The 114,228-nt window shown below is 44.0% G+C and carries 128 protein-coding genes, 4 tRNA genes, 1 other RNA gene and 14 pseudogenes (1 of these 147 only partly in view); 89 read left to right on the top strand and 58 right to left on the bottom strand.

Annotation, left to right across the window (positions count from 1 at the left end; translation table 11 throughout):
- A protein-coding gene (locus C9889_RS07620) for a methylamine methyltransferase corrinoid protein reductive activase (RefSeq protein ID WP_129598420.1) crosses the window boundary here: on the bottom strand, positions 1-304 show its start. The gene continues 1,322 nt to the left of window position 1, outside the view; only the first 304 of its 1,626 coding nucleotides appear in the window; it begins with the start codon at positions 302-304; its stop codon lies beyond the left edge, outside the window.
- A gap of 127 nt (positions 305-431) precedes the next feature.
- Positions 432-1,016 carry a hypothetical protein gene (locus C9889_RS07615; protein ID WP_129598418.1) on the bottom strand — a complete coding sequence of 195 codons (585 nt, stop codon included), beginning with the start codon at positions 1,014-1,016 and terminating at the stop codon, positions 432-434.
- 214 nt (positions 1,017-1,230) lie between these two features.
- Here C9889_RS07615 and C9889_RS07610 point away from each other — a divergent pair, with 214 nt between their 5' ends.
- Together C9889_RS07610 and C9889_RS07605 are read left to right on the top strand one after the other, a co-directional pair.
- A complete protein-coding gene (locus C9889_RS07610; protein WP_129598416.1) occupies positions 1,231-1,560 on the top strand; it encodes a DUF6951 family protein in 330 nt (109 codons plus the stop codon).
- Positions 1,561-1,606: 46 nt separating this feature from the next.
- Positions 1,607-1,828, top strand: coding sequence for a histone family protein (locus C9889_RS07605; RefSeq protein WP_129598414.1), 222 nt, complete (start codon positions 1,607-1,609; stop codon positions 1,826-1,828).
- A 2-nt stretch (positions 1,829-1,830) separates the two neighbouring features.
- Here the strand turns inward: C9889_RS07605 and C9889_RS07600 are convergent, their stop codons facing one another.
- The 10 genes from C9889_RS07600 to mmcA all read right to left on the bottom strand — a co-directional run bounded on the left by C9889_RS07600 (position 1,831) and on the right by mmcA (position 10,202).
- Positions 1,831-2,337 (bottom strand): COG2426 family protein, encoded by a 507-nt coding sequence (locus C9889_RS07600; protein WP_129598412.1) that lies wholly within the window; start codon positions 2,335-2,337, stop codon positions 1,831-1,833.
- Positions 2,338-2,346: 9 nt separating this feature from the next.
- Entirely contained in the window at positions 2,347-3,303 is a 957-nt protein-coding gene (locus C9889_RS07595; RefSeq protein WP_129598410.1) for a replication factor C small subunit, read from the bottom strand.
- A 99-nt stretch (positions 3,304-3,402) separates the two neighbouring features.
- On the bottom strand, positions 3,403-3,744 hold the full coding sequence (locus C9889_RS07590) for a DUF4870 domain-containing protein (protein WP_129598408.1): 342 nt from the start codon (positions 3,742-3,744) through the stop codon (positions 3,403-3,405).
- Between the two features lie 4 nt (positions 3,745-3,748).
- A complete protein-coding gene (locus C9889_RS07585; RefSeq protein WP_129598406.1) occupies positions 3,749-4,546 on the bottom strand; it encodes a Fe-S cluster domain-containing protein in 798 nt (265 codons plus the stop codon).
- Between the two features lie 76 nt (positions 4,547-4,622).
- Positions 4,623-5,129 carry an electron transport complex protein RnfA gene (locus C9889_RS07580; protein ID WP_318531561.1) on the bottom strand — a complete coding sequence of 169 codons (507 nt, stop codon included), beginning with the start codon at positions 5,127-5,129 and terminating at the stop codon, positions 4,623-4,625.
- 1 nt (position 5,130) lies between these two features.
- Positions 5,131-5,748: an Rnf electron transport complex subunit RnfE gene (gene rnfE, locus C9889_RS07575; protein WP_129598404.1), complete on the bottom strand. Its 618-nt coding sequence runs from the start codon at positions 5,746-5,748 to the stop codon at positions 5,131-5,133.
- A 13-nt stretch (positions 5,749-5,761) separates the two neighbouring features.
- On the bottom strand, positions 5,762-6,331 hold the full coding sequence (gene rnfG, locus C9889_RS07570; protein ID WP_129598402.1) for an Rnf electron transport complex subunit RnfG: 570 nt from the start codon (positions 6,329-6,331) through the stop codon (positions 5,762-5,764).
- The gene (gene rnfD, locus C9889_RS07565; RefSeq protein ID WP_129598401.1) at positions 6,324-7,247 is read right to left on the bottom strand and encodes an Rnf electron transport complex subunit RnfD; all 924 of its coding nucleotides are present in this window, start codon (positions 7,245-7,247) and stop codon (positions 6,324-6,326) included. The genes rnfG and rnfD overlap by 8 nt, the downstream gene beginning before the upstream one ends.
- 1 nt (position 7,248) lies before the next feature.
- Complete coding sequence (rnfC, locus tag C9889_RS07560) at positions 7,249-8,604, bottom strand: Rnf electron transport complex subunit RnfC (RefSeq protein WP_129598399.1); 1,356 nt, start codon at positions 8,602-8,604, stop codon at positions 7,249-7,251.
- Positions 8,605-8,618: 14 nt separating this feature from the next.
- Positions 8,619-10,202 (bottom strand): methanogenesis multiheme c-type cytochrome, encoded by a 1,584-nt coding sequence (gene mmcA, locus C9889_RS07555; protein WP_129598397.1) that lies wholly within the window; start codon positions 10,200-10,202, stop codon positions 8,619-8,621.
- A 254-nt stretch (positions 10,203-10,456) separates the two neighbouring features.
- On the opposite strand from mmcA, the gene C9889_RS07550 reads away from it, so the two are divergent.
- The gene (locus C9889_RS07550) at positions 10,457-11,467 is read left to right on the top strand and encodes an FAD:protein FMN transferase (RefSeq protein WP_129598395.1); all 1,011 of its coding nucleotides are present in this window, start codon (positions 10,457-10,459) and stop codon (positions 11,465-11,467) included.
- 1 nt (position 11,468) lies between these two features.
- On the opposite strand, the gene thpR is transcribed toward C9889_RS07550, so the two are convergent.
- Positions 11,469-12,014: an RNA 2',3'-cyclic phosphodiesterase gene (gene thpR, locus C9889_RS07545; RefSeq protein WP_129598393.1), complete on the bottom strand. Its 546-nt coding sequence runs from the start codon at positions 12,012-12,014 to the stop codon at positions 11,469-11,471.
- 134 nt (positions 12,015-12,148) lie between these two features.
- Between thpR and C9889_RS07540 the strand changes: the two genes are divergently transcribed.
- Positions 12,149-13,018, top strand: coding sequence for a DNA integrity scanning protein DisA nucleotide-binding domain protein (locus C9889_RS07540; protein WP_129598391.1), 870 nt, complete (start codon positions 12,149-12,151; stop codon positions 13,016-13,018).
- Here C9889_RS07540 and C9889_RS07535 read toward each other — a convergent pair.
- Positions 13,019-14,067: pseudogene (locus tag C9889_RS07535) on the bottom strand (mRNA surveillance protein pelota).
- An 11-nt stretch (positions 14,068-14,078) separates the two neighbouring features.
- Positions 14,079-16,067 (bottom strand): ribosome rescue protein RqcH, encoded by a 1,989-nt coding sequence (rqcH, locus tag C9889_RS07530; protein WP_129598387.1) that lies wholly within the window; start codon positions 16,065-16,067, stop codon positions 14,079-14,081.
- 89 nt (positions 16,068-16,156) lie between these two features.
- On the opposite strand from rqcH, the pseudogene priS reads away from it, so the two are divergent.
- The 9 genes and pseudogenes from priS (at position 16,157) to C9889_RS10120 (ending at position 21,706) form a co-directional block, all read left to right on the top strand.
- Positions 16,157-17,382 (top strand): annotated as a pseudogene (gene priS / locus C9889_RS07525) (DNA primase catalytic subunit PriS).
- Positions 17,369-18,028 carry a hypothetical protein gene (locus C9889_RS07520; RefSeq protein WP_129598385.1) on the top strand — a complete coding sequence of 220 codons (660 nt, stop codon included), beginning with the start codon at positions 17,369-17,371 and terminating at the stop codon, positions 18,026-18,028. The pseudogene priS and the gene C9889_RS07520 overlap by 14 nt, the downstream one beginning before the upstream one ends.
- 26 nt (positions 18,029-18,054) lie before the next feature.
- On the top strand, positions 18,055-18,333 hold the full coding sequence (locus tag C9889_RS07515) for a 50S ribosomal protein L44e (RefSeq protein WP_013038141.1): 279 nt from the start codon (positions 18,055-18,057) through the stop codon (positions 18,331-18,333).
- A 7-nt stretch (positions 18,334-18,340) separates the two neighbouring features.
- Positions 18,341-18,517, top strand: coding sequence for a 30S ribosomal protein S27e (locus tag C9889_RS07510; RefSeq protein WP_129598383.1), 177 nt, complete (start codon positions 18,341-18,343; stop codon positions 18,515-18,517).
- 10 nt (positions 18,518-18,527) lie between these two features.
- Positions 18,528-19,325 (top strand): translation initiation factor IF-2 subunit alpha, encoded by a 798-nt coding sequence (locus C9889_RS07505; protein WP_129598381.1) that lies wholly within the window; start codon positions 18,528-18,530, stop codon positions 19,323-19,325.
- 6 nt (positions 19,326-19,331) lie between these two features.
- Entirely contained in the window at positions 19,332-19,487 is a 156-nt protein-coding gene (locus C9889_RS07500; protein WP_013038144.1) for an RNA-protein complex protein Nop10, read from the top strand.
- A 5-nt stretch (positions 19,488-19,492) separates the two neighbouring features.
- Positions 19,493-20,272: a proteasome assembly chaperone family protein gene (locus C9889_RS07495; protein ID WP_129598379.1), complete on the top strand. Its 780-nt coding sequence runs from the start codon at positions 19,493-19,495 to the stop codon at positions 20,270-20,272.
- 2 nt (positions 20,273-20,274) lie between these two features.
- Positions 20,275-21,528 (top strand): TIGR00375 family protein, encoded by a 1,254-nt coding sequence (locus tag C9889_RS07490; protein WP_129598377.1) that lies wholly within the window; start codon positions 20,275-20,277, stop codon positions 21,526-21,528.
- A 58-nt stretch (positions 21,529-21,586) separates the two neighbouring features.
- Positions 21,587-21,706: transfer RNA gene (locus tag C9889_RS10120), tRNA-Ser, on the top strand.
- A gap of 89 nt (positions 21,707-21,795) precedes the next feature.
- Here the strand turns inward: C9889_RS10120 and C9889_RS07485 are convergent.
- The 5 genes from C9889_RS07485 to C9889_RS07465 form a co-directional block, all read right to left on the bottom strand.
- On the bottom strand, positions 21,796-22,620 hold the full coding sequence (locus tag C9889_RS07485) for a protease inhibitor I42 family protein (protein ID WP_129598375.1): 825 nt from the start codon (positions 22,618-22,620) through the stop codon (positions 21,796-21,798).
- 77 nt (positions 22,621-22,697) lie between these two features.
- On the bottom strand, positions 22,698-23,912 hold the full coding sequence (locus C9889_RS07480; protein WP_129598373.1) for an ABC transporter permease: 1,215 nt from the start codon (positions 23,910-23,912) through the stop codon (positions 22,698-22,700).
- A 12-nt stretch (positions 23,913-23,924) separates the two neighbouring features.
- Positions 23,925-25,139, bottom strand: coding sequence for an ABC transporter permease (locus C9889_RS07475; protein WP_129598371.1), 1,215 nt, complete (start codon positions 25,137-25,139; stop codon positions 23,925-23,927).
- A 14-nt stretch (positions 25,140-25,153) separates the two neighbouring features.
- Positions 25,154-26,350 carry a COG1361 S-layer family protein gene (locus C9889_RS07470; RefSeq protein WP_129598369.1) on the bottom strand — a complete coding sequence of 399 codons (1,197 nt, stop codon included), beginning with the start codon at positions 26,348-26,350 and terminating at the stop codon, positions 25,154-25,156.
- Between the two features lie 59 nt (positions 26,351-26,409).
- A complete protein-coding gene (locus tag C9889_RS07465; protein WP_164999348.1) occupies positions 26,410-27,138 on the bottom strand; it encodes an ABC transporter ATP-binding protein in 729 nt (242 codons plus the stop codon).
- 280 nt (positions 27,139-27,418) lie between these two features.
- Between C9889_RS07465 and C9889_RS07460 the strand changes: the two genes are divergently transcribed.
- The 3 genes from C9889_RS07460 to C9889_RS07450 all read left to right on the top strand — a co-directional run bounded on the left by C9889_RS07460 (position 27,419) and on the right by C9889_RS07450 (position 29,677).
- The gene (locus tag C9889_RS07460) at positions 27,419-27,808 is read left to right on the top strand and encodes a hypothetical protein (protein WP_129598367.1); all 390 of its coding nucleotides are present in this window, start codon (positions 27,419-27,421) and stop codon (positions 27,806-27,808) included.
- Between the two features lie 83 nt (positions 27,809-27,891).
- On the top strand, positions 27,892-28,506 hold the full coding sequence (locus tag C9889_RS07455; RefSeq protein WP_129598365.1) for a hypothetical protein: 615 nt from the start codon (positions 27,892-27,894) through the stop codon (positions 28,504-28,506).
- Positions 28,507-28,513: 7 nt separating this feature from the next.
- Positions 28,514-29,677, top strand: a complete 1,164-nt coding sequence (locus tag C9889_RS07450) for an ABC transporter permease (RefSeq protein WP_129598363.1) — start codon at positions 28,514-28,516, stop codon at positions 29,675-29,677.
- A 217-nt stretch (positions 29,678-29,894) separates the two neighbouring features.
- Here C9889_RS07450 and cofD read toward each other — a convergent pair.
- Positions 29,895-30,817: pseudogene (cofD, locus tag C9889_RS07445) on the bottom strand (2-phospho-L-lactate transferase).
- A 67-nt stretch (positions 30,818-30,884) separates the two neighbouring features.
- On the opposite strand from cofD, the gene C9889_RS07440 reads away from it, so the two are divergent.
- The 8 genes from C9889_RS07440 to C9889_RS07405 all read left to right on the top strand — a co-directional run bounded on the left by C9889_RS07440 (position 30,885) and on the right by C9889_RS07405 (position 34,608).
- Complete coding sequence (locus C9889_RS07440; protein ID WP_129598361.1) at positions 30,885-32,081, top strand: HD domain-containing protein; 1,197 nt, start codon at positions 30,885-30,887, stop codon at positions 32,079-32,081.
- Between the two features lie 10 nt (positions 32,082-32,091).
- Entirely contained in the window at positions 32,092-32,427 is a 336-nt protein-coding gene (lpdD, locus tag C9889_RS07435; RefSeq protein ID WP_129598360.1) for a prenylated flavin chaperone LpdD, read from the top strand.
- Position 32,428: 1 nt separating this feature from the next.
- Positions 32,429-32,992, top strand: coding sequence for a UbiX family flavin prenyltransferase (locus tag C9889_RS07430; protein ID WP_129598358.1), 564 nt, complete (start codon positions 32,429-32,431; stop codon positions 32,990-32,992).
- Positions 32,993-33,077: 85 nt separating this feature from the next.
- Positions 33,078-33,155 (top strand) — tRNA-Pro (locus C9889_RS07425).
- 65 nt (positions 33,156-33,220) lie between these two features.
- A complete protein-coding gene (locus tag C9889_RS07420) occupies positions 33,221-33,496 on the top strand; it encodes a ubiquitin-like small modifier protein 1 (protein WP_129598356.1) in 276 nt (91 codons plus the stop codon).
- Between the two features lie 22 nt (positions 33,497-33,518).
- Complete coding sequence (crcB, locus tag C9889_RS07415) at positions 33,519-33,887, top strand: fluoride efflux transporter CrcB (RefSeq protein ID WP_129598354.1); 369 nt, start codon at positions 33,519-33,521, stop codon at positions 33,885-33,887.
- A gap of 1 nt (position 33,888) precedes the next feature.
- Entirely contained in the window at positions 33,889-34,245 is a 357-nt protein-coding gene (locus tag C9889_RS07410; RefSeq protein WP_129598353.1) for a CrcB family protein, read from the top strand.
- Between the two features lie 30 nt (positions 34,246-34,275).
- Entirely contained in the window at positions 34,276-34,608 is a 333-nt protein-coding gene (locus C9889_RS07405; RefSeq protein ID WP_129598351.1) for a DUF190 domain-containing protein, read from the top strand.
- Here C9889_RS07405 and C9889_RS07400 read toward each other — a convergent pair.
- The 3 genes from C9889_RS07400 to C9889_RS07390 all read right to left on the bottom strand — a co-directional run bounded on the left by C9889_RS07400 (position 34,599) and on the right by C9889_RS07390 (position 36,245).
- Positions 34,599-34,856, bottom strand: a complete 258-nt coding sequence (locus C9889_RS07400) for a YhbY family RNA-binding protein (RefSeq protein WP_013038166.1) — start codon at positions 34,854-34,856, stop codon at positions 34,599-34,601. The two genes, C9889_RS07405 and C9889_RS07400, sit on opposite strands and share 10 nt — an antisense overlap.
- A gap of 62 nt (positions 34,857-34,918) precedes the next feature.
- On the bottom strand, positions 34,919-35,626 hold the full coding sequence (locus tag C9889_RS07395; protein ID WP_129598349.1) for an RAD55 family ATPase: 708 nt from the start codon (positions 35,624-35,626) through the stop codon (positions 34,919-34,921).
- Between the two features lie 82 nt (positions 35,627-35,708).
- Positions 35,709-36,245 (bottom strand): MogA/MoaB family molybdenum cofactor biosynthesis protein, encoded by a 537-nt coding sequence (locus C9889_RS07390; RefSeq protein WP_129598347.1) that lies wholly within the window; start codon positions 36,243-36,245, stop codon positions 35,709-35,711.
- A 224-nt stretch (positions 36,246-36,469) separates the two neighbouring features.
- Between C9889_RS07390 and C9889_RS07385 the strand changes: the two genes are divergently transcribed.
- The 5 genes and pseudogenes from C9889_RS07385 (at position 36,470) to pheS (ending at position 41,668) form a co-directional block, all read left to right on the top strand.
- Positions 36,470-36,988 carry a 50S ribosomal protein L16 gene (locus tag C9889_RS07385; protein ID WP_072360624.1) on the top strand — a complete coding sequence of 173 codons (519 nt, stop codon included), beginning with the start codon at positions 36,470-36,472 and terminating at the stop codon, positions 36,986-36,988.
- A gap of 26 nt (positions 36,989-37,014) precedes the next feature.
- A complete protein-coding gene (locus C9889_RS07380; RefSeq protein WP_129598344.1) occupies positions 37,015-37,623 on the top strand; it encodes a translation initiation factor IF-2 subunit beta in 609 nt (202 codons plus the stop codon).
- Positions 37,624-37,640: 17 nt separating this feature from the next.
- Positions 37,641-38,831, top strand: a complete 1,191-nt coding sequence (locus tag C9889_RS07375; protein WP_129598342.1) for a radical SAM/SPASM domain-containing protein — start codon at positions 37,641-37,643, stop codon at positions 38,829-38,831.
- Positions 38,832-38,876: 45 nt separating this feature from the next.
- Positions 38,877-40,174, top strand: a pseudogene (locus tag C9889_RS07370) (tryptophan--tRNA ligase).
- 18 nt (positions 40,175-40,192) lie between these two features.
- Positions 40,193-41,668 (top strand): annotated as a pseudogene (gene pheS, locus C9889_RS07365) (phenylalanine--tRNA ligase subunit alpha).
- On the opposite strand, the gene C9889_RS11490 reads toward pheS, so the two are convergent.
- The 4 genes and pseudogenes from C9889_RS11490 to C9889_RS07350 form a co-directional block, all read right to left on the bottom strand.
- A complete protein-coding gene (locus tag C9889_RS11490) occupies positions 41,665-41,916 on the bottom strand; it encodes an indolepyruvate ferredoxin oxidoreductase subunit alpha (RefSeq protein WP_225420114.1) in 252 nt (83 codons plus the stop codon). The pseudogene pheS and the gene C9889_RS11490 overlap by 4 nt on opposite strands.
- Positions 41,917-42,120: 204 nt before the next feature.
- Positions 42,121-42,671 (bottom strand): annotated as a pseudogene (locus tag C9889_RS10480) (DUF362 domain-containing protein); the annotation flags it as partial.
- Positions 42,672-42,793: 122 nt separating this feature from the next.
- Positions 42,794-43,362: pseudogene (locus C9889_RS07355) on the bottom strand (DUF531 family protein).
- A 1-nt stretch (position 43,363) separates the two neighbouring features.
- The gene (locus C9889_RS07350; RefSeq protein WP_129598340.1) at positions 43,364-43,792 is read right to left on the bottom strand and encodes a GNAT family N-acetyltransferase; all 429 of its coding nucleotides are present in this window, start codon (positions 43,790-43,792) and stop codon (positions 43,364-43,366) included.
- Positions 43,793-43,942: 150 nt separating this feature from the next.
- Between C9889_RS07350 and hpt the strand changes: the two genes are divergently transcribed.
- The 14 genes and pseudogenes from hpt to comE all read left to right on the top strand — a co-directional run bounded on the left by hpt (position 43,943) and on the right by comE (position 52,021).
- On the top strand, positions 43,943-44,515 hold the full coding sequence (hpt, locus tag C9889_RS07345; protein WP_129598339.1) for a hypoxanthine/guanine phosphoribosyltransferase: 573 nt from the start codon (positions 43,943-43,945) through the stop codon (positions 44,513-44,515).
- Positions 44,502-45,485, top strand: coding sequence for a diphthamide biosynthesis enzyme Dph2 (dph2, locus tag C9889_RS07340; RefSeq protein ID WP_129598337.1), 984 nt, complete (start codon positions 44,502-44,504; stop codon positions 45,483-45,485). Before hpt ends, dph2 begins: the two co-directional genes overlap by 14 nt.
- 3 nt (positions 45,486-45,488) lie before the next feature.
- Positions 45,489-46,094 (top strand): METTL5 family protein, encoded by a 606-nt coding sequence (locus tag C9889_RS07335; RefSeq protein ID WP_129598335.1) that lies wholly within the window; start codon positions 45,489-45,491, stop codon positions 46,092-46,094.
- The gene (locus C9889_RS07330; protein WP_129598333.1) at positions 46,091-46,867 is read left to right on the top strand and encodes an exosome complex RNA-binding protein Csl4; all 777 of its coding nucleotides are present in this window, start codon (positions 46,091-46,093) and stop codon (positions 46,865-46,867) included. Before C9889_RS07335 ends, C9889_RS07330 begins: the two co-directional genes overlap by 4 nt.
- A gap of 24 nt (positions 46,868-46,891) precedes the next feature.
- Positions 46,892-47,167, top strand: coding sequence for a DNA-directed RNA polymerase subunit L (locus C9889_RS07325; protein WP_129598330.1), 276 nt, complete (start codon positions 46,892-46,894; stop codon positions 47,165-47,167).
- A 23-nt stretch (positions 47,168-47,190) separates the two neighbouring features.
- A pseudogene (gene pscS, locus C9889_RS07320) lies at positions 47,191-48,350 on the top strand (O-phospho-L-seryl-tRNA:Cys-tRNA synthase).
- Positions 48,351-48,418: 68 nt separating this feature from the next.
- A tRNA-Gly gene (locus C9889_RS07315) sits at positions 48,419-48,490 on the top strand.
- A gap of 222 nt (positions 48,491-48,712) precedes the next feature.
- Positions 48,713-49,039, top strand: coding sequence for a winged helix-turn-helix domain-containing protein (locus C9889_RS07310; protein ID WP_129598328.1), 327 nt, complete (start codon positions 48,713-48,715; stop codon positions 49,037-49,039).
- A gap of 81 nt (positions 49,040-49,120) precedes the next feature.
- Positions 49,121-49,327: a hypothetical protein gene (locus C9889_RS07305; protein ID WP_129598326.1), complete on the top strand. Its 207-nt coding sequence runs from the start codon at positions 49,121-49,123 to the stop codon at positions 49,325-49,327.
- Positions 49,328-49,462: 135 nt separating this feature from the next.
- Positions 49,463-49,591 carry a hypothetical protein gene (locus C9889_RS11305; protein ID WP_318531560.1) on the top strand — a complete coding sequence of 43 codons (129 nt, stop codon included), beginning with the start codon at positions 49,463-49,465 and terminating at the stop codon, positions 49,589-49,591.
- 109 nt (positions 49,592-49,700) lie between these two features.
- A complete protein-coding gene (locus tag C9889_RS11300) occupies positions 49,701-49,916 on the top strand; it encodes a hypothetical protein (protein WP_318531559.1) in 216 nt (71 codons plus the stop codon).
- 31 nt (positions 49,917-49,947) lie between these two features.
- Positions 49,948-50,943, top strand: a pseudogene (locus tag C9889_RS07295) (cysteate synthase); the annotation flags it as partial.
- 14 nt (positions 50,944-50,957) lie between these two features.
- The gene (gene comD, locus C9889_RS07290) at positions 50,958-51,455 is read left to right on the top strand and encodes a sulfopyruvate decarboxylase subunit alpha (RefSeq protein ID WP_129598324.1); all 498 of its coding nucleotides are present in this window, start codon (positions 50,958-50,960) and stop codon (positions 51,453-51,455) included.
- Positions 51,452-52,021, top strand: coding sequence for a sulfopyruvate decarboxylase subunit beta (comE, locus tag C9889_RS07285; RefSeq protein WP_129598322.1), 570 nt, complete (start codon positions 51,452-51,454; stop codon positions 52,019-52,021). Before comD ends, comE begins: the two co-directional genes overlap by 4 nt.
- Here the strand turns inward: comE and C9889_RS07280 are convergent.
- The 6 genes from C9889_RS07280 to C9889_RS07255 all read right to left on the bottom strand — a co-directional run bounded on the left by C9889_RS07280 (position 51,984) and on the right by C9889_RS07255 (position 58,886).
- Positions 51,984-53,264, bottom strand: coding sequence for a methanogenesis marker 16 metalloprotein (locus C9889_RS07280; protein WP_129598320.1), 1,281 nt, complete (start codon positions 53,262-53,264; stop codon positions 51,984-51,986). The genes comE and C9889_RS07280 overlap by 38 nt on opposite strands.
- A gap of 1 nt (position 53,265) precedes the next feature.
- Positions 53,266-55,290 (bottom strand): cation:proton antiporter domain-containing protein, encoded by a 2,025-nt coding sequence (locus C9889_RS07275; protein WP_129598318.1) that lies wholly within the window; start codon positions 55,288-55,290, stop codon positions 53,266-53,268.
- Between the two features lie 363 nt (positions 55,291-55,653).
- On the bottom strand, positions 55,654-56,808 hold the full coding sequence (locus C9889_RS07270; RefSeq protein WP_129598316.1) for a hypothetical protein: 1,155 nt from the start codon (positions 56,806-56,808) through the stop codon (positions 55,654-55,656).
- 61 nt (positions 56,809-56,869) lie between these two features.
- On the bottom strand, positions 56,870-57,823 hold the full coding sequence (locus C9889_RS07265) for a tyrosine--tRNA ligase (RefSeq protein ID WP_129598314.1): 954 nt from the start codon (positions 57,821-57,823) through the stop codon (positions 56,870-56,872).
- A 60-nt stretch (positions 57,824-57,883) separates the two neighbouring features.
- On the bottom strand, positions 57,884-58,615 hold the full coding sequence (locus tag C9889_RS07260; RefSeq protein ID WP_129598313.1) for a tRNA(His) guanylyltransferase Thg1 family protein: 732 nt from the start codon (positions 58,613-58,615) through the stop codon (positions 57,884-57,886).
- 7 nt (positions 58,616-58,622) lie between these two features.
- Positions 58,623-58,886, bottom strand: coding sequence for a PRC-barrel domain-containing protein (locus C9889_RS07255; RefSeq protein ID WP_129598310.1), 264 nt, complete (start codon positions 58,884-58,886; stop codon positions 58,623-58,625).
- A gap of 138 nt (positions 58,887-59,024) precedes the next feature.
- Between C9889_RS07255 and C9889_RS07250 the strand changes: the two genes are divergently transcribed.
- From C9889_RS07250 to C9889_RS07235, 4 genes are all read left to right on the top strand, one after another.
- A complete protein-coding gene (locus C9889_RS07250) occupies positions 59,025-59,789 on the top strand; it encodes a ribonuclease H-like domain-containing protein (protein ID WP_129598307.1) in 765 nt (254 codons plus the stop codon).
- Entirely contained in the window at positions 59,786-61,600 is a 1,815-nt protein-coding gene (gene uvrC, locus C9889_RS07245) for an excinuclease ABC subunit UvrC (RefSeq protein ID WP_129598306.1), read from the top strand. Before C9889_RS07250 ends, uvrC begins: the two co-directional genes overlap by 4 nt.
- A gap of 55 nt (positions 61,601-61,655) precedes the next feature.
- On the top strand, positions 61,656-62,081 hold the full coding sequence (locus C9889_RS07240; protein ID WP_129598304.1) for a universal stress protein: 426 nt from the start codon (positions 61,656-61,658) through the stop codon (positions 62,079-62,081).
- Positions 62,082-62,225: 144 nt separating this feature from the next.
- Positions 62,226-62,828 (top strand): YkgJ family cysteine cluster protein, encoded by a 603-nt coding sequence (locus C9889_RS07235; RefSeq protein WP_225420031.1) that lies wholly within the window; start codon positions 62,226-62,228, stop codon positions 62,826-62,828.
- Here the strand turns inward: C9889_RS07235 and C9889_RS07230 are convergent.
- The 7 genes from C9889_RS07230 to C9889_RS07200 all read right to left on the bottom strand — a co-directional run bounded on the left by C9889_RS07230 (position 62,825) and on the right by C9889_RS07200 (position 69,577).
- Positions 62,825-63,928, bottom strand: a complete 1,104-nt coding sequence (locus C9889_RS07230) for a TIGR04013 family B12-binding domain/radical SAM domain-containing protein (protein WP_129598302.1) — start codon at positions 63,926-63,928, stop codon at positions 62,825-62,827. The genes C9889_RS07235 and C9889_RS07230 overlap by 4 nt on opposite strands.
- Positions 63,929-63,941: 13 nt before the next feature.
- Complete coding sequence (locus tag C9889_RS07225) at positions 63,942-65,087, bottom strand: site-2 protease family protein (protein ID WP_225420030.1); 1,146 nt, start codon at positions 65,085-65,087, stop codon at positions 63,942-63,944.
- Positions 65,053-65,463 carry a DUF126 domain-containing protein gene (locus C9889_RS07220; RefSeq protein ID WP_129599492.1) on the bottom strand — a complete coding sequence of 137 codons (411 nt, stop codon included), beginning with the start codon at positions 65,461-65,463 and terminating at the stop codon, positions 65,053-65,055. Before C9889_RS07220 ends, C9889_RS07225 begins: the two co-directional genes overlap by 35 nt.
- Positions 65,444-66,634 (bottom strand): aconitase X, encoded by a 1,191-nt coding sequence (locus C9889_RS07215; protein WP_129598300.1) that lies wholly within the window; start codon positions 66,632-66,634, stop codon positions 65,444-65,446. The genes C9889_RS07220 and C9889_RS07215 overlap by 20 nt, the downstream gene beginning before the upstream one ends.
- A 21-nt stretch (positions 66,635-66,655) precedes the next feature.
- Positions 66,656-67,930 (bottom strand): UbiD family decarboxylase, encoded by a 1,275-nt coding sequence (locus C9889_RS07210; RefSeq protein ID WP_129598298.1) that lies wholly within the window; start codon positions 67,928-67,930, stop codon positions 66,656-66,658.
- A 199-nt stretch (positions 67,931-68,129) separates the two neighbouring features.
- Entirely contained in the window at positions 68,130-68,597 is a 468-nt protein-coding gene (locus C9889_RS07205) for a DUF5806 family protein (RefSeq protein WP_129598296.1), read from the bottom strand.
- Between the two features lie 176 nt (positions 68,598-68,773).
- On the bottom strand, positions 68,774-69,577 hold the full coding sequence (locus C9889_RS07200) for a sugar phosphate isomerase/epimerase family protein (protein ID WP_129598295.1): 804 nt from the start codon (positions 69,575-69,577) through the stop codon (positions 68,774-68,776).
- An 81-nt stretch (positions 69,578-69,658) separates the two neighbouring features.
- On the opposite strand from C9889_RS07200, the gene C9889_RS07195 reads away from it, so the two are divergent.
- The 11 genes and pseudogenes from C9889_RS07195 (at position 69,659) to mtrH (ending at position 76,176) form a co-directional block, all read left to right on the top strand.
- Positions 69,659-70,564, top strand: coding sequence for a peptidase U32 family protein (locus C9889_RS07195; RefSeq protein WP_225420029.1), 906 nt, complete (start codon positions 69,659-69,661; stop codon positions 70,562-70,564).
- Positions 70,548-70,733 (top strand): hypothetical protein, encoded by a 186-nt coding sequence (locus C9889_RS10475; protein WP_225420028.1) that lies wholly within the window; start codon positions 70,548-70,550, stop codon positions 70,731-70,733. Before C9889_RS07195 ends, C9889_RS10475 begins: the two co-directional genes overlap by 17 nt.
- Complete coding sequence (locus C9889_RS07190; RefSeq protein WP_129598293.1) at positions 70,696-71,082, top strand: DUF5402 family protein; 387 nt, start codon at positions 70,696-70,698, stop codon at positions 71,080-71,082. Before C9889_RS10475 ends, C9889_RS07190 begins: the two co-directional genes overlap by 38 nt.
- 170 nt (positions 71,083-71,252) lie before the next feature.
- Positions 71,253-72,160 (top strand): annotated as a pseudogene (mtrE, locus tag C9889_RS07185) (tetrahydromethanopterin S-methyltransferase subunit E).
- Positions 72,161-72,165: 5 nt separating this feature from the next.
- Positions 72,166-72,876 carry a tetrahydromethanopterin S-methyltransferase subunit D gene (gene mtrD / locus C9889_RS07180; protein WP_373420711.1) on the top strand — a complete coding sequence of 237 codons (711 nt, stop codon included), beginning with the start codon at positions 72,166-72,168 and terminating at the stop codon, positions 72,874-72,876.
- Position 72,877: 1 nt separating this feature from the next.
- A pseudogene (mtrC, locus tag C9889_RS07175) lies at positions 72,878-73,692 on the top strand (tetrahydromethanopterin S-methyltransferase subunit MtrC).
- The gene (locus C9889_RS07170) at positions 73,689-74,012 is read left to right on the top strand and encodes a tetrahydromethanopterin S-methyltransferase subunit B (RefSeq protein ID WP_129598291.1); all 324 of its coding nucleotides are present in this window, start codon (positions 73,689-73,691) and stop codon (positions 74,010-74,012) included. Before mtrC ends, C9889_RS07170 begins: the two are co-directional and overlap by 4 nt.
- 1 nt (position 74,013) lies before the next feature.
- Positions 74,014-74,736, top strand: coding sequence for a tetrahydromethanopterin S-methyltransferase subunit A (mtrA, locus tag C9889_RS07165; RefSeq protein ID WP_129598289.1), 723 nt, complete (start codon positions 74,014-74,016; stop codon positions 74,734-74,736).
- Between the two features lie 5 nt (positions 74,737-74,741).
- Positions 74,742-74,969, top strand: a complete 228-nt coding sequence (locus C9889_RS07160) for a tetrahydromethanopterin S-methyltransferase subunit F (protein ID WP_013038218.1) — start codon at positions 74,742-74,744, stop codon at positions 74,967-74,969.
- A 1-nt stretch (position 74,970) separates the two neighbouring features.
- Positions 74,971-75,204, top strand: a complete 234-nt coding sequence (mtrG, locus tag C9889_RS07155) for a tetrahydromethanopterin S-methyltransferase subunit MtrG (protein WP_072360714.1) — start codon at positions 74,971-74,973, stop codon at positions 75,202-75,204.
- Positions 75,205-75,219: 15 nt separating this feature from the next.
- On the top strand, positions 75,220-76,176 hold the full coding sequence (gene mtrH / locus C9889_RS07150) for a tetrahydromethanopterin S-methyltransferase subunit H (protein WP_129598287.1): 957 nt from the start codon (positions 75,220-75,222) through the stop codon (positions 76,174-76,176).
- Positions 76,177-76,190: 14 nt separating this feature from the next.
- Here the strand turns inward: mtrH and C9889_RS07145 are convergent, their stop codons facing one another.
- A complete protein-coding gene (locus tag C9889_RS07145; RefSeq protein ID WP_129598285.1) occupies positions 76,191-76,811 on the bottom strand; it encodes an endonuclease III domain-containing protein in 621 nt (206 codons plus the stop codon).
- Between the two features lie 107 nt (positions 76,812-76,918).
- Between C9889_RS07145 and C9889_RS07140 the strand changes: the two genes are divergently transcribed.
- Positions 76,919-78,376 carry a DUF4139 domain-containing protein gene (locus C9889_RS07140; RefSeq protein ID WP_225420027.1) on the top strand — a complete coding sequence of 486 codons (1,458 nt, stop codon included), beginning with the start codon at positions 76,919-76,921 and terminating at the stop codon, positions 78,374-78,376.
- A 21-nt stretch (positions 78,377-78,397) separates the two neighbouring features.
- On the opposite strand, the gene hdrB is transcribed toward C9889_RS07140, so the two are convergent.
- From hdrB to C9889_RS07125, 3 genes are all read right to left on the bottom strand, one after another.
- Complete coding sequence (gene hdrB / locus C9889_RS07135; RefSeq protein WP_129598283.1) at positions 78,398-79,276, bottom strand: CoB--CoM heterodisulfide reductase subunit B; 879 nt, start codon at positions 79,274-79,276, stop codon at positions 78,398-78,400.
- The gene (gene hdrC / locus C9889_RS07130) at positions 79,273-79,761 is read right to left on the bottom strand and encodes a CoB--CoM heterodisulfide reductase subunit C (protein WP_129598281.1); all 489 of its coding nucleotides are present in this window, start codon (positions 79,759-79,761) and stop codon (positions 79,273-79,275) included. The genes hdrB and hdrC overlap by 4 nt, the downstream gene beginning before the upstream one ends.
- 252 nt (positions 79,762-80,013) lie before the next feature.
- The gene (locus tag C9889_RS07125) at positions 80,014-80,769 is read right to left on the bottom strand and encodes a LolA family protein (RefSeq protein ID WP_129598268.1); all 756 of its coding nucleotides are present in this window, start codon (positions 80,767-80,769) and stop codon (positions 80,014-80,016) included.
- 174 nt (positions 80,770-80,943) lie between these two features.
- Here C9889_RS07125 and C9889_RS07120 point away from each other — a divergent pair.
- The 6 genes and pseudogenes from C9889_RS07120 to C9889_RS07105 all read left to right on the top strand — a co-directional run.
- Positions 80,944-81,312: pseudogene (locus tag C9889_RS07120) on the top strand (ISH3 family transposase); the annotation flags it as partial.
- Between the two features lie 300 nt (positions 81,313-81,612).
- Complete coding sequence (locus tag C9889_RS10835; protein ID WP_263853994.1) at positions 81,613-81,735, top strand: hypothetical protein; 123 nt, start codon at positions 81,613-81,615, stop codon at positions 81,733-81,735.
- A 126-nt stretch (positions 81,736-81,861) separates the two neighbouring features.
- Positions 81,862-82,904, top strand: a pseudogene (gene xseA, locus C9889_RS11485) (exodeoxyribonuclease VII large subunit).
- A gap of 22 nt (positions 82,905-82,926) precedes the next feature.
- Positions 82,927-83,058 carry a hypothetical protein gene (locus tag C9889_RS10820; RefSeq protein ID WP_263853991.1) on the top strand — a complete coding sequence of 44 codons (132 nt, stop codon included), beginning with the start codon at positions 82,927-82,929 and terminating at the stop codon, positions 83,056-83,058.
- Positions 83,059-83,295 carry an exodeoxyribonuclease VII small subunit gene (locus tag C9889_RS07110; protein WP_129598266.1) on the top strand — a complete coding sequence of 79 codons (237 nt, stop codon included), beginning with the start codon at positions 83,059-83,061 and terminating at the stop codon, positions 83,293-83,295.
- Between the two features lie 71 nt (positions 83,296-83,366).
- On the top strand, positions 83,367-84,731 hold the full coding sequence (locus C9889_RS07105; RefSeq protein ID WP_225420026.1) for an ATPase domain-containing protein: 1,365 nt from the start codon (positions 83,367-83,369) through the stop codon (positions 84,729-84,731).
- 1 nt (position 84,732) lies between these two features.
- Here the strand turns inward: C9889_RS07105 and C9889_RS07100 are convergent, their stop codons facing one another.
- The gene (locus tag C9889_RS07100; protein WP_072360737.1) at positions 84,733-84,972 is read right to left on the bottom strand and encodes a winged helix-turn-helix domain-containing protein; all 240 of its coding nucleotides are present in this window, start codon (positions 84,970-84,972) and stop codon (positions 84,733-84,735) included.
- Positions 84,973-85,079: 107 nt separating this feature from the next.
- Here C9889_RS07100 and ffs point away from each other — a divergent pair.
- The 3 genes from ffs (at position 85,080) to C9889_RS07085 (ending at position 85,813) form a co-directional block, all read left to right on the top strand.
- An RNA gene (gene ffs, locus C9889_RS07095) (signal recognition particle sRNA) lies at positions 85,080-85,393 on the top strand.
- Positions 85,394-85,448: 55 nt separating this feature from the next.
- A tRNA-Ser gene (locus C9889_RS07090) sits at positions 85,449-85,533 on the top strand.
- Positions 85,534-85,582: 49 nt separating this feature from the next.
- Positions 85,583-85,813, top strand: coding sequence for a hypothetical protein (locus C9889_RS07085; protein ID WP_129598264.1), 231 nt, complete (start codon positions 85,583-85,585; stop codon positions 85,811-85,813).
- A gap of 6 nt (positions 85,814-85,819) precedes the next feature.
- Here C9889_RS07085 and C9889_RS07080 read toward each other — a convergent pair whose 3' ends face one another.
- Both C9889_RS07080 and C9889_RS07075 read right to left on the bottom strand, forming a co-directional pair.
- A complete protein-coding gene (locus C9889_RS07080) occupies positions 85,820-86,131 on the bottom strand; it encodes a ribonuclease P protein component 4 (protein WP_129598262.1) in 312 nt (103 codons plus the stop codon).
- Positions 86,132-86,149: 18 nt separating this feature from the next.
- A complete protein-coding gene (locus C9889_RS07075; protein WP_129598260.1) occupies positions 86,150-86,821 on the bottom strand; it encodes an MBL fold metallo-hydrolase in 672 nt (223 codons plus the stop codon).
- Positions 86,822-87,132: 311 nt separating this feature from the next.
- On the opposite strand from C9889_RS07075, the gene C9889_RS07070 reads away from it, so the two are divergent.
- Positions 87,133-87,534: a DUF1699 family protein gene (locus C9889_RS07070; RefSeq protein ID WP_129598258.1), complete on the top strand. Its 402-nt coding sequence runs from the start codon at positions 87,133-87,135 to the stop codon at positions 87,532-87,534.
- A gap of 69 nt (positions 87,535-87,603) precedes the next feature.
- On the opposite strand, the gene C9889_RS07065 is transcribed toward C9889_RS07070, so the two are convergent.
- A complete protein-coding gene (locus C9889_RS07065) occupies positions 87,604-87,783 on the bottom strand; it encodes a hypothetical protein (protein WP_129598256.1) in 180 nt (59 codons plus the stop codon).
- Between the two features lie 104 nt (positions 87,784-87,887).
- Here C9889_RS07065 and C9889_RS07060 point away from each other — a divergent pair, with 104 nt between their 5' ends.
- Positions 87,888-88,394 (top strand): hypothetical protein, encoded by a 507-nt coding sequence (locus tag C9889_RS07060; RefSeq protein WP_129598254.1) that lies wholly within the window; start codon positions 87,888-87,890, stop codon positions 88,392-88,394.
- A gap of 24 nt (positions 88,395-88,418) precedes the next feature.
- Complete coding sequence (locus C9889_RS07055) at positions 88,419-89,786, top strand: single-stranded-DNA-specific exonuclease RecJ (protein ID WP_129598252.1); 1,368 nt, start codon at positions 88,419-88,421, stop codon at positions 89,784-89,786.
- Between the two features lie 2 nt (positions 89,787-89,788).
- Here the strand turns inward: C9889_RS07055 and C9889_RS07050 are convergent, their stop codons facing one another.
- Genes C9889_RS07050 through C9889_RS07045 form a run of 3 tightly spaced genes read right to left on the bottom strand, consistent with a single transcriptional unit; the run spans position 89,789 to position 91,332 of the window.
- Positions 89,789-90,547 carry a DUF128 domain-containing protein gene (locus tag C9889_RS07050; RefSeq protein ID WP_129598250.1) on the bottom strand — a complete coding sequence of 253 codons (759 nt, stop codon included), beginning with the start codon at positions 90,545-90,547 and terminating at the stop codon, positions 89,789-89,791.
- Between the two features lie 52 nt (positions 90,548-90,599).
- A complete protein-coding gene (locus C9889_RS11295) occupies positions 90,600-90,758 on the bottom strand; it encodes a hypothetical protein (RefSeq protein WP_318531558.1) in 159 nt (52 codons plus the stop codon).
- A gap of 34 nt (positions 90,759-90,792) precedes the next feature.
- Positions 90,793-91,332: a glucose-6-phosphate isomerase family protein gene (locus C9889_RS07045; RefSeq protein ID WP_318531557.1), complete on the bottom strand. Its 540-nt coding sequence runs from the start codon at positions 91,330-91,332 to the stop codon at positions 90,793-90,795.
- Positions 91,333-91,462: 130 nt separating this feature from the next.
- Here C9889_RS07045 and C9889_RS07040 point away from each other — a divergent pair, with 130 nt between their 5' ends.
- The 16 genes and pseudogenes from C9889_RS07040 to C9889_RS06970 all read left to right on the top strand — a co-directional run bounded on the left by C9889_RS07040 (position 91,463) and on the right by C9889_RS06970 (position 108,360).
- Positions 91,463-92,818: a metallophosphoesterase family protein gene (locus C9889_RS07040; protein ID WP_129598248.1), complete on the top strand. Its 1,356-nt coding sequence runs from the start codon at positions 91,463-91,465 to the stop codon at positions 92,816-92,818.
- Entirely contained in the window at positions 92,815-94,719 is a 1,905-nt protein-coding gene (locus tag C9889_RS07035; RefSeq protein ID WP_129598246.1) for an AAA family ATPase, read from the top strand. Before C9889_RS07040 ends, C9889_RS07035 begins: the two co-directional genes overlap by 4 nt.
- A gap of 74 nt (positions 94,720-94,793) precedes the next feature.
- Positions 94,794-95,483 carry a hypothetical protein gene (locus C9889_RS07030; RefSeq protein ID WP_129598244.1) on the top strand — a complete coding sequence of 230 codons (690 nt, stop codon included), beginning with the start codon at positions 94,794-94,796 and terminating at the stop codon, positions 95,481-95,483.
- Between the two features lie 89 nt (positions 95,484-95,572).
- Positions 95,573-96,286 (top strand): DUF7518 family protein, encoded by a 714-nt coding sequence (locus tag C9889_RS07025; protein ID WP_129598242.1) that lies wholly within the window; start codon positions 95,573-95,575, stop codon positions 96,284-96,286.
- An 18-nt stretch (positions 96,287-96,304) separates the two neighbouring features.
- Positions 96,305-99,825: pseudogene (gene smc / locus C9889_RS07020) on the top strand (chromosome segregation protein SMC).
- Complete coding sequence (locus tag C9889_RS07015; RefSeq protein WP_129598241.1) at positions 99,822-100,640, top strand: segregation and condensation protein A; 819 nt, start codon at positions 99,822-99,824, stop codon at positions 100,638-100,640. Before smc ends, C9889_RS07015 begins: the two are co-directional and overlap by 4 nt.
- 18 nt (positions 100,641-100,658) lie before the next feature.
- Positions 100,659-101,759, top strand: a complete 1,101-nt coding sequence (scpB, locus tag C9889_RS07010) for an SMC-Scp complex subunit ScpB (protein WP_129598239.1) — start codon at positions 100,659-100,661, stop codon at positions 101,757-101,759.
- Between the two features lie 95 nt (positions 101,760-101,854).
- Entirely contained in the window at positions 101,855-102,406 is a 552-nt protein-coding gene (locus C9889_RS07005) for a TATA-box-binding protein (RefSeq protein ID WP_013038250.1), read from the top strand.
- 10 nt (positions 102,407-102,416) lie between these two features.
- On the top strand, positions 102,417-103,334 hold the full coding sequence (gene aglJ / locus C9889_RS07000; protein ID WP_129598237.1) for an S-layer glycoprotein N-glycosyltransferase AglJ: 918 nt from the start codon (positions 102,417-102,419) through the stop codon (positions 103,332-103,334).
- A 254-nt stretch (positions 103,335-103,588) separates the two neighbouring features.
- The gene (gene thiC, locus C9889_RS06995) at positions 103,589-104,872 is read left to right on the top strand and encodes a phosphomethylpyrimidine synthase ThiC (protein ID WP_129598235.1); all 1,284 of its coding nucleotides are present in this window, start codon (positions 103,589-103,591) and stop codon (positions 104,870-104,872) included.
- A gap of 346 nt (positions 104,873-105,218) precedes the next feature.
- Positions 105,219-105,644 carry a peptidylprolyl isomerase gene (locus tag C9889_RS06990; RefSeq protein ID WP_129598233.1) on the top strand — a complete coding sequence of 142 codons (426 nt, stop codon included), beginning with the start codon at positions 105,219-105,221 and terminating at the stop codon, positions 105,642-105,644.
- 25 nt (positions 105,645-105,669) lie between these two features.
- The gene (locus C9889_RS10115) at positions 105,670-105,810 is read left to right on the top strand and encodes a hypothetical protein (RefSeq protein WP_164999311.1); all 141 of its coding nucleotides are present in this window, start codon (positions 105,670-105,672) and stop codon (positions 105,808-105,810) included.
- Positions 105,811-105,902: 92 nt separating this feature from the next.
- Positions 105,903-106,667 (top strand): DUF166 domain-containing protein, encoded by a 765-nt coding sequence (locus C9889_RS06985; RefSeq protein ID WP_129599483.1) that lies wholly within the window; start codon positions 105,903-105,905, stop codon positions 106,665-106,667.
- The gene (locus C9889_RS06980; protein WP_129598231.1) at positions 106,657-106,989 is read left to right on the top strand and encodes a CGGC domain-containing protein; all 333 of its coding nucleotides are present in this window, start codon (positions 106,657-106,659) and stop codon (positions 106,987-106,989) included. The genes C9889_RS06985 and C9889_RS06980 overlap by 11 nt, the downstream gene beginning before the upstream one ends.
- A 14-nt stretch (positions 106,990-107,003) precedes the next feature.
- Positions 107,004-107,387 carry an ATP-binding protein gene (locus C9889_RS06975; RefSeq protein WP_129598229.1) on the top strand — a complete coding sequence of 128 codons (384 nt, stop codon included), beginning with the start codon at positions 107,004-107,006 and terminating at the stop codon, positions 107,385-107,387.
- A gap of 10 nt (positions 107,388-107,397) precedes the next feature.
- A complete protein-coding gene (locus C9889_RS06970) occupies positions 107,398-108,360 on the top strand; it encodes a formylmethanofuran dehydrogenase (RefSeq protein WP_129598227.1) in 963 nt (320 codons plus the stop codon).
- A gap of 136 nt (positions 108,361-108,496) precedes the next feature.
- Here C9889_RS06970 and C9889_RS06965 read toward each other — a convergent pair whose 3' ends face one another.
- Genes C9889_RS06965 through C9889_RS06945 form a run of 5 tightly spaced genes read right to left on the bottom strand, consistent with a single transcriptional unit; the run spans position 108,497 to position 111,718 of the window.
- Complete coding sequence (locus C9889_RS06965) at positions 108,497-108,787, bottom strand: FeoC-like transcriptional regulator (RefSeq protein ID WP_129598225.1); 291 nt, start codon at positions 108,785-108,787, stop codon at positions 108,497-108,499.
- 18 nt (positions 108,788-108,805) lie between these two features.
- Positions 108,806-109,228 (bottom strand): hypothetical protein, encoded by a 423-nt coding sequence (locus C9889_RS06960; RefSeq protein WP_129598223.1) that lies wholly within the window; start codon positions 109,226-109,228, stop codon positions 108,806-108,808.
- A gap of 12 nt (positions 109,229-109,240) precedes the next feature.
- On the bottom strand, positions 109,241-111,247 hold the full coding sequence (gene feoB / locus C9889_RS06955) for a ferrous iron transport protein B (RefSeq protein WP_129598221.1): 2,007 nt from the start codon (positions 111,245-111,247) through the stop codon (positions 109,241-109,243).
- The gene (locus tag C9889_RS06950) at positions 111,222-111,476 is read right to left on the bottom strand and encodes a FeoA family protein (protein ID WP_129598219.1); all 255 of its coding nucleotides are present in this window, start codon (positions 111,474-111,476) and stop codon (positions 111,222-111,224) included. Before C9889_RS06950 ends, feoB begins: the two co-directional genes overlap by 26 nt.
- Positions 111,473-111,718, bottom strand: a complete 246-nt coding sequence (locus C9889_RS06945) for a FeoA family protein (protein WP_129598217.1) — start codon at positions 111,716-111,718, stop codon at positions 111,473-111,475. Before C9889_RS06945 ends, C9889_RS06950 begins: the two co-directional genes overlap by 4 nt.
- 136 nt (positions 111,719-111,854) lie before the next feature.
- Here C9889_RS06945 and C9889_RS06940 point away from each other — a divergent pair, with 136 nt between their 5' ends.
- Both C9889_RS06940 and C9889_RS06935 read left to right on the top strand, forming a co-directional pair.
- Positions 111,855-112,268 carry an HIT family protein gene (locus C9889_RS06940; protein WP_129598215.1) on the top strand — a complete coding sequence of 138 codons (414 nt, stop codon included), beginning with the start codon at positions 111,855-111,857 and terminating at the stop codon, positions 112,266-112,268.
- Between the two features lie 44 nt (positions 112,269-112,312).
- Complete coding sequence (locus C9889_RS06935; protein ID WP_129598213.1) at positions 112,313-113,479, top strand: S1C family serine protease; 1,167 nt, start codon at positions 112,313-112,315, stop codon at positions 113,477-113,479.
- A gap of 75 nt (positions 113,480-113,554) precedes the next feature.
- On the opposite strand, the gene C9889_RS06930 is transcribed toward C9889_RS06935, so the two are convergent.
- Entirely contained in the window at positions 113,555-114,130 is a 576-nt protein-coding gene (locus C9889_RS06930; RefSeq protein WP_129599480.1) for a flavodoxin family protein, read from the bottom strand.
- Positions 114,131-114,228: the final 98 nt, after the last annotated feature.

Genomic DNA, 114,228 nt, shown 5'->3' with positions numbered 1-114,228 from the left:
CCAGGTCGCGGATCTCAATGTTCTGGAAAATTGAAAGCTGTATAGGATTTCCACATATAGCAATACGTCTGATATCTGCCGGGTCAACATCAAATCTTTCGATTATTTTCTTTACCGTATCCATCATTATTTCATGTGAAATATCGGGACCTACCTGAATAGAAAAATCCAGATGATCCATCACATTTCCGCCCGGCAGTGGATGGCGCATCGTAATAGCAGTCTTTAAAACATCCTTCGTATCAAGATCAATCAATTGTGCCCGAAAACCACTTGTTCCCAAATCTAGAGCAATACCATACATTTTATACACCTCTATTAATACAGAAAGTAATGCATAAAGAAGATAAAATCCGAAGGTATATAAGGTTTTGTGAAGTAATCACAAAACCACACTGTTACATAATAATTAAATTGCTATAAACTGTAAATCAGCTTTTGTTCTCAAAATCAAATCCCAGTAGGAATGTACCTCTCCCACATTCATTCTTCTCATACATCCTTTCTTTAATGTATTCATCAGTCGGTGGCGAGGGGGAAGCCAGAATTGCATCACTAACGCCTTCAATACAGCTGACAGGTTCACATTCTTTGGGCGGGAGGACAACTACAAGCGGTTCCTTGCTGCTATTGGCCTCCATAAGGACCCCCTTGTCATAAATGATAATATTTCCTATTACAAGAGAATCGGCACACTTTTCCACTTCTTTAATCCTTTCGGCATCCTCAGTGTCTTCACCTACTTTTTTATCTTTATGCTTTAAGATTACATTTGGACCACAGGGCCATTCATAATCCATATCCGTAAGGAAAGATACAAGTACATCCATATCAAGTACTTTTTTCACGCCCTGGTTATCACCTCTGCCCAGACCCATTAAAGTCATCTGGTCAGCCTTTTCCTCCATTTTCCTTATGGTTTCCCTGTCATCTGAAGAAAGTAGTGTTGTAGCACCTACACCTTTTACCTGACCCAGTTTTTCAAGAACCTGTTCAATTATTTTATCTTTATCCAATTTGTATCCCTCATAAAAGAATGATTAAGTCATTTTAATGAACTGCTAATAATCTCTTTCTTTTGGATATTTAAGTATGTCGAATTATTGTCTGTTAAAAGCTACAGCTACGAACATAATTACAATGGTTTTGTGATAAGCGCGCATAACTCTTATATAAGGCAACCAAACATAATTATTAGATAGAAACATCAACCTTAACAGGAGTGAAAATATGACAGAAGTTACTGTAAACTCAAGAATCTGTGGTTACAAGCACAAAATTAACGCAGAAAAAGAAGGTAAAAAGATTAACGTCGATATTGCCAGTGACTGCAAAAAAATACAGGGAATGTCAAAGATGGAAGTACCAAAAATGGATATTTTTGACATCCGTGACAACTATATCACCAAAAAGGCGCAGGAAGCACACACATGCCCAACCTGTATAGTTCCAAGTGGAGCAATTCATGCCTGCCACCTTGAATCAGGATTCATTTCCAAAACACTGGCAAAAGAATCAGGTAGCGTCAGTATCGATTTTGATGAAGAAACTGAGGACTAAACCAATAAACACATAAATTATCCAATAGCAGGAGACAAAAGATAGGATGACAATAATACCAGTTGCACCAGTTGGGAGAGTAATCAGAGAAGCAGGTGCAGAGAGAATCAGTGAAAGTGCAAGTGAGGAACTTGCCAGGATACTGGAAGAATACGGCATGAAAATATCGAATGAAGCCATTGCTCTTGCCAGGCACGCAGGAAGGAAAACAGTTAAAGAAGAAGATATAAAAATGGCAGTTGATATTGCACGCAAGACACGTGACTAAGTTTAAACTATAAGATCCATAAACCCAATTCCCACCAGTGTGGATATTGTCACTATAAAACCGGCAATCATGACCCCTGCCAGAATGGCAATAAGAGCGTGTCTGAATTTTATTCCAAAAACAAAAGCTGCTGCACAGCCGGTCCATGCACCGGTAATCGGAAGCGGAATGGCCACAAACATTACCAATGCCATAGTTCCGTATTTTTCAAATCTCTCCGAATGGTTACGATGGGTGCGTGCAAAAAGCCATCCAAAAAACCCATCTAAAATGTAAAAACGCCTGAGCCAGGATGATACCGGTTCAAGAAATAATAAAAGAGGTATCACCGGGAGCATATTACCAAAAACGGCCAGAGAATATGCTTCCAGGGGAGACATATTGTATAAACCTATAGCTATTGGGATTGCACCCCTGAGCTCGGCTACCGGTAAAGCAGCCATTACTATGGTAGCAAGCCAGGAAGGAACAGAACCCAGTAAATCGATAAGATACTCACCAAAAAGCATTCAATAACCTTATTCCTCACCTTCAATGGAGAGATGGGCAAGTAAAGCATCCAGCTGGATGCGCTCATCAGCCCCCTCAGTTATCCTGAAATCGATTTCACCCAGCACATCAACAATAGAGACAAGTTTCCGGGCAGGCATATCAAGATCAAAGAGAGATCTGTAAACCTGACCTACAACATCTTCCCCCGACAAACCCCTTAAAACCATTAAATCTTCAAGCTTTTTGCGAGATGAAATAAAGTTGCCCCCAAGAGCACTTTCCAAAAGGGATTTTATTTCTTCAGGGTGAGCCGTGGCAGTAATCCGATAGATACTGTCCGCATGAATACTGGAATCAAACATTGAAGCAGCCTGAACGGCGTTTATTGCTTTGCGCATATCCCCTTCTGCAACATATTTGATGGCTTCAATACCATCATCTGCAATATCCAGACCTTCCTTTTCTGCTATATGCTGACACCGTTTGCCTATTGCATCATCGGAAAGAGGACGGAACCTGTAAACAGCACATCTGGATTGGATTGGCTCAATGATCTTGGAAGAATAGTTACATGAAAGAATGAATCTGCAATTGTTCGTATAACGTTCCATGGTACGTCTCAATGCAGACTGAGCATCAGGTGTGAGAGCATCAGCTTCATCAAGAAAGATTATCTTAAAATCCGCTCCACCAATCGGGGAAGTCTTTGCAAAATTCTTTATTTTGGTCCTGACCACATCAATACCGCGCTCATCCGAGGCATTCAGTTCAGTGAAGTTTTCCCGCCAATCATCCCCAAAGAGTTCTCTGGCAATTGATACGGCAGTAGCTGTTTTTCCTACACCGGGCGGACCTGAAAAAAGCAAGTGTGGAAGATTATTGGTTTTTATATAGGACCGCAATCTTTCAATTGTATCTGATTGTCCCACCACATCTTCAAGCATGTAGGGCCTGTATTTTTCAATCCATATTTCTTCTTTCATAGCTATCCTCCAGATACGGGGAGCAAGGGGGTAAGAATAAGAGTTAATTAGAGTTTAAATTTTCGCAAAACATGACAGGAGATGAAGCCAGAAGAGGCTTCATCTATAAATCTTTTCATAGGCAATTTTTCCTGAAAAAGGCAGCCTGAACTTTGCACCCCTCCATGCCATAATTACAAGGACAAGTGTCAGGAAAAGGGAAAAGAATCCTCCAATATCAGCAAGTATCCAGCCTACATATGGAATCCAGGCAATGAGATAGATAGCTACAGAAAGAGGCAAAAATGTTAGTATAGACTGCAATGCATGGAATTGTACAAACCTGTTTTCCCTTTCTATGAGAAGGAATATAAGACCTGTGATCCAGAAACCTAGATAACAAAGCACAGCTTCAACGTTTTCATCCAATCCGGTAACCGTTGAATAACCAAGACGACTCATCAAATCACCTCATTTCAATACAGCCCTGAGGGCACTTTTCCACACACTTACCACAGGATATACACATTTCCTGATCGATCTCTGCAAGGAATTTGGTTACATGTACTGCATCTACAGGACATGCTTTCTCACAAAGTTTGCAACCAATACAACCGTTTTCACATACCGCTTTTACAGTCTTTCCTTTGTCATGGGACATGCAAACTACATGCACCTTTTCTGACTCCTTTGCAAATACAAGGATGTCGTTGGGACAGGATTCAATACAAAGACCGCAACTTGTACACAAATTCTTGTTAATTTTGGGCAAACGGTCATCACCAATATATATAGCATCGAATGGACAAGCCCGTACACAGGTTCCACGACCCATACATCCGTAGTTACAACCTTTTTCACCTTCAGAAAGCATCATTACGGCTTTACAATCTTCAATACCTTCATAATTGAATCGGTCCACACAGTGCACACCGCCATTGCATCTAACATAAGGGTATTCAGCTTCACCTTCAGAAACTTCCTGGCCTAGAATACCCCCTATTTCCTTTGCTACATCAAAACCGCCGACCGGACATCCGGTAAGTGGGGCATTGTCTTCCACCACATGTTCAGCAAAATCAGCACATCCGGCATAACCACATGCACCACAATTTACACCTGGCAAAATTTCATTTACTTCTTCCACAAGAGGGCTTACATCAACTTTGAATTTTTTGGAAGCAACAATCAGCATAACACCGATTGCAAGGGCAAGGCCTCCTAGAGTGGCCATTGACTGGATAAGCAGGATTGGCATGCTCATAAGGGTATCACCTTGAAGTAATTAACAAAAGCCATCGAAAGCATTGCAGCAATCAGAAATGCCTGAGGAAGGCCCCTCATTGCAGAAGGTACAGGAAGAATTGTGGTTTTTCCCTTATACTAGACATCATTACCATGACGATTGTATAGCCCAGCCCTCCCGATATACCAAATACAAGACTCTGCAGGAATGAATATTCATTCATAACGTTCAGCAAAACCACACCCAAAACCGCACAGTTAGTGGTAATAAGGGGAAGGTAGATACCAAGTGACCTGTACAGGGAAGGGATATTCTTCCGCACTACGAATTCAACAAGCTGCACCAGAGCAGCAATTACTACAATGAAACTGATAAGTCTCAAAAACTGAAGATCCAGTGGAACGAGGACGAAAGTATAAATTACATATGAAACAATTGATGCCAATGTCATAACAAAAATAACAGCCCCGGACATACCTGCTGCACTCTTGGTATCTTTGGTTACACCAAGGAATGAGCACAGTCCAAGAAACTGTATTATGAGGAAATTCTTTACGAAAAGACCTTCCATGAAAATGGCAAATAGAGCTTTTTCTACCATTTTATTCACCTCTTGCAAGTTTTTTTGCACGCCTGTGATTGATAATAGCCATAAGAATACCTATTGTAAGGAAAGCTCCCGGAGGCAGGATCATGTAAGAAGCAGGAGTTATCATCGGAATGTTCACAATCATCTGGCCAAACACTACAATCTGACCGGTACCCAGAAGTTCACGAATACCACCTATTGTAACCAGAGCCAGAAGGAAACCAGTAGCAATTCCCAGTGCATCTATCAGGGAGTAAAACATGTTATTCTTATTAGCATAAGCCTCCGCACGTCCAATAATTATACAATTTACAACAATCAAGGGAATAAAAACACCCAGTGCTGCATATAAAGAAGGTGTATAGGCCTCCATAACCATGTCCACGATGGACACAAATGTAGCAATGATGAGGATAAAGATCGGAAGTCTTACAGTGGATGGAATATGATTTCTCAAAGCAGAAACCATTAGATTGGCTCCGACCAATACAAAAGCTGTACCAGCAGACATTCCTATCGCATTATTCACCGATGTAGTTACCGCCAGAGCAGGACATAAACCCAGTACAAGGGCAAATATGGGATTATCTTTTGTAATTCCACGAATGAATTCGTTGAATGCTTTACTCATAGTATCACCTGTTTTACGTTTCTTGCTCCTTTACATCATCGATCTTTGCATTTAGGCCATCCACCACAGCCTTCGAGGATATTGTTGCACCTGTAATAGAATCAATTGAACCACCGGCACTGGAAAGCTGAAGGTCACCTATGGGGAGTTGCCGGAACTGACCCTTAAAATCCTCTTCCGTAATTTTAGAACCAAGACCCGGTGTTTCGGAATGCTTCATTACTTCCATTCCTGTTACTTTATTGAAAGAAGCATCTACCCCCCCTACCAGTTGAATCACATCCTGAGCACCGGATTGAGTCTTGAAGAAAGCATAACCTACCAGATTACCCGATGAATCCAGTGCTTTGTAATAAAGAATCTTGCGATCCCCATCTTCATTTACCTCATTGCCATACACTGGTTCAAAATCAGAAGCAGAAGGAACTACCTGGGGGAGAGCCTCTTTTTTGGCTGCCATTTCATTTTTCTCAAGCTGCTCCTGTGTAGGCACATAGGTCAGGCCTAGCAGTAGAGCTGCAACCAGACCAACAAGAACCAGCTTTCCTATGATTACTGCAATATCTTTACGAGACTCAGTCATCAATTTTCACCCCCAGTTTTTCAAGGGGTATTTTATTCACCAGTCGGCGGTATTTACGTTGAAGTAAGGATTCTTCCCCGAATGAGCGAGGCAGAGTGTTATTATCAATAAATGCTGCTACACAGTTTGCCAGGAATATACCATAGAAAACCGCAAATACATAGTTTGCAAAGTGACCATATATCACAGTCAACAGGCCACAGAGAATACCATAAATAATTCTTCCGTTCTTTGTTACGGGAGATGAAGGAGAATCAGTTGCAAGGAATAACACACCAAAAATAAATGCACCGGTTACCACATGACCGATCTTATCCCCTATCAACAGGGCAAGCACAAGGGTTGTCAATGCGTAAAAAAGCGGGACCTTCCATTCTACATATCTTTTTAGAATCAGATATAATCCGCCAACTAAAGCAATCGGGGATACGCCGACAAGCATACCTGCTCCATTTTCAAGAAACAGATCGGATATGCCACCCAATTCCGGGAAGGATGCAGGATGCATGGCAGACCAGTAAGCCAGCTGCAGGAAAACCCAGGCAACAAGTACAGGATTGAAAATATATGAGCCTATACCGCCAAAGGCGTGTTTTCCAATAGCTACTGCAAAGAAGGCACCTACAATCGGAATCCATAGAGGAGCTTCACCTGGCACCAAGAGGGCAACCATTAGCCCTATCAATGGGGCATGCCCATTGGTTACTGTAACTTCCTTTTTGAAGGCTTTCTGTATTACCACTTCCGTAACTACCGCCATACCAATTCCTGCAAGGATAAGAGCAAGGGCATGTAGTCCGAAAAAGTAAACCGATACAAGACTTACCGGCAGAAGAGCCAAATATTTAATCCAGGTTATTTTTCTGAATGTAGTGTCTTGCTTGATATGAGGGGGAGCTGAGATTGTAAGAGTCATGTTATTCACTTCCGCATGCACATCCTAATTTAAGATTCGATGATTCCTTTTCAGACAAATCTTCATATGCTTTTGCAATAGCTTCCTCGGAATACTGTAGCAACTGCATTATGTGTATCTTGCTGGGACATACCGAGGAACATCTACCGCATTCTATACAATTTTCCACATGCATCTGCTTGCATTCATCAAAACGACCCTGATTTGCAAGAGCTGCTATCCTGTTTGGGATCAGGTCTACGGGGCACACGTCGACACAGCGGGCACAATGGATACATTCCTTCGAAATATCCTTTCGTACTTCATCTTTACCCTGAACTATAATCGAGGTAGTCATTTTGGTAACCGGGACTTCTTCCTCATACTGTGCCACTCCTGTGATTACACCATTTGAGATCAGTTTCGCAGGTTCACCACTATAACCACCACAGGCTTCTATGACATCCCTGAATGTGGTACCTATTTTTACCAGTAGATGCTGAGGGTTATTCACCTGACCGGAAACAGTAACCACCGTTTCTATATATGGCATTCCGGTATTGACCAGGTCATGAATGGCTTTTGCGGATTTTACTCCACATATAGCAACCCCTGCACTGGCAGGAGTGCAACGGAAAGATACTTTCCTGCCCGTCACATTATAAGTGAAATATTCAAAAATATTTTTGCCGTATATTTTGTCCTGTGAAACTACGATGATATCAGTATTCTGGTCATTGAAATAATAATCAACCCTTCTTTTACCGAGAAGAGGGGCCACCATTATAGTTTTACCCTCATAATCCAGGCCATCAAAGGCATCGATTGAATCTTTATCATCATTTCTCAGAACAATGACCCCCCGGCTGGCACCGGCAGCTTTCATCAACAAACGGAGTGAATCAAGCATCTGTGATGCATATTCCAGGGGAGTTTCATAGTTATGACCGACCCATTCCGATGCGGTGGCATTGATCAAAACTGTATCGATATCACAATCAGGAGGATTCAATACCAGGTGAGTGGGATTACCGTAATTTTCCACGATACCTGCCTCTTTGATAGCCGAGATTAACTGCTCCTTACCGGAATCTTTGAAAGGAGTGAAATCTTCACATTCTGTTTCTTCTATGGGCTGTATAACTACGCTGTTTATCCTGTTGCCGGATGGATGTGAACTTTCCTCAACTGAAACCACTTCCCCGCAGACACTGGAATGGATTGCAGCACATTTATCAGAGGGACATTCACCGATCTTCTGGCCAACCTTAACAACTTCCCCCTTGCTTACAAGAGGTTCACAAATATCCCCATTGTGCTGCTTGAGAGGAATTATCATTTTTTCAGGGATTGTTTCCATTACATTTATTTCTGCCATTTGATACCAGCTCCTTAGAATGCAGGCTCCCTTTCTACCTCAGGTGGCTTTGCCCCGGGTATTGTAATATCTATGGTCTTTGCGGAGAAATTGGTTGGAGGATCGGTTTCTGCAGGATCACTGTCATATCCAAGAGCCGCCCAGTCAATTACAGGCTGCACTTCATGACAGGTAAGACAATCCGGCCTTTCCTCAAAGTGGACTTGCTGAAGAGTTTCCGAAGCAGAGACCCCATGGCAGTCATCACACATAAGAGGCTCGGCCATTCCGGTTTCAGAACCTGCAATATTGTGTCCCAGCTTATAGTGAAGATCAACCTGCCTCAGGACAGCATTCGGATAATCCGGTGTACCATCACTGTCACCATCATAAGTCTGCATTTCCTCAGAAGTTACCGTTCCATCACCATTTGAATCAGCTGCCTTTACCTCGGATGTCGGTATCGGATTACCCTTTGAAGCACTGGTATGCGGATTGGCAAGGACATCGGGATCTTGGCCTGCATCCCACCAGCTACCTGTTACCACATTGAAAGGAGCAAGTTTCACACCACTGTCATTCTTGCTGTCGGGCAAATTGAGTTTACCTTCCTTTACACCATCGGACCAGGCAAGTTGTGGAGCAAAGTCTTCCATTCTGTGAGAATCCACACGTTCGCCTGAGGACCAGTTAAAAAACTGAAGTGGAGTTCCACCGGGCAATTCACCACCCGGGAGAGCCGGGATATGACACGACTGGCATTCCAGGAATTCCAGGTGAGCATCTGCAATTGGGCCGTGAGAGATTCCCTCATGACAATCAGAATCCTCACAACTTTTCATAGAAACCAGTTCACCGTGCACCGACTCCTCTTGTCCATTGCTGATCTGATTATCTCCGGTTTCCGGTTCAGGTATTTCACTACCGGCAATGTTGTGTTCTTCTGTAGTGTGACATTCCACACAGTTGACTTCAGCATGCACATCGTATTCTTCGTAGTCCTCTGAAGCCCACATCACAGCAGTTGTCGGGACATTCATCTCATGACAGCTGTCTATGCATGAAGTCTTGGTCGGGGCAGCATTCACAGCATCATGGAAAGCTACGAGCATTGGCAGAGGCGTTACCACATCAAGGGTATAGGTGGCCACATGCAAAGGATCCTGCTGAACCACAGGAATGGCATCTTCCAAAGCAGCATCGTTGGCAGCGGAGAAATTACCTGATTCAAAAGCCATTGCTCTCTTTTCAGCATCGTATAAGCCATATTGTTCATGGCAGCTCATACAATCGATATCAACGCCGTATTCTTCCAGTTCACCCCCGCCCGGATGATAGCGCCCATATTCTTTCACCCACTGTTCTTCTCCCTGAACATCAACTTGATAGTTGGTTAGGGGTTCCCACTGGGCGATGTCCCTCTGTACATGAGAGGACTCGGCAACTTCTTCATACACACCCATATGACAGCCGCCACAACTTGAGTCTGTCCATTCTCCATCTGTCATATAGTGCTGTGCAAGAAGATCGTTTCCACTGTATCCCAAATACAGGTTTATCCCTGCTAATACAAGGACGATAAATGAAACCGCAACGAGACTTGCTTTCAAACTTGCCATAAAGATCACACATTATAATTTTGCAACTTCTTCAGATACTGGTCATAATACCAATCGAGCCATTCAGGCAACAATATATTCCTTCTATATAACCTGCTTGCGCATCAGACATCCGCCATTGTGGCGAGTATACAACCATAAAGCAGGAATGATTACATAATCGTGATTTGTTATTATTAAGGCAGAACTGACCAATTGAATATATTTATAGATTTCGAATTAAGTTTAAAATAAAACACCTCATTTCCCTTCGCATGAACCCGAAATACATGTTGATTCTTACATTAATAATCATTATAACTGTTGGATTTGCATTCGTGCAATCCACCTCAGAAGATAATCCTGAAGAATACCGCACATATAGCCAGACAAGAATGCTGATGGACACAGGTGTCACAATAACGGTTGTGGACAACAATGAAGTACATGCATATAACAGCATTGAAGATGCTTTCATGAAAATGGAAAGGGCATCCAACCTGCTTGATTCCTATAACAACAGCAGTGAAATATACATCCTCAATGAGAACAAGGATATAGAAAATGCCAGTGATGATCTGATATACGTAATTGAACGTGGAATTTACTATTCACAGATCAGCGACGGGGCATTTGACATAACTGTAAAGCCTGTACTGGACCTCTGGGCAAGCAAATTCGGACCCGATAAACCCAATGTCCCCCCTTCAGAAAAAGAAATAAACAACACACTTTCCCTTGTAAATTCCTCGAATATTACCATAAATGACAACACAATAATTATTGGAAATAATATGGGAATCGTTCTTGGAGGAATTGCCAAGGGATATGCTGTAGACAGGGCAATAGAAAGCCTGCAGGAAAACGGAATTGAAGACGGATTTGTCAATGCTGGTGGAGACGGACGATATATAGGAGAAAAACCCGATGGACAGGAATGGTCCATAGGCCTTCAGGACCCGGATAAAAAAGCAAAACCAATAACAATAATCAATGCCCGCAATATAGCTGTTGCGACCAGCGGCAACTACGAACGCTACTACAACAAGTCCGCCAGCGTATCACACATCGCAGATCCTCGCACAGGCTACCCGGTTTCACACCTGATCAGTGCAACGATAATAGCTCCTACAGCCATGGAGGCAGATGCACTTGCAACTACTGTTTTTGTGATGAAAGAAGAAAAAGGGCTTGAAATGATAGAAAAGCTGGAAGGAGTGGAATGCCTCCTTATAAACAGTGAAAAAGAAATTAGCCGGTCAAGCGGGTTTGCTAAATATGAATAATTTAAAGGTTGAACTGCCGGAGGGTTTCATATACAGGCCCTTCTGGAGTCAATATACTTTTTTTTAGCCTGAAATTGTCAACCGTAAATTTCCCGAATTCGACATCTCCCATTTCCTTAACTATACTGGCAAACTGGTTCATATTGGAGCGAGGAATGTGTCTTATTCGTGCAATGGTTGCATGAGCGGTAAATTCACGTGAATCGGGTTCAAAACCTTCTTTTTCAAGGTAATATTCAACCTGCTTATGCAAAGGATCAAAATCACCTTCGATACCAAGCCATAATACACGCGGTTTTCTGACATTGGGGAACACCCCTGCCCCTTTTATAAGGCATTGAAAAGGCTCACAGGAAATATTTTCAAGTGATTGTTCTACATCCAAAACTTTGCCTTCATCTACTTCTCCCAGGAATTTCAAGGTAACATGGACCAGTTCCGCAGGGACAATCTTCATTTTTCCCAGTTCCCTGAAATTTTCCTGCACCTCTTTTACTATCTGCGTAAAATCCACCGGGAACTCCACAGCAACAAATGTTCTTACCAAACCAAATCACCATAGTCAAATTAATGGTATTCTTTAATAGAATAACGACACAGGATACTAAACCTTATTTTATTATATAGACAAAAATTAATAGTAGCAAAAATATAATCTAAATAAAAGAAAACGGGGATGAAATGGACACCGCTGACATACTTGTAAAATCCGCACTTGAAACTGCAACACAAATTAAAGCCTCTGCAATAATCGTATCAGGAGAAGTTGATAGGAATTTATTTTGTTGTGACATACCCGTCTACTTTGCTGCAAACCCATCGAGAAGTGCTGTTGAAAGCCTGATACCTCTTGACGAAGAAGAAGGAAGATTGAAACAAATTGTCAACCAGATTCAGAGAGATACTGCGGTTTCCATAGAAGATGTAGAAAATGCAGCAGCTATTGAGCAGGCAGTCGGGAATATTAAAAAAGGAAATGTTGTAGGACTGGTAATTACAGATGATTCAGGTGCTGTGATAGTCCATAATATTTCAGGGAATCCACTCTTAAAAGCCCTGGAAAAATTTGAACAGAGAGTCTCTCCTGAAGTAATAAGAGCGGTTCTTAAAATTGCCCTGGAAATTGCTTACACAGGCAGGGAAGGCAGTCCCGTAGGTACAGCTTTTATAATCGGTGATCTGGAAGAAGTGATGCAGCGCTCCCACCAGATGATCCTCAACCCTTATTCAGGCCATCCTGAGGATGAAAGGAACATCTTAAAGAAAAACAATCGGGAATCGATTAAAGAATTTGCTCTGCTTGATGGTGTATTTATAATATCTAAAGAAGGAGTAGTGCATGCCGCAGGTCGTTACCTGGATGTTGATGCAAAGGACATAGGGATAAATAAGGGACTGGGAGGCAGGCATGTATCAGCAGCTGCTATAACCAGGGACACCGTGGCAGTTGCGATAACTGTTTCAGAAAGTGGCGGAACAGTACGGATGTTCATGGATGGCAAGGAAATGGCATCCATAGAGTGTAACGACAGGGCCATTCGCAAACACTGATCACACCTTAAATCTCAGGAGTGCGGCAATTCCACCAAGCGCTTCCAGTTTTTGCCCGGGTTCAAACTCTGTACTGAAAACCACAAGCTTTCCCTGGGAATACTCCACATTCCTAATGAAAGAGTCAATTCCTCCACCTTCGCCTTTCTCCCGTTCATGCAGCAGGAATTCATCGGAAATGAGAAGCGTTTCAATCGAACCGTAATTGTTGGCCCGCTTAACTTCCTCCACTCCATAGACAACTTTGCCATCCATAGCTATTTCCTTTAGCAGGGACTCCATGAGAGATGCTTCCCGGGCTATACGTGATTGCTCCATAATCCTATCAACCGCACCTCTACGCAGCACTTCCTGGAAACCAGATGTGCCTATCGAAGAAGTGTCCTCCACGATGATACCTGCCGCAAGCTCAGGGTCATTTGATTCAACATATTTGAGAAAATCATCCTTGGTAAAGCCGGGTCCTGCAACCACGACAGACTGAGAATCTGAAACCACATATTTAAGCTTGTCAAGAATCTCATTGAAAAAGACCTCTCTTAAAGTGCCTTCCCCTTTACCCGAAGACTGGCATATATGGGCATAGGATTCTACACCATAGTGGCGCACAAGCCCGATGTCGGCATCCCCTTCCTCGACTGCAACAATTATTACGCCCGGTTTTTTCGAGGATGCCTCTGCCTCATTGATCCTTTCAATCTGGTCTTTTTTCCAGCGCTTTATTATGGAAATATCAACCCCGTCCTCGACATTCAGGGTATGATAAGAACCGGCATCCATTCCGTGCTCAATTGGACCATGAATCCTGAGACGGTTGGAAAACTTATGGAATTCCAGGTTTTCGACCCTGATACCAAGCCGCACAGTCTTCTTCTCGGTTTTTTCAGGGCGTATCTTATCGTTTGCAGAATCGGATTTGCGTTTGGTCAAGGCAAATACAAGATCACCTTTCTCGATTATGTACTTAAGATGCCAGAGGTCATCCAGGGTCTCCGGTACTACGGTGATCTCCCCTTCATTTCCTTTCAGGTTTTTTTGGTAACTCTCATACAATCACGATTCACTTTTTGATATCTGATTCGCCCGGGGGCAGTACATTGGCAATCTTGTCAGGGGATGCTATCTGTTTTACAAAATGTACATCCTTTAACTTTTCTACATATATACGGTATATTTTCTTTGCTATATCGTTCTGGTTGAATTTGCCGGGTGTCAGTTCTACCACATGTTCACCCCGCGCTTTCACAGCCGAGACAGGACCGCCGATTGCCCGGGTCTCGGGTTTGAGTTCCAGGCCCACCGCAGCCCTGACAGGCACATCCCGGTAATAATTACGCTCACCACGGATTATAAAGGAACCTTTCTTGAGGTACTCCCCGGATTCCGGCGTCTTTGTGACCTGTTCGGGATAGATCCAGTAGCAATCCCCGCTAAACTGTCCACCCTTCCAGATACTTGAAAATGAAACCACAAACTCCGCTGCTTCCTGCAAGGTTGTTTCAGGAATGTCCTTTCCCTCTGTCTTGACAACCGTAATCGGGGCACCTGGTGCCTGAGTATGGAATACGAGATCCCTTTTTTCCATGTACTTCTTTACAAGTTCCTCATTGGTTGTGGCATCCCTGCCACCTACCACAAGGAAACCATCTGAAGAAAAGAACCATCTGAAACGTTCATACCAGTGTTTCTTGTGCACTACCTTGAAATGCTTTTTAGGTGCAGCTTTTTTCTTTTGCATTGCCTTTTTCGTATCTTCTATTGCAGCAAGGGCCCCTTTACGCTTCTTTTCCAGTTTCTTGGCTTTCTCATAATAGCGCATGGCATTCTGGGGGACTGTCAGCCGTACATCAATATTCACCTTCTTGCCGTCAAGGTCCAGCAGTACAAGACCCTGTGAACCATCGATATTTACTATCTTTTTAGCCGCAGGCAATTCATCCTTTGCATCCGAGATTATTGACTGGATTTCTTTCCAGGAATAATCTTTTTCACGGGCATCAAGCAGTGTTTGCAGTAATTGCTCAATGTCCTGATAGTGTTCATATATCTTCTCGGCAATGGAGGTGTTTTTCTCTATATCTTTCTCAAATTTCTTAATGGCACCCTCTTGTTGTTTGAGCCTGCGCTGGAAAACATCTTCTGTTTTTTCTTTCACAGTGGCTTCCTTTTTTTGTTCCAGGGATTTTGCAGCTCTTTTGCCAAAGAAATCATCCAGTGCCTTATTGAATGAATCATAGTAATTCTTTTCAAAATCTGAATATTTTTCAAGATCAAAGGGCACTACATCAAATGTTTCTTTTGAATCCGGTTTGCTGACAGTGCAGGGGTTCAACTGCCCCTTTTCCAGAGGGGAGAAAAGGACACCTATTGCTTCAATCAATTTAGAGGCGACCTGCGGATTTACCTCCGAAGCAGGAAGGGTTTTGTCGATACCACTTCGCAGACAGACTTCTTCTGAGAGGATGCCGCCCAGATTAAAACGTGTTGCCAGGGTCCGCACTACATCAGAATCGGAATGTGAAAACACTTCACATAACTGGTCCTCATTCACATCAAGAGGTGTCAACTGCGCTTCAGGGTACTGGTAGATCTCACCACTCCTGATACGTCTTCCCTTATATGTAACAGGGTTCATAGGCAGAATGATTTTTCTATCGCAGTCCAGCAATATTATGTTGCCCTGTCCAAATATCTCTATGACAAGAACGGTCTCATTGTCCCCTCTATTTATACCAATCTCAATAATACGGTCAAAATCATATTGCCTGAAATAAGTTATACGTCCACCCATTATATGTTTACGCAAAAGCATAGGAAAGGATTGCGGGTTTTTAGGGCTGGGAGGAATATATTCACTAAGGTGCAACCTGCTTCCGGCTTCAATTAAAAGATTGGCCTTGCCTTTCTTAAAAATATAGAGGTGGATACGCAAAAGGCTCTCACCAGGCTGATAAATCTTGCCTATCTTGGAATCGACCAGAGAATTCTCCCCTGTGCCAAGTTCCGTTGCCAGTGCTGCCACATCCGCACTTGTCATCTCTTCTTTCATAAACTGTACTAATTGGGGAAGGGGCTATAAAGTTTTGTGCAATAGATTAATATCCCCGATAAAAATTAGAGATGGAGAAGGCACTGAAGATGAACACATCAACAAAACGCTATCTCAAATCAAGGTTCCATGATTATTACAGGGAAGCAAAGATACATGTTCCCCATTCCCTGACCAAACGTGAATGGGGATTCATATCGTATGATTCCATGCCTGAAACCATGATGTACAGGCATAAAGCATTCGGTACGGGAGGAGAACTCAGAGATTATCTTGTATCAATGCAACCGGCCCATGTGTATCACTCGGTTGCCCTTTATGATTATCCCGATGCACCTACAATGAAAGAGAAAAAATGGAAGGGCGCAGACCTTATTTTTGATCTGGATGCTGATCACTTGCAGGATGCACCTACTTCCTATGCAGCAATGCTGGAAATGGTTAAAACAGAATCGCTGAGACTGCTGGATTTTCTGGTAGATGATTTTGGTTTTGATGAAGATAATATAAAGGCCGTCTTTTCGGGTGGCAGGGGGTACCACTTCCATATAACTGATCCTCTTATATGGAATCTGGAAAGTCCCAGAGAAGGGAAATTGTGGATTACGTGGGAGGAAAGGGGATTAAATCTGAATATTTCTACCAGAAAGAATTCATGATCGGAGACCATGGAACCGGCACACGAACCTTCAACGATCGAACGGAGATACTTTCCAAGTATGTCATCAAAAATCCCGATACAGGATGGGGAAAAAGACTTGCTGAGTATATTGCCTCATATCTTGAAGAAGAAGGACAAAAGGAAGAAAAAGAACGATTTGCAGATATAAAGCATATAAAGGGATTCGGCAAAAAAACACAGCAACAGATGAACCGGATATCCAGAGACAGTAAAGCCCTGGAAGATATACGCAGAGGAAGACTGGATTTTGGGAAAATCAGGGATTTCAAAGCTATAATGGCCCGGTTTTTTGATAATACAATCGACCAGCATCGTGTCACACTGGCAGGTTCGGCACAGGTGGATGAACCGGTCACCGCAGATATAAAGAGATTGATACGATTACCGGGTTCCCTGCATGGCGGCTCCGGAATGAAGGTTATTCCATTAAGTCTGGAAGACATGGAGGATTTCAAACCACTTCAGGATGCTGTTGCTTTTTCGGACAGGCCGGTAACGTTAAAAGCCATAAAGCCTTTTGAAGTACAAATGATGGATCTGGATATCCGGGTTGAAGAGGGAGTACAGGAACTTCCCGAATATGCAGCGGTGTATTTAATGTGCAGAGGGGTTGCTGAATATGGATCGTACTGAACTAAAGAGTATTCTCCGTCAGGAAAACAGCTCGTCTTTAAATTCCCTTCCCTACGATTTTTATGAAAAAGTTGATGAATATATAAGGGAATTGGAAGAGGAAATCAAAAAAATCAACAATCCACGATCAGTTGAATCAAAGATTCTAGAAGACGAAATGCAAAGTGCCCTCAATGATGTGGAAACGATCTTTATCAGGAGAATCCGTAAAATAACATCCAGAGCAACCTCAAATGCATTTTCCAATATCTCATCCAGACAGGACCTTGACAAACTCCTGGAATCCGAACGCAAAGTTTTTGAGGCCACCCTTTCAGCAATCCAGGTTGCAAGATCCGAATTGCTCGAACCTATCATGAATCCTCAGGATAGACAGGACAAGGGGTTTGCGAAAGAAACTATAATATCTGATGAAGAAGAGGAAAACGGGACCATCTCGCAGGAACTCCCTGCAGAGGAAGAAACGGGCAAAAACAATATAAGTAAGGAATACTTTGTTGTCCGAATATTGAAAGACCTTCCTACCATAAAAGCGATGGATAATCTCAATTATACACTTGCAGCAGAAGACGTTGTGGTTTTGCCTTCCATGAATGCTCAGGGACTGGTAAAACGCGGTGCTGCATATCCAATAAATCAGGAATAAAAATCAACATTAAAGGTGTGAAGATAATGAAGATCCCAAAAAGGTTCAGAACATACTGCCCTTACTGCAAAACCCATACAGAACATGTTGCTGAAAAGGTTAAAAAGGGCAGGGAATCAATGACCACACGTATCAGAAGGCAGAAGAAAAGGCATACTGGTATAGGAAACAGTGGGAAGTTCTCCAAGGTCCCAAGTGGTGACAAACCAACAAAAAGGATTGCCCTGCGATACCGTTGCAGCAAGTGCAACAAGGCACATCAGAGACCCTGCTTCCGTGCAAAGAAATTCGATTTCAAGGAGTGAGCATAAAATGGCCGAACCAAACAGCAGATTTTTGAAAGTAAAATGCAATGATTGCTCCAATGAGCAGGTTATTTTTGGCAGTGCAAGCCAGAAAGTAAACTGTCTTGTATGCGGCAGGACCCTTGCAGAACCAACTGGCGGAAAATCTGCAATTACAACACATATACTGGAAGTACTCGAATAAAGGGATATTAATGGACAACAACAAATGGCCTGAAGTCGGTGATTTTGTAGTCTGTGCGGTAAAAAATGTCACTGACTTTGGCGCCTACACGACTCTTGAGGAATACGACGGAAAAGAAGGATTCATCCATATATCTGAGATTAAGGCAGGATGGGTCAAATATGTGAGGGATTACGTCAGGGAAGGACAGAAAATTGTCTGTAAGGTCCTGAGAGTAGATACTTCACGTCGCCATATTGATCTTTCCCTCAAGGATGTAAATGAGCATCAGAAAAGGGCAAAGATCCAGGAATGGAAGAACGAACAGAAGGCTGAGAAATGGCTACAGTTCGTCGCAGAAGAAGCAAGACTCGACAAACAGCAACTTCAGGAAATAGAAGATTCTTTTGACACAGAATTCGGAAGTAAATATTCTGCCTTTGAAGAAGCTGCCATGCGCGGGGAAGATGCCTTCAGCAACCTCAAGATAGATAAAAAAGTTGTTGAAATCATTGTCAAACTCGCACAGGATAATATCAAACTGCCGTTTGTGGAGATTTCGGGACATATAGACCTTACAAGTACTGCACCGAACGGAATCGAGATCATTAAGGAGGCCTTAAAGGCCGCCAGTGAAGTGAAGATGGAAGATGTCCGTCTGGATATAACATATACAGGTGCACCCAGATATCGCATCAGGGTAATAGCTCCCGATTATAAGGTTGCAGAATCTGTCCTGAAGGAATCTGCAGAAAAGGCCATCGAAAAAATAGAATATCTTGGCGGAGAAGGTGCCTTCCACAGGCATGCAGAAACTGCCAAGGCGTGATGACGATTGGGTAAAAAGATTTTGAAATGCATTTCCTGTGGGGAATACACCCTACAGGAAACGTGTCCCAAGTGCGGGGAGAGGACCATCAAACCTTCGCCTGCACGCTATTCTCCCCGTGATCCATACGGGAAATATCGCAGATTGAGCAAAAGGAATTGATTCCAATGCAGAATACAAAAATCGTGCGTCAAAATACTGAGATTGAAATTCAGGATTCCACCCTGCTTGTCGGCCTGCCGGGTGTGGGACATGTAGGCAAACTTGTTGTTGATCATCTCATCGAACAATTCGAAGCAGAAAAACTTCTGGAAATATACTCCACCTCATTCCCGCCTCAGGTACTTGTGGATGAAAATAGTACTGTGAGACTTGTAAGTAACGCTTTCTATACATTTCAGGTAAATGGCAAGGATATCCTGCTGCTTGCAGGAGACCAGCAAAGTACAAATTCAGAAGGGCATTACGAGCTGTGTGACCTGTACCTGGATATTGCCGAAGAGTACGGAGTTTCCAAAATCTTTACTCTCGGAGGATTCCCAACGGGACAGCTGGACCATGTTGATGAAGTTATGGGTGCCGTGAATCAGGAAGACCTTACAGAAAGCCTAAAAGAGCACGGAGTTACCTTCAAGGAAAAAGAACCCAACGGCGGAATTGTTGGAGCTTCTGGACTTCTTCTTGGCCTGAGCAAGTTTAGGGATATTGATGCTGCATGCCTTATGGGATACACATCCGGATATCTCGTTGACCCGAAAAGTGCCCAGTCACTGCTTGCTGTGCTGAGCAGTATACTTGATATCGAGGTTGATATCAGTGAACTTGAGGAACGTGCCAAGGAAATGGAAAAAATCGTGGCCAACCTCGTAGAAGCCAAACAGCAGCAACAACAGCAACAGATGCTTCCTGAAACACCAACGGATGAGGATCTGGGTTATATCGGGTAAGCATGTTGATCAATGCCGACCTGCACCTGCATTCCAAATATTCCATGGCCTGTTCCCAAAAGATGGAACTGCCTGTAATGGCCCGGGAAGCCGCTAAAAAGGGAATCAATCTTGTGGCAACAGGAGATTGCATACATCCCAGATGGCTTTGTGAGATCAAGGAATATGCACAGGATGACGAGACGGTCGCCATTGATGATACTTCTTTTATTCTTACAACTGAAATTGAGGACAAAAACAGGGTACACCATCTGCTGCTAGTCCCCTCCATATCCAAAGCAGAAGAACTGGCACAAAAGGTGGCCGGATACGGAGACCTCGCCGTTGACGGCAGGCCAACACTGAAACTGGACGGAGGCCAGATTGCAGAGATTGCAACCGATGTCGGAGCCCTCATCGGCCCCTGTCATGCGTTTACCCCCTGGACTGCCATGTATGCCTACCATGACAGCCTGGAAAGTTGCTACGGGGATATGACTGATAATATTGCTTTCCTGGAGTTGGGCCTGAGCGCTGACAGTGATTATGCAGACAGGATCGAAGAACTGCAGGATTTGACATTTCTTTCAAATTCCGATGCCCATTCTCCCTGGTCCAACAAACTGGCCCGGGAATTCAACCGCCTGGAGGTTCCTGAAGTGTCCTTTGAAGGTGTGGAAAAGGCGATCCTGAGGAAAGAGGGGTATGGCTGTGTGCTCAATGTGGGTTTCTTCCCGCAGGAAGGCAAGTATAACGAGTCGGCCTGTATCAGGTGTTACCGGCATTACCCAATGGAAGAAGCAATGAACCTGGATTGGAATTGCCGGGTTTGTGGTGGCCAGATCAAGAAAGGAGTGGCAGACCGGGTGAACGAACTGGCCAACTATGATACCCCGAAACACCCTTCCCACCGTCCGGATTACCTGCACCTGATACCCCTGGCAGAGATCATAATGATGGCCCTGGGTCATGCAAGCATCAATACAAAGGGTGTGAGCAGTGCCTGGAATGCCCTGGTGGAGCGTTTCGCCAGCGAGACCGCGGTGCTGCTGGAAGCCGACATCCCACAGCTGGATTTCGTGGACCCCCGGATTGTGAGAAGCATCGAAGCCTTCAGGAATGAGGACGTGATCCTGCATCCTGGCGGAGGGGGCAAATACGGCTGGATAGAGCTGCCCGAGAATTTGAAAGCAAACACAAAATCCAGTTCCCATAAAGCCGATCCCGATGACCCGACACCAGAGGCAAAGAACCAGAAAAGCCTCTTTGATTTCTAATAATTGCGCCCTTCGATACCTTTTTAAGCCATAAACTCCTTCAAGCCAAGCACATTGTGCCGGGGTGGCAGAGCGGACTAATCCAACGGCTTACAAAGTTGCCGCGGAGTCCAAACGCGGCAGGCTCGAGACCTGTTTCCCCTAACGGGGTGCTTGGGTTCGAATCCCAACCCCGGCGCTTAAGAACTTTTTTGAACTCCACAAAAAACCCACAAAAAAATAATGCCAAACTCCACAACATGAGTTCGGCACCCAGATCACCCATCCTCACTCAAGCACATTATCCGTCTGCAATTCAAACGAATCCTGCACACCATTCACATCCACTGTGTAATTACCCTTCTCCAGACCATAGACATCAAGGGGTACGTTGATCTCGAAGGGCACAAGGGCCTGGGTACACATGGCATCCTTAGGGCGCTTGGTCGGAATATGGACATTGAATGTGTTGCCAGTCCTTTCAGTTGTGATATTGGCCTCATCGATCACGGTGCAACCATCCGACAGGTAGCCGATGGCCTGGACACTGACCTGGACCGGGAAGGATTCCATGACCATTATTTCTATGTTATCCACATTGGCTGTGCCGTAGATATACTCAACATCATCGCCTTGTACAGGGTCAACCGGTTCTCCTTCAACTTCCAGTGTCAGGCTGAAAGTGTCTTCCTCACCCGTGACGTTTTCCCAGGGACGCTTGTAGATGGCATCAATCTGCTGTTTTCCGTCATCCATGATCCTGAAGGTCCATACACGGAAACCTGCTGCACCCACGACATCCTCATCTGCCGGTGGTTCAAATTCATCTTCCACAAGTTTGATTCCATCAAAGGTTGTCAGGTTCCACTGGTATCCTGTGGAGGGGTTTTCCTCCAGGCGTACTGAGAAATAATCCCCGGTGGAAGCATTCACTGTGCTACCGCCCCACTGGCCGGACAGTTCCGTACCGTTGTTCAATGTGTGGGCATCCACACTTTCATTCACACCTGTACCACCATCATCCGCACACCCCGGGGAAAGGACAACTGCGGCCACCACAACGATAAAGACAATCAAAAGCAAGCCTGCTCCTGCATAAGTGTTGATCTTCAAGTAACCATCTCCATGTGAATAGATGGCGTTTACATTATATATTTATTTTTTAAGCTGCGAACCCATTCGAACCTTTATCACTGGGTTCGCAGGGCTTCCACGGGATCGAGTTTCGAGGCTTTGTTGGCAGGATAGAGACCTGCTACCAATCCTATGACCAGGGCAATCAGGAAACCCACAACTATGAGATAGAATGGGAAAATATAAGGTAAATCCAAAAAGTAACTTACACCATAGGAAGCAGCAACTCCTAAAATTGTACCCAGTACTCCACCAATAGCACTCAGAACCACCGATTCGATGAGGAACAGGGTCAGGATATTCACACGGGTAAAGCCCAGGGACTTGAGCAAACCCACTTCCTTTGTCCTTTCAGTCACGCTTACAAGCATAATATTCATAATACCTATCGAGCCCACAAGCAGGGCAATCAATGCTACAGAGGTCAAGAGGGTTGTCAGGGCACTGGAAAGCTGATTCAGGTTATCCAGGATATCCGCCTGGTTGAAGATAGAATAGGGTTTCACATCCTCATTATCCAGTTCTCTCTCCGAAACGCCGAGACTTCTGGCAAGCCTGCGATCCACTTCATCCGAAACCTCCCGCACCGAACGGGATTCGTCAACGGTTGTGGAGATTCCCCCATAGTCTTCAACTCCCAGCATGTCATTCATTGTGTCTATCGGAATGAAAATCCGCACATCGGATTCTGCACCGCTCTGGATGAAAGTTGTTTTGGGACTGTCAATAATCCCGATAACCTTGAAAGAATGGGAAACTTTTGTTCCGTCCCTGCGTACAAACTCAACATCAATGGAATTATGATTGGATACTTTCTGGTCGAATTTCTCATAAGCCACATCCGAACCCAGCACTGCAACATACTTATCCTTGTCACTGAGAAAAGTGCCTTCCGCAAGCTGTATATTCCCAATTTGCTCATAATCCGCCGAACAGCCCTGTATATCAATTTGGCGCACCGTAGAGAGATAGGTTACACTGGCAAGCTGCTGCCGGATACCGGATACACCCTCTATTCCCGGTACACTCCGCACAGTTTCCAGCTGGTTTTCAAAGAAAAGATCAATATCCTGACTGTAAACTATAATAAAATTCGACCCCTGGGTACCCAGCTCTTCCACAAAGAACTGGTTGAAGCTGGCCCCCAGGGACACATTGGCAATAACAGCAGCAACACCTATAATGATTCCAAGGGTCGTGAGAGTGGAACGCATCTTGGAACCGCTGATACTTCCCAGGGAAAGCCGGAAGGCTTCCTTGAAATTCAACATCTTCTGTCCACCTCACTCATAGTGCAATGCCTCCACAGGATCCATTTTTGCCGCCTTGTTGGCTGGATAAACACCCGAGATCAGACCAACAGCAAAAGAGATGCCAAAACCCAGCAGTATGAGACTTACCGGGAAAATATTAGCAATATCAAGGTAATTGTTCACGGCCATTGAAGCCGCCAGACCCAGCAATACTCCAAGGATACCCCCAAAAAGACTGATAATAACAGATTCCACGATAAAAAGGGTCAATATATCAAAATAATTGTAACCCAGGGCTTTCATCAGCCCGATCTCTTTTGTTCTTTCGGTAACCGTCACGAGCATAATATTCATGATACCTATCGAGCCCACTACAAGGGATATAAGCGCAACAGCAACAAGTATGGATGTCAGGGCACTTGATAGCTGGTTTATCTGATCCAGGATATCCTGCTGGTTGAAGATTTCATAGGGTTTGGCATCCTCGTTATCAATATCCCTGCTGGGCACTCCCACCGAACGGGCAAGGTTTTCATCCACATCATCGGTAACCTGCTCCAGGATTTCGAGAGATTCGGCTTTAATGAAAAATCCCCCTATGTCGTCCCTGTGCTGCATCTGCTGCATGACAGCAAGAGGAATAAAAACACGTCCTGCAGGATCCACTTCAGGAGGTACGAAGGAGGCATCCGGGTCCTGTATGATGCCCTTTACACGAAACGTCCGTGTACTTATCCCTCCATCCACATTTCTTATACTTATTTTTATGAAATTCTTAACAGATAGATTCCGGTCAAACTTATCATAGGCCACATCCGAACCGATTACAGCCACATTCCCGTCCTGACTGGTCAGAAACTGGCCATGTTCCATATTTATATTCCCCACTTCCTCATAATCGGGAAGGACCCCACTGACAGTTGCGGTACGCTCCGCTGATTGGTACTTCAGGGTCGCTAATTGCTGATTAATGGAGGATACCGCAGCAACACCGTTGGTATTCTCAACAACATTGAACTGGGAATCTCCGAATACATTGTTTTTCTCGGTGAAGATAACGATAAAATTAGTACCCGATGCTCCTATTTCTTCTTCGAAGTACTGCCCGAAACTGGCCCCCAGGGATATGTTGGCAATTACAGCGGCCACCCCTATGATAATACCCAGGGTAGTCAGGGCAGAGCGCAATTTCGCACTACCTATGCTGGCAAAAGCTAACTTTATCGCCTCTGAAAGCCTGACCATACAAGATTACCCGATCATTCCTTAGGATTCCATTTCCTGCGATACATATAGACAGCTACTACCAGCAGGATAAGCCCCAACACAGCAGCCACCGTTATGGCCGTATTATTATCTTCCTGTACTTTCTCGAATTTCAGGGACCGCTCACCTGCAACAAACTCATGTTCGTTGAGACCATTACGGAAACTGGCAATAATTGTAACATTTTTGGTGCCTGTAAATTCCTTCTGGTCAGATTTGGCATCTATTTCTATAGTGAATAGTTCATCAGGGTCCATTGAACCCACGAAATAGTTAGAGGGAGAGAAACTAACCCCTTCTGCCTCAAGGCTTACGGCTACTGAGGAGAGAGCTTTCGGATGCACATTGGCTACATCAAATTCAAGTGTACCCTGCCCATTTTCTATTGCAAGAGGCTTTGAAGGTATCACTTCCAGTGAATAGGAATCCACAACTATCGGTACACGCCAATTATTGTTGAAGGAATGTGAGTTACCTATTGTTAAAAGGTCCAGATAATAAGTCCCGTCTTCTATATTTTCATCCACTTCGACATTGTATGTTACCTGTACTGAATCCCCTGGACCGAGGACACCTTTACCTTCGTATGGTTGACTTGTTACCTCTATCAGGTCAGTTCCCTCAAGGGTAGCGGACTGGACCCTTGCATATGTATCATAGGTTTCATCATCTATTGTAACAGTACTGGACTTGGCCGTATTTTCCAGTGTAAAACTTATGGAACCCTCATCACCGGGCATGAATATCTGGGGTTTGGAAATCATATTGGAAAGTACTACAGTGCCTTTACTGTCAAAAGTATTGGAACCTACTTTTAGATCGAAAGATTCCTTTACCCACGAAAGATCACTATCTGCCCGGTAAAGCACATCAAAACCCCCCGTGCCGGTTTTGGCATTTTCGTCAACATACAGCCTGTATTCATGGATTGCTGTGCGATCAGGAGGGATTCTGCCAAAATTCTGGATTGCATTTGTTTCAGAATCCAGCGAGAGGGGATATTCCGGTTCTATTTTGATTGAAACATCCTCAGCTTCTCCCGAGGCGTAATTTTCAACTTTTACCCACACCGATACATAATCCCCTATATCCGCGGGATAAGGTTCATATCTGAGTACATCTACCCTCAGGGTCGAACTTGATGAATCTTCCGCAGCAGTAGCAGGAACCACAGCTATTGCAGAAATCATCAGCAACAAGGAAGATACAAAAAGTATCAAAATCCGGATTTTTCATAGTTATACCTCTATTAAGCAGCATTGGGCATAGTAGCCCTGTCATCAATTACACCGTCTTTCAAGTAAGCTACCCGGTCCGCGTATTTATTAGCAAGTTGTAAATCATGAGTGATCATAATGACCGTACGGCCCCTTCGATGAAGATCTGTAAAAATATTCATTATCCCTTCCCCTGTTTTTGAATCCAGGTTCCCGGTAGGTTCATCGGCAAGTATTATGGAAGGATCATTCACAAGCGCCCGGGCTATTGCCACCCTCTGGGACTCGCCCCCCGACAACTCGGTGGGTTTGTAATCCATACGTTCTGAAAGCCCTACCAGATCCAATAGTTCCCTGGCCTTACCCCTTACATCAACCCCGGGCCGTCTGTTGGCATAGGTAGGCAGTTCCACGTTTTCCAGAGCACTTAATCGTGAAACCAGATTGAAACTCTGGAACACAAAGCCAATCTCCATCCCTCTTAATTTTGCAAGTTCACTATCGGAGATGCGGTTCACATTCTTCCCCATGATATAAACTGCACCACAGGTGGGCCTGTCCAGACATCCTATCATATTCATCAGGGTACTTTTACCCGAGCCCGATGGACCCATGATAGCTATAAACTCCCCCTTCCTGACAAGCAGGTCCACATTCCTGAGTACCTTGATTGTCATATCCCCTACTTCATAATCCCGGCAAACGTTTTCAGCTCGCACGACTATATCATCCTGCGGGGGATTTTTTTCCAGCTCCACCATCCTGTTATTCAAAAGTCACAAACCTCCAATTGAAATATACTGATAGGACATATGGAATGATTTATGGGAATAATATCGAAGATAAAAATGGGAAAAACATCCAGATTCGATGTGATTATCATTTTACCTCCTTTTAACATAAAGAATATGAAAAATTCCCTCACATTTCTTTCTTGCACTTTTCCTTTTAATAAAACTGTGATCCAATGGATATAAACATTTTTCCTGCAAAGTTTTTCTAAAAGGGTATTTAAATACCATTAAAACAAATCAAAGTGTAATGGGCTGGAAAACTAAGTATTGTATTTTTGTAACTACAGTATTGTTGCTATTAATTATCCAGGGAACAGCAGCTGGAAAAAGTGACATTACTATTGAAGAGATCTACAGTGATGTGCAGAGCTGTGATGTCAGGATTATTTCAGAAAGCACCTATAATAATCTCACATTAGAAGCATCATTGTTACATGAAGGAGTTGTCATTGATACACAATCAATCGATATAAACACGCTAACACCTGCCTCTGCACTTACCAGAGTATTCTACTGGAAAAAAGCAATACGGGATGATGGGGCTTATGAAGTACAAATAATCGTCAAAGACGAGAATGAAGTATTTGCCCGGCAGGAAAAAAGTTTGTATATGGCCATCAGATACTTCCTGCTATAACAATTGACAGTCTGACACCCACACCAATTGGAATCGAAGCCATAATAACTCCCTATAAATCCACGCTGATAGATGTTGAATATATGCTGGTGGATGGCAACAGGGTAGTGGACAGAATCGAAGAAAAAGCCATTCCTGTGCATACACAACCTCTCGCCCTGGACAAAAAATGGAATGTGGTACTCAAAAATAAACATGTATATCAGGGGAGACTGAAAGTCAGTATAAAGGACCCCTATAGTATATCGTTGCTCAAAAGCCGCTCTTTTGTGGCAGAAGAAGATGTGGAAATCAGCGATATTTACAAGGATGAGATCGGTGCAAGTGCTACAATATCAGGCATGTCCCAGGTACCTTTCAGGGGTTCAATAAGATTCACCGTTTTTGACAGCAATGGAAAACCAGTAGAAAATATTGTCCGGGAAAGTCCGGTTCTGCTTGCAGAAGATGATGAAACTGTAGAGGCAATCTGGGAAAATAAACTTGACAGTAGAGAATATACACTGCTAATCGAGGCTATCGGGGAATACGGAAAAGTCATAATATCAAAAGAAAGCATAATTGATGTCGAAAAAGACATTGTGCCTGCCACAGTAAATGAAGAAAAAGAAGAACAAACCAATGCTACACCTGCAATTGGTTCTCTTGTTTCAATAATTCTGATTTTTCAGGCATATCTGGTAAAAACAAAATATTGATCAAACCATGCCATTGAAATTTGAACTTTTTGTTGCATTAAGGCACATTGTATACAGGAAAAGGCAGACCATACTTTCTGTAGGTGCTATAGGAATTGCTGTCATGATTCTTGTTGTGTCCAATGCATTCATGGCAGGTTTTACCGATAAACTGTATGAATCAACTGTCAATGATATGGCTCATGTAACCGTTACACCGGAAGAAGACAGTGAATATATCCACCTATACAAAAATCTCCAGAGTGAATTGTATGAGATTAATGGTATCAAAGCAGTATCTCCATCCCTTGCAGGTGAAGCTGTATTACGCAATGAAGATAATGTCAAAAACGTCTTGTTTAAAGGAATAAATCCCCGTGATGAAGATGCAGTATTATCCACAAATTCGGACATAATAAGAGGAAGTTTATTCGCCCTGGCTACTTCAGGAAATACAATTGTAATCGGGGACGACCTGGCAGATGACCTTGAGGCCTCCCTTGATGACAGAATAGAAATATCTTTCCCTGAATCTGAAACTAACCTTTATCGTATCATAGGCATATATGATACAAACACTCCCCTGGATTCCACAATGACCTACACCTCCCTTCAAACAGCCCAGTCATTCTACGGAACCTCTGATGTTGTCAATAGTATCAGCATAAAACTTTATGACTTCAATCGGGACAGGGAGATTGCACAGCAAATTGAAGATAAGGGTTATCCTGCAGAAGGATGGACAGAAACAAATCCTGAAATCCTACAGACCATTGCAATTGAAACCATTTCCAATAATATCATGCTGGGCTTTATTCTCCTGATAGCATCATTTGGAGTCATAAGCGCCCTGAACATGGTAGTAGTGGAAAAAACTAAGGATATAGGCATTCTCATGGCCATGGGAGCGGGCAAATCGGGCATAAGGAACATATTCATCCTTGAAAGTGGGATTTTGGGTTTTCTCGGGGCTGTCACAGGAACTATTGCCGGGATCGCAATAGCACTGTCAATAGGCAATTATGATCTGCCCTCTGAACTTTATCCCATAGATTCCATACCGGTGGTTATACGATATAAGGATGTAGTATTAACAGTCATCGCGGTTTTCATACTAAACCTGATTGCAGGAGTATATCCGGCAAGCAGGGCCGCAAATATGGAGCCTGTAGAAGCAATAGCAACACATTAATCCATAGAAACAGAGGGAAAAGTGTATATACGAGACCTACATTAGGGTGTATAGATGAGCGGGTTTTAATCCCTTTTTTAGTACCCCCACTCCCCAGCCCGCTCATACCACCCCCATTATGGTAAGCAAGCATTTTGAGATAGTAAATGATAGGGGATATTAACATATATACTCTTTGCTTCTGAATTTTAAGTATGTTTAGAATTTTCAAGCACAATTATTCCAGGGACTCAAATAGATTCCTTACATAACCTGCTAATTGTATACTTACATCTACAGAAGACATCATCGTATCAGTCTTTACTACACTGCAAGCCATACTTTCAAAAGAATTACAACCCTGCGAATCACAGATATCTGTTACAAACACATCCAGAAAATCATGGTAGCACCTTGCAACTTCATTTGAAGAAATACCCTAACCACATGCTTTCATAAGTTTACCAGCAGGACCACTAACAGGTTCATTCCCGATAATAGGACTGATTGCAACCACATTTTTACTTTTAAGGATTTCAGGCATTCCATCAAGGGATATGATGGGACCTATGCTTGTAATCGGATTACTGGGACCAATCAGGACATTGCTGTCTTCCCGTAGTTTATCCATTACAGCAGGGGATATAGAAGCTTCATCAATTCCAGCCATCTTAACTTCAAGTACATCGGGCTTGCCGTGGTGCTTAATCCAGAAATCTTGGTAATGCATCCAGCCCTGAGGTGTGCGGATCATTGTGGATACCGGATCATCTGACATCGGCAGGATGTTGGCCTTAATACCAAAGCTTGAGCAAAGGTTTGAGATTGCTTCAGTCAGGGTAGCCCCATTACGAATCATATCAGATCTCATAATATGCGTGGCCCGATCCCGGTCCCCAAGCATCATCTTCTCATCATAACCACAGTCCTTCATAGCATTGAAAGTGCGGAATGTATCACCTGCTATACCCCACCATTTATCCCGGTCAATCATGCCGGCAAAAGGTAGAGTACTGTATCAACATCCGGTGTTACAAGATTACCTGATACCCACAGGTCTTCGGCGGTATTCACAACAACTGTAATTTCTTCTTCATCCATTGTCCACATCAGGCCATCAAGGAACTTGGGAGTGCCGGTTCCACCGGAAAATATTATCATGGTATTACCTCAATATTTCGCTACCAAAATCACAACATCATTATAATATGAACGGTTATTTAAAAACATGAAGGTCATGAGGGACCCCGTACACGGTCATGTCGAACTTGACGAGCTTGCAGTATCCCTTATGGATACACCCCGTATGCAGCGTCTCAGGAGGATACGCCAGTTAGGACTGTCCAACCTGGTATATCCGGGTGCCAACCATACTCGTTTTGAACATTCACTGGGCGCACATCACCTGGCTACAACCCTTGCGGGAGAAATAGATTCCGTACAGCAATCTGAAATCGATGAACTCAGGGTTGCTGCAATGTTGCATGATATAGGACACGGCCCCCTTTCCCATGTGACAGAGGGGATCATCAAAAAATATACCCGCAGGGAGCATGAAGATGTAAAACACCTGCTGCGCAAAGGGGATATAGCAGAAGTTTGCAGTGATGCCGGCCTCAACATATCAAGGATCGCCGACCACATTCTGGGTAAAACCTCCCTTGGACAGATCATAAACAGTGAGATTGATGTTGACCGCATGGATTATCTCATCCGTGATGCACATTACACTGGCGTTGCATACGGTCTTGTAGACCATAGCCGCCTGATCCATAAAATGCAATTCTATGAAGATAAACTGGTTGTAACAGAAGGTGGGCTCAATGCAGCCGAATCCCTGCTTGTATCGCGTTTTTTAATGCATCCTTCGGTATACTTCCATCACGTGACCCGCATCTCGGAAACAATGATAACAAGAGGTATCGAATATCTGGTAGAGCGGGAGAAACTCAATCCCTCCAGCCTTCAGGACATGGATGACTACCGCCTGTTTGAAACCATGCGCCGGGATGACGGTTACGCCGGTGAGATGATCAACAGGATTGATGAGAGGAAACTGTACAAACGTGCCCTTTATGTAGGGTTTGATGACGTCGATGAGAAGGTTTTAAGCTATCGCAAATCCATCCAGAGAGTGGAAAAGGAAATCGCAGAAGAGGCAGGAATTAATGAAGAGGAAATCCTCATAGATATCCCGAAATTGCCCCGGATAGAGGAAATGAAAGCATTGATCAAGGTCAACGGAAAGAAAATGACCCTTGATAAAGCCTCCCATCTTGTAGCAACTCTTGAAAAAGCACACCGTGATAACTGGAAACTCGGGATTTATACCCCCAGGGAACACAGGGACAAGGTAAAGAAAATAGCAAACGATTTTTTCGAGATCAAAAAACAGACCCGACAATACAAGTTAACGGATATATAAGGGGATATAAGTGGAATTTATTGAAAAAAAAGCTGGGGAAAGGAAACTATTTCTTAAATGGCGCAATATTGGAGACGGTTTGCTTGTAACACTCACAGGCGGCGATGAGCATATAGGAGCGGTTGCTGTGGGTAATTCAGGTGCTTCCTCGGTCATTACCCTGCCCGGGCACAGGGATGATAAAATTGCACACACACAGGCAGGCCGCATTAACAGGAAAACCGGAAAGGATACTGTATTCCTTGTAGGAATACATTTCAACAACATACAGCCTGATGAGATCAGTAAAATATGCGATACCGCAGAACTTATGGTTGACGAACTTATAGATATAATTGAGGAATAATATGGAAGTCGTAGTGGGAATCAGCGGGGCCTCCGGGGCACAGTACGGAATCAGGTTACTAGAAATATTTGCAGAAAAGGGAATTTATACACACCTGGTAATAACCTCTGCAGCCAGGCAAATAATACATATAGAAACAAAATGGAAGATCGAAGAGGTGGAAAAACTTGCCTGTGAGGTGCACGAGGAAAAAGATTTTACAGCTTCTGTAGCAAGCGGATCGCATCCTTACAATGCTTTGGTAATAGCCCCTTGTAGCATGAAAACTGCTGCTTCCATTGCACACGGAATCTCCGATAATCTTCTTACAAGGGCTGCTGATGTCTGTCTCAAGGAAGACAGGAATGTCATCCTGATGGTGCGTGAGACTCCCTATAGCCGAATACATCTGGAAAACCTGCTCAAGCTCAAGGAATCCGGCACCCAGGTTTTACCTGCATGTCCTGCATTCTACAACAAACCGCAATCAATAGACGACTTAATTGATTTCATGGCCGGGCGGGTGCTGGATCTTCTGAATATTGATAATGATGTATATCCCAGGTGGGAAGGAGACAGCAACTGAACCAATTTCCACCCTCTTCTGCGCCCTTCAATAGTTAGATATATCTAGGAGAAGTGCATTTAGGGGGGATGCCCTTATATCATGTGGGATAGTAGGGTAGCCTGGCCGATCCTCGAGCGTTTGGGACGCTTGGACTGCGGTTCAAATCCGCGCTATCCCACCACTATTCTTCATGTAAATACTAATTTTAACGAATATTTTATAAACCAGCCTGACGTGGGAAAAACTATGGCTGCCAAGAAGGTAAGATTGTTTGCCAATATCAGGGAAAAGGCCGGAACTTCCGAGGTAGAGGTCAACGGAGACACTGTTTCTGAGATATTGGATGAAATAATTACAAAATACCCGAATCTTGAAGAACTTATATTTGAAGATGGCAAAAAACTCAGAGGATATATAAACATCCTGATCAACGGGGAAAATGTCCAGCATCTTGAAGGTGCAGATTCAGCGATTACAGAAAAAGATGAAGTCGCTATATTCCCCCCTGTTTCCGGTGGATAAATAAAAATGGTGGGACAATCCTATGGAATACCGGGATGTTACCAATCTTTTTTTGCTAGGAACCGGTGGATTCCTGGGAGCTGTATGCAGATATGGCACATCCACCATGATTCCCGGAACCCGGGGAACACTGGTTGTGAATGTGCTGGGAAGTTTCCTGCTGGGATTATTACTGTTCTACTCTGACTATATCGGTTATCTAACCCCACGCATCCGAATGTTTGCAGGCATCGGGTTTTTAGGCGCATTCACCACATTCTCCACATTCATTGTACAGACTGTGCAAATGCAACCTGTATACGGGATTGCAAACATGATGATAAATCTGCTACCCGGTTTATTTGCAATCTTTCTTGCAAGAAGCCTGGTAATATACATCGGGGGCAGGTGAAATGGATCCAGCAGGCTATTTACTTGTTGGCACCGGAGGGTTTATCGGTGCAATTCTCAGATATATAGTCGCGGGAATGACCCCGAAAAAGGCAGATATACCCACAGGTACACTCACAGTAAACATAATTGGTACAACAATACTCTCATATCTTACATATTCCCACTCCCTGCAGCATCTTTACCTGTTGAACATAGGCATGCTGGGTTCATTCACCACTTTTTCCACTTTTACATATGAATCATTTGCACTCCTGGAACAACAGGCAAACCGGAGTTTTCTTACAAATATAATGCTTAACTGTGTGTGCTGCATCCTCGGTGCCGGATTCGGGCAGTTAATGGCAAACTTAATTTAAAAATAGAAGTCAACAAAGAAAGAGGACCATATGCAATCCAAAATACTGACAATTTATCTTAGTGAAAATGATACATACAAAGGCAAGAGTGCCCATCAGGCCATCATCGAGTTCTTGCTTAAAAATGATGTTGCCGGTGCCACCGCAATCAAGGGAATTGAGGGATATGGAGTACACAGTATAATCCATAAAGCAAGTATACTCAGGCTTGGAATGGACCTCCCCATAATAGTACAGGCCGTGGATGAAGAAGAAAAGTTGCGTAACACCCTGCCTGAACTCAAGGAAATGATACCTGATGAACTCATTGTGATGCAGGATGTGGAAATCCTAGCAGGGGAAAAAGGGCTTAATTACCTGTAGAGGACTATCGCCCTTCCACGCACATCTATCAGGGTAGTGGATGTAAGAGAGGCCAGTTCCTCTGCAATTGAATCCATACTTTCACCCGGGAAACTTTTGAGGATTTTTACCTTGACAAGATGATTGGCTTTAATTTGTTTTTTCAATTCAGTTACAACCGCATCATCAATTCCCTTTTTACCCAGCGTGAGAATGGGTTTCAGGTGAGTTGCTTGCGACCTAAATTTCCTTATTTTATCTTTATCCATCAAATAACACCTGCCTATAGGGACCTGCATGAAGTATATATAACTAACTTAAAGAAAAGCATTCAGTCTTCCTTAATGCCCTGAATGGATATCGAACCATCTTCCACCAAATACTCAAACCAGGGAGTGGGTTTGGAAGATATGCCTACTGCACGTAGGTAATGACTGCCATTTTCTTCCTGCACCTCAATCATACCATCATAAAGTTGTTTTAAGGTAGCAATTGTGCGGGAGTCATGCATCTGGTCTTCAAGTACGAATAAACCCAGTCCTTTTATGGCTTTGATTCTGCCTGTGAACACGTGCATGAAGCGAAATACCGTCTGGATATTAGAGTACATAAGAATAGTCGAGACTGAATTAATACAGAGGATATTATGAGAAATCTGGCGTTTCATCCAGAATTGTTCAAAAAACTGGCTTATTCGAACACCTATACCGGTAAGGTCCACAGGACTTGAGGCACGTTTTATGTTATCGGTATCATCAGCCGCCATCCCCAGCGTCTTTGTTACACAATCCACAATCCCGATATTGGATACAGGTATGGTTTTGTCAAAGGAGGTGAACCAGTCCAGGACATGTTCACCCGGTTCTCTTGTAGAAACAATGACCGAAGACTCTTCCTTTTTGAGACCGTTTTTAAGAATATGGTAGGCAACGTCTTCCTTTCCGCTCATAGGAGGACCTATTACCATCAGATTGCTTCCTTCACGGATTTCCCCGATAATACTATCAAGTTCTTCAATGCCCAGTGAATAGGATGTCATATACTCCAGCCGAACTCTCTATTTTAATTTATTATATAAGGATAGCCCTTAATAACATTATTCCTGATAATACCCCCGGTTATTACGATCTTGCATGTTTTACTATATGCCCGGCTTCAGGAATTACGATTTCCTCAACTGCAAGTTCCACTGCCTTTGGTGAACCAGGAAGGCAGAATACGGCACAACCCTGTATAATACCTGCAGTTGCCCTGCTCAATATTGTGGCAGACCCTATCTGATCCAGACTTTTAAGGCGGAAAAGTTCTCCGAAGCCTTCAAGTTCCTTTTCAAATAGCGGGCAAAGGGCTTCAATGGTCACATCGGAGGCAGACAAACCCGTCCCGCCGGTAGTAATCACAACATCGGCTCCATTAAATATCGCTGACAGGACTTCTTTCCTTATCTCTGGGATATTATCTGCCACAAGACTATAGCACAATACATTGTTGTGGGCAGCCTTTATAAGGTCTGACATTAGTTGCCCCGAGACATCATCCGCAGCAGAAGGAGTTTCTGTGGGCCCATATGTATTAAAACGAGAAGTTGAGATGGTTACAAGACTAAAAGAATATGCTTTATCAGTCCCTTTTTTATGCTCTTTGGTGCTGGAGCTCATAAAAGAACATATAGAAAACTGCATATATTATAATTCTGCTGCATACCCTTTACAAATACAACAAATGACCGATAAGACTTATAAACTACCAGGCAATATGGAGGGCAATATAAGATAGTACACCATCCCATCAATACATTAAAATATGTAAATCTCAATAAGAAACCAAAACTTCGAGAATGGGATAATTCTACATCATTATCATTCCAAGGAGGCTTTAGTCCATGACAAGAAAACCAGCAAGTATGTACAGGAACATTAAACAGCGCTCATATACACGCAGAAAGTATATGGGTGGTGTTCCGGGAAGCCAGGTAATACACTACGACATGGGAAACAAGACTGCAGATTTCCAGGTCAAAATGTCACTTATATCTGAAGAGAAATGTCAGATGAGACACACAGCTCTCGAAGCAGCAAGGATATCAGCTAACAGGCATATGATCTCCAAAGTAGGTCGTATCAGTTACCATTTCAAATTAAGAGTTTACCCTCACGAGGTCCTGAGAGAAAACAAGCAGGCAACTGGCGCAGGTGCAGACCGTGTATCCAGTGGTATGAGAAAAGCATTCGGAAAAGCTGTAGGTACTGCAGCAAGAGTCTCTGCAGGGCAGAAGATATTCACTGTTTCTGTCAATAAGAAGAACTTCAAGCATGCAAAAGCTGCACTTAAAAGAGCAGGACAGAAGCTTCCAACACCAATAAGAATTGTTGTTGATGAAGGCGCAGAGCTGGTACAATAAAACCAGCTTTTGAGGAGGGAACACTTATGGAAGATTATGAATCCTTGCTTGACCGGGCAATGGAAAACCTGCCGGAAACCGAAACAACAGATGAGCGTTTTGTAATTCCGGAACCCAAAATCTATATTGAGGGAAAAACAACGGTATTGGACAATTTTGCACAGATTAGAAGTGTCCTTAACCGTGATGCAGATCATCTGATGAAATACCTCACAAGGGAGCTGGGTACCGCCGGTAAGGTCGAAGGTGGCAAGGCCATATTCCAGGGGAAGTTCCCTGTCCAGGCTATCAAATCCAACATAAATGCCTATGTTGATGAATATGTCATATGTTCGGAATGCAACAGGCCAGATACGGAACTTGTGAAGGTAGACAGAGTCCTAATGATGAAATGTGCCGCATGTGGTGCGCACAGGCCTGTCAAGAAAAGGAAAGCTACTGCACCTACTCCCGAATCCGCTCTTGAGGAAGGGAAAGAATATGAAGTCAAGATTGATGCTGTAGGTTCCAAGGGAGACGGAATCGCCAAGATGGCAAAATTCACTATTTTCGTTCCTGGTACTGCCAAGGGCGACGTCTTAAAGATCAGGATCAAAAAGATCAGTGGAAACCTGGCTTTTGCAGAAAAGGCATAATTAAGGAGCAAAACCCAATGTCAGTCGATGAAAAGGGCCAGGGAATCAATGTATTTTCGATTCCGGGCCTAAACATTGACCTCGAAAATTCAAACGGCTCTTTACAGTTAAATTCCCGGGGCCAGCTTAAATATGCCTGCTCACCTATCCTGAAAAAAATTAATGAAAGATTACGGGAAGAAAAGCCCGTACATATGGGCAAGGACAGGGTAATTGCTTCTACCTGGCTGCCTCCAATTCCGAGCGGTCCTTTTAAAAGACTCCTTAATGCTGAAGTACAGCATGCTTTGGGGAGACGAGTACCTGAAACTGTTTCTTTTGAAATCACACGAAAATGCAAATGTAATTGTGACCATTGCATTATAAGTGGTGGAGAGGAAGATCTTGACACAGAAACTGTCAAGAAAACAATAGATGATGCTCTTGATATGGGTGCATTCATAATTATTTTTACAGAGGGAGATCCTCTTCTCAGGGAAGATATTTTTGAACTAATAGAGTATGTTGACAAAGAACGTGCAATTGTTAATATGTACACACCTGGAACAGATATGAGTCCCCAGACGGCAAGAAAACTAAAGGAAGCTGGACTGCATAATCTTCTGGTCAGTATATATTCCACCAATCCCGAAAAGCACAATGCAGTAAGAAGACTTGAGGGGGCATTTGATATGGCTACAGCTGCCATTAAATATGGACTTGATGCTGGTTTATTAGTCACCATGTGCACCCATGCCTCCCCGAAAAATATGGATGAACTTCCACAACTCTATGCTTTTGCGACAGAGATGGGAGTGAGCGAATTTTCAATCTGGGAAAGTGCTCCGAAAAAAAAGGGTGATCCTATTATCTCATCTGAGGACAGGGAAAAAGTCCTTGAAATGCACCACAAGGCCAATTCCACAGAAACTGGCCCCAGAATATTTACCAATAGTTATTTTGAAGGTGAGATGCTGGGTTGCATGGCGGCTCAGCGCTGGATGCACATTTGTGTGGACGGATCGGTTAAGCCCTGCCCATATATACCATTCAGTTTTGGGAACATCCAGGACCAACAGTTAAGAGACATCTGGAAGAACATGAAAAAAGCCCCCCGATTTGAATCAGGGGATGTATTCTGCCAGATGCAGATGCCACAATATCTTGAACTTGTGGAAAAGATTCCAGATGGAGTTGTCCCTCCCTATCCATTTGACAAAATCGAATAAATCATACCAATGACAAAATAAACCAGATTAATCTTGAGGATATGCATGAATGTGAAACTAGATCCATGGGGCTCGTCAAATATCGACGACTATTCGAAATTGTTCGATGAGTTTGGAATACAGCGTTTTGATGAACTTCTGCCCCGGATCGAGCAACCCAGCGCTTACATGAGAAGGAAGATTATCTTTGGTCACAGGGATTATGACATGATTACCCGGGCCATGAACGACAATGACCCTTTTGCGGTAATGAGCGGGTTCATGCCTTCCGGAAAAGTCCATCTCGGCGGAAAAATGGTCATGGACCAGATCATCTGGCACCAGAAGATGGGCGGTGAGGCTTTTGTAGGTATTGCCGACAGGGAAGCATATTCAGTCAGGGGATTTCCTGGGAAAAATGTAAACAGATTGGAATTGAGGAATATATCCTTAGCCTTATTGCACTGGGATTTGAACCAGAGGGGCATATTTATTTCCAGTCCCAATCCAAAAATGTAAAGGATCTGGCATTTGAACTGGGTGTCAAGGCAAATTTCTCGGAACTAAGTGCAATCTATGGATTCAATGGCCAGACCAATATAGCACATATGGTCAGTGCCCTCTCCCAGAGTGCGGATATTCTCCAGCCCGAACTTGAAGAATTCGGCGGACCCAAGCCGACAGTTGTTCCCGCGGGGGCCGATCAGGACCCGCACATGAGACTCACCCGGGGACTTGCCAACAAGATGAACATGTTCCTTATCGAGGAAAGGACGGATAAGAATAACGTGCCCTTTGTCAGTGTCCGAAGCAAGACCGCACCTGTTGATGCACTTGAAGAGGTTTCAGAAGCATTGCCCTGGGATACGAAACTGTTCGAGGGGCATGTGGATATCTTTGGCGTGGACGACCTGACCAAACTTAAGGAAATCACAATGGAAGTCGAAATGAATAACGGAGGATATGGATTCCTCCCACCGGCTTCTACCTATCATCGCTTTATGTCCGGTTTGCAGGGGGGCAAGATGTCAAGCAGTGTACCTGACAGCCTGATTGCCCTTACCGATGATCCGGATGACGGCGCCCGCAAGGTTAAGAAGGCAAAGACTGGCGGGCGTATGACCCTGAAAGAGCAAAAAGAACTCGGAGGACAGCCCGACGAATGTTCTGTCTATGAGTTACTCGTATTCCATCTTAGTGACGACGACGGTGAACTGGCACATATCCATTCCGAATGTTTGGATGGCAGTCGCATGTGCGGAAGTTGCAAGGGCCTGGCAGCAGAACGCATGGCAGAATTCCTCAAAGACCATCAGGAAAAAAGGGAACTGGCACGCGAGAGACTTGAAGAATACGGACTCTGATACTTAATGGGAGATACTATGGAAAACCTCAATCTTACATTGAATGAAAAGGAAGTACTTCTCTTCCTCGAACAAAAAGGTACTGCAAGTCCCGGGGACATAGCCAACGCAACATCCCTGAAAATAGAAAATGCTACCCAGGCCTCCTTTTTACTTGAAGAAAAGGGGCTTGCAGAAGTTAAGGATGAAGTGTCGGAAAAATATCACCTCAGTTCAGAAGGAACCGAATATGCCGAGAAGGGACTCCCTGAAAGACAGGTGCTCAACAGGATTGACGGCCCCACTTCCATAAAGGACCTGCAGGAAATGCTTTCTCCCGGGATGGTGGGAATTGCAACCGGATGGCTCAAGAGAAAAGGCTGGGCATCCATTGAGAAAGGGAATATCATACCCACAGCAGATGTATCCGAAACCGCAGACGAGATTGCCCTGGCAAAACTCGGTGAAAAGGCAGTGCCCCTTGAAGAAACCGGAATTGACCAGAAAGTTATGAAGGACCTGGTCAAACGCAAACTGGTAGAAAAAGAAGAAACCAAAAACCGTACTATAACAATTACATCTGAGGGGCAAAAATCGCTGCTTCCGGTCTAGAACTTACCGAAGATATCACCCAGCTGACCTCCCGGATGCTCAAAAGCGGGGTATGGAAGAACAAGACTTTTCGACCATACAATATTGACAAACCGCCAAAAAAAAGTTTTTGCAGCAAAAGTTCATCCCTACCAGCGCCTGATCGACCAGATGCGCCAGATATTTCTGGAAATGGGATTCACCGAAATCAAGGGAGATATTATACAGAGCTCTTTCTGGAATTTTGACGCCCTATTCCAGCCACAGGACCACCCTGCCCGGGAAATGCAGGATACATTCCATCTGGAATCCCGGTCAGAGTTGCCGGGCGAATACTTGGAAACGGTATGTTCCATGCACGAAAAGGGCGGTGACATTGAATCCAGGGGATGGGGCGGCAAATGGGATAGTGATGTCGCAAAACGCAACGTCTTGCGCACCCATACCACCTCGGTCAGTATCAAACACCTGGCAGATAATCCCGAGCCACCGGTCAAAGCTTTCTGTATAGACAGGGCCTATCGCCGGGAAACAATTGATCCCACACATACCCCTGAATTCGAGCAGCTGGAAGGTGTGGTAATGGACAGGAACATGTCCTTTGCCAACCTGCTGGGATGCCTGAAGGAATTCTATCACAGGATGGGATTCGAGAACGTCAGGTTCAGACCCGGGTATTTCCCCTATACAGAGCCCAGTGTCGAACCCGAGGTTTATATTGAGGAACTGGGATGGGTCGAACTCGGCGGTGCCGGAATATTCAGGAAAGAAGTTACTGACCCCCTCGGCATCAAAGAACCGGTTTTGGCATGGGGTCTTGGTGTCAGCCGTCTGGCAATGCTGAGATTGGGTTTGAAGGACCTGCGTGAATTATATCAGTCCGACATTGAGTGGTTGCGCCGGAGTCCGGTCTGCAAGCTTTAACTGTGTGAAAGCAGCCTTGCAACAAGTGATTTTCTCGATTTTACAGCTTCTGCCGGGCATAATTCCCGGCAGCAATAGCACAGGATACATTTGTTATCATCTATGACAGCATGTCCCCTATCCATATGTATGGCTTCTGCAGGACAATTATTCACACACGCTCCACAGGCGGTGCATTTTTTCCAATCGATTTCAGGCCGGACTGTGAATAAGTTTCCTGCATAATGGACAATCCAGGCAGGCAACATCCTAAGCAGGCTAGGGCCCGGCCTCTTAAAAGGCACAGCAATTTCATTCACATCAAGACCGGTTACTTCTGGAGAATTTTTGCCATGAAATTTCTCTGCCACAATATTGGAAGGTATAGAAAGGGAATCAAAGGCCATTAACTGTGCCGCAACCATATCCAGGGAAACACCGTCTTTAGAGGCAAGGATTGCACCTACATTAATTGGTTTACCTCTGGAGGGACCATCGCCCTCCATTCCCACAACTGCATCAATAAGTGATAGTTGTGGAGTTGCGACATTGTAAATATCCAGAAGAACTTCACTAAAGATCAGAGGATCGGCCATCATATGTGCTTCCTTCCTGATGCGCAGGGAACAACACCGAACATATTTTTCACTGCACCGGTCATTGTTGTGAGTTCATGGGTCTTGAGTTTGGGCAGGTTAATGATATAATCAGCATCCAATACGATGTCACTCACATAGATCTCATCCAAACGCAGGGGCTTTTCAGGTTTTACTTTACTAAAGCCTGCAGTCTGGAAATTCACAACTTCACCCCCACCCTCCAGAGCAGCCTGCTTTATACCGGATTCATCAAGCGCTTCTGCGGTTGCTCCGGCAGATGTAATACCGGCACAATCCCCTACAACAGGATGAGCACCCGCTTCCTTTACAATTTCACATACAGCACGGACAAGAGAGGGATGGGTCGTAGCCGCATCTTCTGGTTTCCGGGCAGCAAGCACATTGGGTTCAATCAAGATGCGCATACCTGCTTTGATCTCATCAAAACATCCAAGCAGGTCCATTGCCTCCCTGACTGCCTGTTTTGAGGTAGAATAATACATACAGCGAACTAATGCTACCCGGTTATGACTCATTGTAGGAATTATCAGGAAAAGTGCTTAAAAGATTTATGGGACTTGTGCTTATTGCTTTTTATTCCCTCAACTAAGCCCATGATATAGGCAGGGATTGCTCCCATAGCTGTACATGTTTCACAGGAAGTACCCTCACTACTTATATCAAGATGATTGGAGGTCTGTTTTATAATTGATTTTGGCAATCCTTTCCTGCCAAGTCCAACGAGGAAGAGGTAGGAATCATGATGCAATATTCCCTGTGCAGCATCCATCGCTGTCATTCGTTTTGATTCGTCTGCTCTGGAAGTGGTTGCAACAGGTTTGCCAAAATGTGCCGGAAAACCCTTTTTTGGAAGGTCCTGTACAAAAAATGATGATCTTCATTGAGTTGTTGCAGATAGGCGCCTGATTCTCCTATTGTTGTTTTTTCCACAACGTACTTTACAAGTTCATCTTTTTCCATATCAAAAGGAAAATCAAAAAGGGCAAGGCTAAAACCAAATATCTTGCAAATCGGGGCTGCCCTGGCAATGGCCCTGTAATGGGCATCAAGGACCTTTATACGATCATAAGTATTGACAATTCCAAGGGTCTGCATATTATTCTCTCCTCCACACCATCACGTGCTGGCTGCAATTTTCCAGGTATTCACAGCATGCACAGTCATCCCACAATTCTTCTCTGGAGGGAATGATTACTTCAATAAAACCTGATTTCCTGAAAAAGGACGGTGCTGTGGTTCTTGCATATACTGCACTACTCAATGAGAGGTTCAGGGCACTGGAAACCAGCAAAGAGCCTATTCCCTTTTTCCTGAATGAGGGGTGAACTGCAACACTATGTACCTCCTCAATGTAATCCCTTACAAATGCGACTGTCCCCACCATCTTACCATCAACTCTTGCCAGTAGAAAGTCCCCTGTATCCAGATCTTGCCCATCAAGAAAATAGGTAGAGAGCAACGAGTCTATAGCTGCCCTATCACCCGGAGCAGCCTGACAAATTGTAATGTCCTCTGTAAGATACATGATCTCTGAATCCTGTCCCTGAGGAGAGAGGTTTTATATAAATAGATGTTGCAGATACCAGCCGCCAGTTATAAATACAAATCCATTTATTCCTGCCTTCAATCTTTCTTCCATCCAAAAAGACGATTCTTCTCATTATCGGGGTGAAATATGTTAGAAATACTCAAGAAATCCCTGAAAAAAGCCCCTATTGTAAAACGAGGTAAATATCCCTATTTCATACATCCAATTACAGATGGTGTACCTGCAATAGATCCCAAACTGCTTGATGAGATCAGTGACTACATCATAGAATACTGCGATATGAACGTCGACAGGATCCTGGCTATTGAAGCAATGGGAATTCCCCTTGCAACAGCAATATCCCTGAAAACCGGCATCCCATTTTCTATCGTGCGCAAAAGACAATACCAATTGCCCGGTGAAATTAAGATATCCCAGAGCACAGGATATTCTAAAGGCGAACTCTACATAAATGGTGTTGAAAAGAGAAACCGCATACTGCTTGTTGATGATGTGATCAGCACAGGAGGTACCCTGCGCTTTCTGGTAAAAGCCCTGGAAGAAAAAGGCGTTACTATAAGCGATATAATAGTTATTGTAGGCAGGGGAGATGGTGTACAGCAACTTGCAGGACAAGGAATCAAAGTCAAAACACTTGTAGATATAAATGTAAGTGAGGACGGGGTTTCAATACTGGAGGACACCGGTGAAACTAATTGAGAATTTTGACATTGACCTGGAATCCATTGTTAATATGATTATTCAGGAAAAAGCCACAAAGGTCGGCCTCCAGCTACCCGAGGGCTTCAAACGCCAGGCAATGGAGATTGCAGGATATATAGAGGACAATACCAATGCAGAGATCCTCATTTCAGGCAATCCCTGTTATGGGGCATGCGATCTTGATATGCAACTTATCAAAGATACCGATCTTGTATTCCACTTCGGCCATTCCAGACTCGAACCCTTTGAAAATGTAGTTTATGTTGAAGCACCCTCACACCTCGATATAAATGATGTGGTGTTTCAGGCTGCAGACAAACTTAAAGGAAAAAGGATTGGCCTCCTTACGACTGTACAGCACGTGCATAAACTGGGAGAAGTCAGGAAAATCCTTGAACAAAACGGATTCGAAACCATTGTTGGTAAAGGAGATGGAAGGATCGTGCATCCGGGACAGGTACTTGGCTGCAATTTTTCAGCTGCATATGACATAACCTGTGAAGAATACCTGTATATTGGCGGCGGGAAGTTTCATCCGCTGGGTATAGCCCTTTCAACGGGCAAACCTGTACTCTGTGCAAATCCGTTTACTTCGGCTATCGAATACATCGACCTCAAACAAATCATGAAACAGCGATATGCAGCAATTGCAAAAACCATGGAAGGAAAGAGGTTCTGTATACTGGTGTCCACAAAACCCGGTCAGGAAAGAATGCAACTTGCCAGGGATATAAGGGACATTGCCAGGGAAAATGGAAAAGAGGCATACATTGTAACAATGGATCTCATAACACCCGACCAGCTCCTGCAATTCCAGGCGGATGCATATATCAATACTGCATGTCCCAGGATTGCAATCGACGAGGCAGGGAGATTCCCGGCCCCCATGTTAACTCCCCCTGAATTTGAGATCGTACTGGGGATACGTGAGTGGGAAGAACTGGTTTTTGATGAGATAAGGGAATGATAGATGAAACAGCGAAAACTCGAGATGCTACTGCAAAAGGTCAAGGGGTTTGATGAGCCCGATCCTGAACTGGAACAGTATGCCACACCCGCACCTCTTGCTGCTGAATTATTGCATTTTGCATACATGAAGGGAGATCTTGAAGGTACGGTTTTTGATTTGGGATGTGGCACCGGGATACTTGCAATCGGTGCCGCATTGCTGGGAGCCACTAAAGTAGTCGGATATGATAGTGACCCGCAAGCAATAAATGTTGCAAGGGAAAATGCCGTGTTGATGGGTGTTGAAGTTGAATTTATTAATTGCCCTGTAGAAAAGGTAAGTGGAAAAGCGAACACTGTTATAATGAATCCCCCGTTTGGAGCCCAGTGTAAGGGAAGTGACAGACCTTTCCTCTCAGCTGCCCTAAATGCAGGGAATACTATCTATTCGATTCATAACAGCGGAAGTTTTAACTTTATAAGGCAATACATAAAGCCATCAGTTATTACCGAGTGGTATACTACATCTTTCCCGCTAAAAAGAACATTTAAATTCCATAAAAAAGATGTAGAACGAATTGAGGTAGAAATATACAGAATAAGCTCCTTATCACATCATAATTATTGAAATCAAGAGGGATTATTATTAGGATACGCAACAAAAAGAAGGCCACCAGAAGGAAAATAAAAGGTTCTTCAAAGAAGGATGAAAAAGAAGAAAATAGAAATCCCAAAACTAAGGGCCAGCAAAAAGAAAAGAAAGAGGCCAAGGGGAAGAATCCTGAGAACCTGAAAAAAGAGAAACCTCAAAAACACCTCAAGGAAGAAGCTGAAAAGCACATTGAAGAGCAGTTTGTGCTGCCCGGTGATGTTGTTGGTACTAACGAAGAGTATGAAGCCGGTGAAGGGACCTATACATTAAGAGGAAACATATATTCAACCAGGACAGGAAACGTTGAGGTTGACAGGAAAAAGCGTAGTATTTCCGTGCGGGCTACATCCGAACTTCCACCTGTAATAAAGAAAGATGATATTGTAGTCGGTAATGTGGTGAATGTACGTGATTCAATGGCACTTGTACAGATAGCAGCCATAAAAGGTCATGGAGAAAGGGAAGTCAACAATCCCGGAATTGCCGCCATCCACATATCAAACATCAAGGAAGACTACGTCAAAAACATAGCCAATGAGCTTGCTCTTATGGATGTTGTTAAGGCAAAGGTGATTGATACTGATAGCATGCGCCTGAGCATTGCCGCCAAGGAACTGGGTGTTATGTCCGCAGTTTGTGGCAGATGTGGTAAACCCCTTGCTATTGAAGAGGGAAAACTGAAATGTCCCGCCTGTGGCAAAACTGAAAAACGTAAACTTTCAGCTGATTATGGAACAGGAATTATCTAACACAACGGGGACAGGAGATTAATTATGGAACTGAAGATTATTGAGAAAAAGGATGATGAGATTAAAGTGGAGATAAAAGGAGAGAGCCATACTCTGCTTAATATGCTTAAGCATTTCATGCTTGAAGATGAACATGTGGATATAGCAAGTTACGATATGCTTCATGTAAGTATTAGTGAGCCAGTCTTCTATGTAAGGACCGATGGCAAAGACCCTGTGCAGGCAATCAGGGATGCAGCGGTGAAACTCACTGCAGAATGCGATGAGTTCAGCAGTGTTTTCGAAAAAGCCCTCGCATAATCTGGCAGGAGAGCTGGGCCAGTATGTCACTTGATGAAGATAAACTGAAAAAATTCGGTTTTATCGAAAGGGGACCAAAGGATGCCATCAATATCGATCCCTTGCAGACCGGAGGTATCCTTACAGAAGATGCACGTAAAGCCCTGCTTGAATGGGGAGACGGTTATTCGATTTGTGATTTCTGCGGCGGGGTCCTGGACCTTATAAAAAAACCACCTGTATATGAATTTGTACATGAAGCCCTTCCAGAATTTATAGGAACCGATGATGTAAGGCTTACACATGGTGCCCGGGAATCAAAATTTGCGGTGATGCATTCAATGGGCAAACCCGGAGACACTGTAGTGCTTGACGGGCTGGCTCACTATTCCTCACACGTTGCCGCACAGAGGGCAGACCTTGAAATCGAGAAGGTGGAAAGCTCCGGCCATCCTGAATATAACCTTGATCCTGAAGGGTATGGCCAGGCTATCGAGAAGGTTACCAGCCAGAGTGGCAAACCCCCCGCACTTGCCCTTCTGACCTATCCTGACGGCAATTACGGCAATCTGGCCGATGCACGGAAGGTGGCGGATGTATGTCATGAGTATGATGTGCCACTGCTTCTCAATTGCGCATATTCCGTGGGCAGGATGCCGATAGATGCAAAGAAGCTGGGAGCGGATTTCATTGCGGCCAGTGGCCACAAGTCAATGGCCTCATCCGGCCCTATTGGCCTGCTGGGTGTACAGGAAGAGTATGCAGATACTATTTTCAGGAAATCCACTACAAACAAGAACAAGGAGATCGAACTATTGGGCTGTACCTCCAGGGGTGCTGGCCTGATGACAATGATCGCCTCATTCCCTCAGGTAGTCGAGCGTACCAAACACTGGGACGAGGAAGTTGCAATGTCCGCTGGTTCTCGGAAAAAGTGGAAGAACTCGGACTTATCCAGGTGGGACAGAAACCCCACAATCATGACCTGATGTTCTTTGAAACCCCGCCGTTTTATGAGATCTCCAAGACCGCCAAGAAAGGCAGGTATTTCCTGTACCGGGAACTCAAGAAACGTAATATCCATGGTATCAAGGGTGGCCTTACCAAATATTTCAAACTGAGTACCTATCAGGTTGGCAGGGACAATCTTTCCTATGTGGTTGACTCCTTTGAGGAAATAATCGACAAATACACTGAAGAATAAGGGGCAGAGGGCAATTCCTTCTCCCACGAAACTTTTATTAGCTACAGAATTCATAGAATTTTGATAGAGCGGCTGTGGTTTAGTGGCTATGACCTGAGCTTCCCAAGCTTAGAACCCGGGTTCGAATCCCGGCAGCCGCATTTTATTTTGTGAGTATTACCAGATGGAATCAGATTTTTTATACAATGTTTGTTGTGCGGATGATCCCATTGAAATGTCCTGTATCATGCTGTAATTATTATAGGTTACAGGACATTCAAAATTAGCCCACGTCACCTGTTCTTCCAGAATTAACGTGCCACCAATAAAAATATAAATGATTAATCATTATAAACGTCTGCAGATAACAAGAGGTTGAAACAATGGAAGATGACTACGATGAACTCGACGATGTAATTATGCAGAAACAATCAAAAGGTGAATCTGTCAAAAAAGAGCATGACATGTTGAATAAGGCTGCATCCCATCCACTAAGAAGGGAAATAGTCAAAACTATAGGTGCTTTTGGGATCAACACAGATGAATTATCCGCAAACATTGATGAAGAGCCTTCTGTACTGAAATATCATATCGATTTTTTGCTCAACGGGGAACTGGTCAGGATTGAAAATGATGAATACAGGCTGACAGAAAAGGGAATTGAGTTACTTTCCGACTGCCAGTCCGGTAAATCAAATCCTAAATGTTAAAATTGGTTTGTAAACTTTCCAGATATAAATTTCCACAAACCTCTTTAACTTAAAAACCAATAAGAATTATGGAGGAGTTTTATGAGTTGCGCGATTTGCGGAGCAGAAGCAGACAGTGAATACTGCAAGAAGTGTGAGAAAATCCTGGATGAGATTATTCACCGTGTCGGTGAAAAACGCTGGAGTGCAATGGATGATTGCAGCTACATTTACCCTATGATAAAAAGGGCTGCAAAAGGGGAACTATCGGTCAACGATATAATTAATTCAATGGAAGTAGAAGACTAACTTCAATACAGGGGACTGAGATTTCATGAGAGAATTTACACCGGATGGCCTGGCCAAATACAATGGGAAAGACAGGGATGAGATCTATGTTGCCTATAAAGGCAATGTCTATGAGTGACAAACAGTGAGTTATGGATGGCCGGAGATCATCAGGGCATGCATGAAGGTGGTATCGACCTCACAGAAGAAATGGAAGAGGCACCTCATGAGGAAGACGTATTCAATGAATTCGATATAATCGGCATATTTGTGAATAACCATTGAAAGTACATAGGGGATGATTTACCAAAAAAATCCCTTTCTTTTTTCCTTAAAAGAAATTCCTGCTGGCTAATAGGACAAGATATATAAGACCACCAGTAAACTCCATTCCATGGACAAATACAGACTCATTTGCCCAAAATGTGGCAAAATCTATGGCAAATATGACATGGTCTGTCCCACTGATGGAACTCTTTTGAGAACGGAGTACTCAAAAGTTCGTTTTAAGCCATGTGATCTGCCGGGAATATGGAAATTCTACAACTGGCTACCTGTGGAAGGTATCATAAAAAAAAGGTACAGGAAAAACAGTAACCTACAAAAGTGAAAACCTTGCCTATAAACTCGGTCTTGAGAAACTATACATAAGTTTCAACGGCTACTGGCCGGAAAAAGGGGCTTTTATGAAGACCTGCAGCTTCAAGGACCTTGAATCATACCCTACAATGCAGAGAGTAATCGAGCAGGAAGAAAAAAATACAATGGTAGTAGCCTCTGCAGGTAATACTGCCCGTGCTTTTGCACATGTATCCTCTATAACCGGTCTTCCTTTGCTTCTGGTAGTTCCTGAAAATGCTATTGAAAAACTCTGGATTCCCGCAGGATCGACATCATCAATCTGTGTTGCAGCTGTACAGGGAGATTACTATGATGCCATATCCATAGCCTCCCATATTACCGAAAAAGAAGGATTCGTACCCGAAGGCGGTGCCAGGAATGTAGCACGCAGAGATGGGATGGGAACAGTAATGCTGGATGCAACACTTACCATGAAGCGTCTGCCGGACCACTATTTCCAGGCGGTGGGTAGTGGAACCGGTGGGATTGCTGCCTGGGAAGCAGCTATGCGCCTGAAAATGGACGGCAGATATGGAGATGAATTACCACAGTTACATATTGCCCAGAACCTCCCCTGTGCTCCATTGATACAGTTACACGAGAGTGTTCCCGTGGACCCCAAATGTCCTGAAGGAATGTACGACACCGTGTTGTTTAATCGCAAACCTCCGTATGCGGTGGGCGGGGGAGTGAGAGATGCCCTTGAAGCCACAGGAGGGGACCTTTACGGGATTACCAATGAAGAGGCAGAAGAAGCCAGGTTGCTATTTGAAGAACTTGAGGGAATCGACATTATGAACTCAGCAGCTGTTGCCACAGCCGCCCTGATTAAGGCCGTCAGGAATACAAAGGTGTCAAAATCAGATCTCATAATGCTCAATATCACCGGCGGAGGAGTTAAAGGGGCTTTAAAGGAACTTGCCACCATCAGGCTTGAACCTGACCTCGTAGTATCCCCTGATGACAGTGAAGCGCCCGCTAAGATCATAAAAAAAACTAAAGACAAATTCGAATAAAGGAATGAGGCAACATGGACCCGTCCCAGGAAGTGTTCAAGGCTATAAAGGAGTCAGGCATTGATTTTATTGTCAGTGTGCCGTGTGCCAATCTCCAGAAACTCATTCCCATGGTCGACAGTGACCCGGACATCATCCACGTTGCCGCCACCAGAGAGGAGGAAGGCATAGGAATCTGCGCCGGGGCCTATATGGGAGGGAAAAAACCGGCCATAATGATGCAAAATTCCGGCATGGGAAATTCCATCAATGCCCTGGCATCTCTCAATCACCTATACAAAATCCCTTTACTTATAATTATAAGCCACAGGGGAGTTGAAGGAGAGCCCATCTGCGCCCAGGTACCAATGGGTGAAAAAACACCTCTATTGCTCGAAGTACTGGATATCCCTGCATACAAACCAAATCTTGCACAGGCCAAAAAAACCATCGAAAAAGCCACTAAAAAAGCATTTGAAGAAGGAAAGCAAGCAGCTATCCTGTTGAGCATAGATTTCTGGAGGGAATCATGATACGCTACGGTGCACTTGAGATTCTGGCTGAAAAAGAGGGAGATAAAGATACTCTGATCATTGCAAACATCGGATTTCCCTCAAAAGAATTATACAAAATATGTGACAGAAAGGCAAATTTTTACATGCTTGGTTCAATGGGCCTTTCTTCTTCCATCGGGCTCGGGCTGGCCCTGGCAAGACCGGACAGGAAAGTTCTCGCAATTGACGGGGATGGGTCGGTCCTGATGAATATGGGAAGCCTGGCAACAATAGCCAACCAGCACCCGGATAATTATCTCCTTGTAATCATCGATAACGGTGCCTATGGCTCTACGGGCAATCAAATAACCGCGACAGCAGGATTGACAGACCTCAAAGAAGTTGCTTTGGGAGCCGGTGTACAAAATGTTGCCATGGTGTCCGATGAGTCAGGCCTTAAAAAGAAACTGGATACAATGGACAACGGTGTCCTCATAGTAGAGACCGAACCCCGCAACAAGAAGGTGCCTGTAATTCAGTTATGTCCTGCAGATATAATTGAGCGGTTTATGGAGAAATCCGCCCTACCATTTCATTCAGGGTGAAACTGCCCTCCTTTATCCTGTCCCTTAATTTTTCAGCCATTATGAGTGCACGTTTACGATCTGACTGGCGCACAACAATCGGGACATCCATTTTAGTTCCTTCATAATCGAAATTAAGACTGCCCAGATCTGCCCTGAAAACATCGCTACATAAAGTGGAGCAGAGACCGCAGTTAAAGCATGTGTGCCTGTTCAATACCACTTTGTCCCCGTTAAAATAGATTGACTCCATAGGACATTTTTCCATGGGTTCACAGACATCACACCCGCAACATTTGCCGGGGTCAAAAGCTACCTCAAGATCTACATCTTTCCAGGCATCTGCATAACTTGTCATTGCAACCTTTACCCTGCGATCAGCATCCATCACAGGAAGCGGGATTTCACTATCTGTTTGCCTTATAGCATCGAATACTGAATCATCAACGACAGGCACTGCAACTGCCCAGGAAACAATACATTCCGGTCCTGCAGAAGTAGCAAAACCTCCCATATAATCAGCCACCATGGAATGCATATCCGCAGTTGCTATCAAATTGGGTTTTTCCGGACTGCTACGCGTTCCTGAACCCAGGATGAACCCTTCTGCACCATTGAGAAGAATGCGACTTCCCACACCGATACCATGGAGCTGAGGGTCGTTCTTTACAGGATTTATTTGCCCACATCCCGACAGGGTGGCTTCAGTAGCATCGGGTGCAAAGGTGGTTGCATGGAAAATCGTGGAAACAGGAGACGGGGAGAAATTCACAAAGGCACTGTAATTCTTAAATGCATGACGCGTTGCAAACAGCTGGGCGTATGGCATATCCTCAATGGATACTGTATCTGAATATTTCTTCCCTTCATCGGTAACTACATCGACATCCACAGGATTACCTTCAACAATATCCCGGAAAAGATGGGCTCCTCCGTAATTTTCCCTATCATGGCTGTGTGCAGTACCAAAAACCATCAAGTCCAGTATACCCAGCCTTTCATTGGGACAGGGACCCACATGGGCATCCACTCCATTTATGGTTACAGCACAAGCGCGGGTGAATTTTTCCGCGGTATCTACCGGAAATGAGAGAACTGCATAAGTTCCACTCATTATTGCCCGGGTAGCAGCAGTTACGACATCCACATCCTCCAAACCGACACTATCTTCTGCATCAATTATATCACAAACTTCCTGAGAAGTTAGAACTGTTGCTTCTTTACGGTTAATTCTCTCAAGAATATGCCCTACTGCACGCTCCATATTATTCCTCAGTCCTTTTTGTGTTTTTTTTACTTAGATCCGTGAAGAAGTCCCCTATTTCTTTCATATCTTCATGACTTCCCAGTAACACAAGGATATCCCCTTCCAGAATACGTACATCTCCTCCGGGATTTGTGATAGTTTCCAGCCCTCTTCTGATTGCCAGAACTGTAATCCCGAATCGTTGCCTGAGGGAAAGATCTTCAAGGGTCATTCCTACCTCATCAGCCCTCAGAGGCACACGGAGAGAAACTATATTCACGTCCGGGATATCAAACTGCATCTGTTCAAAGTTCAGGGGGTCAGAGGACACACTGCGAAACATTTCATATCCACCGCCCCTTGCATCTTCTATAAATTTCTTTATCTGGTCCTCCGGAACAAGGTAACGTCTGAGCAGGCGGACAAATATTTCCACAGAAGTTTCAAATTCTTCCGGAATAACTTCATTAGCCCCCTGCTCATAGAGTGGACCCATCTCCTGTAAGTAACGTGTTCGTGCAATGATATGAATATTGGGATTCATTTTCCTTGCAAGCCAGATTACTCTGCGGGTTGCCGTTGCATCGGAGATACCAACAATCATTATTTTTGCCGAATCAATGTCCGCCTGTTCAAGTACACCTTCCTGGGTTGCATCTCCATAAAAAATATTTTCTCCTTTTGAAAGACCTTCTCTTACACTCTCTGGATTGGTTTCAATAACAAGATAAGGAATGCCCGCTGCCTTTGCAGCTTTTGCCACTGATTTACCATTAAAACCAAAACCTACGATGATAAGATGGGAAGACATTTTTTCCTTTTTATCGTGCATCTTTGTGACATCTTTACGGGCAAAGCCGCACTTGAGCTTATGTGGCAGAGGAAGTTTGATAATATTGGCAGCCACAGAAGGAGAATAGGAAATGGAAAAGGAAGTAACTGCCATTGTGAGAATGGAAATATCCAGAAACATTTGGTATAGGTAGTTGTCCAGGAGACCATACTCAACCCCGAATTTTGAAAGGACGAAAGAGAATTCACCCACCTGGGCAAGTGCCATACCGGTTAGAATGGAATTGCGAAGGGGATATCCCAGAACCATAGAAACAAAACCACTGACAATTCCCTTGAATAACATAACACCAATAGTCACAAGTAATATCATTAAGGGGTTATCCAGGAAAAATTGTACATTGAGCAGCATTCCTATTGATACGAAAAAAATACTCAAAAAAACATTCTTAAAGGGTAGAATATTGTTCAGTGCCTGATGACTGTATTCAGATTCAGATATCACAAGGCCTGCAAGGAAAGCCCCCAATGCCAGGGACAGTCCCGCACTGTAAGTAAGCATAGCAATAGATAGGCATATGACAATCACAGACAGAAGGAACAGTTCAGGATTGCGGGTTTTGGTAATGTGATATAGAATATGGGGAATCAGCCATCTGGCAAAAAACATTATGAATATAATAATTGCCAGAGATTTCAGAAGAATCATAAAAATTGAGTTGGCATCATTTCCACCAACACCTGCCAAAAACGGAGTTGCCACAATCATTGCCACTACAATGACATCCTGGAACAATAATATAGAAAGGATTGTGCGACCGTGCAAGCTATGTAATTCGGCTCTTTTTTGGAGTGTTTTGAGCACAATCGCTGTACTGCTTAGAGAGATCAAAAACCCTAGGAAAAGGGATTCACTGAAACCAAACCCAAGATATGTAGCTGCAAAAAGAGTTCCAAGGGTTGTAAAAAAAACCTGAAGTCCTCCACCAAGTACCACAGAACGCTTCATATTCCAGAGTTCTTTTAAAGATAATTCCACTCCAATGGTAAACAGCAAAAGAACAATGCCTATCTCAGCAAGGATATTGATATCATCAGGATTATCTATGAATCCCAGTCCATAAGGACCCACCAGAATACCAGTTACCAGGAAACCAACTATAATAGAAATGTGAAGTTTGTTGCATATATAAAGCACAAAAATAGATATACCAAAAATAATGATGATATCATTGAGTATTGCCGACTCCATAAATATGAATTATGTAAAGATATCTAATAAAGATATTCATTTCATGCTATTTCTAAAACTGGAAGCAAGCCCATTCTAAATACTAGAAAAACAGTGGTTTTGTAGGACAAATTCTTGTGTGGCCTGTGTCAAACAATCTATAGGAATATTCATCAAAATGACACACTCATGGATATCGAATGAGAAAAGACCTCAAAGAAACTTTCAAGTAAGTGACACATGCAATGTTTTCTTGAACTGTAACCTTATTATTTATGAGTTCATTGAGAGTCATATCGGCATGATTAATATTTAATAATAACCAATAATTTTAAATTCTATTTTTGAAAAACCAATAAATATTATGCATTGCTGCAGGAAAAATTAATGGAAATCGCTTTTGGAAGATTCAACCCCGAGAATACCCGCAATCTCCAATCCTTCACTGCCAAGTTCAGAAAGACGGTTGAAAATTTCACTGCGATCCACGTACTTTTCAGTGCGTGTTCCATCTTCTTGCTCGATCTTGATGGTAATTTCACCTTTCACATATCCTCTTTCACGACATTGGGTTATAATGTCTGAATACTGTTCTGCAACGGCCTTTAAGCAGTCAAATATCTCGTTACTGTAAATGGCATTCTCATCCCCTGCCATCAAATTGACAAGTTTGCGGGAAGCAATGTTGGACCTGGCAAATTCCACAAGGTTCTTGACAAGTGAATTAATCTCTTCGAGGGTTATTGATTTAAAAAGCGCAGGGTCTGCAGTAATATCAGTATCATCAAAAATCACGGAAAACTCATCACCGTCTGAAATGATCTTCAGAGAATGGTCTGCCTTTTTATTGCTGAAAGAGGCTTCCACGTGCTCATTGCCATCATACTCAAATGATTTCAGTAAATACTCAGACAGGTCTTCCATTTTGATCTTTTTTTCCTTGGATATTAAACCGGCCCGTGTCCACGTAGGAATAAAAAGGGTATCAATCAAATCTTTTATCGCAACAGAAGACCTGTTATAACCCAATTCAAAGAAAGATTGCATTGACCCTAAAGTTGAGATCTTCTTGCCGGTTAAATGGCCATTTTCAGCCTCCATGGAATAACTTTCATGAGAACCATAAATTCCGCCTTCAAAAAGAGGATTCAACATAGAAAGGACCTGACTGGCAATAGAATTCATGAATTTGTTATAGTCATTTCTTTCCTTTTCGATAGAGAGATTTACCTGCTCCAGCCCTTCATGTGCAGCTCTGTCGCAGGCTTCCAGGACTGATTTTTTATATTCATCCAGATAGTGGCCTGCAAAATCAGAATCCAGGGACCTGACACATTCCACAGTTTTATCATTGGAACTGTTCAGTTCCTCCAGTGCTTTTTCAAGAGAATAGGTGCTTTTACGATAACTTTCATTTTTTTCAATAGCCTCCCTTTCTACAGGAAGAACTTTGCAACATGCATCCACAAAGTTCTTTAAATCCTCAATGAAATCCCGCTGTACAGGCAGATCAGTAGAATCCTGAAATGTATATTTCATGTTTCCCCCGGTTTAATGCTAAATATCTGCCTGCAAACATTATATATGTTATTGTGGGGATTTACAGGAGAACTTCCCTGACAGGTGCAAGTAACATGCCCATGTATTTTACAGCACCGTTTTTGAGGTCCATTGGGTGCAGGGTTCCGTCTTCAAAGATTTTTTCAAGTTCTTCGTAACCATTGCATGTAAGATTGCCTCCAAATTTCTCAGGCCTTTCAAACACGACCTCTTCATAACGGGGTAATATATGGTAGCGGAAAAGCTGTAATACAGGATTATCAACTATCTCCCCAGCAGGACAGAAAGCTTTTTTCATCTTTTTCTTGATGGCTACCTCATCATCATCCACAGAAATGTAATTACCCTTGGAAGACGCCATTTTATCGCCGTCAAGCCCCAGCAGAATTGGAGTATGGAGACATATCGGTGCCTTGTAACCCATACCAGGCAGTCCTTCACGGGCAAGCATGTGTATCTTACGCTGGTCGATACCACCTACAGCTACATCAACATCAAGCATAGCAATATCAATTGACTGCATTATCGGATAGACCATCTGGGAAACCCGCGGATCATCCATTGTTCTTCCAACCTCATCCATACTGCGGCGGGCCCTGTTCAGGGAAGTAGTACAGGTGAGTTTGAGTACATTGAGCATATATTCCTCACCCAGCTGGAAATCCGAGCCATAAACAAAATTGGTTTTATCAGGGTCAAGTCCCAGTGCAAGGAAACATCTCCTGTTGTAATCAGCAATTTGTTTTACTTCTTCCATAGTACCTTTCTGATTCAGGAAGGCATGCACATCTGCAAGGAGTACCGTAATATTGAAGCCGGCCTTCTGAAGGTCGATCAATTTGTTTACGGTAAGCACGTGGCCCATATGTATCTTACCGCTGGGTTCGTAACCGGTGTAGGCAGAAGGCTCTGCTTTTGCTTCCATCAGTTCATCCATTTCCTTCTCTGTAACAATTTCCTGAGCATTCCTTTTAACAAGATCTATTCTGTCCATGGAGTCACCGCATAAGATAATTTAACTGATAATAAGGTCAATTAATTGTGCAACCTCTATTCAATCCAGAGATATATGTCTTTTGAGGAAATTATCTCCCTCTGCTGTACTGAAAAGAGGCAAATCCCAATCCTGGATGATACGCGTACGGGTGGACTGTGTCTTTTCTTCCAGAAGAGGATTATATCCTTCTATTGGATATTTTTCCCTGTATACCGCCACACCTCTCCTTTGCCATGCAGGTTTCTTCGCCAGATTGGTGCCTCTTTCAAACATCATCTCATGTATGTCCTGTGACTTTTTGCCATGCATGACTGAAGCTGCACTCTTTCTGTCCATACCTTCCTCGACAAGAGTGTAATAGCCATAAGAACTGACAAAATTGCGCCAGGCTTCCTGTTGTCTCCAGTGCATATATTCAGTAAAATGGCCATTGCATACAGGAATCACACGGCAGTCAAAGGCCACAGGCTCCTCAATTCCTGAAAAAAGGGTAAAAGCGCTGCTCAAAAATGAAGGTACAACCGAATCGAGTTTCTCCACTCTTCTGTCAAAGGGCAAATCAGTGAATACAATGCTTGCCTCATCAGAAAAAGTGTATGCAAAAACCGGGTTCATGTTGCTTTTTTTGAAAAACAACTCTATTGAATTGGCCATACAGGTGGCAAAGAAAAGATCATAGGGTTTTTTAAACCCTTCTTTTTTCAGGGTACGCTGGAAGTTCCTGCCATCTACGCGAAGAATTACCGGAGATACACAACGCAAATCTGCATAGATCTCTCGCTCTTTCATGAGATGATCAGTCTTCTACTTGCTCTTTTTTCCTGAATTTGCTGACAACATCCCTGATAAGAACAATGTCCCCGCTTGTGACTACCCATCGATAGGGAATTATGACACCCCTTGTAGGCACATCGAAAAAATCACGACTGATGTCGGAAAGAGCAAGACCACTTATTACTCCTTCTTCCACGTTCATTACAAGGTCGTCAACTTTACCCACATAAGTACCGAGGTTGGTATATACGTTTAACCCAAAGAGTGATGTAATATCTGCGCGCATGTTATCCCCTGTTATAGTTGTATATTGTATAAGAATTTACGTTGGTCATGTATATAAATACATTTTCTTAAATGATATATATTCTGGCAAATTTAATTACATGAGCTGAATCCATCATATAAAATATTGGTGACATTAATGCTTACAAGTACTTATATTCATATCCCGGGCATCGGGAAAGGAACCGAGAGGAAGATATGGTCCGGTGGAATTACCACATGGAATGAATTCCTGCAGAATAAAAGCTCAATAAATCTCCCGGGTTCCAAAAAAGATAAAATTGCACTGGAAATTGAAAACTCCATCGAAAAACTGGAGATACGCGATATTCCTTATTTTGCAAAATCGATACCTATATCCGAACATTGGAGAGGATTCCGTAATTTTTCGGACTCTGTAGCCTACGTAGATATTGAAACCACAGGGCTTTCACCTTCATCGTCAAAAATAACTGTCATCGGGGTTTATGACGGTAAAGATGTGAAAAGTTTCGTGCGGGGCATAAATCTGGAAGAAATTGTACAGGAGATGGAACAATACGATTTCCTGGTAACTTTTAATGGTGCGCGTTTTGACCTGCCTTTCATACATCGAGAGTTCCCACAGATCACAATGGAGCAAATGCATACCGATCTTATGTACCCTTTAAGGAGAATCGGGTTGAAAGGCGGACTCAAAAATATAGAGCATATGCTGGGAATCAACCGCTCCGAAGAAACTGAAGGCATGGACGGTTTTGAAGCCGTGCGCCTGTGGAAGGAATATGAAAAAGGGAATGAAAAAGCCCTTGACCTGCTTCTAGAGTACAACCGGGAAGATATAGTGAATCTGGAAACTATCCTGGAGATTACATATGACAGGTTCATTGAACACTGCTTTCAGGAGTGTACACCACAGAAATGAGTGAAAATGTTGTGCCGGGACATCCCGACATATCGGATTTACCCCACCTGCCCGGTGTATACCTGATGAAGGATGCAAATGATACCATTATCTACATCGGTAAAGCCAGGGACCTGAAGAAAAGGGTCAGCCAGTACTTCCAGGCTGACAAAAACAAGAGTCCAAAAACAAGGGTTCTTGTTAGCAAGATCAGGGATATCGAATACATAGTCACATCCACAGAAGTTGAAGCCCTGATCCTGGAAGCCAACCTGATCAAAAAGAACAGGCCCAGGTACAATATCAGTCTGAAGGACGACAAAAGGTACCCCTATGTGAAGGTAACCATCAATTCAAGATATCCGCGCATATATCTGGTCAGACGCAGGTTAATGGATGATGCTGTCTATTTTGGTCCATACACCAGTGTAAAGCCGGTACGCACCACCCTTGACCTGATATCCCAGATATTCAAGATCCGCAGGTGTCACGGCAATCCTGCACAGAAGAAAAGGCCCTGTCTGAACTATCATATAAATCGCTGCATGGGACCCTGTACAGGAGAGGTGGATGCGGAAGAATACAGGGATAATGTGAAGGCTGCAGTAAAGTATCTCAGGGGGGACACCGGTGACCTGCTGGGTAAACTCAGACAGCAAATGCAGGAATACGCAGAGAAACAGCGATATGAGGCAGCTTCGGTCATCCGGGACCAGATTGAAGGCTTAAAAGAACTTGCAAAACAGCAAAGGACAACTGCAGGAATCGATGACAGGGATGTCATCGGGTTGCATGTGGATGAAAAGGACATCTATGTGCAGCTCTTCTATGTGAGAAGTGGCAGCATGGTGGGGCGGGCGGATTTTGAACTGAACCGGGGTAAAAGTACGTCCTCTGAAATTATTGCCGAATTCATTAAGCAATACTACCAGGATTCCCCTGTGCCTCCCGAAATTGTTGTGCCAGCAATGCCTCCAGAGGAAAAAGTAATCCTGAAATGGCTGTCAGAAAAGGCTGGCAGGAAAGTCACCCTGAACATTCCCCGGATAGGGGAAAAGAAAAAACTCCTTGATATGGCGATGAAAAATGCCACAATGGCCCGAGAGAGGTCAAACACGGAGAAAGCAAAAAAGGAGGGGACACTGAAAGGGCTCGAGATGCTGCAGGAAAAACTGGGAATTGGTACCCTGCCCCGACATATAGAAGGTTTTGACATATCCAATATATCAGGAACCGATCCGGTAGCTTCAATGGTGGTTTTCAAAAACGGTACACCTTCAAAAGCGGATTACAGGCATTACAATATCAAAAGTGTTGAAGGAATTGATGATTTTGCCATGATGGCCGAAGCTGTTGACCGGCGATATTCCCGCATGAAAGAAGATAAACAAGCTGTTCCTGACCTCATACTTATCGACGGGGGAGAAGGACAGGTCAACGCCGCAAGCCGGGAATTGCAAAAAATACAGATGAATATACCCATAATCGGCCTTGCCAAGAAATTTGAGCATATAATTTTTCCAGACACCCATTCCCGTAAACTGCTGATTCTGCCAAAAAAATCTCCTGCACTAAAAATACTCATGCAGGTCAGGGACGAAGCACACAGGTTTGCAGTGGCTTCCCACAGGAAAAGAAGATCAGCAAGACTTTCCCATTCCGAGCTGGATGGGATTGAAGGAATCGGGGAGAAGAAAAAGAAAGAACTTCTGCAACATTTCGGCTCTGTGGAAAAGATCAGACAGGCTGAGGAAAAAGAGATCGCAGAAATTGAGGGAATCGGAAAGGCACTTGCAGGGCGTATTGCTGAAAATCTCAGGGAACAAAAATGAGCACGACAGTTATATAAAAAATACTGTCCTAATTAACTGCAAGGGGGATTAGATAATGAGTTACAACAAAATGCTTATTTCCGTTGACGGTTCGGGCTATTCGGAACAGGTGCTTGAAGCAGGGATGGAAATTGCAAAGAGTTTGGATAGTCGTATTTACGTTGTTTATGTGGCACATCCCGGTTCATCCCTTCTATCAAATCCTGATTCCTGGAGTCCTTCTCGCCGGGTGCTGGAGGAGATGGGCAAAGACGCATTCAGGAAGGCAATGGCTATTGCGAAAGAGAAGGGTTTGTCCTGCGAGACAAAAATGCTGGAAGGATATCCGTCAGATAAGATCATGGATTTTGCTGAACGAAAGAGTGTTGATATGATCGTCATTGGTTGCAAGGGCCAGCAGAGCACCAAAGAATTCCTGCTTGGCGGTGTTGCGGAGAAGGTGATACGCAATTCTAAAAAACCTGTATACGTAGTCCGATAAAAATATTCTTAAATACTATGCCAGCGCGGTTAGTCCCAAGTGATGCAGATAACTTTGATAAGTAAAGAGCTCACACAGACCAGATCAGATCTTTCTGCCGTATAGGCATATCCTTTTGGAGAACTGGTTGATATAATCAAAGATGTGGGTTTTGAATGCAGCAGGTGCACACGCTGTTGCACCCGCGACTACAATGATTATGTTTTCCTGCTGGAGAAGGATGTTGAGAGAATCGAGATGGTCGATTCTTCAAAAATTACACCTGCGCCTTATTTTGATTACTGTGATAACAAGGGCAATTTCTATGTACAGGGTTATGCCCTGACCTACAAGGATGACGGGACCTGTGCTTTCCTGGGAGAAGATGGCCTGTGTACCATATACACACAGAGGCCCGCCATATGCAGCATATATCCGTATATGCTCAATCGCGAACCCGACAGCAGGGGCAAACTCCTGTGGAGACATGTAGCAGGTCTGAACGAACACGGTTACTATCACTGTGAAATGACTGAGAAGGATGCCATGCAGATGGCAAAAGACGTGGTAGAATATGAAACCGGATTCCTGCAGCACCGAATAGATTTCCTTACTACCCTGTTATCCCATTTCAGGGAAAATAAGCTCAAACCTTCCCAGAGACAGTACGAAAGACAGATGAAAAAATACAGTTCAGGAAAAGAAATTGTCGTTAACGTGTACCACTGCGGACAATTTCATACTCATCATCTTCCATATAAAAGTTAAGCCCATTTTCCTGTCAATTTCCCGTCCAGTGCCAGTTTACCCAGAAGTTTATTTACATTTGGTTCGATAGGTGCAGGAACTATATTTTCATAGGGTGTCGAAGGCAGTGGAGTCAGGTAATGAGCCCGCACCTTGCCCCCTTTACTGATTATCCAGTTGATCATATCGAGGATGATTCGTTGGTCCTCTTCGTTTTCACCGGGAAAACCGAATATGAAATCCACCATCGGCACGATATCTTTGTTCACACAGTGTTCAACGGCATTAAAGATATCTTCACTGCTATGTCCCCTGTGAATTTGTCTGAGTATCTTATCACTGCCTGATTGGCCACCCAGGCTTATACTTTTGTTTGTGCAGTATTTATCCACCAGTTCCAGCGCATCCTCTGTAACGAATTCAGGACGCACTTCCGAGGGGAAAGTGCCAAAATAGATATTCTTTCCCTCAAGTTCTGCAAGGGAGGAAAGTAATTTCTCAACTTTATCCAGCCTTGGATGAATTCCGTCACTTCCGTAGGCAAAAGCATTTGAAGAGGTGAATCTCAGGTCATTGTAGCAGCGTGCATAATGAACAATGGAATCAATACTTCGATGACGCATTTTGTGACCTAAAAGTCTGGGAGTCTGGCAATATTTACAATTCCAGGGACATCCCCGGCTTATTTCAATTGGTGACCGGGGGCCATCACAGTCAAAACAGGGATAATCATCAAGGTTTACCGGTTGACGGGCACCCGTATGCACAATCTTACCATCTTTTTTGTAGGCGATACCGGCTACTTTTGAAACATCTCCACCCATCTGCAGGGTATCCACAAGTTCTGGCAGGGTTTCTTCTCCCTCTCCGACCACCACATAATCAAAAAATCCAAGAGTTTCTTCCACTGAGCCTGATGGGTGCGGCCCTCCTGCTATATAGACAGAATCGGTTTTTGAAGAAGATACTTCCCTAAATATACTTCTTTTTTGGGCGGTGGAAAAACTGTACACCATTATGCCGTCGACCGGATGCCGGACAAAACCGGCATTTTCAAGCAAGGGATAAAGGGTCGCCAGACTGTATGAGTTCTTTCGATGCCATCGGAGATTTATATCCACTCAATTCACTTCCTTAAACCGTAACTATAGTAAAAGGAACCGGTGTGAAACACAACAGGCCCAGCACGAAAGTAACTATTCCCAGCAGCATCCTTTTGCCGCCAAGTTGATGCCTGTCTTCCATTGGCCGGGGATGGCCTGCGGCAGCAAAAAGGAAGAGTAAAATCGCCCAGAAAAACCAGATCCCGGCATTCTGGCCCATTACAGTACCTATATAAATGGCTATCAATCCGAGTATTACCGGCATTGCTGAAGAAATGTATTTCGCTTTTTCACCCAGCATTGCACGCATGGCATGCCCCCCGTCCAGCTGGCCCGAAGGTAGCAGGTTGAGCAGGGTGACAAACATGCCCACCCAGCCGGCAAAAGCTACAGGGTGAATGGTTTGGCCACTGGAACCCATTAACCATTGCAGGAAGGCAAATAGGGGAGGCATCTGCAGGTCTATCATAAGGGTGCCAGGTGCCTGAGAGAACTCCACAGAAGGTTGCATCAAACCTATGATAGTTACAATTACTGAGGCCACAAGCCCTACAAGAGGGCCTGAAACCGCCACATCAAACAGGGATGTCCTGTCCGGTATCATTCCTTTGTGTTTGATAACCGCCCCCATTGTACCGATAATGGAGGGAAAGGGAATGAAATAGGGCAGGGAAGTTTGCATGCCATGCCTGCGAGCTGCGAGGTAGTGTCCCATCTCATGTGAACCCAACACACCCATTATAGCGATAGTAAAAGGCAAACCTTCAAAAGCAGAGGTAGGGTCTGCAATTACATCTGCCCCGAACATGCCTGCACCGGCAAACATGGTTGTAAAAAAAGTGGCTATCGCCAGTACAACATTAATCCAGACTCTGTCCTTTCCTTGTTTGAAGGGAATCGCTGCAATTACCTCTTCCCCTAACTTTGATTCGATAGCAAGATTGTAACCCCTGGAGGCAAACTGTGCCATGAGAGATTCCTGTATGATCTTGCGGCTAACCCGTGACATCCCATAGAAATAGACCGACCCGGCATGATAGTTCACCTCATATACCCTGAAAAAAGGATTGACCTGAAGATACATCCAGTCAATAAGCTGTTTGACCTGAGGGTCTACTGAAGGTTTCCGTTTCAAGCCCATCTTAATCCTTTGTTTCCAGCCAGCCTTCATTACCATTTACGTTCACGTTCATACCATCCTCCAGCATCTCAAACGGATTACTTTCCAGACTATCAACCAGAGGGATTTCGGATATGATCGCTCCCACAGCTACTATCGGTTCACATTCCAGGTTTACCATTGCAACCGGAGCAACACCATTTTTGAAAAGCTGGTATATTACATAGGAACCCACTGTCGAACCTTTCCCATGAGGAAATACCAATACCTTGCCAGCTATATTTTTCCCGAAAAGACAATGCTCTGGATCAACGATCTTACCTGTATGGGGATCTACGTTGCCCAGAAATGAGATTGGGTCCTCTGAAAGCAATATTTCACCGCCAGCACTTCCTTTTGAGATACCCTTGCCTTTAATCCGAATGGGCTCCACCTCCTTTTTCCATGCATTTATCAATATTGGCAATTGTTGCGGCCACCTTACACATTCCAGGCAGATAGGCATAGGCTTTTCCGGAATTTACTGCCATATGAGAGAACTTATCGGTTGCAGGGGAGACCACCATACATGTGTCACAGAGGACCTTTGCACCACTTTTCTCGATATTTTCTACAAGCTTGGGATTGGACGCAGCAACTTCCCTGGAAGTAAATATCCAGACATTGTTGTCCACGACCTTACCTTCAAGCTTTGCAGCAACCTCTTCCAGTTCTTCCGGTGAACAGTGAGGACAACCCACAGCAGCGCTGTCACATTCTGTAATTCCATCACCTGATACTGTTTCATAAACTTCATCTATCTGGCTTCTTTCAATCGTCAGTTGTTCTGCGGGCGGCTCGAAATCATTCCTGCAACTTTCAGGAGTTACACCTTCCACATGATAGAGGGCTACTGCACCTGATGCAGCCATTGCAGCACCCATTGCTTTGAGCTGGTCCCTGTGTGGTGTAGATTGCATCCTGAATAAAGGCACACGTTTACCTGCTGCTTTGCCTGCGATATAGCCCAGGACTGCATAGTCTGAAGCCTCCAGTTCACAGTCCACGGAGATCATAAGTTCAGGTATCCTGTTCTCATCCAGATGATAACCATAGTTTGCGGTTTTACCTACAAGAGCTGCACAGAGAGCAGAAGGACCACCTTCACGGTTGGTACGGGCCCCGATAACGGAATTGGCATAGGATACAGCCGAGGATTCACTCCAGGCAAGATGATCACCGTAGGTAGCCGAGAAATTTTGCAGATAGTACGGCGTGCATGTACACTGAACCTCTATACCCAGGCTGCCATATGCTTCAATGATCTCCTGCTGTTTTTCGGCGAATTCGGCGGATACTCCCATCTCCTGCCATCTTTCAAGATCCATGCCGGCAGGATTGAGAATGGAAGGCACCTGCACCTTGCCTTCAAGATCGGATATCCATTCCAGACCGGCATCACCCATCGTTTTATAGGAGACGCCTGCAATCTGGGCACTTTTAATGGGAATCAGGCGGTCTGCCTCGTAGATATCACCCAGTGCAACCAGTATTTCCATGGCCTTTTGCAGAGTCGGGCCGCTTTCTCCTGCCATTATTCTTTCTTCTTCAGGTGTGAGATACATGTAATAAACCTTCAAATATGATCAGTTAATGTTTTTTGGCATTGTTGCTCTTTCAAATTTCTCTTTCTCTGCCAGCACCTTTGTGGCATCAATACCCATTTTAGTAGTTGTACCGTCCAGGCCACCCCGCGGATCAAGAGAACTGCCCCTGACTCCGGGAATTATCATAACATCTGAATCCGCCTTCACACGTGTTGCCATTGCAAATTCGATGTCATCGCTGTCAAATATATCTATATCTTCATCCACAACAATCACATGTTTGAGACTGGTATGGGCGGCAAAAGCTGCCATTATGGCGTTTTTTGCATCCCCCTCTGTCTGCTTTTCAATCTGGACAATGGCATGAAGGTAGCAGCACCCTCCTTCGGTCAGAATTACATTCTTTACTTTTGTAACTTCTCCGACAGCCCCGTAAATACGGGGTTCATAGGGAACACCCATCATCAACAGGTGTTCAGGACCTGCGGGTAATATTCCGTGATATATGGGGTCTTTACGATGCCATATTTTGGTAACCGTTATGACAGGCTCCTGGCGCACAAGATCATAGGTACCCGTGATATCCACAAATGGGCCTTCATCTGTCCTTTCTTCGGGATAGATGTAACCTTCCATGACAATTTCAGAATGTGGGGTCTTTACACCATTGTCACATTCAAAAAGTTCCACAGGATTACCCATCAGGGCAGCCGCATAATTAAATTCCTTGCCTTCCCCGACTCGTGTGGTAGATGCAAAAGCAACTGCAGGATGCGGGCCCAGTACTATGGAAACAGGCAATGGATCACCATTGTTTTCCGCCTCCTTCTGCAGAAGATATGTATGTCTTGGAGGCACGAGGCGTGCAGCCAGTTTATTTTTCCCCACAACCATCAGGCGATGGATCGAGGCATTTGTCACACCATCATATTCGGAAACAACTATTCCTGCTGTAATATAGGGACCACCGTCTTTCTCAAAATGAGTCATTATAGGAAGAGAATAGAGGTCCACTTCCTCTACATAAACTTCTTGTGTGGGAGATGAATCCACAATCCTTACTTCACCATCCGGCTGTATCCCGGAAAGACTCTGGATAATATCCTTTCTATTGACATTAAGCATTGCTCCCAGCTCATCCCTGCTTCCCAGCACATTCATGATCGCCCGGTGGCCGTTAATATTTTCGAAAAGGACAGGTCCGGAGGTGTTTTTCGCAATCATTGGTGCCTCGTACTCGGCATTCACCTTTTCTTTGATTACGGTAAGCCTTCCGGAAGTACGGATCCTGTCAATAAAATCTCTGAGGGTCATTGGTTATACTATAAAAAGGAATGATAAATACATATTGCCATTAAAAGATTGTAAGCTCCCATCAAATAACTGCGGGAAACAGGATAATGGAAAGGAGGTTGACAGGAGCCCACCGATATTCGGCAATTGAGGGAATGGTACCGGTATTATAAATACCATATATTTTGCATCACGTGTGTAATCCAGATAGCTAACAATATCAGTACTCAAATCCATCTGCTTCATTGATATTTTTTAAGACTTGTGCAATCAATAGCTGCACTTCCTCTGAATGAGATTCGGATAATTCCCCGCCTTCAATCTTGAGCAGTTCTCCTATATCCCCTATCATGCTATGGATCATGGTTAACATTTCTTCCTGGTCTATCAGGCCTGCATAATATGCATAAAAAAAGGTTGTGCCACTGCGCCTGATTTTTTTCTTGAAGGCTGAATGAGCATTGGATACTTCCTGCCTGGAATACGGACTTTCTGCAAACGGCACAATATCCGGCAGATTTTCACCTATCCAGGTCATTTCCGAATGCTCGGATACATTTTTGAAATCTGCACAGAGGCGAGCAATCATCCATTCACGCGCTGTCAAATGAGTTGTAGATTTAAGGTACCTGTTGACTTCAGAGTATGTCTTGTTTTCCATTTTCTTGAATTTCTCATACCTATTCATGATGATACCTTCTGTGTATTGCAACCACTATGATACTTATTGATATAATGTTTTAATAGTTTTTTCATAAGAAAATGGAGCAGAGGAAAAAGCACCCCAGCTCTGCGCACAAGAATCAACACATGAAATTAAAAAATTAGAGGAAACGCCTACATGGAAGCCTGCATGCCATAAACTCAGGGAAATATTTCATCCAATTTATTCCTTCCCGCAATGACATCATCCAGAGAAAAGACTTCAAGATTGAATATTCCACTAAATCCCGACAATTCTTCAAGTACGGTATAATCGACACAACCCGAACCCGGCCCAAGGTGTGCATCTCCGAAATAATCACCCTTACACTCCCCGTAATTATCGTGCACGTGCACATGAACGACATGTTCTGCAAAATGTCTAGCAAAATGCCTGAGCAGGCCACAGTCTCCCCTGCAAGTCAGATTTGCATGGCCTACATCAAAAGTGATACCAAGTGAGGGAGAGTCAACTTCAAGAACCGCTCTTACAACTTCCTCTGCACCGCAGCAGAGATTATCAGGAGCTGTATTTTCCTTATTTTCAAGTCCCAGTACCACACCTCTGTCTGAAGCAAAGGCGGCCAGTTCTTTCAGGTTTGCAATCATTTTATTGAAAGATTTTTCATAATCTGCTCCGTAGGTTCCTGGATGGATGACAACTGCATGAGAACCAATCTCTGCGGCAAGATCAATGGACTCTTCCATGAGCCTGAAATCCTGTTTATCCATAGCTGCCGTATCAACCACAAGATCAGAGGGATAGGTTGGTACATCGGCAAAATAAGGAGCATGGATCGATGTCTCCAGATCACAGGTGGACAATTCATCAAGGATTGAAGAGAGCCGCTCTCTGTCCAGTGTTTTCCCATTATATACATCAAGTTTGGGAATATAGAGTTCAACAGAATCAACATACTCATCAAGTTTTGGCAGCGGGGCTGCAAAGGAAGATGCACCAATCATATAGAATACTGTTCTGCAAGCAATAAATAATCCTTTTGGTAAGGCAAAGATAGCAAAATACTTATTGTAAATATCGGATAAATGCCAGCGATGAAACTCTACGTGCCGCATGTGGGCCACATGGAAGGTTTGCAGGAATTGCTTGCAGATCCATCCAAAATACATTCTGTCTACATGGCGGGCTCACCTGATTATATTGGTACCGGCAGGACAAACCTGAGTGCGCCCACTATGGAATCCATAGCAGAACAAACCGAATACGCCCATGAGAAGGGTGTTAAGATCGACATGGTGCTCAACAGTTCCTGCATGGGAGGCCAGCAGCTTACACCTGAGGGGTACAGGGCTATAGGATGGTATCTGGACAGGCTCAATGATATAGGGATAGATTCCCTTACTGTGGCAGACCCCTATCTCATAGAAATGATTGCCCATGAATACGACATGGAAACAGTTGTATCAGTACTTTCTTTTGTAGACTCTCCACAAAAAGCTGAATTCTATGAAGGACTGGGGGCAGACACCATTGTTGTTGATCCCGTGGTAAACAGGGATTTTGGAAAACTTGAAGCCATAAAAGATGTTACATCAGGCAATCTGAAACTTCTGGTAAACGAAGCATGTCTTTACCAGTGCCCGTTCAGGTATGCCCATTTCAACTTTTTCTCGCACGCCAACGGCCCGGGCCCCAAACCCAATGTCATAGACGATTACTATTATTACAAATGCCTCTCGCTACGTATTCGCAATCCAGGACAGATCATCAAATCGCCCTGGATACGTCCTGAGGACTTGAGTGAATACAAACACATAACGGACATGTTCAAGATTGGCGGAAGAACTCATTTTGTAGAATGGATCCTTAACAATGTCAATGCCTACTATAACGAATCCTATGAAGGAAACCTTCTGGATCTGCTTGACAGCATAAAAGACCTGAAAGATACATTCTACGTGGCTAACAGGGATCTTGAAGGGTGCCATTGAGCAATGGAAAAATGTGACAAGAATTGCCATAAATGCGGGTACTGCAAGCGTCTGGCAGAAGATATTATTGAAATTCAGACTGAAGATGGAAGAAAGAAATTATCTTCCATTCGAAATCCAGAGGACATATCATGACAATTACCGACTCCCTATTGAAAGTACGCACTGAACTTGAGGATAATCTGAGAAACCTGTTAGGAATTCCCGTTTATCTGATTGAATTGGATGCTTTCGCACTGCCCTGTGGCTGCAGCGGTGCTACTATAAATAGAAGGGGTTTTACGGTAGATGATATCGAAGTATTCGAAGAACATATCCTTAAGTTTCTGGAAGAGGCTACCCTAAAACTTGAGATACAACCGTCTTTCCTTTTTGCCAGGTTGATACCCGGCACAGCAGAAGTAGCTTCACTCAATGCAAGAATGCTCTGCGGCCGCTGTTACAGGGATTTTGCAAGAGGCGAGGGGAAACAGCCCCGTCCTGACATATATATTCTCAAACTCGAAAAGAACAAATAAATCGATTCCGGGAGACAAATCCGAAAGGTTTATGAATTATATTAAATAATCCAAACCCACCTTAGATGAGTCTATGTTATAATTCATAACATACGGAACAAACTCCAAAGAGTTGTCCTGCAACAATACATGGATTTATTACAATTAACTAAAAAAGGAGGATAAAAGATATGGAACCACTCATAGGAATGGGTGTGTTGGCACTAATGGGTGCAGCGGCAACTATCGCCGGTGCATCGGAAGATCTGGAATCGACGTCGGTTCTCAGAGTAACCCGAACTCCCAGGTACAGCTGGCACCCCAGATGATGTATCCACACAGGATTTTTAACAAAGCCATTTCAGGTGAACCACCCTCCAATGCCTTACTGGCAGCGGTCGGAGGTGCATCTGCATCGGTGCTTATGAGCGCCTACAGTATGTCAGTGGTCTTTGCCATCGCAGTTGGAGCCCTCATTGCAGCCGGTATACACGGCACATACTGCACAACTGCATATTTGGGAAGGAGCGCAAGCCAGAAAAGATTCAGACAGCCCATATATCTAGATATGGTCCGTTCACACGTACCTGTTATGATGGGATTTGCCTACATTACCACATTTTGTATCCTTGTAGTGTCATATCTCATGACATCTGTTCTCGGACATCCTTTCCCACTTACCCTGCTTGCATTCATATGGGGTATCACAGTAGGAGCAATCGGTTCTTCCACAGGGGATGTACACTATGGTGCAGAGCGTGAATTCCAGAATGTGGAATTCGGATCCGGGCTTAACGCTGCAAACTCCGGTAACATCGTGAGGAAAGCAGAATGCGGACTGAGAAACGGTATCGATAATTCATGGTTCTGTGCCAAATTCGGCGGCCCTGTAACCGGACTCGCTTTTGGTATGACCGTATTCCTCAGCGGCTGGATTACTACAATATTTGACCCTTCAATGGGTGCCAATATCGGCTGGCTGTCAATAGTCGCCGGACTGGCAATCATACTTATCCTGATATTATGGAACCGCAGACTGGAAGTATTCGCACGTAACCAGTACGGTCCGTACAAAGAAGATGAAGAGGTGACTGCATGATAGATATTGCAGGAGTACTGGCAGCCAATTTCCTATACGTGATCCTCATCACACTTGGAGGAGTTCTCGTATCAGGAAGTGTACACTTCGTACCTGTGGGTGGTGCACCCGCAGCGATGGCCCAGGCTACAGGAATTGGAACAGGTACAGTACAGCTCGCTGCCGGTGCAGGTCTTACAGGACTTGTGACAGCAGGCGCAATGCTTAACCTGACAGACAGTATGGCCCTGATCCTTGCAGCCGGCATGGTCGGTGCAATGATTATGATTGGAGTAACTATGATGGTCGGAAACCTTGTATATGTCTACGGTGTAGGTGTCCCCCCTGCTTCAGCAAAGGTCGACTATGACCCAATCACAAAGGACAGACAGGATATCTATGTATCACAGGGTACCGAAGGACACGGTCTTCCAACTGTATCATTTGTAAGTGGTATCATTGGAGGAGGCCTGGGTGGTATCGGCGGTGCACTTGTATATTATTCCCTGATGAGTATTGCAAACGGCATGGCTTCAGCAGACTTTGTGGGTCTTGCAGCTATTTTCGCTGTGGGAATTTTCTTCGTCAACGCAGTAATACCGTCCTACAACATAGGAGGTACAATCGAAGGATTCCATGATCCTAAATTCAAGAAGTGGCCAAAAGCAGTAGTAACATCTTTAATTGTCACATTTATGTGTGCAATTGTAAGTGTAATTACAATAGGAGGTCTGTAAAATGTCTGCAGGAGGAAGTGGAGGAGGCGCCGCAGAGGCAATTCCCCAGAATAAACTTATCGCTTTCGGAGCAGCAGGCGGACTTATCGCAATCTACCTGAGTTATTTCATGGTACAGTTTGCAGGACCGGCTTTCTCATTCATAGGCGCCCTCGGCGCAATCTGTGCCATCGTATGGGGCGCAGCTGCAGTACGCAGGGTAGCAAATTATGGACTTGGTACAGGCGTACCTTCAATCGGAATGCTTGCTCTGGGTATGGGAGTCGTGGCAACAATTTTTGGCCTCGCAATCGGAGGTATTGCCGGACCCGTAGTTGCTTTCGTAACCGCAATGGTAATCGGCCTTGTCATCGGTGCCCTTGCCAACAGAATAATTGGAATGGGCATTCCCATAATGGAACAGTCCATGACAGAGATCGCAGGTGCAGGTACTCTGGCTATTGTAGGTCTCAGTACAGCCATGACAGGCACTTTCATGTTTGACGTGATTCTGACAGAGGTAATTGCTACAGGTTACATCGCATTGATTTTCATCGTTGCAGGTATTGCAATCCTTCACCCGTTCAATGCAAATCTGGGACCCGATGAAAAACAGGACAGGACTCTTTCCACTGCATTCGAAAAAGGTGCTATAGCAATGGTAATGGCCGGTATCGTCTCGCAGTTTCAGCCGGTGCATCCGCTGCTCCCACAATCGTTATCGGACTGGCCATATGGTATGTTTCTTTCAGCCAGTACAGCAAGTATGTTGTCAGGGACGCATATGATGTGGTTGGAACAGGTCTCCTGCCAAAGGAAGAGGAGGAATCGGAATGAGCATGGTACATGTTGCCCCTGAAGTGCATTTAGTACTGGACCCAATGTCATCCCTGCTTGCAGCAGAACGTGATGATGTTATTGCATATTCCATGGATCCAGTAATGGAAAGAATAGATGACCTTGATAAGATCGCAGATGACCTTGTAAATTCCCTCGCCCCGGACAGGCCACTTCTCAGTTCCTTCCCGGGAAGAGAAAATACATCATACAGTGCCGGTATCTACAGTAACCTGTTCTATGGTGTCATTGTAGGACTGGTGTTCTCAGGAATTCTGGCAATTGTGATCTACATGCTTAGCATGAGCGGAGGATTGTAAAATGGCAGAAAAAAGAGAACCAGCACCCGGATGGCCAATCCTCAAGGGAGAATACGACGTAGGAGACCCGGAAAACTGTGTTGCAGTAATTACTCTGGGTTCACACTTGGAGGGGCAACCCATGCTGGATGCAGGAGCTTCTATTGCAGGCCCCTGTAAGACAGAGAATCTGGGTCTGGAAAAAGTTGTATTCCATATTATTGCAAACCCCAATATCAGGTATCTGGTTGTAACCGGATCTGAAGTAAAGGGACACATAACCGGTGAAGCATTCGTAATGCTGCACAAAAACGGTGTCAGTGAAAACAGGATTGTGGGTGCTACAGGTGCTATTCCCTATGTGGAGAACCTGACCGAAGAAGCTGTACAGAGGTATCAGGAACAGATCGAATATATCGATCTTATTGGTACTGAAGACATGGGAGCTATCACCGCCAAGATAAAGGAACTTGCAGCCAAGGACCCAGATGCTTTTGATGCAGATGCTCTTGTGATAGAAGTCGGCGGTGAAGAAGAAGAGGAAGAAGAAGTCGGTGGCCTTAAACCAATGGCATCTGAAATCTCTGTAATTCGTGGCAGGATCCTTGATATCGAAAGGGAAATGGCCAGGATCGGAGAGTTCAATAAATTCCATGCCGGTGTCCACGCAGGCAAGATTGAAGGAATAATGATCGGACTTACCATTACATTGTCCCTGCTTGGCCTGATATTATTCGGGAGGTGAATGATATGGCGGAAGAAGAATATGGAAAAGGCGTGCCAATGGTCATTGAACCAAAAATGGGCGCCATTGATCGAGTGGTCGAAGATATCCGTTACAGGGCCCAGCTGATTTCCAGGAGCCAAAAACTTGATTCCGGTGTATCAGCCGCAGGAATCGTCGGTTTTACAATCGGATTTCTTTTTGCACTGATAATGGTTATCATACTACCACTATTGGTATGGCAGGTGATTTAAGATGGCTGACGAACAGGCGAGTAACAATATTCCAGCCGTAGTGGTGGACTCGGAAGATTTTGATGAAATACTCAAGAAACTCAATGATATAGACGAGAAAATCGAGTTTGCCAACAGTGAAATCACACAGAAGATAGGCAAGAAAGTAGGAAGGGATATAGGAATACTCTATGGAGCAGTTGCAGGCATATTGATGTTCTTGCTCTATATCTCGATATCACCGATACTTTTCTAAAATAGAGGTAATAACATGTTCAAATTTGATAAGAAACAGGAAGTATTCGAGGTCGGAAATGTCAAGTTCGGCGGACAGCCCGGCCAATACCCAACCATCCTGGTCGGGTCAATGTTCTACAATAGGCACAACATTGTCACTGACGAAGATACAGGAGAATTCGACAGACCAGCAGCAGAAAAACTCTGGGACAACATACTCGAGATGGCAGAAACCACAGGAAACCCCTGTGTCAACCAGATTGTGGGAGAGACCCCGGAAGCCATCAAAAAATACATAGACTGGTTTGTTGAGTACGATGAAAAGACTCCGTTCCTGATAGATTCTTCAGCAGGGGACGTCCGTGCTGCAGCAGCTGATTATGTCACAGAGATCGGTGTTGCTGACAGGGCAATCTACAACTCCATCAACGCCAGTATCCACGAAGAAGAGATCGAAGCGGTCAAGAGAAGTGACATTGAAGCATCCATCGTACTTGCATTCAATGCAGTTGACCCCACCCTTAAGGGTAAGATCGAAGTACTCGAAAAAGGTGCATCCGGCCAGACACAGGGTATGCTTGATATCGCCAAAGACTGTGGAATCACAAAACCACTTGTCGATGTTGCAGCAACTCCCCTTGGTGCCGGTGCCGGTTCCTCTATCCGTGCAGTAATTGCTGTAAAGGGCCACTTTGGCCTGCCTGTAGGCGGAGGTTACCACAACATGGCTTCAGCATGGGACTGGATGAAAACATACAAGAAACAGTTCGAGACCAAGGAACAGCGTAAGGCAATCTACATGCCTTCCGATATTGGTACAAACCTTGTGCCACAGATCCTCGGATCCAACTTCCAGCTTTTCGGTCCAATCGAGAACACAAACACCGTGTTCCCGGCAACTGCAATGACCGATATCATCCTTGCAGAAAATGCCAAGGAACTCGGTCTTGAGATCGAAGACGAGAACCACCCAATCAACAAACTGGTCTGATTTTACGACCAGTTTTACTTTTTCTTTTCTTTTTTAGCACACAAATTTTCTATTGCACAAACCTCACAAGCCGGAGACAGCGGTTTGCACACCGTTTTACCAAACTGGACAAATAGCTCGTTAACTTCCCTCCAGCGGGCTACAGGAACCTGTTTCTGCAATTCAAGTTCTGTCTGTTCAGGGGTCGAGGTTTCCACAAGACCCAGCCTGTTTGATATCCTGTGCACATGAGTATCCACTGCGATTGCTTTTTCCAAAAAAGCATAGGAGAGTACACAATTTGCGGTCTTTCTTCCAACCCCGGGCAGTTTAAGTAACTCATCAATGGAAGCAGGGACCTGTGAATCATATTCATCTATGAGTATCTGAGAAATCTCTTTAATCCTGCCGGCTTTCACCCTGTAAAAACCCACATTCCTGATAAGGGTTTCAATATTTTCTATATCTGCTTCCAACATCTGGACAGGAGTGGAATAGTACTCAAAAAGTCTTCTGGAAGCAACTTCTGTAACTTCATCCTTTGTGCGCTGGGAAAGAACAGTTGATACCAATATGTAGAAAGGATCCCTTTCGGTGGAAAAGTATTCATGGGAATAAAGGGGTTTCAACCTGTCGAATATTTCTTCCGTGTCCATGGACTATCCAATGTTATACAAAATAATAAGATTTGCCTGATGGAAAGGCTTCAAATGAATTCGAAGTTAAAGGCAATTACTTATAACTGTCATAACTATTATCTTTTATGAAGCAGAACAAGATGTTACTCTATGCTTTAATGGCAATTGTTGTGCTGTCTATCGCTTTTTCGGTGGCGACATACAATACATCCGGAAACGACGATAAAGAACAGCCTGTACAGCCTTCCGTGGCATCAACTTCGGGTTCCTTTGAAGAACTGATGGAAATGACAGCTATGGAAAATACAAACAATGGGCTCCAGCTGACAATCTACTCCGGCAACTTTGCCCTTATCAAAGAAAAAAGGCAGGCACAGCTGGAAGAAGGTTATAATTACATCCGCTATTCGGATGTGCCTACAAGGATTGAACCATCCTCCGTCATCCTGGAAGATACTGGTGACAATGGCATCTCGGTTATCGAACAGACATACCGCTATGACGTCGCCAGTAAGTCCGGCCTGCTGGAAACGTATACAGGCAGGGAAATAACGGTATACGATGCCGATGGGAAACAGTATACAGGAACCCTTCTGAGTTACAGGGACGGATTGATACTGCAGACAACAGAGGGTGTCATAAGCCTGTCCGAAACTTCAAGGATTGAATATCCAGATTCAGGAGACCTGCTCACAAGCCCAACTCTTATATGGCAACTGTATTCACCCATTTCCGGTAATGTGGAGATGCTCACATCATATATCACAAACGGAATTGGATGGGATGCCAGCTATGTTATCAAGACCGATGCTGACGAAACAACGGCTGATATCGAGGGATGGGTCAATATAGATAACAATGCAGGTACATCATTTGAGGATGCAACAATCAAACTGATGGCAGGCGACATTAACAGGCAGTCTGCACAAAAAGCCTATGATTCTGTGTCATATGAAGTCCCCGTTGCAGAAGAAGCCGCTGCAGGTTCCTTTGACCGGGAAAGTTTTTCAGAATACCACATGTACACCTTGAACCGCCAGTCCAGCCTGCAGGATAAGCAATCCAAACAGATCTCTCTTTTCTCAAAGGACAATGTGCCTGTGGAAAAAGAGCTGGTTTACAACAGCTGGAATGGTGACAGGGTCAGCATCAGTTTCACCCTGGACAATTCAAAAGAAGAGGGCCCAGGAGTGCCGTTGCCTGCAGGAGTTGCAAAACTCTACCAGCCTGACAGCGGTGGCCAGCTCCAGTTTGCAGGCGAGGACAGTATAGACCATACACCGGTAGGAGACAACATCCGGCTTACAGCTGGATATGCATTTGATGTGACCGGTGAAAGGGAACAGGTCGACTATGAGAGAATTGGTACAAACAGGTACAGAACCACGAACAAGATCACGATTTCCAACTACAAGGAAACAACCGAGGAAGTTGTGATAGTAGAACGCCTCTATGGAGACTGGGAAATCACCGAATCATCCCATCCCTACACCAAGCAGGATGCAAATACCATCGAATTCAAGGTAGAAGTGCCTACCGAAGGGGATGTGGAAGTTACCTACACCTCCCTCTACAGTTACTGAGCGCAGGGCGCTCAGTCTTTTTTATTTACTAAGTAAATTACAGAAATCAGAACAATCCATTTCATTGAGATTTATACCGACATCCTCTGGAGAATATCCCAATGAAAGGGCCAGTAACTGGGAATAGTGAATTACCGGGATGCCAAATTCCCTGCCTTTGCCTGCAAGGGATACCTGCCCCGCATCAAACTGCATGTGACAGAAAGGACACGCTTCCACGATGCAGTCTACATCTGCCCCTTCAATCTTACCTAGTTTATGTTCGGTTATTGCAAGGGCCGTTTCGCCCAGAGCAGACCTGACACCGCCACCGGCACCGCAGCATTCCATTTTATCTGGATAATCCACACTTGTACAACCCAGCGCTTCCACCAGTTCATCAAAAACATAAGGACGCTCAACACTGGAGGTAGCCCTGCTTGATGAAGGTTTGAGCATGTGGCAACCGTAATGTACGGCAACTTTCAGATCCAGGGGCCTTACAATTTTTTCTTTTATTTCTTGCACACCTATTTCAGAATACAGGAATTCGATGATGTGGCGTACATCAACGGTACCGTCAAAATGACACCCGATTTGCGACAGGTGACTGTTAGCCTGCTCTTTCAGGAGAGGGCTATTTTTCAGTTTAAGATTTGCATCAGCCAGGGATCCATAACAACCGTTACAGATTGTCAGGACATCCCTGCCATCCGTTTCCGACGATGTGATGTTTCTGGAAGCCAGGGCTAGCCAGGTGGATTCATCGAATGAGCGGAAAACACCGGGTGCCGGACAGCAGGATGCACCTTCCAGCTCTTTCCAGTCAATACCAAGTTTTTCAAGGCAAATACCTGTAGCTTTTTCGATTCCGGGATAACGGTTGGGTACAAGACATCCCAGGAACAGGGATATTTTCATTGGGCCTCCCCTCCTGTAATTTCCCCGAAACCACAACTTGAAAGCAGGCGCTTTACATCCTTCAGATCATCGGGGTGGCTGTGGACCGTTGAAGGCAGGGAATTCAGACCCAATTGTATGCGTTTTTCTTTGTGAGCATTATCAATAGGCACAGCATGGCCATGTTCCTGAAGCAGATTGGCCACATGCCTGTGTCGCTCCAGAATCAGCCCCTCATGGGCAGCAATACTTCGCATAGCAAGTATAGCATCCACAATTTCAATACCCCTGGGACATCTCTCCTGACAGTTATAGCACGTCGTGCACATCCAAAGGGATTCATCGGAGATGGCTGCATGATCTCTACCAATCTTACGTACAAGTCGCCTGACATTCAGACTGGCCTGCCTGCCAGAGGGACAACTCCCACTGCATACGCCACACTGCATACATTTCAGGACATTGAAATCCTCTATAACCTCCTCTATTGAAGGGGCACCTGCCATGATTATGTTCACCTACCCGGAAGTAGATTTTCATTTGTTATAAAGATGAGGCTTTTCCTGTAATTTTGGTTTGATTTTTTATTATAAAATATCGCTACCGGGCTTGCCTCTAAAGTCCACTTGACCACAAACTCAGCTATTTGACCACAAAGTGATACAGTTGACCATAAACTCAAGGAATTAACAACTTCTAATACCTTTGGTTGTTTGAAGATAATTTACCTTAAAATAGAATTTGAGGAAATATCTTTCTCATTCCATCGATTCTGATACTTGTTGTTCTTCCTCCAGAGGCATTTCCTCGGCAACGAATTCGGCAAAGCTCTCGAATGTAGCGACCTTCGCACCTTCTGGAATATTAAATACGAATTCTGAATCAGGGATTCCTGTATTGACTTCAAGGTCTTTATATTCAGAGACCATCATGAGATTACCGTCCTCGTCATAGAACTCATATTTCAACATCATCCATGTTTCCTTATCGATCCATGCTTTTATGTCAACATTAAAACCAAATTCTGTATCATCATTGGGATTCATGTGTATTACATAACAGGATCTACCATCAATACTATCCACCCCATCAAACGTGATGTCATTTTTATCCATAAGATTCTGGATCATGTTGGCATAATCCATTTGACTTGGATCATAGTTGTTCTCTATTGATTCAACTTTCATACTCGTCACAAGATTTTGATTTGGGTAATATGTCCACATCGTTTCACCATTAGACACAATTGTTGTGCCTTCGCCCTGTTCGGCTTGCAATGTAACGACTTTCATTTTATCAGGCAGTTTTTGAGCTATTGAAGTTACTGTTGTCATTTTCTGCTCACCCATATACATCGTCGTGTAAACAGTAGCAGAATAGTCTTCAATATTTGCCGTATTTTGTTTGTATTCTTCAGCTATCTGTTCAGCTGTAAGATCTTCACCAATACATCCTGCAGATAAAAGCAGGAGAGATGATACTAGTAAAATAACTGTTAATTTTTGTGTACTCATAGTTCCACTCCATGTGTTATGGAATAGAACTATTCAAAGATATAAAAAATTAACTTAATTATTAAAAATATAAAATATGATTCTGGCTATATGCAATTTCAGTACTTAGCTAATTTTGAGCACCTGAACTTAACAACACCCCCCGATAGATTTATATGCGGTGAGAACGCCGCCAAAGGTAAAAGAGGCAAATACGGATGTGAAAACCTTGGGTTTGTTGTTTATGGAGTTAAGTGGCCTCCAAGGAAGGTTAGTAATGTTTACAGAAGGCGGTTTTCCATCGAATCATCTTACAGGATGAGAAATATTGTTAAACCAAGGACATCAACAAAAGATGTAACTTTCAGATATTTCTTTACAATAATATCATTCCTGCTCAGAAATGTATGGCTATATCTCCAGAAAAAGCATTTTACAATCGTAAAACCAGGTCCAATAACTATTGATGAAGACAAGTTCAGGTTTGCAAGGTTTATTCTGTTTGTTGAAGAATGGCTTAGGAGAAAGTTAAAGATTCAGCTAGTAGTGCAGTGTTTAAGGTAATTCAATAGTGGCAGGAACAAGATGGAGGGAAAATTAGAGAACTACTGAAGGTATATTCGACAATTTCTGGCAGGAGATTTGAGTCACATGGTGAGAGAGCACATGATGATGGATATATCGAACATCTTCCTCACTATAATACGGTATCTAAATATCTACGAGATCCAAATTTGACCCCACTCCTCACATATCTGATTGAAAAGACCAGTGAACCCTTTTCAGCAGTAGAAACTGAATTTGCAATAGACTCAACTGGGTTTGGGACAAAAGTAACAGATACCTGGCACGATAAGAAAGATTGTGCGCAGCGATACGGGCAAACTGGCAGTTGACAGAGCTCTTGAAAGTGGCAGGTTAGTTGCAACAGATGAAAACGACCCTTCAGTTGTCACAAAATACAGGGATAAAAAGCAGCAAAAATGAATTAAAAAGCAGCTAATCACTGCTTTATTTTACTTTTTTATGGATATTGTAGACATCCAAATACTTTCATCCTGCCTGCACCAATTTATAATAGCATGATTTGCATATATCAGCGGGGAGAATACGATGGGCATCTATACTGTAACCGGGCTGAACGACTATATCAAAAACGTGTTAACTTCTGAAAGAGCCCTGCAGCAAATCTGGGTCGAAGGAGAAATATCCAACCTCACAAAACACCGATCCGGCCATTACTACTTTTCTATAAAGGACGAATCAAGCCAGGTAAGCTGTGTCAGTTTTCGCTCCACAAACCGCAAATTAAAATTTGAGCCTGAAAAGGATATGAAAGTGCTGGTTTTTGGATCGGTAAATGTTTACACTGTCCGTGGACAATACCAGCTACAGGTGCTGGACATCCGCCCGGATGGCGTGGGTGAATTATATAAAGCATTCGAACAACTCAAAAAAAGACTTGAAGAAGAAGGTTTGTTTGCTCCCGAACACAAAAAACTCCTCCCCCGTTATCCCCGCAAGATAGGAGTAGCCACATCTGCCACGGGTGCAGCTATACACGACATACTGCATGTACTACAGAGACGCTATCCTGCAGATATCCTGCTCTGTCCGACAACTGTCCAGGGAGAGCATCCGCAGATAGCATTATAAGATCCCTGGAATTGCTCAATCGTACAGATGCAGACCTCATTATTGCCGGCAGGGGAGGAGGTTCCCTTGAAGACCTGTGGCCATTCAATGAAGAAAAGGTGGCACGTGCTATCTACAATTCCAGACTACCGGTTATATCGGCGGTCGGGCATGAAACTGATTTCACAATATCAGATTTTACAGCAGATGTGCGTGCACCCACCCCCTCAGCAGCCGCAGAAATTGCAGTGCCCGACAGGACAGAAATGGCAAGGCACGTCGATGGCCTCAGGCAGAGAATGGAATCTGCACTCAAAACTCAGATTCAAAACCAGAAAAAACATCTTGAATACCTTTCAGGCCGAATTAGTCCTGATAGATACAGGGAACTGCTCAACCAGCGCACCCAACATCTGGATGAGGTGACATATCGCCTGGCATCCAGAACAGAATATATACTGCAAACTAAAGTTGCAGAACTCGGCGCTTGCGGGGCGATTGAATGCCGTAAGTCCCCTTAATACTCTTGAACGTGGATACTGTGTGGCACAGTCCGAGGAGGGGGGAACCATAACCGGTATTATTGATATTGAGAAGGGGCAGAGTTTACAATTGAAATTCAGGGACGGGTGCTGCAGGGTGGAGCATAAAGAAAATTTGGATGAGGGATGCTAAATGTCATCAAACACTGAAAACAAAAACTTTGAGGATAGCCTGCTCGAACTCGAGGATATTGTGGAAAAACTTGAAAACGGACAGATTTCCCTCCAGGAAAGCATGGAAATGTTCGAGAGAGGAATAAAACTTGCAGGCATCTGCAATCACATTTTGCAAGAAGCTGAACAACGCATAGAGCAACTCATAGAAAGAAACGAAGAAATTGAGACCTGTGATTTAGAACAGCAAAGATGAAACAAGCATGTTTAACTTCTATGCATAACGAAATCAAGAAAGTATAAGTAATTCTTTATTCATAAGAACTTATGATGAGTGAATTGAGGGAAATCCCCTGTCATATTGATGGCATGGACGAAATCGTGGGTGGTTTCAAGTCCCCTTCGATCATTCTTATTGCGGGGACAGCTGGTGTAGGTAAGACAACCATGGCACTGCAGATGCTGTCAAATGCAGCAAAAGCCGGCGAAAAAACCCTGTATATACCAATTACAACGGAAAATTCCGATCGGCTGAAGATGTACCTCTCCACTTTTGAATTTCTGGATGAATCCGTGGAAGTACATGAGATTAACAGGCCGATTGCAGAAAAGGATCCGCTAAGTACTCTTATCGAAATGGACAATACGATATCATCCACAAAACCAGACAGACTTGTAATAGACCCTATCACACCCATAGGATTTGGATTTGTGGAACAGGAGAGAAGGCGTTTCTTCTACACCCTGGACTCAATGGTGCGTGAATCAAATTCCCTGGTGTTTTTGACAGGCGAGTTAATGAAAGATGAAATTCACAGTTATGTGGTCAGCCATCTTGCAGATGGAATAATTTATCTGTCCAGAACCAACCAGGGCATGCAAACCTCAAACCAGATGGAAATCCTCAAGATGACAGGAGTTAAACCCTCCTACAGTAATGAGTGCATGACCCAGAAATTCAATTATCAGGTGAGCACACGCGGATTCAGTGCATACCCAAATCTGAAATATGAGGAACAGGCTCCTGAAGATAAAAAAGTTGACACTGGCATCGATGAAGTTGACAAGATGTTAAATGGAGGCGTTCCGGCTGGAAGTTCTATTCTTGTAGGAGGAGAACCAGGCACCGGGAAAACCATAATGGGATGGCAATTTATTCAGCAGGGGCTCGAAAACGGGGAAAATTGTGCTATCATCACCTTTTACGAAAGTGTAGACCAGATAATAAAAGCCACAGGTGATCTTGGCTGGGACCTGCAACCCTATATTGACGAGGGAAAACTTAGTATAATCACTTATGATACCGAAAACGTCTGTTATGCAGAATATTCCAACCGCATAAGTAATATTGTAGAGGAAAAAAAACCTGCCAGACTGCTAATAGATGGCCTTGTGAACGTGGAAATCACAATAATAGATCCTGTTAAGAGAAGAGGATTTTTGCACTCCCTTGTAGGTTACCTGAAAAGCCATAATGTTACGACACTGTTTACCACGGAACTTTTCGGCGGGGCTGAAAAAATAAGGAGCAAGGAGTCATCTTTCATAATGGATAATGTAATCCTGCTTAAACAGACAGATACTGAAAAAGGAATGAAAAGGCAGTTCCAGATAATCAAATCAAGGGGAACCGCCAGTGAACCCCTTATAAAAGAATATGAAATAAAAGAAGGCGGAATTGAGATAATATAAATCAAAGATTTTGCACTTTCCTCTCAATTGTTGTTCCAAGTTCTGTAAGACTGCACTTGCCTTCTTTTTCCACTACAAGTTCCTTTTCCATCAGCTCTTCCACCAGTCTATTAACAGAAGGCTGTGCAAGATGCATATTCTTTGCAATACGGGATGTCTCGAGTTCACCTTTAGAAGCCAGCATTTCAAGAAGTTTTTGTCGATTCGTATTCCCTGTTACAAAACCCATTATTTCTTCCATAAAATCACCATTTAATATTAAGTTTACAGCTATAATTAACTTTCTTCAATATTGAAGAACGCATCTGCAGGGGAATAATTTTATAAGCATCAAACCACATTAAAGGGTGGCAGGCTAGTCTGGGTAGGTCGGCGTCACCTGTTACCCGAAATCGCTGATATGCGGGAGACGAAGCTGAAGGAAGTCATCAGGATTATTTTCAAGCCTGTGACCTCAACTAAGAAACTCCGTCCTGTTTGGATGATGTTGCTAGAGAGGTTGGTTGGAGAATCGGCCCTCTATCTTTACCGCGGAAACCGGTCGAGGCCCGGAAGGGAGCAGACTTACCGCGAACATACATCGCTCTCAGGGTTGCGGGGTGGAGGCGAGGTCACAGTCCCCTGGAAAATGAGAATGATGGCAACCGGAAGCATGCCTGCCACTTTATACAAGGAAAATCTTATATACATGACTGGCTTATGGAGTGCATTACCCGGGACGAGATAGCCAAGCCCGGTATGGCGCAGGATTGCTAATCCTGTGGTGCTCGCCACCTCGGGGGTTCGAATCCCCCTCTCGTCGTTAATTATTGTTTAAAATATTTTTCAATGAAAACATAGAAAGTTAATACATGTCAGATAAAATGAAAAAACTCCCGGTTATCCAGAGACCAGAGCCTGAAGAAAAAGAAAAAGTGTCTGCCTGTGGTGGTTGTGATTCAAAGGGAAAATGCAATCACTGGGGAATTAAGCTAGGTTCTGAAAAAGAGGAAGTATATCGTAATGTATTAATTTATCTTACAATGGGGATTGTCATCATAATTACAGCTCTGCTTATAAAGGCCTTAATGTCATCATTTTAAAAATAATTATTTGTAAGGAATACACATTTTCCTGCCACATGACAGACAGGTTATACAAACCGTTCCCTTCTTCAGCCGCACCTTAGAACTACTACCCGGTACGAGATAAGAATTACAACTACGACACACCCTTCTACGAAGGGAGGCAGGCAAGCGGATCCTGTATCGCATACCTATCCTGCGTGCAAGTGTAACATACCTGTCACTTCTGTAAGGATGTGTACTGTATGACGATTCTGCAAGCTTGAAGAGACGTTCAATTCTCTGTTTTGCCACGTCCTTCATGAGATTTTTCTGCTTTTTTCGGGATTTAGACACACAAACTACCTCTAATATTCAGGAATCCCTATTGTTTTCAAGAATAATTACCTTTGCTTCACTTCTTTTTTCTACAAGTTTTTTAAAGAGATCCACATCGGCGTCCGTTCCTTCCACACTTCCATAATGCATTGGTATGACATAATCTGGCCCTATACATGAAACTGCTTCTGCAGCTTGTTTTTCATCCATAGTATATTTACCCCCTATAGGAAGCAGGACTACATCAGCTTCAATGGCAGCCATTTCATCGATCAAATCTGTATCCCCGGCATGATATATCCGCAAACCTTCCAACTCAACCACATAACCCACACCTTCACCGCGCGGATGGAAGGATTTGTCTATATTATAAGCTGCAACTACCTCTATATTCAATCCCTTTATTGCAAGTTCATCCCTGAGGACATCCCCGGCTTCAATTCTTCTTGCATCGCCCCTAAACTGCAGACTGCAACTTGTCGGAATCAGGGTAGTAGCCGTACTTTTCCTGACCTTCTGAATATCCTGCGGAGAACAATGGTCGAAATGCTCATGCGTGATAAGCAGTACATCGGCCTGGTCTTCGTAGTAGATATAACCACTAACATCATAGGGATCAATATATACCACCACATTGTCCCCTCGCAATCTGAATCCTGCATGTCCCAGCCAATCAATGTGCACTTTTCCTATATCTATAGCTTTCAGCCTATAACCTCCTGTGAATATATAATGGCGGTAAGTTGATTAACATTTCTTTTTATCAAAGCTAATACAAAAAAAACATCATTTATATCCCATAATTCAACTTTTCCAGTCACATTTAATCAGAGATTAAATGGGAGTTTCATTTTAAAAATGAAACATCAGGAAATATTAATACAAATCGCCTTGAATTTAAATTAAATCCGACCTAACAAAATTTATATAGAATAACTAATGTATATACAATTAGACGTCAGTTTTGAAAGGATTTTATACCGCTTGAAAAATTGACATCAAAGAAGAAGGGACCAAAAATGAAAATAAGAGTAGTCAGTTCTAAAGAAGAAATAGAGACCCTGGATGAAAATGAGGAGATTATTCACCTCGCATTCAGGCCATCCAATACGGATATTTTTTCCCTTGTGATGAAATGTCCCAACGTAAAGGCTTTGCACATACCCAGCTCCTATAAAAGAACAATATCCAGCTCTGCAAGAATGTATCTTGAAATGCAGGGTATTGACCTACTTGAAGGCGATGTATGGGGACACAGAAAAGACATAAACGAGTATTCCGAAGTTTCCAGAAGTGTATATGACCGTATTGAAGAATACAGGAAAGAAGGGCTTACCGAAGATGAAATTACAGACAAAATGGTCAAAGAAACCCGTTTAAGCCCGGATTTCATAAAATTCCTTATGAAACAGAATTCCTGATTCTACAAAAAGAAGTAAGGATCCCTTCAAGGGATCTTCAGCTTTCTCTTTTTAACCTGTCTTATATAATTACCCCAGTGAAGGGAGTTTAAGCCCTATCACTGAAACTACAATTACAAAAATCATCAGTGACACCACATAGCCGTATCCCTCGTTTTCCATTCCCAGGGAATGCACAAGGATAAGCATAGCGGAGAAAAGGGTTACTGAACCCACAGCCAGCAGAATTTCAATGCTCTTTTTACTCATGAAAACTTACATGTTCAACTTCATACATGAAATTAACGCAAATAAAGACAAGCTATAAAAATAATACCGAAGGAATGTATCAGAAAAGGTGGTAAAGAGCTGTTATGACAGAATTTGAAAGGAAACTTGTGCAGTCTTTCAACGATTATTTTGAGAACTGCAATGTAAAAGCGATAGCTCACCGCATAAAACAACATCGTTTCACACCCCAGTTCCTGGATGTAATGGTAGATTCTTTGAACCCGGACTTTTATTTAGGGATAGAGTGCAAGAGCATTTCAACTGAAAAGGGTGCCAATGCACTTTATTTCAGTCAGCATTTTACAATAGACAAAAAGGGGGCACATCAGGTACTACGCATATCGGAATATCTGAGAAGGTCAGGAAGGGCGGGTTTTCTGGTTGTTGAATTACGACAGGGATCCGGGAAGTCCCGGCAAGCCTATATAATCCCCTGGAAAGATATCGAGGAGAAATACGAATCAGGAGAATTGAAATACACAATTGATGAAATTAAACTTTATTCAAAGCTTGAAAGAAAGGGTGACGCATATCATATCGAACCTGAAAAATGGGCCAAGCAAAATAAATGGATGCAAACGGGGGAATGACATATAGAAAAAGTACTCAGATCAATGAAAGAACATGCAAGAGAATGTAATACAGAAATACAGAAACACGAATCTGTATATGTAGTATCCCACATTGACGCAGACGGCCTGACTTCTGCCGGAATAATATGTAAAGCCCTGCAACGTGCAGGTATCAATTATGAAATGAGGTTTGTAAAACAGCTGGATGACAATATCATAGAAGACATCGCAAACATAAATCCGCAACTTGCAATCTTCACAGATCTGGGAAGCGGCATGCTGGACAGCATAAATGCAAAGGGTATCAATGCCATAGTTTCAGATCATCACCAACCCCGAGGAGAAGGGAAATACCACCTCAATCCTCATCTTTTCGGCGCTAACGGATCGTATCAGTTAAGCGGCTCCGGAACAACCTACATCCTTGCAAATGAAATAGGCCAGAATACAGATCTGGTTGACATAGCCATGGTTGGTGCTATCGGAGACATGCAACACCTCAAAAAAGGGCATTTGACCGGGGTTAACCGCCTGCTACTTGAAGAAGGAGTGAAAAACGGCCATCTGAGTTATGAAAAAGATATCACCCTTTTTGGTAAACAAACCCGCCCGGTCTATAAACTGCTGCAATTTTCTTCTGATCCATTCCTGCCGGGCCTGTCAGGTGACGAGGATGCATGCATAGGCTTTCTCCATGACATGAATATCCGGTTTGGGGGCGATGAACGATGGAGACGCTGGATTGATCTTGAATCTGCAGAAAAACAGAGAATAATATCCGGGGTCATGCAACACTGTATCAAAGCCGGGCTTCAACCCTTTAAGGTTGAGAGATTGATCGGGGAAGTTTATGTCCTGCTCAATGAACGTGAAGGAACGGAAATGCGGGATGCTTCCGAATTTTCCACACTGCTCAATGCCACCGCACGCTATGACCATGCAGAGACCGGACTGGCAGTATGCATGGGAGAACGGGGAAAAGCTTACGAGGATGCAAAGAAGCTTCTTGGAGAACACAGGCAAAATCTTGTCAACGGCCTAAAACTTGTGAAAGAAAATGGCATTACACAAATGGATCACATACAGTATTTTGATGCAGGAAACAAGATCAAAGAAACGATTGTAGGCATTATCGCCGGTATGAGCATTACTTCTGCAGGGAGACGGGACAAGCCAATAATTGCCTTTGCGGATTCAGATGATGGTGTAAAAGTATCAGCGCGGGGAACACAGGACCTTATCAGGAAGGGACTCAACCTATCACAGGCAATGTCAGATGCTGCCGGCTTCGTGAACGGCGCAGGAGGAGGGCATGACATTGCAGCAGGAGCGACAATACCTGCAACGGGCAGAAACGAATTCCTCAATACGCTGGATGAAATAATAGGAAGCCAATTCCAGAAAAACTAAAGTTAGAAATAGTCCTCGATTTTGTCCATGGAATTAATATCCATCAGTGTAGACATTGCATTGGTGCGGATATTGATTCCCTGTTCTTTCATAATAGCCATCGGGTTGGTGCCGCCAATAACCACCACACCAAGATGGTCACGTTCCACAGGAACATCCAGTACACGGCTGTTGGGATCCCCTACTTCCAGAATACCATTTATCCCAATATCCATCATTCCCGAAAGAACACTGTTGATCTCATCCCTTTTTGCAAGATGGACTTCCCTTAAGTTTGCAAGAATCTTACCCGAACCGGTCTGAAGCATTCGGGTTACAGAAGTAATGTCCTGCGACATGAGTACTTCAAGAGGATCGATTGTAGTGCTGGCATAGGTCAGGACATCAGTGAATCTGACGGGCAGACCATTGCGAATCTGCACAACTCCCCCGAATTTGGGATTTGTCATAATTCCCGATTTTAGCAAGACCCCGTCTATGGTCATACTACACATTGTAGCGATGCCTACCTTCCCCCCCGGTATGGTAAGATCACCTATAACGTCTCCGCTTTCCAGGACCTTTAAGAAAGGACTTACTGAAAGGCCGCTGTTGGAAGTAAGCTTCAAAAACTCCAGTACATCAACAATATCATCCGCATCAGCAATGGAGAGGTTGACAATTATATCCCCTTCCATACTTTTTAAGTCCAATGTGGTCCTGAACATAAGGTCTTCGATCTTTGAAGACGTGAACTGCACAACACCACGTTTATCCTGCATTGATACACCTTTAAATCGTTTTTATGGAAAATATACACAATATCTTATATGTTTACTCATTGATAATCTGACTGAAAATATCAGTATACTTTTCAGGCACTGTCAGGAATTCCAGCCGGGAAAGATCTTCAACCAATCCGTACATGTCCTCTTTCCTGAAAAGGCCGAATTCAGGCACATCCATAGGTTTAACATGACGTATTTCAGGCACCTGCGAGTATGCAGAATTCTTTATAAAGCCATCTTCAAGTAAATAATAGGCACCACCTTTTTTTGTTTCTTACAGGCTCATACACCGAGGAAAAATCACGACATACCCAGTTGGCCATTTTGAGGGTTGAATCCGATGCATTGATTGTAATATGACCGTATCCGGGAGGTACAACCACCACGTCCATTGCGCTGGCTTCCACTACCACAACATCCTCAACCTTACCATCATTAACTTTCTGGAGAAGATAGGTAGCACTGCCTTCATGTACCTGATAAACTTCTGCATAGGAAAGATTGCTGCCAGGTACCTGCGGATGATAATGACCGGCTGTTTTTACATATTCTACTCCCAACATTGCCGGAGGTATTATTGTGATATCATACCTGAGATTATGTGATTGTATTTTTTCAAGATCATGAGGATTTTGGGACAGGTCCCTGTACATATAATAGAGCTCTTCATTTTCCCTGCCCTCAAGCCATTTTTTGTCATAAACAACTTCAGCCATATCATAAAGCATACGTACATCTGGTACCCTTTCAATCCCACCGAACATAATTTCATTTGACATAATTATTCTCCTTCAAGACTTACTCCCCTTTTCAGCTGCCACCGGCAATATTAATAAACAAAAGAATTTAAAACTTTCCTCCAGTGCCTTTTTAAATAGAGGCTGACATTATGTTGAACGGGATGCTGCAATGGATAGAGAAATCAGGTTAATACATACTGCTGATACACATATTGGTTATCGGCAATATCACAGCGATGTACGCCGCCGGGATTTTCTGGAAGCCTTTGAAACGGTAATTGATGATGCCATTGACATGAAAGTCGATGCGGTAATTCATGCCGGAGACCTGTTCGATTCCCGCAATCCCACCCTGGAAGATATTCTCGAAACAATTCAGATAATGTCTAAATTAAAAATGGCTGAAATCCCCCTGCTGGGAATTGTGGGCAACCATGAAAGCAAACAACAAACCCAATGGCTCGATCTGCTGGAAAACATGCATCTGGTCAGGCGTCTGGGCAACAGTCCTTTTGTGGCAGGTAAAATTGCGATTTATGGTATAGACAGTATACCCCGACCGAAGATACAGTCTTTTGACTACTCCGGTTTTGAAACCAGCCAAGAAGCTACACACAATATCCTTGTAATGCATCAGCTAATGAAACCGTTTCCTTTTGGGGAATGGGATGTGGCTGAAGTAATCCATTCATTCCCCTGTGCACTGGATGCAATATTACTCGGGGATTATCACAAGTATGAAAAAACAAAGGTGGAAAATACATGGGTCACCTACTGTGGAAGCACAGAAAGGAACAGTGCTGCAGAGGAAGAACCCAGAGGATATAATATAATCACTGTTTCTCAAAAGGGTATTGATATAAGCAGGCGACAGATAAATACGAGAGAATTTTTACACATCCCCGTGGACATAAAAAATGAAAATGACGTATACCGCGATATTTTCAATGCAATCCGCGAGTATGATGTGAATGAGAAGGTTGTTTTTATTGAATTAAAAGGCAATTCACAGGTGGATATTGCCTATAGTGAGATAGAAGAATTCCTTGATAAGCAGGGAGTACTTGTCAGCCGCATATCCGATATGCGAAGCAATTCCCCTGATGAAACTGAAAATCAACCGGAAATAATATTCTCAGATCCCGACATTGCTGCCAGGGAAGAAATCAAGAAAATGGACCTTACAGATGCAGGCCTGTTGATTGATGAAATCATAAGGGACCTGTCCATACCTAAAACCACCATCGACCACAAGACAGAAGCTTCTATAGCAACGATGATAGAACAAACGGATTTCAGCCAGGAAATTCCCTTAAACATTCACCGGCAAAAACAAGTTGAAACTACCCGGAAGGAAGAACCATCCCGACAGGAGGGACCTGTGTTCGTTGAAAAGGGAGAAGATAAAAAATCCCAACCTGCAAGGAAGAAGAAAAAGGAAACCGATGCAGTGGACAAGGATGTTGAGCAAAAGCCACAGAAAACAAAAGTTCCACGACAGTACAATCTGGGGGATTATCTTTGAAATTCAAACGGCTAAAAGTGAAAAACATACGCAGTTACAGTGATCTAGAGATTGATTTCAACGATGGGGTAACTGTGGTTTCAGGGGTCAACGGAAGTGGAAAATCCAGCCTTCTTGAAGCCTGTTTTGTGGGACTGTTCGGTCACAGGGGCATACCAAAAGATTTCGTACTTGCAGACCTGGTGCGCAAGGGATGTGAAGAAGCTGCAATTAATCTCGAATTTGAGCATATGGGACAGGAGTATGCTGCAATCCAGGAATTTCGCAACAATCCCGAAACAGGCAAAGCCTCCACCACCAAATCGTATCTGGAGATAGACGGGGAAGTCGTAGTAAACCAGGCCACACAGACGTATGAGTCCATCCGTAATCTGCTGCGCATGGATGAAGAAGCCTATAAGAACTGCGTATATATCAGGCAGGGAGATATTGACGTTCTCATCAATGCCCGCAAAAAGGACAGGCAGAGGATGATAGATGACCTTTTGCAAATAGGCAGGCTGGAAGAGTACAGGGAGAGGGCAAAAAGTGCCAGGACCGGTGTGGGGAGACATATCACTGAAACTCATGCCCGGATTAAGGACCAGCAGGAAGAGATTGAAGCAATTGATGCAACCAAACCCGTTGCCAGAAAAAATCAGTTGAATACGGATTTGAAGCAATTGCAACAGGAAGTTGCGAATCTGGAGACAATGCGAGACAGAACCAGCACTCGTATCGAAAAGGATCGCCAGCACATCGAGCAATATACCAGAACCCAAAAGCAGATCGATGAACTGGACAGGGGAATAAGCGGGCTGGAAAAACGGAAAAAAGAAACTCTCAATTCACTGGAAAGCAAAAGGAAAGAGGGGGACAGGCTTCACAAATCCATTCTGGAAATTGAAAACAAAATACAGGAATTATACGATTATTTCGGACTTGACGAAACCACAGATGTGGATAATTTCACTGCCCGTACAGAAAAGGAAGAGCGGGATGCCTATGAGGAAATCAGCCGAATAAAGACCAAACAGGGGCTGAAACTGCAGGAAAGGGATAATTCACAGAAAGGCCTGACTGAAACAAAACAAAATCTCAAGGCACTGGAAGAAGCAATCAAAAAAAGGTCCACTCAGGAAAAGGATCGGTTAAAGGAAATAGAGGAAATCAATCAAGAGTATTCAGTACTGGAAGGCGAGATTGGCAAATTCCTTGAAAAGGCGCAATCAATGGGTTTTGACCAGAAGAAACTGGACAATCTGGAAGAATTGGAAGACCTGCTTTTGAACAAGCAGCGTCATCTCCATGGAAAAGAAAAAGAAGTCAGAACCCGGATAGACCAGATCTCAAAAACACTCACAGAACATAGAAACCTGCTGGAAAAGGGAGCATGCCCCACATGCGGACAGGACCTGCAGGGCTCGACCATTGCCAATGATACAAAGGAGGAAGAATTACAGAGAAAAGAGCTTGAGGAGCAATTGGGAAAACTCATCCAGGACACTCAATGGGCTGAAGAGAAAATTGCCACCATAAAAGAGGCAGGCAAAATAAAAAAACAGGTCGATGAAAAAAGACAGAAGCAACTGCTTATAAATCAAAAACAGGAAAATCTGGCCTCCTACAATGAGGAGTTGAAGAAACAAAATCAGGAGGATGAAAAGAAAAAACAGGAATTTTCAGAAAGGATAGGGGAACTTGAAAAAGACATTAAAAGAGCCGAAGATGAAATAAAAGAAATACAGCAAACTGCAAACACTGCCACCGAGCATCATAACAAAATGAAAGAGAATCTTGAAAGTGCAAAATACCTGATAAAAATAAGACATGATCATACACAAATGCAGAGTGATCATCAACACCTGAAAACAGGTATTGCGGATATTCAGGAGAATGTGCGTTCATCGATGAACAGATAGCAGAGAAAAAAAGGAATAAAAAGCAACTTGAAAACGAGCTTGGTAAGGAAAATATTGAGGAACTTAAAAGCAAATTGCACGATTTCCAGCAAGCTTACGAAAAAATAATCGGGGATATTGAAGAAAAGAACAACCAAAAAGCGGGTCTTTTAAAGGAAATAGGGCAGATAGAAACCAACCTCAAAAGGAAAAAAGCGTTGCAGGAAAAACTAAAAACGTTCAATAACCGGGAAAAGTACCTCAAAGCTGTAAGAAGTGATGTAGAAAACCTGGAAGATATGTACATGAGATTGCGTGCAGACCTGCGTACACGCAATATTGATGCACTGGACAGATTGCTCAATGAAATCTTTTCCTTTATGTACACCAACAATGCCTACTCACATATCCAGCTGGATACTGATTATGAACTTACCATCTATGAGAAGGACGGGACTCCCCTGGAACCCAAACTGTTGAGCGGTGGAGAGCGGGCAATCTTTAACCTTGTTTTAAGATGTGCTATTTACAGGTTGCTTTCAGAAGGACTGGCCGGCGGGGAATACCGTAATGAAATGCCCCCTCTGATCATGGATGAACCCACTGTGTTCCTGGACAGGGGACATGTGCACCAGCTTTTAAAGTTAATAGATCTCATGAGGGACATGGGAGTCGGCCAGATATTGATAGTATCCCACGATGAAACCCTTATCGATTCGGCTGATAATGTATTTGAAGTCCAGAAAGATCCCACGACAAATATATCTTCCATTATTGCGCAATGAAAGCATATAAGAATAATTTAAATAGAATATTTATAAGAATAAATAAATCATATTCATATTGAGGGAATGAACGTTTTGCGAGGAATTGGATGGAATCCGGGCAGAGAGATTTAATTATTGAACGTCTTGAAAAGCAGATCAGGAACAAAGAAGAGGAAATATCCGATATCAAAACAAACCTCAAGAGTTCTATTATAACAGAACTGCGGGAAGAATTGAGAAATGATATGGATATAAACAAGAGGCTGATCGAACTTGAGCAACAACTCAAGGAAATTTCTACAAATATAAATGGAATCCTTGAGGAACTCCTGGACCAGAAATCGCGTATCCGGGAAATGGAACAGGCAAACAGACAGCAAACAGGGGAAAAGGAGCCCGACGCATGGAGCAAATATGAAGAAGAAACAGCCAGCCAGGATGCTTATACCGAGGAAAAGGAGCCTGTAACCCAACCTGCAGAAACCAGTAACGATACCCCTGAGAGATCCCGGTCTTCCCCCGAACAAAAAAGAAAACCTCGTATGCACTTCCAGATCAGGGATGTCGATAAAATGATGCCTTCTGAGAAAAATCAGGAAAAAGAGGTTTCTGAAGAGGAAAAAGATGAGTACATCGTTGCTGAAAGTGAGAATCGCAAAGTGGAAAAGACCATCAAGCCAGAAACCCAGAACGAGAATTGTGAATACATAATTGCCGGTGATAAGGGACCTCTGGAAAATAAAAGCGAATGTGAATACGAAACTGTCGAAAACAAGGACGAGGATTCTGAAATAATCGTCAGGAAGAAGAAATCGTTCTAAAGCCCAAAGAGGATTGGCGTGTATATAAAAAAGATAGAATTTCTGAATTTCAAATCATTCGGGAAAAAAGTAAAAATCCCTTTTTTTGATGATTTCACAACTATTTCAGGCCCCAACGGAAGTGGAAAATCCAATATAATTGATGGTATACTTTTTGTCCTGGGATTGTCCAGCTCCCGCACATTGAGGGCGGAAAAACTTACCGACCTCATATATAACGGGGAAAAAAGCAAAAATCCGGACAATGCCCAGGTTACCATCTATTTTGATAACAAGGACAGGGAACTTCCTGTTGACAATGACGAAGTTGTGATTAGCCGGAAGGTGCGTAGTACAGACAGCGGTTACTACAGCTATTTCTACTTCAACGGCAAATCGGTAAGTCTTGGTGATGTGCATAATTATCTTGCAAAGGCAAGGGTCACACCCGAAGGATACAATGTCGTAATGCAGGGAGACGTCACAAGAATCATCACAATGACCGCCGGGGAGCGACGCAAGATCATAGATGAGATTGCCGGGGTTGCAGAGTTTGACAATAAGAAGGAGAGAGCCCTCAATGAACTTGAAGTTGTAAGGGAGCGCATTGAACGGGCAGATATCCTGATCGATGAAGTGGATAAGCAAAAGGAAAAACTCCAGGGAGAACGTGACCAGGCTGTCAAATACCAGTCCCTCAAGGAAGAAAAGATGAAGTTTGAGGGTTTCGTGCTGCTTTCTAAACTCAAGGATGCAAAAACCGAACTTGAAGGGGTCGGTCAGGAATACGACGCCCAGCAGGAAAAATTGGAAGAAATCTCCTCAGAACTTAAACAGAAAAAAGATATCCTGGAAGAAAGGGAAGAAGAATTACGCTTACTTAACCAGCGCATCCAGAAGATGGGCGAAGATGAGCAGATCGAGGTAAAAAGGCGAATTGAAGAGATTCGTGGAGAAATCTCGGGATGCAGTGATCGTATCGAATATGCAGGCCAGGAAATCGATGAGATCGATGCCGCCAGACGCAGGTTTTCCTGGAAATCGATGAATCAAAGGGCAAGGTAGATGGCATCGAGGAAAAGATTAAGGAACACAGTTTCCAGAAGGAAACCCTGCAATCGGAAATTTCTGAAAAACGTACCCAGAGGATGTTACTGCAGAGCAAAATCGCCGATGTGGATGAAAAATTTGCGCGAACAAGGGACGAACTTTCTGCAAATAAGGACGAACTGGAACAGCTAAAAACCCAGAAAAACGAGCTCATGCGTAACGAGGACAGGCTGCTGGATTCCCTGCGTCGCAAATCTTCAGATGTAGCAGAAATAGAAGATGAGATCAGGCAGGCAAAGGAGAAAGCCAAGTCCTCTGAAAGCGATACTAAATCCGTCCAGTATGATATTGACAAACTCAACGAAAAGATAGAAGGGTTGACAAAAGACCTGGATGACCTGGAAAGCAATCGTTCTCAGATAAAAAAGGTTGTCAGTGATCTGGAAAGTGACATACGCAGCAAACAACAGGACTATGCAATGCTTGAAGCCCGTGTGAGGGCAGCAGAGGACACAAGCAGGTATTCCCGGGCAGTAGACGCGGTAATCAAGGAAAAAGACAAACATGGCTTGCCCGGTATTTATGGCACCATAGCAGAGCTGGGAAAAGTAAATCAGAAATATTCAACCGCCCTGGGAATCGCTGCAGGGGGGCGAATGCAGGCAGTTGTGGTGGATACGGACGAAGATGCTTCCCGGGCTATTGCTTACCTGAAACGCCAGAGATCAGGCAGGGCAACCTTCCTTCCCCTAAATAAGATGGAAGCACGCAGACCCTACAAAAACCTCTCCGACAGGGAAGGCGTAATCGGTTATGCTATTGATCTTATCGATTTTGACCCGAAATTCGAAGCAGCCTTCTGGTATGTATTCCGGGACACCCTTGTTGTTGATACCCTTGAAAACGCCCGAAAACTGATGGGCGGGCTGCGCATGGTGACCCTGGAAGGTGAGATCGTTGAAAAAAGCGGGGCAATGAGCGGTGGCTCCCAGCGCAAGTCCGGCCTGTCATTTGCAGCCTCTGAAAAAGATAAACTTGTCAGGATATCCGAGGAACTTACCAAACTGGAATCACGCAGAAGCAATGCGATCAATAAACTGGATACTACCGAGGGGCATATTTCAAACACCAACAAGGAAATCCAGCAGTATGAGAACGAGATCGCGCGCAAACAGATGCAATTCGAGGAGATTGGTAATCGCGGAGAGACGCTTGAAAAATTGCTCAATAGCAAGGATGAGGAACTCAGGCAGATCGAGGAAGAACGCCAGCAGATGCGAACGGAGATGAATGAAACCGTTGAGAAGAAAGAGCATCTGGAAGAAAGGGAACAATCCCTGCAACAGAACATAACGCAGATCGAGGTAAAACTCGCCGATTCAGAAATTCCCGAGCTCAATAAGCAGGCAGAAGCCCTGGACGAGGAACTGCGCCGCCTAGACGGAAGGATAAGGGATATTGACGGGCAGATCAATGCTCTTGAGCTCGATAAAAAATACGCAACCGAGAAAATGGAACAAAATCGGGAACAAATAGCCCAGATGGATGAGAAAAAGCGTACACTAAAAGAGCGCATAGGAGAACTCAAGAATAAGATCACGTCCCTGGAAAGCGAACTGGAAGAAAAGAAACAACGTGAAGAAGAACTCACAGGTGAACTGCGCCAGCTTCAGGGAGAAAGAGAGAATAAGGAAATGGCCTACTCAACCCAACGTGATGAAGTTGATAGGGTCAAGAGCCGCTATGAGAAGGCAGAGAACCAGAAAATGGCACTTGAGGCCACACTGGATGCCGTGAAGGAACAAATTGAACAGCTCCGCGAAGAGATCACACGCCGTGGCCTTGAAGAGACTGATGAAGTCCCTGGTTACGAAACAGTGCGTACAAGGATAACTTCGATTGAAAAGGCAATGGAAGCCCTGGAACCTGTGAATATGCGGGCTATAGATGAATATGAGGAAGTGGAGCAAAGAATTGTTGATCTCAAAAGCCGCAGGGCAATCCTGTTCAATGAAAGAGAGCAGATCCTGGATCGTATCGACCAGTATGATAACCTTAAAAAAGAGACCTTCATGGAAACCTACAATGGTATCAATGATGCCTTCAAGGAAATCTTCAATGAGCTTTCCGATGGTGTCGGGGAACTTGTGCTGGACAATGAGGAAGACCCTTTCTCCGGAGGCATGACCCTCAAAGCCCAGCCCCGGAATAAGACCCTGCAGCGGCTTGAAGCGATGTCGGGCGGAGAAAAGAGTCTCACAGCACTTGCATTTTTATTTGCTATCCAGCAATATCGTCCCGCACCGTTCTATGCTTTTGATGAGATCGATATGTTCCTTGACGGAGCAAATGCTGAAAGGGTTGCCAGGCGTGTTAAAAAGGCAGCAAGCAATGCCCAGTTCATAGTTGTCTCTTTGAGGAAACCGATGATAGAAGCTGCCGAGCGCACAATTGGTGTAACAATGCAGCAGGATAATATCACAAGTATTACGGGTGTGAAAATACGGTGAACAGTATATCGGTAAAAAACGATGAAATCCCGTTGCTGGAAAACATGGTACAGGGTATTGATCCTGAATTCCTGAAAACGTTGAAGGAACTGGGTGTAGACGAAGCCGAGCTGGAATTATCAGATGATGTGCTCTGTGAACCTGTAGAAATCCTCGTAAACCTTGCAAAAAGTGAAAGTATCAATCCCTGGGATATTGATATTGTAGAGATCACGGATAAATTCCTGGAAAAAATAGAAGAAATGAAGATAATGGATCTGAGGATCACAGGCAGAACACTGCTTTATGCTTCCATTCTCCTCAGGATGAAATCCACAGGTATCATACAGGAAGAAGATGAAGAACCCGATGATGATATACCTGATGATGATCTCGAATTCCAGAATGAAGAAGACTACCCCGTACCCAAATTGCCGATTCGCCGCGCTGCCACAAGACCTGTTACCCTGCAGGAGCTAATTAATGAATTGAAAAAGGCAGAAAATGTTGAATCCAGAAGGACCCAGAGGCGACAAAAACGTGTCCTCCACATGGAAGAGGAGCCTACCACAGAAGATGTGCTAGGTATTGCTCATGAGGAAGACATAAAGGGGCGTGTCGAAGACCTAGAAGAAATAATTGAAGAGATTCTGCACGGGAAAGAAAAGGTCAGTTTTACTGAGATCACAGATCCTATACCCTCCCGTTCAGAAAGGGTAATGACTTACCTATCCCTCCTTTTCATGGCTTCCCAGAGGAAAATCTGTTTGAGACAGGATGAACTCTTCGGAGAATTGTATATATACTCTTATGGAAATAAAGAGCAGCCTGTTTGAAAGAGGTTGGTTTGAAAAATGTCCGACAGGGAAATTGTTGAAGCTGCACTTTTTGCAGCAGGCAGTGCAGTTGAGATACAAAAACTGCAAAAGATACTTGACAAAGATAAAAAACAGGTCACAAAAATTGTAGAAACCCTCATCCGGGAATATGAGGAAAGAGAATCTGGACTGGAGATCGTGGACCTGGGTGAAAGATATGTCATGCAGGTCAGATCAAAGTATTCTGATATTATCCGTCCCTTTGCACCCCGGGAGCTGAGTTCTCCCATGCTACGCACCCTTTCCATGATAGCCTATCATCAGCCTGTAGTACAATCGGATATTGTAGATATGCGCGGCAACAAGGCATATGATCATATCCGGGAATTGCAAAATCGGGGATTTATTGAAAGCACACCACAAGGCAGGACAAAACTACTCTCCACCACCCCTCTTTTTGCAGATTATTTCGGTCTTGAGGACAATAAACCCGAACTTATCCGCAACAAGATGATAGAACTTTCAAAACAACAAAGTGGCAAAGAAGGACTTGACCGCTGGCTTGGACGCAGGTTTGTCGGATTTACTCCCATGTATGAATCGCTGGCACAGATGTGTGGAATCAAAGATTACCGCATGGTAGATGCTTATAATCCCACCGAGCAAGAACTTCAGACCCTTGATACGGTTTACAAAATGGTTATTTCCCGGGGATATAAGGAAGAGGTGGAAAAACATTATTCAGGAGAGATTATCGAAGCCGGATCCACTACATTTGACGATCTTGCTGAAGCCGTCAATATACTAAAAAGCGAGGGAGAGCCGGCCAGGGTAAAGGAAACCCTGGAGCTGCTCGAGGAACTAAAGAATGAATACCGATCAAGAGCCATGACCATAAGTGCCAGGGTCACCCCGGAAACCGAGATGGTGGCACGCATTGTTAAAGATCTGCATATCGGTGTTTCAAAAGATGGAATACTGATTGCCCCGGATTATGAAACAAACACTTCAGGCGAGGAAATCGGAAGGGAAGCGGATATCCTTGTCCCAACCCATCGTAACCTGGAAGGTGGCCTTATAGAGAGAGTCAAAAGCAAGTATGATGCTGTTATCAAGGGTCTGCGGAAGGCAGAATAAGGTAAAGCTATTTAAATAGGTATTTAAATTAAGAAACTATAAGAATATATAAACTATCTGGAATTATTTGCTTCAATTTCCAAGGACCTGAGAATATGACAGATTATAACATTAAAATAGAAAATGTGGTAGCTTCCACCAAACTTGCCGAGGAATTCGACCTTACAAAGATCGAAGCTGAATTTGAAGGAGCAGAATATAACAAGCAGAAATTCCCCGGTCTCGTATACCGCGTATCAAACCCAAAGGCGGCATTTCTTGTTTTCACCTCGGGGAAAGTGGTCTGTACAGGTGCCAAAAACGTAGATGATGTACACACAGTAATTGCGGACATGGCCAAAAAACTCAACGGTATTGGTATAGATACCCTTGAAAAACCGGATATCACCGTACAGAACATTGTCGCCTCCGCTGACCTCAAAGCTGTACTCAACCTTAATGCAATCGCAATCGGACTCGGTCTTGAGAATATCGAATATGAACCCGAACAATTCCCCGGACTCGTTTACAGGATCGATGAGCCAAAAGTTGTCGTACTGATTTTCAGTTCCGGCAAACTGGTGGTTACCGGTGGCAAATCCCCGGAAAACTGCGAAGAAGGAGTAGAAGTAGTAAGACAACAGCTGGACAATATGGGCCTCCTTTAAAGGGAATAACGTGACTGAAGATTACAGGGAAGATGTTTGCATCCTCATCCCCACATTGAATGAGGGTGCCACCATCGGCCAGCTTATTGAAGATTTCAATACCGAAGGTTTCGGGAATATTTTTGTTATTGATGGCAATAGCTCTGATGATACACAGGAAATTGCCAAAAGTATGGGCGCAAGAGTTGTTGCCCAAACCGGGAAAGGAAAAGGCCGGGCTGTCCAGGATGCCCTTGCGATGATAGATGACCCCTATGTCATCATGATCGACGGGGACGGAACCTATCTTGCAAAAGACGTTCATTCAATGCTTGAACCACTGGAAACAGGAAGGGCAGACCATGTTATTGGCAACCGGTTTGCAGATTTTGATCCGGGTGCTTTTACAAAACTGAACCTGATCGGCAACAAGATGCTTAATAAATTTTTTAGTATCATTTACAGGAAAAATCTTGTGGATATCCTGTCTGGCTACAGGGGATTCACAAACCAGGCAATCCGGGAACTGGAACTCCATGAGACGGGTTTTGAGATCGAATCAGAGATTGCTGTTGACAGTATGAAAAAAGAGCACCGCGTAGAAGTTGTTCCAATAGCCTACAGGCCGCGTCCTGATGAAGGAGATACGAAACTCAACCCCCTGACTGATGGTTTTGGGATTGGCAGTACGATCTATAAGATGGCCAAATTTCACAATCCGATGTTCTATTTCGGGATAATCGGTGCTATACTTACTCTTTGTGGCATATTGCTGGGAATCTATGTCGTAAGCGAATGGATGATAGGTATTACCCATATACCAATGACCATCCTGACAGCGTTGCTCATTATTTCGGGAATCCAGATGTTCATATTCGGAATGCTAAGTGATCTTGTAGTATCCCTCCACAGGGAGACAATGCGTACCCTTCGCCGCCAGCAAAGATGAATTTGCCAGAGGGTACCTATAAACAACTTCACTTTACTTTTGAGAAATCATATTTTGTTACTTATATATGATTTACTTTTTTATGCATTAATATCAAAAAACGTTACCTGCATGCTTATAACTAATTATACATGAGCATCACAATTAGAATAGAAAGCAAACTCAAAACTACTTTACATCAACACAAATTGATTTTTTGATAAGGTTTAAATAAAATATGTTCCCATTTCCCATCATTAAAACGAGGTAAAAACATGTCAATCGTAACAGATGCCAAGAACGGAACTATTACCGAAGAGATGAAGAAGGTTGCAGAAATCGAAGGTGTTGAGCCTGAATTTGTGCGCCGTGGAATTGCAGCCGGAAGAATCGTTATACCTGTTACCCCCTACAGGGACATCAGAGTGTGTGGTATTGGAGAAGGGCTTACTACAAAAGTGAACGCTTCCATCGGAGCATCTTCGGATATCGTCGATGAGAATCTTGAAATTGAAAAAGCAAAAGCAGCACAGGCAGCCGGCGCAGACACCCTTATGGAACTGGGTACAGGCGGAGATTTCCTTGGAATCAGGAAAAAGGTCTGTGATGCAATCGATCTGTCTGTAGGTTCAGTACCCCTCTACCAGGCCTTTATCTCAGCAGCCAAAAGGGACGGTTCCATCGTCCACATGACAGAAGACGACCTGTGGAATGCAACCGAGGAGCAGGCAAAACTGGGTACCAACTTCATGGCAATCCACACCGGTGTCAACAACATCGTACTTGACAGGCTTAAAGCCCATGGCCGCTATGGTGGACTTTGCTCCCGTGGCGGTGCTTTCATGAGCTCCTGGATGCTCCACAACGAAAAGGAAAATCCCCTTTATGCAGACTTCGACTATCTCTGTGAAATCCTCAAAGAGCACGAAGTCACCCTTTCAACAGGTAACGGAATGCGTGCCGGTGCTATCCACGATGCAACCGACCGTGCACAGATCCAGGAACTTATCATCAACTCCGAATGCGCCCAGAGGGCCCATGACGAATATGATCTCCAGGTTATTGTAGAAGGGCCGGGCCACGTACCACTGGACGAGGTCGATATGAATGTGAAACTCATGAAATCCATGAGCAACCGCAAGCCATTCTACATGCTCGGACCACTTATCACAGATGTTGCCCCGGGACGTGACCACATCGTTACCGCGATCGGTGCATCCCAGTCCGCAGCAGCTGGCTGTGACTTCCTGTGCTATGTAACCCCTGCAGAGCACCTTGCCCTGCCAAATAAGGAAGATGTTATCGAAGGTGTAAAGACATCCAAGATCGCAGCCCACGTCGGTGATATGGTCAAACTCAACAAGCGTGATCAGGATCTGGCAATGGCAAGGGCACGCCGTGACCTTGACTGGGATAAAATGTACAGTCTGGCACTTGATCCGGAACTTGCACGTGATGTCAGGAATAGTCGTGCACCAGAAGACACAGATGCATGTACCATGTGTGGAAACTTCTGCGCCCTGAAGATCGTAAACCAGAACTACGATCTTGCAAAGTAATATCTCCGGATATTACTTTATCTACTCTCCTTTCCATTTTCTTTTTTATTCCGGTCATTATTTTGTGATCACTTCTCAAGCTTTGCATTCTTATTTTAATAATATCTTTAAATATAATAAAGAACAACATTACTGTTACTGTATAATATTGCAGAGATGTCAATCATGTGGAGAGGGAGATACTTACAGGCCGATGAAAGCGGCGTATTGGATGTTGTGGGAACTGGAAGATGAGATTGTCCGGATCACAGGCCTGAAGGATTCCGATATCAATACAATAACATCAGCGAAATAACTATAAACCGATCATCCAAATCTCAAAACGACATTAAAACGGAGTTGCAAAATGAAAAAAGCCATTATCGAGACAGACAAGGGAGACATTATCCTTGAATTATTTGAAAATGATGCACCCCGCACGGTTGCCAATTTTGAAAAACTTATCAAGCAGGGATTCTATAACGGCCTGAACTTTCACAGGGTAATTCCTGATTTTGTGATACAGGGAGGATGCCCCAAGGGTGATGGAACAGGTGGGCCGGGTTTCACGATCAAATGTGAGATCAATCCTCGCAAGCATACAAAGGGGGCCCTGTCAATGGCCCACGCAGGCAAGGATACCGGAGGAAGCCAGTTTTTTATAACCCATTCCCCACAATCCCACCTGGACGGTATGCACACGGTTTTTGGAAAGGTCATCGAGGGTATGGATGTTGTATATAAAATCAAACCAGGCGATGTAATGGACCGCCTGCGTGTAGTGGAAGAATGAAAACAATAGGTGGGATGGTGGTGGAATGGATTTTATATTCAAAATCGGCAAATCTGTCGGGTTTTTCTTTTGCAAAATGAAAAAACTGATCCTGCTGGCAATACTGATCCTGATTTTCCTGTACATAATCAAGATTGCCTGGCTTCCTGAATTGGGTGGTATCTGAATAGATACTCCCTTATTTATATACCAGTATTACTAATATACCTGGTATAGAAATTATATCCAGGAGGTCGTACCTTGGCAGATCCGCAACCAATAAGAATAAGTGTCCTGTACAGCGGGGAATTCGGGAAAAAGGTGCTGGGCAATCTCATAAATTCGAATCAGTTCTGCACATCCTGCGGGGAAGCCTGCGATCACTGTCGACAGGGACGCAAATCCTATTCCGGGTTCCTTACAGAAATCCATGAATTGCCTGCAGATCTGCCTGAATTTGTGGAAGAGCCGGAAGAATACCTGCCTGCTGGCCTGAAATCCTGTGACCTGCTCCTTGCAATGGATTTGCATCCGGACCTATTTGCTGGCCTGCCGACAGTTGCGAAAAAAGCACACGCAAAAGGCGTGATTGCACCTGTTGAAAATCCCCACCTTGTCCCGGCAGGCCTTGTCCGCCAGGTTGCAGAAAAACTACAGAACGAGGGAATCGAATATGCTTTCCCCAAGCCATTTTGCAGCCTTGAGAAAACAGGCCAACCTGTGATTGATAGATTCGTGGAGATGGGATTTGGAAAACCCAAAATCGAAATAATACTTGATAATGAGGAAATCACAACCGCGCGGGTAATCAGGGATGCTCCCTGCGGATGCACATGGTTTGTTGCCCGGAAACTTGTCTATACCGAAGCTGCAGATTTCAAGGAAACAGTTTCCTCTGCCCATCATGCCTATCCCTGTACTGCAAGTATGGATAATGATCCTGAAATAGGGGACACCATATTGCACAAAGCAGGCTATATTATCCGGGAAAGTGTGGACTCTGCACTGGATAATGCACAAAAGGAGAATGCAAATGCCAGATAACAAGAAAATAGCAGTCGTTCGCTGTGCTATTGTTGCAGAAGCCTGTCCGGGGATAGGGTGTTTCAAGGCATTCAATGAAAAAACAGTTGCTTTTAGTGATTACGATGAAAATACAGAAATGACCGCATTTTTCACATGCGGCGGATGCCCGGGAAGAAGGGTGTTCAGGCTTGCCCGCTCCCTGAAAAAACACGGAGTGGAAACAGTACATCTCAGTTCCTGTATGCAAATGGAAAACTATCCGGAATGCCCTCATGTGGATTCAATAAGGCAGACACTGGAAAATGCAGGAATAGAAGTTGTAGAAGGTACACATCATTAACGGAAGGATTGAAAATGGTAAATCGGATGATAGTCAAAATAGACGAGGAAAAGTGTAATGGTTGTGGCAAATGTGTCAGCCCCTGTGCAGAGGGTGCCATCCAGATAATAGATGGTAAAGCTAAAGTCGTATCTGAAGAACTGTGCGACGGCATGGGATTCTGTATCGGAGTCTGTCCACAGGATGCAATATCAATTGAAGAAAGGCAGACAATGGAGTTCAATCCGCAGGCAGTCAAGGAAATGCAGGAGAAAGAAGAAAAAGACACCGAAGCCGGGTCAATACACTGCTTTAAGTGTGACAGGGATGAAAACGAGAGATACCTGATGCCCCTGAGACATGGAAAAGAAAGCATCTGGGTTTGTACCCGCTGTCTGCCTTCACTCATTCATGGTTAAGAGTGGAAACATGGTCACGATCGAACTATCAAATCCGCCGGACAACCTCTGTGACTATACTTACAACTTTTGCTGGAATAGTGATTTCAACCCGGACTCTCTCATCCCCTACCAGCAAGGCACAGAGTACACATACAGGGAAATCGTCGATCATCTCAAAAAAGAAGGGACTGTACAGATTATAGGTGATGTCGGAAAAAGGCTTGCACAGGGCATGGGCACCAGCATATCCCATCTTGGAGGCAGCGGGAAGACAGAAAATGCCGGCAATATCATAATAGACGGTGATGTTGGCGCTGAAGCAGGGATGGGAATGGTGTCCGGCAACTTATACATAAAAGGAAATATCGGGGAACCCATGGGAAATATAGTGGAAGTGCAATCCGACAGGGGAGGATATCGCAAATTCGTGTCAATCACGGAATTGGTCTGCAAGGAATTGCAGGAAAAACTTCTGCGAAACAAACTGGAAGGAAATAATCTCCTGCTCAATGATGGAATCCTGCGCAATACCCTGGCAGCCCGTTGCAACTGTGAGGCCAGCATTACAGTAGAAGGAGATGCAGGAAATGGAAGCGGACTGCTGATGGAAAAGGGGATGTTGCTAATCAAAGGGAATAGCGGTATGAATACTGCTGCTCATCTCAATGGTGGAACCGTTTACGTAGAGGGCAAATGTGAGGAATTTGCCGGCGCCTACATGAAAAAAGGAATACTGCTGGCAGATAAACCAAGCGGCCACGTTGGTGCGGATATGACAGGCGGGACCATATATTCAAAAACAAAAACCGATATTGATCCACCTGCAAAAAAAGGGAAAATCGGCCACGAAGATATACGTACAATAAGGAAACTCACAGATGCCGGCAGATTCGAAGTTTTGCGTGACAATAAATACGAAGCCGGAGAAGAAGGCAAATATATAACGATCAAGATGCGTGACGGATCCCTGGTCAGAAGGCCTGTGGATTGATACTTTTCGGCAATTGACCTGAATAAAAAAATGAATGATCCGACCTGAAACTTGGTTGCCAAACGGAGAAATGGCGTTGTTGCAAAATGGGAGTGATATCATACCATTCAGTTTCCGGGCGGACCAATCAAGGTGATCAGGTACTGCACACCCGCCGACCTTTATCGGTAAGCTGGTATGTAGTACCATAGGAAATCCCACTATTACAGCATCCACAGGATTTACAGGTGCCACAGGAAAGAAGCTCGGGGCTGGCATTGTTATCCCCGATTTTGCTGACATGCCCCATATTTTCCATTACCTCCAGCATGCCCCTCAGCTGCCGTGTATTCATATTCATTCCCGCAGCCAGGGCATTGAAAGAGATGCTGCCCCTTTGATCCATTTCTGCCATTTTTTTCAATACATACTTGTATCCCAGAACCATCTTAAAATCCCCCATTACTTATCGGTCTGAACCTGTTTTGCCGACAGCATATACAACTGCGGATAAAATGCCCAGATACAATGCTGGTTTGAAACTGTCAACAAATGTCCATTTTTCCATGGCAAGTATGGCATTCATAAGATCTGCTACCATACACAGGAAATACAGGGTGCCGAACACCAGACAGAGCAGTATTCCTACATAAGTATAGGCGGATCCTTCAAAGGAGTCCTTTGAAAACTCAAAGGTTGCGATGAAAAATACCGCACCGATTACCACAAGCACAAGACCACCGGCCAGCTCAGCAGGTAACAGACTGGAGGATAAGAAGGAAGCAGACAAAAGCCCCACTCCCTTACCAACCTGAATCAGACCTGCGGCCACATACAGTATTCCCCATAAAAGGGAAAAGAATTTCAAGTCACTGTAATTTCTTTCCATCAAATCACCTCATTAAAGAACCAAATTTGCGACAAGGACTGTTACCAGTGCCAGCACCCAGGCCACTGCTGTTGAATATGCCGCCTGGAAAAACATCCATTTCCATGAACCCGTTTCTTTCTTAATAACTGCAACAGCTCCAAAGCAGGGCACATAGAGCAGAGTGAACACCATTAGACCCAGAGCTATTGCCGGGGAAAAGGAAGGATCTGCCAACAGAGCAGGAGACAATGATTCGCCTCCACCTGTTCCGTATAAAGTACCCAGAGAACCAACTACTATTTCCTTTGCGACAACCCCGAAGATCAGTGCAACAGCTATCTTCCAGTCAAAGCCGAGCGGCGCTACAAGGGGTTCAATCAATTGTCCCAGCGAACCTATCAGACTTTCAGCACTGCCATATTCCACTCCTTGTGGGAAATAGGCAAGCACCCAGACCAGCATAACTCCTCCGATAATTACTGTCCCGACCTTCTTGAGGTAAAGATAGCCCTGGTTCCACATATATAGCAGGGAGTTAACAAGCGAAGGTCTGGTGTAGGGAGGAAGTTCCATGATGAAAGGAGAAGGCTGACCCTTGGCAATGAATGTCCGGAAGAGTTTGGCTGAGAGAATAGCCACAAGGATTCCCAGTACATACAGACCGAAGATTACCGAACCTGCCTCTCTGCCGAAGAATGTTCCCGCAAGCAAAATGTACACCGGCAATCTGGCACCACAGGACATAAAAGGCGTAACCAGCATCGTGATAAGCCGGTCTTTTTCATCCTCCAGTGTACGAGTTGCCATGATAGCAGGAACGGAGCAGCCAAAGCCCATGAGCATGGGTATAAATGACTTGCCTTGCAATCCCATTTTATACATCAACTTGTCCATTATGAATGCTGCCCGTGCCATATATCCACTGTTTTCAAGAAGGGCGATGGCGAAAAACAATATGAAAATATTCGGCACAAAGAGCAAGACAGAACATACACCGGCAATGATACCATCACCCAGAAGAGAAGCAAGCCAGGCAGATTCAATGTTTGCTGCAACTGCTCCTCCCAGCCACCCGAAGAACTTGCCGATCAGTCCCATAAAAGGAGTGCCTAAAGCAAAGGTCAGTTCGAACATACCCCACATCAGGGAGAGGAAGATAGGAATACCGAGATACTTATTTGTGACGACTTTGTCCACCATATCCGAGGGAGATACATCTTCAGCACAGGTTGTGCAGACCTGAGGCAGCAGGGCACCTATAAACTCATACCTCTTGTCTGCCATTTCAACTTCGTATTCCTCGTTGTCAAAACCCGAGAGGTAATTCTGCACTTTTCCTTCAATGTTGCTTGAAGACAATTTGGAAAGGACATTCTCATCTCCTTCAAGCAATTTCACAGCCATCCAGCGGGCTGGGTAATGTTTCGTTAATTCCGTATCATTTCCCAGTATATCTTCCAGTGCACATATTTTCTCTTCAACCGTTTTCCCATAACCGATCTCATGGGGCTTTGGAGGATTGCTTTCTGTCTTGCTCACAATAGAATCCAGAAGCGCTTCGATACCGCCACCTTCGTTTGCCACAGTTTTGATAGCAGAAACACCCAGGAGGCTTTCGAGTCTCGGGATATCAATATCATCCCCCCGCATTTCAGCACGATCCGACATGTTCAGGGCAAGAACCAAATTGGTGCCCATTTCAAGCAGCTGGGATGTCAGGTACAGGTTCCTTTCAAGGTTTGTGGAGTCCAGGACCTGTACAACCACATCAGGTTTTTCGTCAATGATGTAATCCCTGGCAACTACTTCATCAGCCGAATAAGCAGAGAGACTGTAAGTACCCGGCAGGTCTACAATCTCCAAAACATGGCCTTTGTGTTTCTTTGTACCTTCTTTCTTTTCCACAGTCACACCAGGCCAGTTACCTATTTTCTGGCGTGCTCCGGTAAGGGCATTGAATATCGTGGTTTTCCCCACATTTGGATTGCCTGCCACTGCAACTTTTATCTTTTCAGCCAAACTGTGGCACCTCCTCATAAACAGGCTGAACCATGATTTTATTGGCCATTCCCCTTCCCAAGGCATAACGTGAACCGTTTACCGATATCAAGAGAGAGCCCCTGTTACATCCCAGGGGCTGAATAATGGATTCAGGAGTCAACCCCATCTCCACAAGCCTCCTTTTTAACCCTTTTCCGGCACATACATCACAAATCTGGCATGCTTGCCCGGATGGAAACATTGAAAGAGGTATCTTTGATGTCATTTTACTCCTCCAGTAACCTCTACAACAACCATCTGTGCCTCCTGTTTGCGCAGGGAAAGGTTGTAGCCTTTCAACTTGAAATCCACCGGGTCACCCAGCGGGGCCTTCTTGGTCACACTAAGGCCAACGCCCGGTAGCATCCCCATTTCAAGCAGGCGGCGCCTGGAAGGACCTTTGCCTTTTACCTGGATTACACGGGCATTTTGACCCGCATCCAACATGTTTAATGTTTTGTTGTTCATTTCATAGCATCCTATAGTTTGGCCGTCCTAACTTATGCACATGCTAAGCTTCTGCAGAATATATAGTTTTCGGCTTCCCTAAAACACAGGCCAATAGTTATAAAACAATAACCAAAACATAAAGCAGGTGTAAAACATGGATTGTCTATTTTGCAAAATAATAGCCGGAGAAGTTCCTTCTCACAAAGTGTATGAAGACGAACATTCCTATGCATTCCTGGATATCTATCCGACATCCAGAGGACATACAGTTGTCCTGCCAAAGGAACACATAACCAGTTTTCTGGAAATGAATGAGGAAAAGACAGCCGAATTATTCGCTTCTGTCAACAGGATCGCTAAAAAAGTCATTGCAGTTACTGATGCGCCGGGAGTTAATATTGGGATTAACAATGGCCTGGTCGCCGGGCAAACTGTACCCCATGTCCATGTGCATATAATTCCTCGTTATGAAAATGATGGTGGAGGATCGATGCATACAATTGTGGATTCCAACCCTGACAGGGAGGAACTCGAACAGCTCGCAGCCAGCATATTTTCCAGCTTTTGAAAAAGAAAGAGAAAAGGCAATAAACAAGCCCAACGGTATAACTTATGATGCAATTCTCAACTTCGCTGCTTAAAGAGGAAAGGGGCAGTACACTACCCCTGATAGCAATATTGTTCCTCCTGATTGGTTTTGTTCTCGGGATCAGCCTGACGACTGTGCTTTATGATGAAGGGAGTCTGGAAAACACACAAATTAATGATCCTGAAAGTGGTGTTACCGGCATAATCAATATCAATGGCACCGCTGGTGAGACCTATGAAGAACTTTACAAACTTGTTTTTGACTCGGTTGTCTCCATAAGGACTGAAGGGGAAATCGACGGAGACCAATTCAGAAGTGGCGGATCGGGGTTTCTTTATGATGCAGAGGGACATATCATAACGAACCAGCATGTCGTGGAAAATGCTGATTCCGTAGAAGTATATTTCAGCAACGGGGTTGCAATGGATGCTGAGATCACGGGCACTGACATATATTCTGATATTGCGGTATTAAAGGTCGATGAAGTCCCCTGTGATGAAAACTGCCAACCCTATCCCCTGCCTATGGCCAACTCATCCATGATCAATCCTGCTCAGATGGTGATGGCAATAGGTACTCCTTTTGGGCTTGAGGGAAGTGTAACACATGGAATCGTCAGTGCCACGGGCAGGACAATGCCCACAACAAACGGATTTTCCATCCCCAATGTTATACAGACCGATGCACCGTTAAACCCGGGAAATTCAGGAGGTCCCCTAATTGATCTCTCAGGGGAAGTGATCGGGGTCAACCGTGCACGTAGCGGAGATAATCTGGGTTTTGCTATACCTTCCAATAAAGCCAGGATGGTTGCCGATGCCATAATAGAAAAAGGAAAATATGAACATTCCTGGATCGGTATACAGATGCTCCCTGTAAGTCCAAGGGCAGCAGATTTCATGGACCTTAATGATGAGGCATCCAGAGGAGTAATGGTCGTGGTTGTAGTGGAAGACGGACCTGCCGAGGATGCCGGGCTGAAAAGTGCAGAAGAAGTAAAGATCAATGATGAAATAATCTTCATCAACGGCGATATCATTGTAGGAGTAGACGGGATTGAAGTCTACAACAGTGACCAGATCATAGCACATATAAGTGAGAAACAGCCGGGTGATGAGATCGAGCTTGAGTATTACAGGGAGGGGGAAAAGATGACAACACAACTGGAACTTGGCGCGCGTCCGGAATGAATAATTCAAATAACACTTGATTACGCATTTTCATACACTGGAAATGCACACCCAAAAAAGGAAATAAATGGCTACTCAGCCATTGATCTTTTTCATAAGCCAGGTCATATTCTGGCTAAGGTTTTGCATCGTTTGCATTCCTTCTGTATCAGATTCTACATCCCGGGGGGCAAGTCCCATTCCAATGTTCCAGTAACTTGAACCCGGTACGACCATCTGGGAGATCAAGAAAAAGTGGTTGATGGAATCAAATACATGAAGAGCCCCTGCCCTCCTGACAGATACAACCGCTGCTGCGACCTTATGTTTGAAAAGTTCATCGTTTGCTTTGCCTACAAAACCCGCCCTGTCAATCAGGGCTTTTGTTTCCGTAGTCAGATCGGCAAAGTATGTAGGACTTGCAATAATTATCCCGTCGGCCTCAATCATCTTTTCGATACATTCATTGATCAGGTCACTGGATATGACACATCGGCGGTCCTTGTTCTCAAAACACTTCATACAGGCAGTACATCCCATGACAGGGATGCCTCCCAGCTGAATCATTTCGGTCTCAATTCCTTGCTTTTCGAGTTCTGAAAATATATTTTTGACGAGCTTTGCGGTGTTCCCGTCTTCCCTGGGACTTCCATTGAATGCTACAACCTTCATTTTAGTACCTTCCATCTGTCTTTAGACAACATATATCCAATAATTGCATTATCCACTCCCCTATATAACAACTATACTACTAATTCACCCGAATCAGT

It is taken from the genome of Methanohalophilus profundi, from assembly GCF_004137855.1.
GTDB classification, from domain to species: Archaea; Halobacteriota; Methanosarcinia; order Methanosarcinales; family Methanosarcinaceae; genus Methanohalophilus; species Methanohalophilus profundi.
Note: the sequence above shows the minus strand (reverse complement) of the source record. Positions and strands in the feature narration are given on the sequence as shown.

Bases quoted from the DNA above. Each gene is read 5' to 3' on its own strand.
- C9889_RS07610 (WP_129598416.1), top strand. From the start codon at position 1,231: ATGACAGAAGTTACTGTAAACTCAAGAATCTGTGGTTACAAGCACAAA.
- C9889_RS07605 (WP_129598414.1), top strand. From the start codon at position 1,607: ATGACAATAATACCAGTTGCACCAGTTGGGAGAGTAATCAGAGAAGCA.
- C9889_RS07600 (WP_129598412.1), bottom strand. From the start codon at position 2,337: ATGCTTTTTGGTGAGTATCTTATCGATTTACTGGGTTCTGTTCCTTCC.
- C9889_RS07595 (WP_129598410.1), bottom strand. From the start codon at position 3,303: ATGAAAGAAGAAATATGGATTGAAAAATACAGGCCCTACATGCTTGAA.
- C9889_RS07590 (WP_129598408.1), bottom strand. From the start codon at position 3,744: ATGAGTCGTCTTGGTTATTCAACGGTTACCGGATTGGATGAAAACGTT.
- C9889_RS07585 (WP_129598406.1), bottom strand. From the start codon at position 4,546: ATGAGCATGCCAATCCTGCTTATCCAGTCAATGGCCACTCTAGGAGGC.
- C9889_RS07580 (WP_318531561.1), bottom strand. From the start codon at position 5,129: ATGGTAGAAAAAGCTCTATTTGCCATTTTCATGGAAGGTCTTTTCGTA.
- rnfE (WP_129598404.1), bottom strand. From the start codon at position 5,748: ATGAGTAAAGCATTCAACGAATTCATTCGTGGAATTACAAAAGATAAT.
- rnfG (WP_129598402.1), bottom strand. From the start codon at position 6,331: ATGACTGAGTCTCGTAAAGATATTGCAGTAATCATAGGAAAGCTGGTT.
- rnfD (WP_129598401.1), bottom strand. From the start codon at position 7,247: ATGACTCTTACAATCTCAGCTCCCCCTCATATCAAGCAAGACACTACA.
- rnfC (WP_129598399.1), bottom strand. From the start codon at position 8,604: ATGGCAGAAATAAATGTAATGGAAACAATCCCTGAAAAAATGATAATT.
- mmcA (WP_129598397.1), bottom strand. From the start codon at position 10,202: ATGGCAAGTTTGAAAGCAAGTCTCGTTGCGGTTTCATTTATCGTCCTT.
- C9889_RS07550 (WP_129598395.1), top strand. From the start codon at position 10,457: ATGAACCCGAAATACATGTTGATTCTTACATTAATAATCATTATAACT.
- C9889_RS07540 (WP_129598391.1), top strand. From the start codon at position 12,149: ATGGACACCGCTGACATACTTGTAAAATCCGCACTTGAAACTGCAACA.
- rqcH (WP_129598387.1), bottom strand. From the start codon at position 16,067: ATGAAAGAAGAGATGACAAGTGCGGATGTGGCAGCACTGGCAACGGAA.
- C9889_RS07520 (WP_129598385.1), top strand. From the start codon at position 17,369: ATGGATCGTACTGAACTAAAGAGTATTCTCCGTCAGGAAAACAGCTCG.
- C9889_RS07515 (WP_013038141.1), top strand. From the start codon at position 18,055: ATGAAGATCCCAAAAAGGTTCAGAACATACTGCCCTTACTGCAAAACC.
- C9889_RS07510 (WP_129598383.1), top strand. From the start codon at position 18,341: ATGGCCGAACCAAACAGCAGATTTTTGAAAGTAAAATGCAATGATTGC.
- C9889_RS07505 (WP_129598381.1), top strand. From the start codon at position 18,528: ATGGACAACAACAAATGGCCTGAAGTCGGTGATTTTGTAGTCTGTGCG.
- C9889_RS07495 (WP_129598379.1), top strand. From the start codon at position 19,493: ATGCAGAATACAAAAATCGTGCGTCAAAATACTGAGATTGAAATTCAG.
- C9889_RS07490 (WP_129598377.1), top strand. From the start codon at position 20,275: ATGTTGATCAATGCCGACCTGCACCTGCATTCCAAATATTCCATGGCC.
- C9889_RS07480 (WP_129598373.1), bottom strand. From the start codon at position 23,912: ATGTTGAATTTCAAGGAAGCCTTCCGGCTTTCCCTGGGAAGTATCAGC.
- C9889_RS07475 (WP_129598371.1), bottom strand. From the start codon at position 25,139: ATGGTCAGGCTTTCAGAGGCGATAAAGTTAGCTTTTGCCAGCATAGGT.
- C9889_RS07470 (WP_129598369.1), bottom strand. From the start codon at position 26,350: ATGATTTCTGCAATAGCTGTGGTTCCTGCTACTGCTGCGGAAGATTCA.
- C9889_RS07465 (WP_164999348.1), bottom strand. From the start codon at position 27,138: ATGGTGGAGCTGGAAAAAAATCCCCCGCAGGATGATATAGTCGTGCGA.
- C9889_RS07460 (WP_129598367.1), top strand. From the start codon at position 27,419: ATGGGCTGGAAAACTAAGTATTGTATTTTTGTAACTACAGTATTGTTG.
- C9889_RS07455 (WP_129598365.1), top strand. From the start codon at position 27,892: ATGCTGGTGGATGGCAACAGGGTAGTGGACAGAATCGAAGAAAAAGCC.
- C9889_RS07450 (WP_129598363.1), top strand. From the start codon at position 28,514: ATGCCATTGAAATTTGAACTTTTTGTTGCATTAAGGCACATTGTATAC.
- C9889_RS07440 (WP_129598361.1), top strand. From the start codon at position 30,885: ATGAAGGTCATGAGGGACCCCGTACACGGTCATGTCGAACTTGACGAG.
- C9889_RS07430 (WP_129598358.1), top strand. From the start codon at position 32,429: ATGGAAGTCGTAGTGGGAATCAGCGGGGCCTCCGGGGCACAGTACGGA.
- C9889_RS07420 (WP_129598356.1), top strand. From the start codon at position 33,221: ATGGCTGCCAAGAAGGTAAGATTGTTTGCCAATATCAGGGAAAAGGCC.
- crcB (WP_129598354.1), top strand. From the start codon at position 33,519: ATGGAATACCGGGATGTTACCAATCTTTTTTTGCTAGGAACCGGTGGA.
- C9889_RS07410 (WP_129598353.1), top strand. From the start codon at position 33,889: ATGGATCCAGCAGGCTATTTACTTGTTGGCACCGGAGGGTTTATCGGT.
- C9889_RS07405 (WP_129598351.1), top strand. From the start codon at position 34,276: ATGCAATCCAAAATACTGACAATTTATCTTAGTGAAAATGATACATAC.
- C9889_RS07400 (WP_013038166.1), bottom strand. From the start codon at position 34,856: ATGGATAAAGATAAAATAAGGAAATTTAGGTCGCAAGCAACTCACCTG.
- C9889_RS07395 (WP_129598349.1), bottom strand. From the start codon at position 35,626: ATGACATCCTATTCACTGGGCATTGAAGAACTTGATAGTATTATCGGG.
- C9889_RS07390 (WP_129598347.1), bottom strand. From the start codon at position 36,245: ATGAGCTCCAGCACCAAAGAGCATAAAAAAGGGACTGATAAAGCATAT.
- C9889_RS07385 (WP_072360624.1), top strand. From the start codon at position 36,470: ATGACAAGAAAACCAGCAAGTATGTACAGGAACATTAAACAGCGCTCA.
- C9889_RS07380 (WP_129598344.1), top strand. From the start codon at position 37,015: ATGGAAGATTATGAATCCTTGCTTGACCGGGCAATGGAAAACCTGCCG.
- C9889_RS07375 (WP_129598342.1), top strand. From the start codon at position 37,641: ATGTCAGTCGATGAAAAGGGCCAGGGAATCAATGTATTTTCGATTCCG.
- C9889_RS11490 (WP_225420114.1), bottom strand. From the start codon at position 41,916: ATGTTGCCTGCCTGGATTGTCCATTATGCAGGAAACTTATTCACAGTC.
- C9889_RS07350 (WP_129598340.1), bottom strand. From the start codon at position 43,792: ATGTATCTTACAGAGGACATTACAATTTGTCAGGCTGCTCCGGGTGAT.
- hpt (WP_129598339.1), top strand. From the start codon at position 43,943: ATGTTAGAAATACTCAAGAAATCCCTGAAAAAAGCCCCTATTGTAAAA.
- C9889_RS07335 (WP_129598335.1), top strand. From the start codon at position 45,489: ATGAAACAGCGAAAACTCGAGATGCTACTGCAAAAGGTCAAGGGGTTT.
- C9889_RS07325 (WP_129598330.1), top strand. From the start codon at position 46,892: ATGGAACTGAAGATTATTGAGAAAAAGGATGATGAGATTAAAGTGGAG.
- C9889_RS07310 (WP_129598328.1), top strand. From the start codon at position 48,713: ATGGAAGATGACTACGATGAACTCGACGATGTAATTATGCAGAAACAA.
- C9889_RS07305 (WP_129598326.1), top strand. From the start codon at position 49,121: ATGAGTTGCGCGATTTGCGGAGCAGAAGCAGACAGTGAATACTGCAAG.
- C9889_RS11305 (WP_318531560.1), top strand. From the start codon at position 49,463: ATGGCCGGAGATCATCAGGGCATGCATGAAGGTGGTATCGACCTCACA.
- C9889_RS11300 (WP_318531559.1), top strand. From the start codon at position 49,701: ATGGACAAATACAGACTCATTTGCCCAAAATGTGGCAAAATCTATGGC.
- comD (WP_129598324.1), top strand. From the start codon at position 50,958: ATGGACCCGTCCCAGGAAGTGTTCAAGGCTATAAAGGAGTCAGGCATT.
- comE (WP_129598322.1), top strand. From the start codon at position 51,452: ATGATACGCTACGGTGCACTTGAGATTCTGGCTGAAAAAGAGGGAGAT.
- C9889_RS07280 (WP_129598320.1), bottom strand. From the start codon at position 53,264: ATGGAGCGTGCAGTAGGGCATATTCTTGAGAGAATTAACCGTAAAGAA.
- C9889_RS07275 (WP_129598318.1), bottom strand. From the start codon at position 55,290: ATGGAGTCGGCAATACTCAATGATATCATCATTATTTTTGGTATATCT.
- C9889_RS07270 (WP_129598316.1), bottom strand. From the start codon at position 56,808: ATGAAATATACATTTCAGGATTCTACTGATCTGCCTGTACAGCGGGAT.
- C9889_RS07265 (WP_129598314.1), bottom strand. From the start codon at position 57,823: ATGGACAGAATAGATCTTGTTAAAAGGAATGCTCAGGAAATTGTTACA.
- C9889_RS07260 (WP_129598313.1), bottom strand. From the start codon at position 58,615: ATGAAAGAGCGAGAGATCTATGCAGATTTGCGTTGTGTATCTCCGGTA.
- C9889_RS07255 (WP_129598310.1), bottom strand. From the start codon at position 58,886: ATGCGCGCAGATATTACATCACTCTTTGGGTTAAACGTATATACCAAC.
- C9889_RS07250 (WP_129598307.1), top strand. From the start codon at position 59,025: ATGCTTACAAGTACTTATATTCATATCCCGGGCATCGGGAAAGGAACC.
- uvrC (WP_129598306.1), top strand. From the start codon at position 59,786: ATGAGTGAAAATGTTGTGCCGGGACATCCCGACATATCGGATTTACCC.
- C9889_RS07240 (WP_129598304.1), top strand. From the start codon at position 61,656: ATGAGTTACAACAAAATGCTTATTTCCGTTGACGGTTCGGGCTATTCG.
- C9889_RS07225 (WP_225420030.1), bottom strand. From the start codon at position 65,087: ATGGTAATGAAGGCTGGCTGGAAACAAAGGATTAAGATGGGCTTGAAA.
- C9889_RS07215 (WP_129598300.1), bottom strand. From the start codon at position 66,634: ATGTATCTCACACCTGAAGAAGAAAGAATAATGGCAGGAGAAAGCGGC.
- C9889_RS07210 (WP_129598298.1), bottom strand. From the start codon at position 67,930: ATGACCCTCAGAGATTTTATTGACAGGATCCGTACTTCCGGAAGGCTT.
- C9889_RS07205 (WP_129598296.1), bottom strand. From the start codon at position 68,597: ATGAATAGGTATGAGAAATTCAAGAAAATGGAAAACAAGACATACTCT.
- C9889_RS07200 (WP_129598295.1), bottom strand. From the start codon at position 69,577: ATGATTGGTGCATCTTCCTTTGCAGCCCCGCTGCCAAAACTTGATGAG.
- C9889_RS07195 (WP_225420029.1), top strand. From the start codon at position 69,659: ATGCCAGCGATGAAACTCTACGTGCCGCATGTGGGCCACATGGAAGGT.
- C9889_RS07190 (WP_129598293.1), top strand. From the start codon at position 70,696: ATGACAATTACCGACTCCCTATTGAAAGTACGCACTGAACTTGAGGAT.
- C9889_RS07170 (WP_129598291.1), top strand. From the start codon at position 73,689: ATGAGCATGGTACATGTTGCCCCTGAAGTGCATTTAGTACTGGACCCA.
- mtrA (WP_129598289.1), top strand. From the start codon at position 74,014: ATGGCAGAAAAAAGAGAACCAGCACCCGGATGGCCAATCCTCAAGGGA.
- C9889_RS07160 (WP_013038218.1), top strand. From the start codon at position 74,742: ATGGCGGAAGAAGAATATGGAAAAGGCGTGCCAATGGTCATTGAACCA.
- mtrG (WP_072360714.1), top strand. From the start codon at position 74,971: ATGGCTGACGAACAGGCGAGTAACAATATTCCAGCCGTAGTGGTGGAC.
- mtrH (WP_129598287.1), top strand. From the start codon at position 75,220: ATGTTCAAATTTGATAAGAAACAGGAAGTATTCGAGGTCGGAAATGTC.
- C9889_RS07145 (WP_129598285.1), bottom strand. From the start codon at position 76,811: ATGGACACGGAAGAAATATTCGACAGGTTGAAACCCCTTTATTCCCAT.
- C9889_RS07140 (WP_225420027.1), top strand. From the start codon at position 76,919: ATGAAGCAGAACAAGATGTTACTCTATGCTTTAATGGCAATTGTTGTG.
- hdrB (WP_129598283.1), bottom strand. From the start codon at position 79,276: ATGAAAATATCCCTGTTCCTGGGATGTCTTGTACCCAACCGTTATCCC.
- hdrC (WP_129598281.1), bottom strand. From the start codon at position 79,761: ATGGCAGGTGCCCCTTCAATAGAGGAGGTTATAGAGGATTTCAATGTC.
- C9889_RS07125 (WP_129598268.1), bottom strand. From the start codon at position 80,769: ATGAGTACACAAAAATTAACAGTTATTTTACTAGTATCATCTCTCCTG.
- C9889_RS07110 (WP_129598266.1), top strand. From the start codon at position 83,059: ATGTCATCAAACACTGAAAACAAAAACTTTGAGGATAGCCTGCTCGAA.
- C9889_RS07105 (WP_225420026.1), top strand. From the start codon at position 83,367: ATGATGAGTGAATTGAGGGAAATCCCCTGTCATATTGATGGCATGGAC.
- C9889_RS07100 (WP_072360737.1), bottom strand. From the start codon at position 84,972: ATGGAAGAAATAATGGGTTTTGTAACAGGGAATACGAATCGACAAAAA.
- C9889_RS07085 (WP_129598264.1), top strand. From the start codon at position 85,583: ATGTCAGATAAAATGAAAAAACTCCCGGTTATCCAGAGACCAGAGCCT.
- C9889_RS07070 (WP_129598258.1), top strand. From the start codon at position 87,133: ATGAAAATAAGAGTAGTCAGTTCTAAAGAAGAAATAGAGACCCTGGAT.
- C9889_RS07065 (WP_129598256.1), bottom strand. From the start codon at position 87,783: ATGAGTAAAAAGAGCATTGAAATTCTGCTGGCTGTGGGTTCAGTAACC.
- C9889_RS07060 (WP_129598254.1), top strand. From the start codon at position 87,888: ATGACAGAATTTGAAAGGAAACTTGTGCAGTCTTTCAACGATTATTTT.
- C9889_RS07055 (WP_129598252.1), top strand. From the start codon at position 88,419: ATGAAAGAACATGCAAGAGAATGTAATACAGAAATACAGAAACACGAA.
- C9889_RS07050 (WP_129598250.1), bottom strand. From the start codon at position 90,547: ATGCAGGATAAACGTGGTGTTGTGCAGTTCACGTCTTCAAAGATCGAA.
- C9889_RS07045 (WP_318531557.1), bottom strand. From the start codon at position 91,332: ATGTCAAATGAAATTATGTTCGGTGGGATTGAAAGGGTACCAGATGTA.
- C9889_RS07040 (WP_129598248.1), top strand. From the start codon at position 91,463: ATGGATAGAGAAATCAGGTTAATACATACTGCTGATACACATATTGGT.
- C9889_RS07025 (WP_129598242.1), top strand. From the start codon at position 95,573: ATGGAATCCGGGCAGAGAGATTTAATTATTGAACGTCTTGAAAAGCAG.
- scpB (WP_129598239.1), top strand. From the start codon at position 100,659: ATGTCCGACAGGGAAATTGTTGAAGCTGCACTTTTTGCAGCAGGCAGT.
- C9889_RS07005 (WP_013038250.1), top strand. From the start codon at position 101,855: ATGACAGATTATAACATTAAAATAGAAAATGTGGTAGCTTCCACCAAA.
- thiC (WP_129598235.1), top strand. From the start codon at position 103,589: ATGTCAATCGTAACAGATGCCAAGAACGGAACTATTACCGAAGAGATG.
- C9889_RS06990 (WP_129598233.1), top strand. From the start codon at position 105,219: ATGAAAAAAGCCATTATCGAGACAGACAAGGGAGACATTATCCTTGAA.
- C9889_RS10115 (WP_164999311.1), top strand. From the start codon at position 105,670: ATGGATTTTATATTCAAAATCGGCAAATCTGTCGGGTTTTTCTTTTGC.
- C9889_RS06980 (WP_129598231.1), top strand. From the start codon at position 106,657: ATGCCAGATAACAAGAAAATAGCAGTCGTTCGCTGTGCTATTGTTGCA.
- C9889_RS06975 (WP_129598229.1), top strand. From the start codon at position 107,004: ATGGTAAATCGGATGATAGTCAAAATAGACGAGGAAAAGTGTAATGGT.
- C9889_RS06970 (WP_129598227.1), top strand. From the start codon at position 107,398: ATGGTCACGATCGAACTATCAAATCCGCCGGACAACCTCTGTGACTAT.
- C9889_RS06965 (WP_129598225.1), bottom strand. From the start codon at position 108,787: ATGGTTCTGGGATACAAGTATGTATTGAAAAAAATGGCAGAAATGGAT.
- C9889_RS06960 (WP_129598223.1), bottom strand. From the start codon at position 109,228: ATGGAAAGAAATTACAGTGACTTGAAATTCTTTTCCCTTTTATGGGGA.
- feoB (WP_129598221.1), bottom strand. From the start codon at position 111,247: ATGAGGAGGTGCCACAGTTTGGCTGAAAAGATAAAAGTTGCAGTGGCA.
- C9889_RS06950 (WP_129598219.1), bottom strand. From the start codon at position 111,476: ATGACATCAAAGATACCTCTTTCAATGTTTCCATCCGGGCAAGCATGC.
- C9889_RS06945 (WP_129598217.1), bottom strand. From the start codon at position 111,718: ATGAACAACAAAACATTAAACATGTTGGATGCGGGTCAAAATGCCCGT.
- C9889_RS06940 (WP_129598215.1), top strand. From the start codon at position 111,855: ATGGATTGTCTATTTTGCAAAATAATAGCCGGAGAAGTTCCTTCTCAC.
- C9889_RS06935 (WP_129598213.1), top strand. From the start codon at position 112,313: ATGATGCAATTCTCAACTTCGCTGCTTAAAGAGGAAAGGGGCAGTACA.
- C9889_RS06930 (WP_129599480.1), bottom strand. From the start codon at position 114,130: ATGAAGGTTGTAGCATTCAATGGAAGTCCCAGGGAAGACGGGAACACC.